Source organism: Ectopseudomonas khazarica (genome assembly GCF_004521985.1).
Taxonomy (GTDB): Bacteria; Pseudomonadota; Gammaproteobacteria; order Pseudomonadales; family Pseudomonadaceae; genus Aquipseudomonas; species Aquipseudomonas khazarica.
Window position 1 is genome coordinate 222,988 of the sequence record NZ_SBHZ01000006.1, and the last position, 100,711, is coordinate 323,698.

Here is a 100,711-nt window from a genome sequence, read left to right on the forward strand (position 1 = left end):
GCTGCGCCAGGCGGCCGAGGTGCTGGGCGTCGAGGCCAACGCGGTATCGGACAACCCGCTGGTGTTCGCCGCCGAAGGCGAGGTCATCTCCGGTGGCAACTTCCACGCCGAGCCGGTGGCCATGGCCGCCGACAACATCGCCCTGGCCATCGCCGAAATCGGTTCGCTGTCCGAGCGTCGTATCTCGCTGATGATGGACAAGCACATGTCGCAGCTGCCGCCGTTCCTGGTGGCCAATGGCGGGGTCAACTCCGGCTTCATGATCGCCCAGGTCACCGCCGCGGCGCTGGCCAGCGACAACAAGGCCCTGGCCCACCCGCACAGCGTCGACAGCCTGCCGACCTCGGCCAACCAGGAAGACCATGTGTCGATGGCACCCGGCGCCGGCAAGCGCCTGTGGGAAATGGCCGCCAACACCCGTGGCGTGCTCGCCGTCGAGTGGCTGGGCGCCTGCCAGGGCCTGGACTTCCGCGAAGGCCTGAAGAGCACCCCGGCGCTGGAGCAGGCGCGGGAAATCCTGCGCGGCGAGGTGCCGTACTACGTCGAGGATCGCTTCTTCGCGCCGGACATCGCCGCGGCCAACGAGCTGCTGGCCGAACGTGTGCTGACGCCCCTGCTGCCGGCCGGGATGCTGCCTTCCGTGGGCTGATCCAGGCCCTGTAGGAGCCCGCTCGCAGGCGATCAGGCCCACACGCCTGGCGCCGGCGAGCCGGCTCCTACAGCGAACGGCGGTTGTCGCGTTATCATCCGCGCAGCCGGATTCACCAAGGAGCTTTCGTGACCACCACCCCGCGCTACAAGGCCATCGAGGATTTTCTGCTCGAACGCATTCACGGCGGTGCTTATCCGGTCAATCACCAGATTCCGCCGGAAGAGCAGCTGGCCCGCGATTTCTCCGTCAGCCGCATGACCGCCAACAAGGCGATCCAGAATCTGGTGCAGAAGGGCTACCTGGTACGCCAGGCCGGCCTGGGCACCTTCGTCACCGACCGCAAGGCCGAATCGCCGCTGCACGAGGTGATGAACATCGCCAGTGAAGTGCGTGGTCGCGGCCATGCCTACTCCAACCAGGTGCTGCGCTGCGAAGCCATCGCGGCGGACGACGAGGTCGCCTTGCGCCTGGGCGTGCGCCTGGGGGCCGAGGTGTTTCACAGCGTGCTGGTGCACCTGCAGGATGGCCTGCCGATCCAGCTGGAGGATCGCTTCGTCAATCCGCGCTGGGTGCCGGACTACCTGCAGACCGACTTCAGCCAGCGCACGCCCAACGAGGTGCTGGTGGCGAGCAGCCCGATGTCCGATGTCGAGCATGTGGTCGAGGCCGTGCTGGTGGATGCGCGTACCGCCGAGCAGTTGCAGATCGACCCCGCCATGCCCTGCCTGAGCGTGATCCGGCGGACCTGGTCGGGTGATCATCTGATCAGCTATGCGCGCCTGATCCATCCGGGCGAGCGCTACAAGCTGCGTTCGCTGCACAAGCGCAGAAGCTAGGCGCCGGACCAGGCGATCCGCAGCCGTCCTGCCGCGCTCAAGGCGCTTGCCACTGCGTCGGCTCAGTCGCCGATCAACTGATCCACCAGGTCCGGGTCGTCGATGAAGCGGTTGCGCGTGCCTTGCAGCACCTCGATCCTGTCGTTGCGCGCCCTCTCGTCGGCATCGGGCGGGTCCAGGCGGTGCCAGGCCTTGAACATCGGTATCAGGCCGACGATGGGCAGGTCGTATTCCACGTGCATGTAGAAGATCGCCCGGGCGATATTGCCCTTGGCTTCGTCGCGCGGCTCGACCAGCTGGAAGCTGTTCTTCATGTCGCAGCCGATATCGGCGAACTTGCTCGATACATCGTCACCCAGCTCGCCGAACTGCGCATTGCGTCTGACCAGCTCCACCCGGGTCAGGGCCGGGTAGTGGTTGTGCAGGTCGGCGGCGATGTAGGGATAGCGTGGGTTCATGATCGTGCATTGACGATCGGTCACGCAGCGCATGGCGCTCTTGAGCTGCTTGCTGCTGTAGATCGGGCTGGCGGTGAGTGCGCCGCCGCCACTCTCGAACGCCTTGCCGCAATACAGCGTAGTACCGCCATTGCCATAGAGGCTCTGCCAGAACGCCTGGTCGATGGCTTGCTTGACGTTGCCCAACTGACTTTGCCCGCTGCCCAGAGCGGAAACGCTGACGCAGGTTGCCAGGCAACCCAGAAACAGGATGACCGTACGCATGCTTTGGCTGCCATTGCCGGGGGAGGTTTCTTGTAGGACAAAGTGAAGTCTAGCAAGACGTGCGTCACAAAAGCACGAGGCATTGCGCCAGCACTTGCAAGGTGCGCAACGGACCCTGAGGCGCGTGGCAACGGGCGCCGCAGCGTGGCCTCAACTGCGGGGTGAAAGCGTGTAAGTCATGGCTTACATGATGTCCCGATTATCACCACTGTCGGTGTTTCAGGTACGGGCGTACTCTTCTTTCCATGGATTCAGCGCAGGAAGCGCACAAACGAACAGGGACACACTGGACAGCCACCAGGACGGTGAGCAGATCAAGGATGTCAGGACAACAGTCTGCAAGGCCCCGCAATCGCGGGGTTTTCTTTTTTCCGGCTTTCGAATTTCCGCAACGGCAATCGTCGCGCGCTGACGCAGCGACGGCGCCGTCGCGTGGTGCTCACGCCGCCTGCCGTTCGGCCTGCAATTGCTCGAACCAGTCCAGCGTCTCGTCCCACAGGCGCTGCGCGGCCGGACGGAAGTAGCCCATGTGACCGACATTGCCCAGCCCCTCGGCCTGGGAATCGAGCGTGCGCGCCTGGTACGGCGCATTGACGTAGGCGGCCATGAAGGCGTCGCGCGAGGCCGGTGGTGCCCACAGGTCATCGAGCGTATTGAGCGCCGTCACGGGGGTGACGACCTGGGCGAAGCGTTCGGCCAGGCCCGGCATCTGCGGGTCGTCGAAGAAATAGCGCGGGTAGCGGCACCAGCGTTTCCACTGCCGGTAGACGCCCATTGGCAGGTCTTCACCCATGCCCAGCTTGCTCCAGGCCAGGTAGCCCTTGTAGCGCGTCATCAGCGGGCCGATCAGCCGCCACATGGCCAGTACACGCACCTGCTCGGCCCTGGGCATCCAGCCATGCCAGCCGGCGCCGGTGCCGAAGGTGTAGAAGCCGGCGACCTGATCATGGTTGGGCAGCAGGCCGAAGGCGTGCCCGCCGAACGAGTGGCCGATCATGTACAGCGGCCGTTCGGCATGCCGGTGCTGGTCGACTGCCGCAGCCAGGTCGAGGTGCGCCCAGTCCAGATAATCCATTTCGAAACCGCGCAGGGTGGCGGGCCTGGATTGGCCGACGCCACGGTAGTCCAGGGTCAGGGTATTGAAGCCGCGGCGCGCGGCATGCTCGGCGAAGCGCCGGTAGAAACCCTGCGGCACGCCGGTGGCACCGGCGATCAGCAGTTGCGCGTGCGGCTGTTCGGCGTGGTAGCGCGTCGCCGTCAACGGGTAGTCGTCGAGGGCGAGGAGGGACAGGGTTTCACTGCGAATGGATGCGGTCATGCTGGCTGGCCTCCGTGTGCTGCTGGCGGGTCAGGTGGAGCAGGGTGGTAGCGGCCTGTTTCAGTGGCTCGCTGCTGTCGGCGGCGCGTGCTTGCAGCAGGCCGCCTTCGTAGAGTGCGACGAACAGGGCGGAGAGCCCCTCCGGTTGCGGGTAGCCGTGGCGTTGCAACTGCTGCTGCAGGGCTTGGCGAATGGCGCTGAAGGCGTTGGCCAGGGCTGCACGAATCTCGCTGTCGGCCGGGCCGCTTTCCAGGGCCACGGCGGCCAGCGGGCAGCCACTCTCGAAAGCGCTGCCCTGCAACTGGTCGAGGGCGCCGTGCAGCCAGGTGGCCAGGGCATCGAGCGGGTCGGGCTGGCGCTCGAAGAGCGTGGCGAAGGCCTTCTCCGCGCGCTGGCCGACGCGTTCGATGGCGGCGACCGCCAGTTCGCTCTTGCCGCCCGGAAAGTGGTGGTAGAGGCTGCCCTTGGGAGCGCCGGCGCTGGCCAGCAGTTCGTTCAGGCCGACACCATGCAGACCCTTGCGCTGCAGGGCGTCGATCATGGCGTCGATCAGCTTGTCACGTGTGCTCTTGTTCATGGCTGAATTATGTAGACCGGTCGGTCTAGTGGCGAGTGTCATTCAGGCCGTGGGTGAAGGCATATCGGCAATCACCCACGGGTCAGGGTGTTTCCCAGGCGCCGTCCAGTGCGCTGCGCAGCAGGTCGATCATCGCCTGCTGGCGCTGCGCGTCGCGGTAGACCAGGCCCACCTGCAGGGGAATGCGCGGCTCGCTGAGGGGCTTCCAGAGCAGCCCGTGATGGGCGTGCATCTGCCGCGCGCGACCTGGCAGCACGCTGGCCAGCGTGGTGTGCGGCAGGCTGTCGAGGATGCCGTTCATATGGTTCAGCTCGGCCTGCACCTGGGGACGGCGACCGAGCAGGGCGAGCTGTTCCTGCCAGATCTGGCGTACGCGAAACTCTTCGCCGAGCAGCAGCATCGGCAGTTCCGCCGCCTGGCTCAGCGAGACCTTGCGGAAGTCGCGCAGCGGATGATCGTCCTGCACCACCAGCTGCAGTTCGTCCTCATACAGCGCCAGGCTGTGCAGGCCCGGCTGGCGCGGCGGCAGGAAGCCGATGCCGATGTCCAGACCGCCGCTGAGCAGGCGTCGCTCGATGTCCACGCCGGACAGCTCGAAGAGCTTCACCACCAGCTGTGGCTGCGCCTGCTGCAGGCGCTCCAGCAGCAGCGGCACCAGGCTGGCATTGACCGTCTGCAACACGCCGATGGACAGGCTGCGCGGCCCCGGCCCACGAAAGCTGCGCAGCGCCTCGCGGGCCCGCTCCATGCCGTCCAGCAGCGGCACCGCGTGGTTGTACAGCGTATGCGCGGCGAGCGTCGGCAGCAGGCGCCGGCCATTGCGCTGGAACAGGCCGACATCCAGATCGCCCTCCAGCTGGCGGATCTGCTGCGACAGCGCCGGTTGAGAAATGCTCAGGCGCTCGGCGGCGCGGCCGACGTGACCTTCCTCGTAGAGCGCGACGAAATAGCGAAGTTGGCGAAAATCCATAAGTTCTGATTATGAATCAAGCAGGGAAATCGAAATGTCAAAATGGCCCGATGCTCCCTAGTCTAGCCGCATGATCAACAGCCGATAAGGCCGGAGCGGTCGGTGAAGCAGGTCGAGATCCTGGGTGTATTCATAGGTAAAGCCGAAGATATTGGCGGTGGCCTCAGTGCCGCGCGCTGCAAGCAGCGGGCTGAGCACCGTCTGTGGCTGTGGCCCCAGGGGCTGGGCCAGGACGAACAGGGCGACGCACGCTTCCATGGCGGGCCGGAGCGCGCCTTGCACCACTTGCCGAGCGAGCACTATGCCTACTGGCGCTCGCATCACCCCGAGCTGCAGTGGCCGCTGTCGAGCTTCGGGGAAAACCTTTCCAGTCGTGGACTGAGCGAGGAGCAGGTGTGCATCGGCGATATCTTCCGCTGGGGGGACGTGCTGTTGCAGGTGAGCCAGCCGCGTTCGCCCTGCTATCGCCTCAACCGCCCGGGAGCCAACCCGGAACTGGCCAGGGCGGTACAGGACAGTGGCCGCTGCGGCTGGTTCTACCGCGTGCTCAGGCCAGGGTTCGTCAGTGCCGAGATGCCCTTCGAACTGGTCCAGCGCAGCTACCCGAGCCTCAGCGTGGCGCAGGCGCTGCAGCATTTCTACCACTTCCCCATGGAACGCGCCGGCCTGCAGCAGCTGCAGCTGTGCCCGGCGCTCTCCGCACGCTGGCGCGAGATCGCGGCGCAGCGCCTGCGCAGCGGGCGCCTGGAGGACTGGTCGGCACGCCTGCAGGGTGTGCCGCTGGAGGGTGTGGTGGCCGAGGGTGGGCGTCGTTATGCGTGACAGCATGGCGCGCCTGCAGTTGATGGGTGAACGTGCCGCGCCAGTATTCGTGCGCGGCCAGGGTTCCTGGCTATGGGATGCCGAAGGCAGGGCCTATCTGGATTTCGAGCAGGGCATGGGCGGCAACAGCCTGGGGCACAGCCCGACGTTGCTGCTCGATGCACTGCGGCGGCAGGCCGAGTTGCTGGTCAGCCCCGGTCGCCAGTACTGCAGCCGTGGTCAGCTCAAGCTGGCGGCGCGCCTGTGCGAGGCGACCGGCAGCGAACGCGTGGCGTTCTGCAGCGGCCCGGTCGAAGCCAACGGGCTGGCGGTGCGCCTGGCGCTGCAATGGGCGGCGGAACAGAACCCCGCCGCCGACACCCTGGTAGTGCTCGACGGCAGCCACGTCGAGCTGCCCGCGCAGCTCGGGGCGACGCGTGTGCTGCGCGTCCCCTTCAATGACCTCGAGGCCCTGGCGGCGGTGGTCGATCTGCGCTGCGCCGCCGTGCTGATCGAGCCGCTGCAGCTCGCCAGGGGCGTGGTGCCGGCGACACTGGAATACCTGCAAGGCGCGCAGCGGCTATGCCGCGAGCAGGGCGCCGTACTGATCCTCGATGAAAGCAGCAGTGGTATGGGACGTTGTGGCGCACTGCTGGCCGAGGAGCTGTACGGCGTGCGCGCCGACCTATTCACGCTGGGCAGTGCCCTGGCGGGCGGCCTGCCGCTGGCGGCTGTGCTGGCGCGTGGGCGGATCGCCAGCGCGGCTGCCGATGCACTGCCGCAGGCCTGTCCGGGCGAGGCATTGCTGACGGTGGCCGGTGTCGCGGTGCTGGGTGCCGTGCTCGATGGCAGCTTCTTCGCGCAGACGCGTGAGGTGGCCGAACACCTGCGTGAGGGGCTGGCCCATCTGGCGCGGCGTCATGCTCATGGGCCGCTGCGGGGGCACGGGCTGATGCTCGGCCTGCCATTGATCGGGCAGCGTGCGCGCGTCGTGCAGCGGGCGGCCCGGGAGCAGGGGCTGCTGCTGGGGGTGGCGGGTGACGAGTGCCTGCGCCTGTCGCCGGCCCTGACGGTGAGCCATGGCAATGTCGAGGAAATGCTCAGGCGTCTGGGCCGGGCATTGCGACGAGTCGAACAGCGCTGTGAGGAGGTCGCCTGATGCGTATCGCGCTGCTGCAACACACGGCCAGTGCCGGCCCTGCGGCGCTGGACCGCTGGCTGGACGGGCACCAGGTCAGCTGGCACCGGCTGTACGCTGGCGCCCCGCTGCCGGGACTGGATGAGTTCGACCTGCTGATGCTGCTCGACGGTGCGCTGAGCGTGCACGACGAGCGCCATCACCTGTGGATGTCCGCCGAGAAGCGCCTGATCCACCGTGCCTTGCTGGCGCGCAAGCGGGTCTTCGGCAGCGGCTTGGGTGCCCTGTTGTTGGCCGAAGCGCTGGGCGCACGTATCCAGCATGCCGATACGGACGTGCAGGTTGGCTGGTGGCAGCTGGAGAAATGCGCGTCGTCACGCCAGTCACCGCTCGGGCGCATGCTGCCGCCGCGTTTGCTGGCGCTGCACTGGCAGCGCGAGACCTGCAGCCTGCCGCACGGCGCCATCGCCTTGTACGGCTCGCCCGTCGCCGAGCTGCAGGGCTTCGTCTGGCAGGAGCGGGCCATCGGTTTGCTGTGTCAGCTGGAGTGCGACGGCGCCAGCCTGGACGAGCGCCTGCAGCAGGACGCGGCCGAACCGGGGCGCTCCACTGCACAGGACATCGCCGCCATTCGTGACGGCGCGCCGCACGCCGCCTCGGCCAACGCCACGCTGTTTCGCGTGCTCGATTACCTCTCGGGTGCTCATGCCCACATGACCTGAACACCCTTTTGCGAGTCTGTCGCGACGCCCCGTTCTACCGCCGGGGCGTGTCTTCTTCTGCCGTCAGCCGACCTGTTTCGCGACCCAGGCCGCGTAGGCGTCGATGAACTTCTGCAGGAACGGCTTGATGCCGTCGCTGAGGTTACCGTTGTCATCGAAGAAGCTGCCGGCGCCACCAAGGTAGGCCTCCGGCTGCTGCAGCACATGGACATCGAGGAACACCAGGCACTGGCGCAGATGATGGTTGGCGCCGAAGCCGCCAATGGCACCGGGCGAGGCGCTGAGCACGGCGCCGGGCTTGCCGCTGAAACTGCTCTGGCCGTAGGGGCGCGAACCGACATCGATGGCGTTCTTCATCGCACCGGGGATCGAGCGATTGTACTCGGGGGTGACGAACAGCACCGCGTCGGCTGCCTTCAGCTTGCTGCGAAAAGGCGCGTAGGTAGCGGGTGCGCTGTCGCCATCGGCGTCTTCGTTGTACAGCGGCAGGTCGCCGATCTCGACGATCTCCAGGTTCAGCGAGGCGGGTGCCAGGTCGGCCAGGGCCAGGGCCAGTTTGCGGTTGATGGAGGCCTTGCGCAGGCTACCGACCAGCACGGCGACGTTGTAAGTCTTGCTCATGTGTACTCCAGAAGGCGTGGTGAGGAAGGAATCACCACTATAGACCCCGGATGTTTCAGGCGGTGCCGAGTGCGAGTGGGGTCATTCGCCGAGGCGGCGCAACAGGCCGCCAGCAGCCAGCCTCGACGAATGTCAGGCTGGCTGTGTTGCACTCAGCCTCTGATCAGAATCGCTGCCAGCGTTGCAACGACCACGGCGGCCAGTGCCAGAGGGCCGTAGCTGCCGGACTGGCGCGGACGCTTTCGCTCGCCAACAGCGGGTGTTGCCTGTTGTTCGACCTTTGCCGCATCAGTCGCCAATGGCTGCGCTTGCACGGAATCCGGCGCGGCTTCCAGAACGGCGGCCGTAGTGATTTCTTCTGTTGTCTGCTCAACGCTCGCGGGTAGCAATTCGTTGTCGCGGTAGCTCTCCAGAACATGCAGTTGCTGGTTGGCGTCTCTGGCGAGTATCTCCAGCTTGCAGCCCACCTCTAGGGTGATCATCACGGCCTGGTCTTCGATCTCCTTGCTCGCCAGAAGTCGCTGCCACTCGACGTGCATCGATTCGTGCACCAGTGCGTCCCATATCTGCTCAAGAGCGGGTAGGTCGAGATTGGCTGGCAGCATCAGTCGTTGTGTGCCCGACAGCTTCAGGCAGCGTACGGGGTGCCCATAGGCTGGCTTGTATGTCTTGGGATCGAGCACGTAATTCGCGTCATAGTGCAGGTCGCTGCCGATGACCAGGCGCACCCGCTCCCATTCCTGCTGGCGCTTGGATAGATCGGGCTGCTCGCTTTCGTGTGCTCGTTGGCGAAGCAGGAGCAACAGGAGCGAGAGGAGCTCGTAGGCGATGCCGTAGGCCGGTTGGGTATCATCCAGGCACTCGCCGTCTAGGACGATTTCACAGCGTTCCTGCGGCAGGCCAGCCAGTTCTGCCTGCTTGAGCTGTTCCTGATGGATTTCCAGATGGCTCGGGTACGTCAGGGTCTGACTGTCGGAAAAGGCGGGGGTCAGGGTGATGGTCATACCCGGCAGTAGTGCGCAGATCAGACTCGTGGGCGGCAGATCCGACGCCTGCAGTTTGCTCAGAAGGTTGCCCGCCGCATTGACGGGGTTAAGGCGTTCATGCAATTCCTCGAGCCCGACGCAGCCAGGTTCGTTGGCCGCGATAAGCAGCTTGCCGATGATCAGGCCCGGCGTTACCTGATGCGCCTTTACTTCAGCATCCGGATTTCTTTCGCCCAAATCCAAGCTGCCACCGGAATGCAGTTGCACGTGGGCCCGTAAGCCATAGAGCACTGAATCGATGTCGCGTGGATGCTTGATGCGTTCAGGGTGCTGGTCGGCCAGTGCCTGGCGAACGAGATAACCGGCCAGGTTCAGCAGGTTTTCGTTGTGCTCGGGCTGACCGTCGATCTCCAGCGACAGATCGGCCCAGGCCTTGAATGGCAGATCGTCTTCGAGAGGGTTGGTGCAAAATACGAGCGGAGTGGGGGCGGGCAGGCTCATTGGAAACGTTCCTTGTTCATGAGGGAGGCGCAACCATGCCAGTGGGCAGTCGAGCATGCAATCGCGACGTCTCAACAGCGTGACTCGGGTTGCCAATGGCGATCGGCCAGTGAGCTCCGGGCAAAAAAACGGGCCCGTTCAGGCCCGCAAGTTCACGCTCAAAGAGTGCCCAGTGAGTGGGCCAGCCCGAGGGGCTCGGGCCTGAACAGTCGTGCATCCATCAGCCTGGGCTGGTTCACGATGGGGGTGAAGTCCATGCGTGCGAGGATGTCGCGGTCGATGTCCACGCCCGGTGCCACCTCGATCAGTTCCAGGCCCGCACGGGTCAGGCGCAGCACGCAGCGCTCGGTGACGTAGAGCACCGGCTGGCCACGTTCGGCAGCCAGCTGGCCGGCGAAGGTGCGGTGTTCCACTTCGCCGACGAACTTGCGCACGTCGCCATCCTCGACGATGCGCAGCTGGCCATCCTCGATGCGGATGTCCTGTTTGCCGGCGCTGAAGGTGCCGACGAACACCACCTGCTTGGCGTTCTGGCTGATGTTGATGAAGCCACCGGCACCGGCCAGGCGCGAACCGAACTTGGACACGTTGAGGTTGCCCGCCGCGTCGGCCTGGGCCAGGCCGAGGAAGGCGATGTCCAGGCCGCCGCCGTCGTAGAAGTCGAACTGGTAGGGCTGGTCGAGCAGCGCGCTGTGGTTGCTGGCGGCGCCGAAGTCCAGGCCCGAGGCCGGCACGCCACCGATCACGCCGGGTTCGGCGGTGAGCGTCAGGCGCTCGATCACACCTTCTTCGGCGGCCACCGCGGCGACACCCTCGGGCATGCCGATGCCGAGATTGACCACCGCCCCGGCCTGCAGCTCCAGCGCCGCACGGCGGGCGATCAGCTTGCGCACGTCCAGCGGCATGGGCGCCAGGCTGTTCACCGGTACCCGGGTTTCTGCGGCGAAGGCCGGGTTGTAGGCGGTGGCGAACGTCTGCTGGTGGTTGGCGGGTTCGGCCACCACCACGCAGTCCACCAGGATGCCGGGAATCTTCACCTGGCGCGGGTTGAGCGAACCACGTTCGACCACGCGCTCGACCTGGGCGATGACCAGGCCACCGCTGTTGCGCGCGGCCATGGCGATGGCCAGGCTCTCGATGGTCAGCGCCTCGCGCTCGAAGCTGAGGTTGCCGTCGGCATCGGCACTGGTGGCGCGGACCACGCCGACATGCACCGGAAAGCTGGGGTAGAACAGGTAGTCCTCGCCGTCGATGGGCATCAGCCGCACCAGGTCGCTGGTGGTGCGCGCGTTGAGCTTGCCGCCACCATGCCGCGGGTCGACGTAGGTGCCCAGGCCAACACGGGACAGCTGCCCCGGCTTGCCGGCGGCGATGTCGCGGAACAGCTGGGAGATCACCCCCTGCGGCAGGTTGTAGGCCTCGATGCGGTTGTCCACGGCCAGCTTCTGCAGCCCCGGCACCAGGCCCCAGTGGCCACCGATCACGCGGCGCACCAGGCCCTCGTGGGCCAGGTGGTTGAGGCCGCGACCCTTGCCGTCGCCTTGCCCGGCGGCGTACACCAGGGTCAGGTCGCGTGGCGCCTGCTCGGCGAGAAAGCGCTGCTCCAGGGCGATGGCGATCTGCTCGGCGAAGCCGATGCCGACGAAACCACCGGTGGCCAGGTTGGCGTTGTCCGGGATGCGCGCCACGGCGGCGGCGGCGGTCATGATCTTGCTCATGGCGGGTACTCGAAAAACGATTGAACACATTGCACTACGGGGAGCTGCCTGCGCCCAGGCGGGGAGGGCTGCGTACCGCTGTACGCGAACTCTCCGTGCCTGAGTGCAGGCTTCACCTGCCTCGTCAGAAACTGCCGAACAGGGTGCCCAGGGTGATCACCACGGCCAGGGCCATCATCGGGAAGGCCACGGTGTTGACGAAGATGAACTTGTACGACTCGCGGTGCGTGAGCTTGCAGATCGCCAGCAGCGAGATCACCGCGCCGTTGTGCGGCAGGGTGTCCATGCAGCCGGAGGCCATGGCGGCGACGCGGTGCAGCAGCTCGGGGCTGATGCCGGCGGCGGTGGCCAGGGTCAGGTATTGCTCGCCGAGGGTCTTCAGCGCGATGGACATGCCGCCGGACGCCGAGCCGGTGATGCCGGCGAGGATGTTCACCGCCACCGCTTCGGAGATCAGCGGGTTGCTCGAGACGCCCAGCACCAGGTCACGGATGACGACGAAGCCGGCCAGCGATGCGATCACCGTGCCGTAGCCCACCTCGGCGGCGGTGTTGAGGATCGGCAGCATGGAGCCGAAGGCGCCGTCGTTGACGCTCTTCTTCAGGTCCATCCAGCGCTTCCAGTGCAGGCCGATGAGCAGCACGACGGCCACGCCGAGGGCGACGATGATCGACCAGATGCCGATCAGCGACCTGGCATCCTGCAGACCGCCGAACTCCGGTTTGGCCAGGTAGCTGGTGTCCACCGCCGGGAGAATCTGCTTGGCCATCAGGAAGTTCAGGCCGATCACCACGAAGATCGGCAGCAGCGCCAGCCAGAAGCCGGGAATGTCGCGGCGCTCCTCGACGACCGGATCGTCACGGTGTTCGCCGTAGCCTTCGCCTGCCGCCATCAGCTTGCGCGACTGTGCGGTGAGCCACCAGGTGCCGAGGCCGAACATGATCAACCCGGCAATCACGCCCAGGCCCGGCGCGGCGAAAGCGTCGGTACCGAAGAAGGGATTGGGGATGGCGTTCTGGATCGCCGGCGTACCGGGCAGCGCGGTCATGGTGAAGGTGAACGAGCCGAGGGCGATGGCACCGGGGATCAGGCGCTTGGGAATGCCCGCTTCACGGAACAGCGCGGCGCCGATCGGGTACACGGCGAAAGCCACCACGAACAGCGACACACCGCCGTAGGTGAGGATGCCGCAGGCCAGCACGATGGCCAGGATGGCGCGCTCGCTGCCGACCTTGGCGACGATGCCGTGGGCGATGGCGCGGGCCGAACCGGAGTCGTCCATCAGCTTGCCGAACAGGGCGCCCAGCAGGAACAACGGGAAGAACTGGATCACGTAGCCGCCCATGGCCTTCATGAACACCTGGGTGTAGGTGGGCAGCAGCAGGCCGATGTCGCCAGCGAACAGCAGTGCCAGCAGGGCCAGGAGTGGGGCGAGGATAAGGACGTTGATGCCGCGATAGGCGAGGTACATCAACAATGCGAGCGACAGCAGAATACCGAGGGTACCCATGGGTGATTCCTTTTGTTGTTGTTCTAGCGGCGCTGGGCCGTTGTATGAGCAGGCGCGTATGCGGCAGTGCGCCCTTGACGGCTATAGAGCCAGAGTCGTGCCAGTCTCGGGTGAGACTTTGGTCGAAAGGGCGCAAAGGCCTGTGGCTGGGGATTTCAGGCGGGTGTGGCAGGCATCGGCGTGGTGGATGTTGGTGAATGAGTGTCCAGATTCATGGATTTAGTCCAGATTTATGGACTTGTGCGAGTAGGTATTCCAGAAATCTGGATACTTGGTGGCGCAGTAGCCCGGATGCAATCCGGGGCCATCGTGGTGCCTGTTCCCCGGATTTCATCCGGGCTACGTACCTGTGGGGCGCAACGATCTTTGTAGGAGCGGCTTCAGCCGCGAAGGGGTGGCGAAAGAGCATCGCGGCTGAAGCCGCTCCCACGGTGAATGCATGCGCCAAATGCGTAGGGCGGGTGCAACCCGCCAATGGCCGGTTCTCTGAAGGTCCAGCACCGTAGCCCGGATGCAATCCGGGGCTGCCGTGGTGCCTGTTCCCCGGATTTCATCCGGGCTACGCACCTGCGGTTGGCAACGATCTTTGTAGGAGCGGCTTCAGCCGCGAAGGGGGGGCGAAAGAGCATCGCGGCTGAAGCCGCTCCTACGGTGAATGCATACGCCAAATGCGTAGGGCGGGTGCAACCCGCCAATGGCCGGTTCTCTGAAGGTCCAGCGCCGTAGCCCGGATGCAATCCGGGGCTGTCGTGGTGGCTGCTCCCCGGATTTCATCCGGGCTACGTACCTGTGGTTGGCAACGATCTCTGTGGGAGCGGCTTCAGCCGCGAAGGGGGGGGGCGAGAGAGCATCGCGGCTGAAGCCGCTCCCACGGTGAATGCATGCGCCAAATGCGTAGGGCGGGTGCAACCCGCCAATGGCCGGTTCTCTGAAGGTCCAGCACCGTAGCCCGGATGCAATCCGGGGCTGTCGTGGCGGCCTGCTCCCGGATTTCATCCGGGCTACGCACCTGCGGTTGGCAACGATCTCTGTAGGAGCGGCTTCAGCCGCGAAAGATTGCGAGAGAGCATCGCGGCTGAAGCCGCTCCTACGGTGAATGCATACGCCAAATACGTAGGGCGGGTGCAACCCGCCAATGGCTGCTCCCACAACTGGTTCGCTCAGCCCCTGCGTCCGAGGCCATGCTGCGCCAGCTTGGCGTAGAACCCGGCGCGGGATATTCCCAGGCGTTCGGCGGCCTGCTGGCGATTCCCGTCGGCGGCCGTGAGTGCCGCCTGCAGTGCCTGGCGTTCGACCTGCGCCAGCTGTTCGGCCAGCGTCCTCGCCGGGCTCGCCATCACCGGCGCAACGGGCCCCGGCTCGCTCGGCGCTACCGGGTCCACCAGCAGGCCACGCAGGGTTTCACCATCCAGGCGGCCATCCAGCGCCAGTTGCGCCCGCTCCAGCAGGTTGCGCAGCTCTCGCACGTTGCCGCGCCAGGGCTGGGCGCAGAGCAGCGCCAGTGCGTCGTCCGTCAGTTCCAACGGCGCCAGGCCGGAACGGTTGGCCAGGTCGTCGAGCAGGTGTTCGATCAGCGCGGGGATGTCACTGGCCCGTTCGCGCAGCGGTGGCACGCGCAGGGCCAGCACGTTGAGGCGGTAATAGAGATCGTCGCGGAACTGCCCGGCGGCGACCTTGGCCTCCAGGTCGATATGGGTGGCGGCGATCACCCGCACGTTCAGCGGTTTGACCTGGTTGGAGCCGAGCGGCTCGACCTCCTGTTCCTGCAGCACACGCAGCAGCTTGGCCTGCAACGGCAGCGGCAGGTCGCCGATCTCGTCGAGGAACAGCGTGCCGCCGTTGGCCACCTCGAACTTGCCGATGCGCCCCTTGCGCTCGGCGCCGGTGAAGGCGCCCGGCGCGGTGCCGAACAGCTCCGCCTCGACCAGGGTTTCCGGAATCGCGGCGACGTTGACCGCGACGAAGGGGCCGTTGGCCCGTGGCGACAGGTTGTGGATGCCCTGGGCCAGCAGCTCCTTGCCGGTGCCGGTCTCACCGCGGATCAGCACCGTGGCGTCCAGTTGCGCGGCGCGCCGGGCCTGGCGCTTGACCTCGCTGGCCGCGGCGCTGGCGCCGATGAACCCGGCGATGGTGTAGCGCGCCCGACGGGCCTTGGCCAGCTCGTGCTGGGTGGCGAGCAACTGGCTCTGCAGGTTGTTGTACTTGGCCATCAGCGGCTTGAGATGGCGGGCGCGATCGAACAGGACGAAGCCCAGCGCACCGACCAGGGTGCCGTCCTCGTCGCGCAGCGGGATGCGGGTGACCACGAAGTGTTCGCTGCCGAAGGCCATCAGGTCGAGCATGCTCGGCTGGCCGCTCTCGACCACCTCGCGCAGGCGGCTGGCCGGCAGCACTTCCTCGATCTCCTTGCCCAGTGCGGTACGCGGATCGGCGATGCCGACCTTCTGCGCGTACTTGTCGTTGATCCAGACGATGCGCGCCTGGCGATTGACCGCGATGGTGCCCTCGCACTGGGCGTTCAGGTGGTCGAACAGCAGCGGCATGGCCACCGCGCGAAAACGCTCGGGCGACACACCGATGATCAGGCCGTGCTGGTCGAGGTCGTCGCGAGAGATGGCCATGGGCGAATATCCGAAGTCACAAGCCGCTGATTATGGTTGGCGGCGCTGCCAGCGGGCAACGTCGACGGACATCGGACAATGGCATTCGGCGCGCGCTTCTGGAATAGTTAGGCGGCTATGCGTAACCCGCTGGCACCTGCCGATCGCCCACAAGGCCTTCCCGGCAGTCGTGACACCTGCCGTGTCCCTCTCGCGTGCCAACCTGGCGCGCCAGGCGAGCCACCCGTTCGCCGCTGGATCCGCACCCTTGCCCGGTGCCACAACGACAACGACCAAGATCCATACAAGGACGCCCCGATGAAACTCAAGCGACTCTTTTCCGCGCTCGCCGCCGGCGCTGCGCTGACTGCCCTGTGCGCCACCGCGCAGGCACGCGAATATTCCGTGTCCACGGTCCTGTCGGATGCCTTCCCCTGGGGCCAGGCCGCACAGAAGTGGGCCGACCTGGTCAACGAACGCTCCGAAGGGCGCATCACCCTGCGCGTGTACCCCAATGCGCAACTGGTGGCTGGCGACCAGACCAAGGAGTTCTCCGCCATGCGCTCCGGCCTGATCGACATGGCCGTGGGTTCGACCATCAACTGGTCTCCGCAGGTCCCGGAGCTCAACCTGTTTTCCCTGCCGTTCCTGATGCAGAACGACGCCGACCTCGACGCCATCACCCAGGGTGAAGGCGGCAAGCTGGCGTTCGCCGCCATCGAGCAGCGCGGCATCGTGCCGCTGGCCTGGGGCGAGAACGGCTTCCGTCAGCTGTCGAATTCGGCCAAGCCGGTACGCAGCCCGGCCGATCTGGCGGGCCTGAAGATCCGTGTGGTCGGCTCGCCGCTGTTCCAGGACACCTTCACCGCCCTCGGCGCCAACCCCACGCAGATGAGCTGGGCCGACGCCAAGCCGGCGCTGACCACCGGTGCGGTGGACGGCCAGGAAAACCCGCTGTCGGTGTTCGACGTGGCGCGGATCGACCAGGTCGGCCAGAAGTACCTGACCCTGTGGAACTACATGGCCGACCCGCTGATCTTCGCGGTCAACCAGCGCGTCTGGAAAGCCATGCCGGAAGCCGACCGCGAGCTGCTCAGCCAGGCCGCGCGCGATGCCGGCAAGTGGGAGATCGAGCTGTCGCGCAACGCCCAGGCCCAGCGTCTGACAGACATCCGCGAGCGTGGCGTGGAGGTGATCGAACTGAGCGAGGCCGAGCGTGCCGCGTTCGTCGAGGCCACTGCCAGCGTGCAAGAGAAATGGGCTCCGCGTATCGGCGATGCGCTGATGGACGCCGCGCGCAAGGCCGTGGCCCAGCCCTGATCCGTTTCATCTGACCGCAAGCCCAAGGGCTTTGCGGCGTGCTGCTGCAGGTCTGTCGCGCGACACCGATCCGCTCCCCTCTCTCGTTCATGGGAGAGGGGTTGGGGGAGAGGGCCGCTCTTCTGCTGAAGCACGCCAAGCCGGTCGTTCGAGGTTCTTATGAGCAAGCAAGTCGACGCGCCACTGGAGCGCGCGCTCGCCACCCTGGCCCTGGTGATCATCAGTCTGATCAGCCTGGCCAACGTCGTGGTGCGTTATTTCACCGATGCTTCTTTCGCGTTCACCGAGGAAATCTCGGTGTTCCTGCTGGTGGTGCTGACCTTCGCCGGCGCCAGCGTGGCCATGCGCAGCAACCGGCACATCCGTATCGGCCTGCTCGAGCGCCTGTTCCCGCGCCTGCGCACGCCGCTGATCCTGCTGCAGTGGCTGGCCGGCGTGCTGGTATTGGGGCTGGTGTGCTGGTTCGGTGGCCAGTTCGCCTGGGAGGAATACCAGTGGGAGTCGCAGTCGCCGGGGCTCGGCCTGCCCAACTGGTGGTACGTGGTGTGGCTGCCGATCCTGGCGCTGCTGGTGTTCGTGCGCCTGAGCCAGATGACCCTGGATCGTCTGCGCGGGAGGATCAGTGATGAGCCCTGATCTCTGGTTGATCCTCAGCTTCGTCGTGCTGCTGGCGCTCGGTGTGCCGGTGGCCTTTGCCCTGGGGCTGTCCGGCGCCATCGGCATCATCGCCGGCCTGTCGCCGGACATGCTCGCCACCCTGGGTACCAACACCTACAACGGCGTGGCCAAGTACCCGCTGATCGCCATTCCGCTGTTCATTCTCACCGGCCTGGTGTTCGAGAAGGCCGGCGTGGCCTTGCGCCTGGTGCGCTTCGCCCAGGCGCTGATCGGCCCGCGTCATGGCGGCCTGGCGCTGGTGGCGGTGCTGGTGTGCCTGATCATGGGCGGCATGAGCGGCTCCGGTCCGGCGGATGCCGCTGCGGTGGCCATGGTGATGCTGCCGAGCATGACCCGGGCAGGCTATCCCAAGCCGTTCTCGGCCACCCTGATCGCCGCCTCCGCGTCCACGGCGATCCTGATCCCGCCGTCGATCGCGCTGATCCTCTACTCCATCGTGGTGCCCGGCGTGGACCTGCGCGCGCTGTTCGCCGCCGGCCTGTTCCCCGGCATCATCGCTGGCCTGGTGCTGCTGCTGCCGGCCTGGCTGCTGTCGCGCCGCTACGGCTGGGAGTCCCCGGAGCAGGGCGAGCGCCCGGCATTGGGAGAAAGCTTCAAGCAGGCGTTGCCGGCGCTGTTCGCTCCGGTGCTGATCCTCGGTGGGCTGCGCAGCGGCCTGTTCACCCCGACCGAAGCGGCGGTGGCCGGTGTCACCTACGGCGTGCTGGTCGGCCTGTTCCTCACCCGCGAGCTGGACTGGCGCGGCCTCTGGCGCCTGTGTGGCGAGGCGGCGGTGATCTCCGGGGTGGTCATGCTGATCATCGCCCTGGCCGGCATCTTCGCCTGGGCCGGCACCATGCTCGGCACCTTCCGCCACCTGGCCGAATGGCTGATCTCGCTGTCGGACAACGGCTGGGTATTGCTGGCACTGGTGATGCTCGCCGTGCTGCTGGCGGGCATGCTGCTCGATGCGATTTCCATCTACCTGATCCTGATGCCGATCCTCATCCCGGTGATGCAGCACTTCGGCTGGAATCCAGTGTGGTTCGGCATCCTGCTGGCGATGAACATCGCCATCGGCCAGTTCACCCCTCCGGTGGCGATCAACCTGATGGTCACGGCCGAGGTCGCCAAGATCCGCCTCGAGCAGACCGTGGGCTGGGCCGCGTTGTTCGTGGTGGTGATGTCCAGTGCGCTGCTGCTGGTGGCGATCTTCCCGGAAATCGCCCTGTGGTTGCCGCGAGTGCTGGGCTACGCGGTGTAAAAGGCGCGACAGCGTCTATAGTTGGCAGATGGTGCGCAGCGGGGGGCTGCGCACCACTGAGGGCGGTACCGCTGGGCAAGAACATGGGCGATGGTGACTATAACGAGCACAGGGATGTAGGCACGGAGCACTGCGAAGGGCTGCGTGAGTCGGGCAAGCGTGCGCTGATGCGCACCATCCTGCTGGCAACGGGGCTGACCCTGGGTGGCTTTTCCGTGCTGCAGGCGTTGGCAGGCAACTACCCGTTCGCCATCCTCGAAGTGCTGTGCACCGCGCTGCTGCTGTTCGGCGCCAGCCGCATCGGGCGGGCGCGCCACCTCAACCTGTGGATCTACCTGTACCTGGTCCCCACCTTCTGTTTCATCCTCTACATCATCGTCATGCCGGATGCCTCAGCGGCGGCGTTCGTCTGGCTGTACATGATCCCGCTGTTGGCCTACCTGCTGCTGGGCAAGCAGCGCGCCTTTCTGCTGACCGCGCCGTTCATGCTCGCCGGCCTGTTGCTGTACTTCGCCGACAACCGCCTGAACCTGGATACCCGTGGCCTGATCGACCTGGGCAATGCGGCCCTGTGCGGTGTCCTCATCCTGGTCTTCGTGCATATCTACGATGGCTTGCGCATGCAGGCCCATCAGGAGCTGGAGCGCCTGGCGCAGACCGATTCGCTGACCGGCGTGGCCAGCCGTGGCAGCTTCCAGCATGCCTTGCAGCGCAGCATCCAGGAGGTCGAGCGCAGCAACGGGCATCTGGTGCTGGCGCTGCTCGACGTCGACCACTTCAAGCAGGTCAACGACCAGTGGGGGCACGAGGCGGGGGACATGGCCCTGCAGCACATCTGCCAGATACTCCAGCAACGCCTGCGCGTGACGGATTTCCTCGGGCGCCTGGGCGGCGAGGAGTTCGGCCTGCTGCTGCGGCACACCGACAGTGCGGGTGCCGAGCCGCTGGTGGAACTGCTCCGCGAGCAGGTCGCCGAGCAGCCGCTGGAGTACGACGGCCAACTGATCGCGCTGTCGGCCACCTTCGGCCTGGCCGCCTGGCCAGCGGATGGACGCAGCGCCGCCGAGCTCTACCGCAGCGCCGACCGCCGCCTGTACCGGGGCAAGCAGCGCGGGCGCAATCAACTGGTCAGCGCGGACGTTCCGGGGGAACTGCTGCTGGACAAGTTCGACGTGCGCCTGTGAGCGAGCGCATCGCCAGTACACGTGCAGTACCCCGCTCCAGCTTTCCCCGCAGTGTCCGTGATTCCAGGCAGGGGCAGGCCGGCACTAGTGCAGTTGTACTAGTGCCCGGGTGTTTGCCTGCCAGCGCCTTGCACCGCCCGATGGCTACGGCCTAAGGTGCCGGAACAACGACAAGCGCTGCAATCAGCAGGGAGTGCCAGCATGCCCAGGACGGTTTCCTACGACACCGAGCGCGCCCAGGCCGGGGTGCGCCTGATCTTCGTGGTGGTTGCCTCCTGCTACTTCGTGGGACTGTACCGGTTCGGGCTGATCGAGCCGCAGCTGGTCTGGAAGGTCTTTGCCTTCATCGCCTTCTTCTGGAGCGTGTCGATGCTCCTCTGGCTCGACATCGGTCGGCGTCCTGGCCACTACCGGGTCCGCCGGCTGATCACCATGCTCACCGACTACGGCGGTATCACGCTGGTCATGGCCGCTGGCGAAGAAGCCATGCTGCCGCTCTATGCGACGCTGATCTGGAGCACCATCGGCTACGGCCTGCGCTATGGCTCCGGCTACCTGCTGCTGGCCACCTTCATGGCGTTGCTGTCGTTGCTGGGGATTGCGTTGCTGACCGGCTACTGGCATTCGCAACCTTATCTGCTGATCACCTTGCTGCTCACCACGATCATGGTCCCCGGCTACATGCACGCCCTGCTCAAACGCTCACGCGAGGCTGCCGAGGCCGAGCAGGCGGCGAACCGGGCCAAGTCGCAGTTCCTCGCGCAGGCCAGCCATGACCTGCGGCAACCCATCCACTCCATCAGCCTGTTCACCGCCTGTCTGCGCGACAGCGACCTGGGTGCCGAGCAGCGGCGCCTGGTAGAGAACATCGACAAGTCGCTGCACAGCGTCGCGCGCCTGTTCCGCTCGATTCTCGACATGTACTCGCTGGACAGCGGCAAGGTAGTGCCGCGAATGGAGACGCTGGAGCTGCGCCCTCTGCTGCAGCAGCTCATCCAGCAGAATGCCGAGGCGACGCGCTGGGCCGGGGTCGAGGTCCGCCTGCATTGCCCGCCACTGCATGTGCGCGCTGACCCGGCGCTGCTCACCACCATGCTGCAGAATCTGCTGTCCAACGCGCTGAAATACGCGCCGGGCAAGCCGGTGCTGATCGCCTGCCGGCGTCGCGGCCAGGGCCTCGCCATCGAGGTCTACGACCGGGGCCGGGGCATCGCGGTCGGCCACCTCGACAGCATCTTCAACGAGTTCTATCGCGTGCGTCAGGAGCGCGACCGCGACGTCGACGGCATGGGCCTGGGCCTCGCCATCGTCAGGCGCCTGGGCACGCTGATGGACCTGCGGGTGAGCATGCGCTCCGTCGAGGGCCGAGGCACGCGGGCGATGATCGACGGCTTGCAGCGGGTCGAGGCACCGAGCGAAGGCCGCTCGACCCACGCGGGCAGCGCCCAGGCGCCGAGGATGCTGGATGGCTTGCGCGTGTGCCTGATCGAGGACGACCAGAACGTGCTGCTGGCGACCGCGACCCTGTTGCGCAAGTGGGGTTGCGAGGTGGCGACCTTCGATGCGTTGCCCGATGCGTCGATGCACTTCGACCTGGTGGTGACCGACTTCGACCTTGGCACCGAAGTCTCCGGCGCCGACTGCATTCGTCACCTGCGCCGGCACAGCGGACGTGAAGTGCCGGCGATCATCATGACCGGGCACGACGTACGCCGTGTGCAGGAGCAGGTGGGCGATGGCGACACGCCGATCCTGTCGAAGCCGTTACAGCCTGCCGAACTGCGTTCGCTGCTGGTGGCGCTGAAGCTGAAACTAAAGGCCGCCTGAGCGCCACACCCTGATCAGCGCGTCGCGCTGGTTGGCGCGGGCGCTACGCAGGGTTGCTGGTTGGCGCCGGCCAGTTTCTCGACGTTGTTCAGCACGTTCTGCCCCTGGTTGACCCGCTGGGCGTTCTCCGCGACCTGCATGCGCTGGGTGTAGGTGGCGGAGTTGCCGTTGAAACTCTGCTGCGTCTCGAGCACGGTGTTGGCCATGTCCAGCAGGCTGCGACCGGTTTCGATCAGGCTGCTGGTTGCGCTCGGGGCGCATGGGTCATTGGCCATCTGGGCATTCTGCAGGCCCTGGCTCTGCGTGTTCTGTGGCAGGCAGCCGGTCAGCGCCGTCAGTACGGCAGCACCCAGGACCAAGCCCAGGCTTCCATTGATATTCATCGGACATTCCCTTCGATCACCAGGCCTCGGCCCAGTGCCGAAGCGTTGTCCGCGATTCTAGGAAGGGGCTGACAGGCCAGGAATAGTACGGGTGTACTAGTGGCCGCCCGCAGTCCTTGCCGCGCTCGCTGCCCAGGGCCTAAGGTGTCGGGGTAACGACGAAAGCTGTTTCAGCAGGGAGTGTCAGCATGCCCAGGAAGGGTCCCGTTTCCTACGACACCGAGCTCGCCCAGGCCGGAGTACGGCTGATTTTCGTGGCGATCGTCAGCAGCTATACCGTGGTGCTCTACCGCTGTTCGCTGATGGAGCCTGGCACGGTCTGGAAGGCGCTGGCGCTGTACGCAGCGTTGCTGGTGTCGGCGATGATCATCCGTTGCGACGTCATGCGCCGTCCTGGGAAATACCCGCGGCGGCGCATGCTTACGATGCTCCATGACTACACAGGGATCACGCTGACGCTGATCAACGGTGGTCAGTTTATGCTGCCGATCTATGCGATTCTGGTCTGGGTCACGATCGGCTACGGGTTGCGCTACGGCTTCGGCTACCTGCTGCGGGCGACGCTGATGGCGTTGCTGTCCCTGATCCTGACCGCTTGCATGTCGGAGTACTGGCAGTCGCAGCCTTACCTGGTGGCGACGCTGCTGCTGACGGCCCTGATGGCGCCGGCCTACCTGCACACGCTGCTCAAGCGCGCCCGCGAAGCCGCCGAGGCCGAACAGGCGGCGAACCGGGCCAAGTCGCAGTTCCTCGCGCAGGCCAGTCATGACCTGCGACAACCGGTTCACTCCATCAGCCTGTTTACCGCCTGCCTGCGCGACAGCGACCTGGGTGCCGAGCAGCGGCGCCTGGTGGAGAACATCGACAAGTCGCTGCACAGCGTCGCGCGCCTGTTCCGCTCGATTCTCGACATGTACTCGCTGGACAGCGGCAAGGTAGTGCCGCGAATGGAGACGCTGGAGCTGCGCCCTCTGCTGCAGCAGCTCATTCAGCAGAATGCCGAGGCGACGCGCTGGGCCGGGGTCGAGATTCGCCTGCACTGCCCACCACTGCATGTACGTGCAGATTCGGCGCTGCTCACCACCATGCTGCAGAACCTGCTGTCCAACGCCCTGAAATACGCGCCGGGCAAGCCGGTGCTGATCGCCTGTCGGTGTCGCGGCCAGGGCCTCGCCATCGAGGTCTACGACCGGGGCCGGGGCATCGCGGTCGGCCATCTCGACAGCATCTTCAACGAGTTCTATCGCGTGCGTCAGGAGCGCGACCGCGACGTCGACGGCATGGGCCTGGGCCTCGCCATCGTCAGGCGCCTGGGCACGCTGATGGACCTGCGGGTGAGCATGCGCTCCGTCGAGGGCCGAGGCACGCGGGCGATGATCGACGGCTTGCAGCGGGTCGAGGCACCGAGCGCGAGCCGTTCGACCCACGCGGGCAGCGCCCAGGCGCCGAGGATGCTGGACGGCTTACGCGTGTGCCTGATCGAGGATGACCAGAACGTGCTGCTGGCGACCGCGACCCTGCTGCGCAAGTGGGGCTGCGAGGTGGCGACCTTCGATGCGCTGCCCGATGCGTCGATGAATTTCGACCTAGTGGTGACCGACTTCGACCTTGGCACCGAAGTCTCCGGCGCCGACTGCATCCGTCACCTGCGCCGGCACAGCGGACGTGAAGTGCCGGCGATCATCATGACCGGGCATGACGTACGCCGTGTGCAGGAGCAGGTGGGCGATGGCAACACGCCGATCCTGTCGAAGCCGGTGCAGCCCGCCGAGCTGCGTTCGCTGCTGGTGGCGCTGAAGCTCAAGCTCAAGGCTGCCTGAGCGCTACACCAGCCCGGCCTTGGCGCCGATACCCGCCGCTGCCGCACGGGTGCTGACGTCCAGCGTGCGCAGCAGCGAGGAGACATGGATGCGGACGGTGAACGGGGAGATATCCAGCTCGCGGGCGATTTCCTTGTTCGACAGCCCGCGCACCACCAGGCGCAGCACATCCTGCTGGCGCGGCGTCAGCTGTTCCAGCAGGTGGCGGTTCTCGGCAAAGTCCGGTACGCCGGACGGCCCCAGCGCCATGACGAACTCCCCGGCGCAGACGGCCAGCAGTGACTCGGCGATCTCCTCGGGAGGAGTCGCCTTGCCGATGAAACCGTCGGCACCTGAGGCCATGACCTCATCGATCAGCTCGCGGTTGTCGACCATCGACACGATCACGATGGAGCTGCGCTGGAATTCCTGGCGCAAGGCACTGATGGCATGGGGGGACTGACCGGGGAACAGCAGGTCGAGCATGAACAGGCGCGGCGCCTTGCCGCCGCGTGCGAGGCTCAACACTTCGTCCATGTCGCCCGCCTCGAGGATCTCCGCCTGGGGGAAGACTCGCTGGGCGATACGGCACAGGCCATCCCGGAAAACAGGATGGTCGTCGGCCACGATTATGCGTTCTTGTTGTGAGGGTTCGGACATGGTGGGCGCTTCCGTCTGGCCCTCAGACTAAAGTCATATGCCGGTCGGCGCCAGCGGATGTTTTCTCCAGCCATGCCGCCGAACTGAACCGGAGGGCGCCGCGCCGGGTCTGTGTGAGTACACCTCATGGAATGCCAAGGAGTCGTACATGGACCTTATCCGCATCCTCATCGCCATTCTGCTGCCGCCGCTGGGCGTGTTTCTCCAGGTCGGTTTCGGCGGTGCGTTCTGGCTGAACATCCTGCTCACCCTGCTGGGCTACATCCCCGGCATCGTGCATGCGGTGTACATCATCGCCAAGCGCTGAGGGCCTGTTCCCGCCCGCAGCGATGCAAAGAGCGGAGCCCCTCTCTCGCCAGCGGGAGACGGGAGACGATCACGCCGCAGTTCCCCCAGCCCGCTCTCCGAAGTGGCTCGTCATTCGTTGCTTCACTCCCGCCGCAAGAAATGCACGCTGAACAGCTGCGCCGGGTCGCGCCACATCGCCGCCGAGGCGAAGCCACAGCTGCCGGCCAGATCGCGGAACCCGCTCGGCGTGTACTTGTAGGAGTTCTCCGTGTGCAGGGTCTCGCCGGCAGCGAAGTCGAACACCCGGTCCTCGATCCTGACCTGTTGCGCCTGCCGGCTGATCAGGTGCATCTCGATGCGCGACTCGGCCTCGTTGTAGAACGCCCTGTGCTGGAAACTGCTCGGGTCGATGTCGCTGTCCAGCTCGTTGCGGATGCGCTCGACCAGGTTGAGGTTGAACAGCGCGGTGACCCCGGCATGGTCGTTGTAGGCGCGCTCCAGTACCTGACGGTCCTTGACCAGATCCACGCCGATCAGCAGACCACTGCCGGCCGGCAGCGCCTGGTGCAGATTGCGCAGGAAGGCGCGCGCCTGGTCCGGGTCGAAGTTGCCGATGCTGGAGCCCGGGAAGAAGGCCAGCGGGCGTTGCCCCAGCGCATCGCCGGGGAGCTTCAGCGGACGGCTGAAGTCGGCGCACAGGGCGTGCACATCGAGCCAGCGATAGTCGCTGGCCAGGCGGCGGGTGCTGGCCTGCAGGAACTCGCGGGAGATATCGATGCCCAGGTAGCGCGCCGGGCGCAGGGCTTCGAGCAACAGGCGGATCTTGCGGCTGGCGCCACTGCCCAGTTCGACGAGGCTGGCGTTGCGCCCGGCCAGCGCGGCGATGTCCTGCGCGGCCAGGCGCAGGATGGTCTCCTCGGTGCGCGTCGGGTAGTACTCCGGCTGCTGGCAGATCAGTTCGAACAACTGCGAGCCACGGTGATCGTAGAAAAACTTCGGCGACATCGTTTTCGGCCAGGCCGCGAAGCCGCGCAATGCCTCGTCGCGCAACGCCTCCTGTTCCGGGCTCAGGGATCGTTCGTTGCTACGCAGTGCCAGTGCCATGCTCAAAGCTCCTTGGCCAGGCGCAGGCCGGAGAACTGCCAGCGCATCGTGGGGTAGAAGAAGTTGCGATAGGTGGGGCGAACGTGGTCTTCGGGGGTGGCGCAACTGCCGCCGCGCAACACCATCTGCCCGGACATGAACTTGCCGTTGTACTCACCCAGGCTGCCGCCCAGCGGACGAAAGCCGGGGTAGGGCCGGTAGGCGCTGGCGGTCCATTCCCAGACATCGCCGTAGAGCTGCTGCAGGCCTTCGCCCGCGCCAGCGGCCACCGGCTGCAGGTGATCGTTCTCGACGAAGTTGCCCCGCAGCTGCTCGTCCTGCGCGGCGACTTCCCATTCCTCTTCACGTGGCAGGCGCGCCTGCGCCCAGGTGGCGAAGGCCTCGGCCTCGAAGTAACTCAGGTGACACACCGGTGCGGCGAGATCCAGCTCGCGCGGGCCGCCCAGGGTCAGCTCCAGCCAGCCGTCACCCTCGCGCAGCCAGTACAGCGGCGCCTGCCAGCCGGCGCGCTGGATATGGTCCCAGCCATCCGCCAGCCACAGCGCGGTGCTGCGATACCCGCCGGCGCGGATGAACTCGAGGTACTCGCCATTGCTCACCGGCCGGCTGGCCAGCTGGAAGTCGTCGACGAACACCCGATGGCGCGGCCGCTCGCAATCGAAGGCGAAACCCTCGCCGGCATGCCCGACATGCCGCAGCCCGGCGGGAAAGTGCAGCCACTGCAGTTCGCCGGCTGTGGCAGCGCCGGGCTTGAGGTCGTCACGATAAACCGGGCGCAGCGGGTTCTGCGCCAGGATGTGCTTGATGTCCATCAACAGCAGCTCCTGATGCTGCTGCTCGTGCTCCAGCCCCAGCTCGATACGCTGCAGAATCTCGTCGGCCAGCTCGCCGCTCTGCCGGGTCAGCAACTGCGCCATGGCCAGGTCGACATGGCTGCGATAGGCATACACCTCGCTCACCGTCGGCCGCGACAACAGCCCGCGCCGCGCCCGCTCGAAGGGCGTGCCGTGGGTCTGGTAGTAGGAATTGAACAGGTGGTCGTAGCGCTCATCCAGCGGACGATAGCTAGGCAGGAAGGGCCGCAGCACGAAAGCCTCGAAGAACCAGGTGACATGCGCCAGATGCCACTTCGGCGGGCTGACGTCCGGCATGCTCTGGATCACATAGTCCTCGCGCTCCAGCGGCTCGCAGAGTCGCTCGCTGGCGGCGCGCACCCGCTGATAACGCTGCCATAGTCGTTCGAGGTGAAGGTGTGCAGCGTCGATCCTGCTGGCGCGGTTTGGCATGTCGCGCGTCCTTTGCTGGCGTCGCGGAGGCGACGGTTCTTAGAGCCGACCGGGCGAACAGGGCAAAGGTTCCGGCAAAAGCATGACGTTCGGATGACAGGTCGCCGAGGCCTGTGGGTATTGGCCTTGCGAGAGTCTGGAGGCAGCGCCAATCACGTCAGCACCGCCAGTGCACTGGTCATGTACAAGAGCCTTGGCCGTAGGTGCCCGGCCACGCCGGACTTTTCCTGTATAGGTCACGCTCCATCGATCTGCCAGTCGATCGCTCAGATCAGCTCTGGCATGGCTCAACCTCTGTCCTGAACCTGACCAGGGCTCTAAAGAGCGTTTTCGTGATTAAGCACGTTGCTCGCTGTTGTGAGTATTCGGAGCGGTCGGGCGATGGCAAGATTCGCTCTGACACCGGCCTGCTGGTTCTCCCTGATTCATGAAAAAATTGATCACATTAGTCATTCTTGGCCTACTTGCCGTGCTCTATATCGGCTATTACGAGTCACTGGGTGATGCGGAAGTGAACAAGGTGTTCTTCATCAAGAAGTCCCCCACTCTGCAGATCAAGCTCAGACACCTGTTCGCTAACGACGCTGACGATACTCCCTTGGAGAAGCTGACATCCGAGCAGCGTAAGCAGGTAATTGATTACTGCAAATATCGTCTTGGAATTGAGACCGCGCTGAACAACCAAGACGAATTGGAGATGTGTAAGCAGCGGTAACCAGCGGCGAGGCGGGTTATGAGTGAGATGTAGAAAAAAATCATCTTCCCTCTACGCATTTTGTGAGCCGAATTGTTCCGTGCATTTGGCATGCACCGTTTCTGTGTGGAGCTTTAGAATTTCAAGGTGCGACCAACAGGCGAGTATGGCGTTGTATCAAAACGTACCGACACTTTACGGCTGGCTGTAAACGAAAACGCCACGCAATGCACGGCTTTGAATACGGTGGGATCACACGGATTCGAGCCGTGGACCAAAGGATTATGAGTTGCCTCGAAACGCTTCAAGGCCAGTAAAACCGTGAGTAGTTTCGTGCAAGTAAAATAAGCTGAAGGTAGCGTCTTTACTGGGATTGAGCGAAATTTTGCGAAACCTGCAAAAGCTGGTCACTGTACCGCCAGCGTACTGTTTTTTGTACCGCGAAACGGTCGCGGCCCAGTCTCCTCATGCTGTTGGCTGATAATAGCGTGAGATCTATCAACTGGCATCGCTTTTGTCTTGAGCCGCCGGCCATGGTCGCCCTGATCATGTAGTGTGAAGATGATTTCATCGGTTTCAAAGACAGCAGCATCCTAGGAGCGTGCAGGCAAGTCCAAGTCACCCATGACTCATGTGATCGATAGATCTAGCTCAAGGCCTCCAGCCGGGATCATCCCTGTAAGGCTGTACACAGAGCTCATAGGCTCCACGCTCGGATGCTGGCTCAGGACCTTTCGTACGCACCGCCGAGCCATGCTTTAGGTCCAGAAATTATGATGACTGCTGCTGTCTTGCCCTGCGGGCTGGGTGAGCGGAACCCCACCACAGTCTTGCAAAGGTGGTACTACGTTAGGTACAATCTTCGGCGTCGAGAGGCTGTGCCTCCGATACCGCGCAGTGCGCGGTTGTAAAACGATCACAAGCTGTGCTTGTGAATCTTGAATAATCAGGGCGAGACGCGACGTCCCGCAAGGATTGATGAAATGCACGTACTGACTTTTAGCCAGGCGCGAGCCGGTCTGAAGCAGACAATGGATGATGTGTGCCGGGATCACGAGCCGGCCGTAATAACGCGTCAGCGTGGCGAACCTGTGGTGATGATCTCTCTGGATGATTACAACGGGATGCGTGAGACCATGTACCTACTGGGCTCGACAAAGAACGCCAGCCGCCTTCGCGACTCCATTGCTCAGCTCCGCGCCGGTAAGGCCGTTACTAGGGAGCTGACAATTAATGAGCACGAAGAAGCAGAACAAGACTAACGCCCGCGCTTTTCAGATCGCGTTTTCCGATAACGGCTGGGATGACTACCAGCACTGGAAAACGAGCGATAGCCGTATCTCCAAAAAAGTAGACGCCCTGATAAAGGAATGTCTACGTACCCCCTACGAAGGCACCGGAAAACCCGAAGCTCTGAAAGGCGATCTCAGCGGGTTTTGGTCGCGTCGTATCACTCATGAGCATCGCCTGGTCTACCTCTACGAGGATGGGCAGCTTTATGTACTGCAGTGCCGCTACCACTACGACTGAGCGGGGAGCTCGGCCTCTTTCTACGGCGTGTTGAATCCTGGCGCCGTGAATCTCTCCTGGGGAGGGATCAAGCCGCGCCGCAGTGGGCTGATACATGCCCCGATAGTGGTTGACCTTGCGTGGAGTGCCCAGATACCAAGCTATGGCTAAGTAACGGCGGGGGCACTTACTCAGCATCAGCGAGCCATTCGCTCACAGCTCCGTACGTTGTCGGTACAAGCTAGCATCGCCGCACACATAGCGCTCCGGAGCCAAGGTATAACCTACAGACGCGTCACAAGTAGATGATGAGTTTTTTAAAAGCTGTAAATCAGTGAAGTCGTAAGTGGGTTAGAGGTGGTGGTATATCAAATAAATAAAATTATTTGATATTTATATATTTGCTTATCTCGAACTGAGCCAGGTCGTCTTGTGATTTTATATATTTGGAGAAATCGCTGTTGTAGTTTACTGTGCCAAGTTCATCTATCGATATGTTGTCTATCTGTTTGTCTCGCTCCAGTTTGTTTATTAATGCGCCACTGATTCCGATTTTTACAAGCTCTGTGTTTGATTTTTTGGTTGTTCCGTATATGTGTAAGTTATATTCGTTGTCTGTAATAAGATTTAGGTCATGAAGGACGTTTACGTACTCATTAAGCCTGTAGGAAACAAAGTCGCTTTCGATTTTTATTTTTACCAAGGCAAGGTTTACTAGTTCTTTGTCTGTCTTTTTTGAAAGATCTATGTATGCATTGCTTCCGTAAGCACCAGTAACAGAGCTTTTGGCTATTTCACCATAAGACACTCCAATGTAGAACTCTCTTCCGCTATCAGTATATTTTATGCTGTGAAAATACCCTACGGTTTCAGATATGTGTTCTTTGAGATTCAGGCGATGGAGGTTTCTTGTAAATAGCCTGTAAAAATCTCTAGCTTTGGGATGCTGGAGGCGAAGAAATGCCGCGTCTGAAATCTCATGCTCTAGCGCTTTAATAAAATATAGGTAAATTTTATCAATTACGTCAGCCTCCATCCATTCAGCGCTTGTGGATACTGTGTCGATACGCTTTTCGAGTACATCAAAAACGTTTTCAGTATTACTATAAGCAGAGGATATTCCTGACTCCATAAGTGCCTGTTTAACTTTAGTTGATTCGTCGTAATCACTATTTATCAAGAAGTTCTCTCTGTCTTGAATCTCTGTGAGTTGACTTATTTTTCTTTCCAGAGATTCGATTCCTTCCTGATCCTCACTTTCTCTGAGCTTTTCTAATTTCTTATTAAAGCTAGTTGGATCAAAATTTAAAAGCAAAGGGTTATTTATTTCATCTTTGAATGTGTTGTTTTTCAGTAGCTTGATTTGATTCTCCATCTTTCCGCCTTTTCGATTGAACTCGTCAGAGTTAACGAAGTGCACAGGCGGGAGAAGCTTGTCGAGAGATTTTCTCGTATCATCAAACACCTGATTCAGCCTGTTTACCCTGCCAATCAAATTGGTTAAAGATCTCCCGTCCAGTTTGTGTGTGTTCAAAATAAACAAACTGTCAATTGGCAGGTTTACCCCCTCCAGTATCACAGAGTTCGCAACCATGAACCGCAATTCGTGTACTTGTGAGAATTTATATTCCAAATATTCTTTTATCAGGTCGGGGAGCTTTCCATGCAAATAAACTAGACCTTTCTTTATGTGCTCTACACAATAAAAATCACTGTGAACATTGTTCGAAATAATCTGCGATAGCTCATCAAGTGCGCTTGACTCTATAGCTGGCAGCTCTTTACTTACTAGATTTGACAGCTCTTCAACTCGTTTAGGGGCTCTGAGGTATAGGAAGTTCTTTTCTTTCTTGTTTTTTATTATGTATTGGGTGAAGCTTGATTCCTTTCCTGAGAGATAGAATTCATTTAAAAATCTATTATATGAGAGGGTGTCCCCATTTGTTCTGTACTCATAGATGTCAGGCTCTTTAATGTTGCTTGCTATGCGTCGCTCAAAAAAAACCTGGGCCTCGTCTGTTTTTAGATTGTCAGTTTCTGAGATTAACGGCGATAAGTAATAATTTTTTGATTCGGGGTTTCGCAGCCTGTTCCTACGAATTAATCTTGTTAATAGAATGCTTCTTCCATCCATTTCGAATAAGTTGTGAGCCTCGTCAATTATCAGCAGGTCAAAAGAAATGGATCTGTCTTTTAATAATCTAAGGGCGCGCTCTTGTGTGAAAATAGATATGAACTCATCTGCCCCATCATGCATTTCGTCGTGAAATATTATATGGCGCTGCGGGAAGTTGCTCTTGATCAGTCTGTAGGTTTGAATAAGTAGCGATTTTGTAGGGACGATGATCGCTGTTCTCTTTGGTGTGCGAGCATTTATTATGTCTACGATTAATGTGCTTTTTCCAAAGGAGGTCGGTGCTATGTAGCAGTTCTCTTTGCTATCGCTTTCAATTATCTGCGATTTGTATTTTTTTTGTTCGTAAGTCTCGGTAATGCCATTGGATTTAAATTTTTCAAGTTGATATTCTAAAGAGAAACTTGTGCTGGCGAAGCCTTTGGTTAGGTTGTTTTTTACTATGTATTGAGCTATTGGGTATAGCCCAAAATTTGAACTGGTATCTAGTAGAGGTTCATAATATTCGTTATTGACAGCGCTTTTCAGGACTATGTAATAAGCGATCTCAAAGAAAGGTGATTTTCTCTTGTCGCCACTATATTCGTTCAGGAATACTATTGCGCAACTTAAAATGAACTCCAATTCAGGGTTGTTGAGTTTTATGTTTAGGGAGTTCTTTCTCATCGTTTCCGCGAATAGCTCACACTCTCTTAATCCAGTCAGATTAATTGCCATGTCATTTTTCCAGGTAATCGATGAAGTTACTTAGGCTGGTTTTTGTCAGGCATATGGCTTTAATTGTTTTGCCATCAAAGTTAGATATGAATTTGTGATCGCTCAAGATTTCGCTGCTTTTGTTTGTACTCCACGCGCCATCGAGGAATATAGTTGAGCATGTGATGATGTTGAATTCACCTATCTTGCTGAATGTGCCCTGATCAAACATATCTTGAAGATTTTTAATTCTCTTACGAATTGACTTCTCTGTTCCCACGTCTATGTGAGAGGCGTGGTTGTAAGCGTTCTTCCAAGGGTTATTTTTTCCTTTTTCACTTTTTCCGGAAACGTACTTTTCCAAGTCGGAGTATGCGAGTTTGAGCTTTTCTTTATGGCTAATATCTTTGCTGGAAATAGATCCTGATTTGCTTTCAAGTATATAGGTCTCAAGGTCTTTTGAAAAAAATCCATCAAATCCCTTTTTGATTGACCCTTCCTCTAGGTTAAAGAATAGAAACTCTTGCTTGTATCCACTAATTTTTAAGTACAAATGGGCGAAAAGTTCAGCGGCTGCACCCATTTTGGTTTTGGGGTCCTTGTCCTCTAAGAATTGTCTTAGTCGTCTTTTGACAAGTTTCAGCTCGCTGCCAGAGTCACCTTCACATATAGATACTAATAGGCTGTCAAGGTGCTTGGTTGTATCTCTATCTATAGATTCTATGTTGATGACATGTAGTTCGTGTAGGGGGGATATGATTTTGGTTTCAATTGGAATCATTAAGTTGTCCGAGCATATATATTCAGCAGGCGGGGTTGGTAGCGACCTCGAGTGTTTTCTTATAACTTAAGGGCCTGCATGGTTCGGCACTTGGGAAAAGCCGAACACCCCCAAAACTGCTGCCCAGCCTTGGGGCCTGATTTCACGGTACGAATAAGCAGCGCATTACCGCATTGCGGACACTGTCTCTCGGCTGTCGGATCGCTACGGCGCTTAAGGTTTTGCACATGCTCGCGGTGGGGGGCGAGGGTAGGCGCGCGGCGGCCGGTTTGCAGAGCGTGCAGCATGGCGTCGACCTCGGCCTCGCTGAATACCGGCTGCTGGAATGAATGGATATAGCGGATAAAGCCTATGCCCTGGGTGACGTTTGCCGGCACTTCGGTCTTGAAGGAGCTGCCGCCGACAAAAGTGACAACCGAGTGCAGGTGCTCGGGACTGACGCCAAGTGTGGCTTCCAGGGCTTTGAGGTGCTTGTAGTTCTGCCGCAGCGGGTTCTGGAATTTGAAGGTGCGTTTGTAGAGCTTCTGCGTCCACTGCGCCTGTTTCTCGCTGCCGAAGATCCAGCCGCTCATGTTCTTCGTTTCCAGCACGAAGATGCCGTAAGGCGAGAGGAATACGTGGTCGATCTGCGTGGTGCCGTCTGGCGTATTCAGTGTGACGTTGTGCAGGCGGCGGTAGGTATGCTTGTCCAACTGCCAATGGGCGAACAGGCGCACCAGCAGTTCACCGATCTGCCCCTTGGCCCAGGGCGATTTGAGCAGGCCGATCAGCAGGGCTGCCGGGATGAACCAGGCCAGCATGCCCCAGACCTGGGCGACTATCGGGCTGTAATCCATTTTCTTCCTTGAGCCGAGCTGCTTGATGGAGAGGCGAGCAGGTGTGCCGAAATCCAGATGCCTGGCACACCCGGATAATGGCTAATCGCTTTCAAGGGCTCAAGGGGATCGCGACTATTGTCTTAAGGGCGACGCTGGGGCGACTGTCCAACAAGCGTCTACAGTGGGATCAGCTTGGCGATATCTCGGCGTGAGCCGATTAGAGGCGCTATTCGGCTCATTCCATGAGCCGAATCGAGTACGGCATTCGTGGATGCCGTGATATGAGGCCTTAGCAGGCTTGGGGCATAAACGCGAAAGCCGCGCAGTGCGCGGCTTTGAAGGTGGTGGGCCCACACGGACTCGAACCGTGGACCAAAGGATTATGAGTCCTCTGCTCTAACCAACTGAGCTATAGGCCCCCAGAAGGCCGGCGGATTATACCGGCGCGCTCTCGTCGGCGCCAACCGCTTGACCGGGCGAGAGAAATTTCCGGGTGAAGGCTTCGGAGGAGAGCGGGCGGCTGACCACGTAGCCCTGAATCTGCAGGCAACCTTCGGCGGCCAGGCAGAGTTCCTGCGCCTTGGTTTCCACGCCTTCGGCGATCACCGTCAGTTGCATGCTGTTGCCCAGGGCGATGATGGCGCGGGTAATGGCCAGGTCGTGCGGGTCGTCCGGCAGGCCGCGAATGAATGACTGGTCGATCTTCAGCACGTCCAGCGGCAGGCGCTTGAGGTAGCTGAGCGAGGAGTAGCCGGTGCCGAAGTCGTCGATGGCCAGCTGCACGCCGAGGTCCTTGAGGCGGTGGAGGATGTCCAGCGCTTCGCCGGACTGGCTCATGATGAAGTTCTCGGTGATCTCCAGCTGCAGCAGCTCCGGCTGCAGGTCGTGGCGCTGCAGCAGCTCGCTGATGCGCGGCAGCAGGCTCGGCTGGTGCAGCTGCGCGCCGGCCAGGTTGACCGAGAGGGGGCCGAAGGCGTGGCCGTTGTCCTGCCATTCCTGCAACTGGCGGCAGGCCTCCGCCAGCACCCAGTCGCCCAGCGGCAGGATCAGCCCGCTCTCTTCGGCCACCGGGATGAAGCGATCCGGCGGGATGTCGCCGAACACCGGGTGCGGCCAGCGCACCAGCGCTTCGGCGCCCACCAGGGCCTGGCTGCGCAGGCAGTACTTGGGCTGGTAGAACAGGCACAGTTCGTCGCGCTCCAGGGCGCGGCGCAGCTCCTGCTCCATGGCCATGCGTTCGTTGACCTGGAAGGTCAGCGAGCGGGTGTAGAACTCGCAGCGGTTGCGGCCCTTGGCCTTGGACTGGTACATGGCCGCGTCGGCGTTCTTGATCAGCGTGGCGACATCGATGCCGTCCTTCGGATAGAGGCTGATGCCGATGCTGGCGCTGATGAAGAACTCATGGTGATCCAGGGCGAAGGGCGCGCGGAAGCACTCCAGCAGTTTCTGCGCGACCTGCTCGGCGTCCTGCTCCTGGTGCAGGCCGGGCAGCAGGATGATGAACTCGTCGCCGCCGAGACGAGCCACGGTGTCGACATCGCGCAGCTGCTGCTTGAGGCGTGCGGCGATGGCCTTGAGCAGCTGGTCGCCGACCGGGTGGCCGAGGCTGTCGTTGATCTGCTTGAAGCGGTCGAGGTCGAGGAACAGCACGGCGCCCAGCTGGTCGTTGGCGCGCGAGCCGTCCAGCGCGCTGCGCAGGCGATTCTCGAACAGCAGGCGGTTGGGCAGGCCGGTCAGCGGGTCGTGATGGGCCTGGTGGTCGAGTCGCGCCTGGGCATGCTTGAGGCTGGAAATGTCGGCGAATACGCCAACGAAGTGGGTGATCTGGTTGTCGGCGTTGCGCACGGCGCTGATGGTCAGCCACTCGGGGTAGAGCTCGCCATTCTTGCGCTGGTTCCAGATCTCACCCTGCCAGTGGCCGTTGGCGGCAAGGCTGTGCCACATGGCGGCGTAGAAGGCGTTGTCGTGCTGCCCGGAGGACAGCAGGCTGGGGCGCTGGCCAAGGGCTTCGGCCTCGCTGTAGCCGGTGATCTGGGTGAAGGCGCGGTTGACGGCGGTGATGCGCTGTTCGAGGTCGGTGATCATGACGCCTTCGGCGGTGCTCTCGAAGACGGTGGCGGCCTGCTGCAGTTCTTCCTGCATCTGCTGGCGTTCGGTGATGTCGCGGGCGATGGTCAGCAGACACTCGTCACCGCCGATGGGCAGTGGTTGTGCGGAGAGTTCGCAGAGGCGCAGCTGGCCGTTCTTGTTGCGCACCGGGGCGATCATCTCGCGCACGCTGCCCTGTTCGCGAATCTGCCGGACCAGGCGTTCGCGGTCCTGCGGGTTGGCCCAGATGCCCAGGCTGAGGGTGCTGTGCTTGCCGATCTCGTCGAAGCTGTAGCCGGTGATGCGGCTGAAGCCCTCGTTGGCTTCCACCAGCAGGCCGTCCCGCAGGCGGGTGATCAGCAGGCCGTCGGGCGAGGCATGGAAGGCCTTGGCGAACTTCTCTTCGGATATCTGCAACTGTTGCTGGGTGCTCTTCAGCTGGCTGATGTCGCGCACCACGACCACCAGCGCCGGCGTATTGTCGAGCACGAAGGAGCTGGCCGAGATTAGCCCGGTGAAGAGGCTGCCGTCGGCCCGGCGAAAGGGCATCTCCAGGTTGCGTACGCTGTTTTCCTGCAGGCGCAGCAGCAGGCTCGGGCCGATCCCCGGCGTGCCCCACAGGTCGAGCTCGGTGGCGGTCTTGCCGATGGCCTGCTCGATGCCGATACCGGTCTGTTCGGTGAATGCGGTGTTGACCTCAAGCAGCACACCATCGACGCGGCGGGCGATGATCAGGGCGTCCGGGCACTGCTGGAAGACCGAGGCGAACTTCTGTTCGGAGAGGCGCAGCGCGTGCTCGGTCTGCTTGGCTTCGCTGATGTCGACCATCAGCCCGCGCACCACCTGGCGGTCGTCGCGCTGCAGCAGGGTGACGATGTCACGCACCCAGACGGTTCGTCCGTATGCGGCGATCAGGCGGTACTCCAGGGCGTGATCCTGGCCGGCGGCGCATTGTTCGAGGCAGCTGCGCAAGGCGCGCTGATGATCGTCGGGGTGCAGGTGGCGTTGCCAGAAACCGGGTTCCAGCCATTCGTGCAGCGGGTAGCCGAGCAGCGTCTCCGCGTGGGGCGAGACGTAGGTGTAGTTCAGCCCGCTCGCCTCGGTCTCCCAGGTGATGGCCGAGAGGCTTTCGACCATGTCGCGGAAGTGCTGCTCGCTGCTGTGCAGTTCCTGCTCCAGCGCCTCGCGGTTGTGCATCTCCTGCTTCAGGCGATGGTTGATGCGCAGGATGATGGCGATGACGGCCAGCAGCGCGAGCAGGGCGGGCAGGCCATAGAGCAGGGCCTGATGCCAGAATGCGCGGCGGTCGAGCACGCTGCCGACCCAGGGCTCCTGCAGCGCCTCGATCTCGTCGGCGCTGAGTTCGGCGAACAGCTTGTCGAGGATGCTGACCAGCATGCTCTGGCCACGCGGTGCGGCCATGGCCAGCTGGTAGCGGTAGGGCGTTTCGCCGCTGATGTACAGGCCGTCCAGCTTGAGCTGGCGCAGGCTCCAGACGCTGGATGCGAGGTCGCCGACCATGGCGTCGGCCTGATTGGTGGCCAGCGCCTGCAGGGCCGCGGCTACGCTGGCTAGCGGCAGCAGGTTGAGGTCGGGGTGGCGCTGGCGCAGCAGCTCGTGGGGGGCGTAGTTGGCGACCACGGCGACTTTCAGGCCATACAGGTCGTCGAGCTTCTGCGGTTGCGGGCCGCCGTCGCGGGCCAGGATGATGATGGGGAAGTCCAGGTACGGACGGGTGAAGGTGAGGTACTCCTGGCGCTCGGGGGTGGACATGACACCGGGCAGCAGGTCGACCTGGCCGCTGCGCGCCTGTTGCAGCACCGCGCTCCAGTCGCTCGGCTCGATGGGTTCGAGTTCCACGCCAAGGCGGCTTTCGATGAGGCGGACGTAGTCGGCGGTGAGGCCCAGGTAGTTGCCCTGGGCGTCGCGAAATTCGAAGGGTGGCCAGGACGCGTCGACGCCCAGGCGCAGCTGCGGGTTGGCTGCCAGCCAGGCGCGCTCGTCCTCGTCGAGTGTCAGGGCTTGGGCCGGGGTCATCCAATACGCCAGGCACAACAGCACAATGGCCGGCAAGCGGAACATAACGGCCTCGTTTCGGGATCAATAAGGTCGCAGTGTAGACCGCCGGCGTCGAGATGGCAGTTTGATTGCGCAGTCGGCGTGTGATTGGAAGAAGGCGGGGCAAGTGCCTGGAAAGCAAAACCCCCGGCCTGGGCCGGGGGTTCTGGTATCACTCGTCGAGGAAGGAGCGCAGATGCTCGCTTCGCGTCGGGTGGCGCAGCTTGCGCAGTGCCTTGGCTTCGATCTGACGAATACGCTCGCGGGTGACATCGAACTGCTTGCCGACTTCCTCGAGGGTGTGGTCGGTGTTCATGTCGATGCCGAAGCGCATGCGCAGGACCTTGGCTTCACGGGCGGTGAGGCCGGCCAGTACTTCGCGCGTGGCTTCCTTGAGGCTTTCGACCGTGGCTACGTCGATCGGGGACTGCATGGTGCTGTCCTCGATGAAGTCGCCCAGGTGCGAATCTTCGTCGTCGCCGATCGGGGTTTCCATGGAAATCGGCTCTTTGGCGATCTTCAATACCTTGCGGATCTTGTCCTCGGGCATTTCCATGCGCTCACCCAGCTCTTCCGGAGTGGGCTCGCGACCCATTTCCTGAAGCATCTGACGGGAGATGCGGTTGAGCTTGTTGATGGTCTCGATCATGTGCACCGGGATACGGATGGTGCGCGCCTGGTCGGCGATCGAGCGGGTGATCGCCTGGCGAATCCACCAGGTGGCGTAGGTCGAGAACTTGTAGCCGCGACGGTATTCGAACTTGTCCACCGCCTTCATCAGGCCGATGTTGCCTTCCTGGATCAGGTCGAGGAACTGCAGGCCGCGGTTGGTGTACTTCTTGGCGATGGAGATCACCAGACGCAGGTTCGCCTCGACCATTTCCTTCTTGGCGCGGCGGGCCTTGGCCTCACCGATGGACATGCGACGGTTGATGTCCTTGATCTCGGCCAGGCTCAGGCTGCACTCGGCTTCCAGGTCGGCGAGCTTCTGCTGGCAGCGCTGGATGTCGGCCTGCAGGTTGCCCAGGGCTTCGGCGTACTTGGCCTTGCCCTTGGCCAGGTCGGCGGACCAGTCCATGTCGACTTCATTGCCCGGGAACAGGCGCAGGAAGTCGGCACGCGGCATGCGCGCATCACGTACGCACAGCTGCATGATGGCGCGCTCTTGCGCACGCAGACGGTCGAGGGCGCTGCGCACCTGGATGACCAGGGCGTCGTACTGCTTGGGCACCAGCTTGATCGGCATGAACAGCTCGGCCAGGGCGGCCAGCTCGTCGGTGACCTGCTTGCTGCCACGGCCATGCTTCTTCAGGGCCTTCTGGACCTTGTCCTGCTGCTCGGCCACGGCATTGAAACGGCGCGCCGCTTCTTCCGGGTCCGGGCCGCCATCGCCTTCTTCTTCCTCGTCGTCGCCGTCTTCTTCCTCGTCTTCGTCGTCGCTTTCTTCAGCGGCGGCGCCTTCCTTGACGGGAACGGGGGCGGCGGCTTCGTCGGGCACGCTGCCGTCATCCGGGTCGATGTAGCCACTGAGGACTTCGGCCAGGCGGCCGCCTTCGGTGGTGACGCGGTTGTACTCGGCGAGGATGCCGTCGACGGTGCCGGGGAAGTGAGCGATGGCGCTCATGACTTCGCGGATGCCTTCCTCGATGCGCTTGGCGATCTCGATCTCGCCTTCGCGGGTCAGCAGTTCCACGGTACCCATTTCACGCATGTACATGCGCACCGGGTCAGTGGTACGGCCGATATCGGTCTCAACGGCAGCGAGGGCGGCAGCGGCTTCTTCGGCAGCGGCTTCGTCGGTGTCGGCTTCGGCCAACAACAGGGCGTCCGCATCCGGAGCACTCTCGAATACGTTGATCCCCATGTCGTTGATCATGCGGATGATGTCTTCCACCTGTTCCGGATCGGAAATGTCTTCCGGCAGGTGGTCATTGACCTCCGCGTACGTCAGGTAACCCTGCTCGCGACCACGGCTGATCAATTCTTTCAAACGAGATTGCTGTTGCGCTTTTACGGACATAACACCCTATCCACTGAAGGTCTTGGCGGGCTGAAAACAAGCCGAGGATTATACCTCAGTTCAGGCTTTAGGCGCCAGTTGGGGACTTGCTGCTCTGCGAGGAGGTCAGGCTGTAGTGCTCTCTGAGCAAGGTCTTCTCCTCGTCGGTGAGCTCGCTGGGGCTTTTCTGCATGATGCTGCGGAGCGCCTTTTCACGCCGCCTCTGCGATTGGTTGTGTGCAAGTGTAGTAATGGTGTCGAAAAACTGCTGTTCAAGGTTGTCGCCTTTGATCAGCCATTCTTTCTCCGCCAGTGCCCGCAGCAGGCGGCCCTGTTCGGTGCCGTGCCAGCGGGCGATCAGCTGCAGCGAACGCAGGTTGGGCGTCTTCTGCAGGGCGCCGACCAGCGCCACCAGCAACTGGGCGTAGGTATCGTCTTCATCGGCGAAGTGGCTGACATCCTCGACCTTCTGTGCCAGCTGCGGATGGTGCAGCAGGGTGCGCAGGGCGATCAGATGCGGTGATTCGACGCTGACGGCGGTGCGTGGGGCACGCGGCGCGAAGTCACCCTTGCCTTTCTTGTTCCACTTGCCGCCATCCTTCTTCCAGTTGCCCTTGCCACCTTCGTTGCTGCGTTCGTAGTACTGCTGTTGCGGTGGCGCCGGCTGCTCGTAGCCGCCGACGTCCGGCAGGCTGTCGTAGTAGGCGCTGTCGGGGATGTCGCCGTAGTCCGGGTAGTCGCTGCCGGGCGCTGGGCTAGCAGGGCTGGGCGCCGGGCTGCGCGGGCTGCTGGCGACCTGGCTGAGGGCTTCGCCGGACAGGCCGGTGATCTCGCTCAGGCGCTGACGCATCAGGGCGCGCAGGTTGTTGCCGGGAATCTTGTCGATCAGCGGCGCGGCCAGGGTCACCAGATGCGCTTTGCCTTCCAGCGAGCGCGGGTCGGCTTCCTCGCTCAGTTGCTGGAAGAAGTAGTCGGCCAGCGGTTGTGCGTGCTGGTTGATGCGGGCGCGGAAGGCGTCGGTGCCTTCCGCGCGCACCAGGGTGTCCGGGTCCTCGCCGTCGGGCAGGAACAGGAAGCGCGCGCGGCGGCCGTCCTGCAGGCTCGACAGGGTCGACTCCAGGGCGCGCCAGGCGGCGTTGCGCCCGGCGGCATCGCCATCGAAGCAGAACAGCACGCTGGGCACGATGCGGAACAGGCGCTTGAGGTGCTCCTCGCTGGTCGCCGTGCCCAGGGTCGCCACGGCATTGCGCAGGCCCTGCTGGGCCAGGGCGATGACGTCCATGTAGCCCTCGACCACCATGATCTCGTCGAGGTCGCGGTTGTGCTTGCGGGCCTCGTACAGGCCGTAGAGCTCCTGGCCCTTGTGGAACACCGGGGTTTCCGGTGAGTTGAGGTACTTGGGCTTGTCGTCGCCCAGTACCCGGCCGCCGAAGGCGATCACCCGTCCGCGGCTGTCGCGGATGGGGAACATGATGCGGTCGCGGAAGCGGTCGTAGCGCCGGCCGTTCTCGGCGTTCTCGATCAGCAGGCCGGCGTCGATCATGACCTTCTGCTGCAGGGCGTCGCCGCCCAGCTGCTTGAGCAGGTTGTCCCAGCCGGGTGGGGCGAAGCCGAGGCCGAAGTCGCGGGCGATTTCGCCGGTCAGGCCGCGACCCTTGAGGTATTCCACGGCGTACTTGCGCTGCGGATGGCTCTTCAGCGCCTGGCGATAGTGCTCGGCGGCGGCGTTGAGCAGCGGGTAGAGTGGCGAGTCGACCGGTTGCCGGGGCTTGTGTCCGCGACCGCTTTCCTCGCGTGGCACGTCCATGCCGGCGCGCTTGGCCAGTTCCTCGATCGCCTGGGGGAATTCCAGTTGATCGTGGTCCATGACGAAGCCGAGGGCATTGCCGCCGGCGCCGCAGCCGAAGCAGTAGTAGAACTGCTTGTCCGGGCTGACGGTGAAGGAGGGGGTCTTCTCCTTGTGGAACGGGCAGCAGGCGCTGTAGTTCTTGCCGGTCTTCTTCAGCTGGATGCGCGAACTCACCACATCGACGATGTCGGTGCGGTTGAGCAGGTCATCGATGAAGGATTGCGGGATCAGGCCGGCCATGGGTGCTCAGCATACTGTCCGGCGCGAGCGCGGAACAGCGGTGGGTAGAAATGCAAAAAACTCCGGCCATTCGCCAGTTGGCGAAGCGGAGTTCTGTAAATGCAATGCCCGGCCGAAGCCGGGCATTCGAGCGTGGCGTGTACGGTATTAGTACAGGCGAACGCTGCGGCGCTGCTCGCGCTGCACTTTCTTGGCGTGACGCTTAACAGCGGCAGCGGCCTTGCGCTTACGCTCAGCGGTCGGCTTTTCGTAGAATTCGCGGCTACGGACTTCAGCCAGTACACCGGCTTTTTCGCAGGAGCGCTTGAAACGACGCAGGGCTACGTCGAAGGGTTCGTTCTCTTTAACTTTGACGGCTGGCATCCAGGTCGTACCTATCTTTAATTACCGGGTTAACGCGTACCCGGCAATGTGGCTCGGGGGGCGTCGGTTTTTAAGGGTTGCGGATGTTACCGTCTCGGGCCGAGGAATGCAAAGCCCTCTGATCGAAAAGCGCTGGCCGCTCCGCCGGGCGGCGCTTATCATGCGCGCCTTTGTTCCACGCGGCAAACCAAGGCTCAAGCTCCATGCTCGTACTGGGATTGGAAACCTCCTGCGATGAAACCGGCGTCGCGCTCTATGACAGTGAGCGCGGCCTGCTGGCCGACGCATTGTTCAGTCAGATCGATCTGCACCGTGTATATGGCGGCGTGGTGCCCGAATTGGCCTCGCGCGACCACGTCAAGCGCATGCTGCCGCTGATTCGCCAGGTGCTCGACGAGGCCGGCCGCGCGCCGGGCGATATCGATGCGCTGGCGTACACCGCCGGGCCCGGCCTGGTCGGTGCGCTGCTGGTGGGCGCCTCCTGTGCGCAGGCGCTGGCCTTCGCCTGGGGCATCCCGGCGGTCGGTGTACACCATATGGAAGGTCACCTGCTGGCGCCGATGCTCGAAGAGCAGCCTCCGGCGTTTCCGTTCGTCGCCTTGCTGGTGTCGGGCGGCCACACGCAGCTGGTGCGCGTCGATGGCATCGGCCAGTACCAGCTGCTCGGCGAGTCGCTGGATGACGCGGCAGGTGAAGCCTTCGACAAGACGGCCAAGCTGATGGGGCTGAATTACCCCGGCGGCCCGGAGATCGCCAAGCTGGCCGAGCAGGGTACGCCGGGGCGTTTCGTCTTCCCGCGGCCGATGACCGATCGCCCGGGCCTGGACTTCAGTTTCAGCGGCCTCAAGACCTTCGCCCTGAATACCTGGCAGCAGTGCCGTGACGGCGATGACGACCTCGATCAAGCCCGTCGCGACATCGCGCTGGCCTTCCAGCAGGCAGTCGTCGAGACTCTGACCATCAAGTGCAAGCGTGCGCTCAAGCAGACGGGGCTGAACAGCCTGGTGATCGCCGGTGGGGTGAGTGCGAACAAGGCTTTGCGTGAGCATCTGGAGCGCATGCTGGGCGAGCTGAAGGGCAAGGTGTTCTATGCTCGCCCGCGCTTCTGTACCGATAACGGCGCGATGATCGCCTATGCCGGTTGCCAGCGTCTGCTGGCCGGGCAGCACGAGGATCTGGCGATCAAGGTGCAGGCGCGTTGGCCGATGGAGTCGCTGCCGGCGATCTGACCAAGGGTGTGCCCTGCAGGCGCGGCTTCAGCCGCGAACTCTTTCCTGCAGGTCGTTCAGAAACGGCGCTCGCGCCCGGCGAACAGATCGCGCAGGTTGTTGCGATGGCGCCAGACGATCAGGCCGGTCAGTACGCAGGCGGGCAGCAGGGCGGCGGGCTGTTGCCAGGCCAGCAGGGGCAGCGTCAGCGGTGTGGCGATCAGCGAGGCCAGCGAGCTGGTGCGGGTCAGCAGGAACACCAGGGCCCAGGCCGCCAGGGCGAGCAGTGCCGCGGGTGGATAGAGCCCGAGTAACATGCCGGCGGCAGTGGCCACGCCCTTGCCGCCGCGAAAGCGGAAGTACAGCGGGTACAGGTGGCCGACCACCGCAGCCAGGCCGATCCAGGCTTGCTGGTGCAGGCCGAGGCCCAGCAGCTTGGCGATCAGGATCGGCAGCAGGCCCTTGAGCAGGTCGCCGATCAGGGTCATGACGGCGAGCTTCTTGCCGGCCACCCGCAACATGTTGGTGGCGCCGGGGTTGCCCGAGCCGCTGGCGCGCGGGTCAGGGCCGCCTGCGAGGCGACTGAGCAGGATGGCGAAGGACAACGAGCCGAGCAGATAGGCGAGGATCGCCAGAAGCCAGAACATGGTGGCCATTCCAGGGCATGGGGTGGGCCGATTCTAACGAGGTACGGCGCCCTTGTCGTGGCGCGGAGAGTGTGGGTGGACAGAGTATTTATCGAGGGGCTGGAGGTCGACACGGTGATCGGCGCCTACGATTGGGAGCGCGAGATTCGCCAGTGCCTGCTGCTGGATCTGCACATGGCCTGGGACAACCGCCCGGCTGCGGCCGGTGACGACCTCAACCTGGCGCTCGACTACGCCAGCGTTTCCACGCGCATTCAGGCGTTCGCCGCCGAGTCGCAGTTCATCCTGGTGGAAACCTTCGCCGAGCGTCTGGTGCAGACCCTGATGGCCGAGTTCGACATTCCCTGGATACGCCTGAAGCTGACCAAGCCCGGTGCCGTGCCGGCGGCGCGTGGTGGCGTGGGTGTGGAGATCGAGCGCGGATGTCTCTGACTCGGGTCTTTCTCGGTCTCGGTAGCAATATCGAGCGCGAGACGCATCTCGTCGCCGGGCTCGAGGCGCTGGCCGCAATGCTCGGCAACATGCGCTGCTCGCCCGTGTTCGAGAGCCATGCCGTGGGCATCAAGAGCGGCAATTTCTTCAACCTGGTGGTGGTCGGGGACACCGAGCTGCCGCTGCTGGAACTGGACCGCCGGCTGAAGTTCATCGAAGCCGACAACGGTCGCTATGCCCCGGACCGCAAGGGCTTGCCGCTGGATATCGACGTGCTGCTGTATGGCCAGCAGGTGGGCAACTTCAACGGCCTGATCCTGCCGCGTGCCGAGATTCTCAAGAACGCCTTCGTGCTCTGGCCACTGGCGCTGCTGGCTCCCGAGACCTGCCACCCGCTCGACGGTCGCTCGTTCGCCGAGCTCTGGGGCTCGGCGCAGATCGACCAGCAGCTCTGGCCGGCCGCCTTCCAGTGGCGTGACAGCGCGCTGACACCGGCCGAACTGCTGGCGTCCGCGTAGCACCGAACCCGGCTGCAAGCGCCTGGGGCTACGGCGGGCGTTCGGTCGTAGCCGAATGGAATCCGCGACCTGCTCGCATGCCGCCCCGGATGCATCCGGGCTAGGCTTGCTCGCGTTCCTTGTAGGCCTTGAGTGCGTTAAGGCGTTCGCGATTGAGCGCTTCACCCAGTTCAGCACCCTTGTAGCCCTTCTCCAGCAACGGCTTCACCGCTACCTGGCGCGCGACTTCGGCAGCGCCCAGCAGGTAGGCGGCCTGCGGATAGTCGCGTTGCTCCAGGCCCAGGCGCCCGCGTGCGTCCATCTCGCAGGCCGCGACGAATTCGGCGAAGCGCTGCGGGCGACGGAACACATCGAAGCGTTGCAGCAGCTCCAGCAGTGTCGAGGCGCGCAGTTCCCGCGCACGGTGGCCATGGGTATGGAACTCGCCAACCAGCAAGGCCAGCTCGGCGCAGTCGCGCGGCGCCTTGCAGCGTTCGTTGATCGCCTGGATCAGGTTCAGCCCCAGGTGCTCATGGGCAATGTGCCGTGGCCATTGCTCGGCCGGCGTCAGGCCCTTGCCGACATCGTGCAGCAGGCTGGCCCAGCGCACGCTCAGCGGCTGCTCATGCTCGGCACACTGTTGCAGCACGCTGAGTACGTGCACGCCGGTGTCGATCTCCGGGTGGTGCGCGGCTGGTTGCGGCACGCCGAACAGGGCGTCGACCTCAGGCAGCAGGGTCGCGAGGGCGCCGCAGTCACGCAGTACCTGGACGAACACATCCGGGCGCGGCTCCATCAGGGCGCGGGAAATTTCCTTCCAGCTGCGCTCGGCGGTGAGGTGCGCCAGTTCGCCGGATTCGGCCAGCTGGCGCATCAGGGCCAGGGTCTCCTCCGCCACGCTGAAGCCCAGTGGCGCATAGCGTGCGGCGAAACGGGCGACGCGCAGGACCCGCAGCGGATCTTCGGCGAAGGCCGGGGAAACGTGGCGCAGTACGCGCGCGGCAAGATCCCGCTGACCGCCGTAGGGGTCGAACAGCGTACCCTGATCGTCCTCGGCCATGGCGTTGATGGTCAGGTCGCGGCGGATCAGGTCCTCTTCCAGGGTGACGTCGGGGCTGGCATGAAAGGTGAAACCGCCGTAGCCGCGCCCGCTCTTGCGCTCGGTGCGGGCCAGCGCATATTCCTCCCCGCTCTGCGGGTGGAGGAATACCGGGAAGTCCTCGCCGACCGGCCGATAGCCGAGCGCGAGCATCTGCTCGGCGTCGGCGCCGACCACCACCCGGTCGATATCGGTGACCGGTCGCCCGAGCAGGCGGTCGCGCACGGCGCCGCCGACTTTGTAGATCTGCATGTCTGATCCTCCACTGAGCGCAGAGGATATCGAAGATTGGCCCGGGCTGCGTGAGCCCGAGTCGATTGTCTGCTGCTTGCGGCGCTGCCTATGGCGTGGCCAGGGGGATCTGCTCGGTCAGCGCCTGGGTGGCGCGCTCCAGCAGCTCGGCGCTGTCGTGCGCCGGGCTCAGCCCGGTGCTGATCACGCCTTCCCAGAGGATGTCACCGTCCAGGTCGGTCAGGCGCAGGCGCAGCACGCCGGTCTCGTCCCGCAGGCGATGCATGGCCTGGTATGGGCCCAGGGGGTTGGGCGCAGGTGTGTCGACCTTGAACGTCAGCGGGCTGTCCTGCACGGCCAGCCAGTAGTAGACGCGCAGCTGCGGCGGTCGGCTCTGGTGATAGCCGCGTGCTGACAGGCCGTGACGCAGCAGCTGAGGCAACTGGCGATAGCGCTCGGGAAAGGGAGGCTCACCCTCCAGGCTGCGCTGTGGGTCGATCAGTTCGTAGCTGTGTTGCCCGGCGAGCGAGGCATCGGCCGGGCTGAGGATGCGCGCCTGCGGCACGTGGCTGGCGCAGGTGGCCAGCCCCAGGCACAACAGGAGCACCAGAAAGATTCGCATGCGCTGTCTCTCGCGGAGTCTGCCTGCGATGCTGGTATCTGCTGCGATCTTCGGCAACCGATCAAATGGGTGGTATCACCAGGTCCAGACGTGGGTACTCGCTGTCCCCCTCGGCGCTGCTGCGTGGCGGCACGTGCTGGGTGGTGATCAGCTGGTCGCCCTGGCAGACCTCCAGGTGGATATCGAAGCCCCACAGCCTGTGCAGGTGCTTGAGCACTTCCTCGGTGGAATCGCCCAGTGGCTTGCGGTCGTGCTGCTGGTGGCGCAGGGTCAGCGAGCGGTCGCCGCGCCGGTCGATGTTCCAGATCTGCACGTTGGGCTCGCGGTTGCCCAGGTTGTACTGCGCGGCGAGCAGTTCGCGGATGGTGCGGTAGCCGGACTCGTCGTGAATGGCCGGCACCAGCAGCTCGTCCTTCTGGTCGTCGTCGAGGATGCCGAACAGCTTGAAGTCACGGATCACCTTGGGCGAGAGGAACTGCAGGATGAAGCTCTCGTCCTTGAAGCTGGTCATGGCGAACTTGAGGGTGGTCAGCCAGTCGCTGCCGGCGATGTCGGGGAACCAGTGCTTGTCCTCGTCGGTGGGCTCCTCGCAGATGCGGCGGATGTCACGGTACATGGCGAAGCCCAGGGCATAGGGGTTGATGCCACTGTAGTAGGGGCTGTCGAATGGCGGCTGGTAGACCACGCTGGTGTGCGACTGCAGGAACTCCATCATGAAGCCGTCGGTGACCAGGCCCTCGTCGTACAGGTCGTTCATCAGCGTGTAGTGCCAGAAGGTGGCCCAGCCTTCGTTCATCACCTGGGTCTGGCGTTGCGGGTAGAAGTACTGGGCGATCTTGCGCACGATGCGGATCACCTCGCGTTGCCAGGGCTCCAGCAGCGGCGCGTGTTTCTCCAGGAAGTAGAGGATGTTTTCCTGCGGCTCGGCCGGGAAGCGCTTGCTGTCTTTCTCGCCGCCTTTGTCGGCGCTGCGCGGGATGGTGCGCCAGAGGTCGTTGATCTGTTTCTGCAGGTGCTCTTCGCGGTCCTTCTGGCGCTTGCGCTCCTCCTCGGCGGAGATCGGATAGGGCCGCTTGTAGCGGTCGACGCCGTAGTTCATCAGGGCATGGCAGGAGTCGAGCAGCTCCTCCACCGCGTCGATGCCGTAGCGCTCCTCGCACTGCATGATGTACTGCTTGGCGAACACCAGGTAATCGATGATCGAGCTGGCATCGGTCCAGGTGCGGAACAGGTAGTTGCCCTTGAAGAAGCTGTTGTGGCCGTAGCAGGCATGGGCGATCACCAGCGCCTGCATGCAGATGGTGTTCTCCTCCATCAGGTAGGCGATGCACGGGTCGGAGTTGATCACGATCTCGTAGGCCAGGCCCATCTGCCCGCGCTTGTAGCCTTTCTCGGTGGCGAGGAAGTGCTTGCCGTAGGACCAGTGGTGGTAGCCCAGCGGCATGCCGACCGAGGCGTAGGCATCCATCATCTGTTCGGCGGTGATGACTTCGATCTGGTTCGGGTAGGTGTCCAGCGCATAGCGTTCAGCGATGCGCGAGATTTCGCGGTCATAGGCGCGAATCAGCTCGAAGGTCCATTCCGAACCGGTGGACAGCGGTTCACGTTTCTTGGCAGTGGCACTCATGACTCGGCCCTCAGCTCACCAGACGACGCTGGAAGAGTTCGCGGAACACCGGGTAGATGTCCGCTGCGGAAACCAGTTGCTGCTGGGCGAAGCTGTCGGCGAACGCCTCGGCCACTTGCTCGTACTCGAACCACAGCGCCTGGTGCTCGCGTGGGGTGATCTCGACGTAGGTGAAGTACTGCACGAACGGCATGATCTGATTGATCAATATATCCCGGCAGATCGGCGAATCATCGTTCCAGTTGTCGCCGTCCGACGCCTGGGCGGCGTAGATGTTCCACTCGTTGATCGGGTAGCGCTCGGCCATCACTTCCTGCATCAGTTTCAGGGCGCTGGAGACGATGGTGCCGCCTGTCTCGCGGGAATAGAAGAACTCCTCCTCGTCCACTTCCTTGGCACTGGTGTGGTGGCGGATGAACACCACGTCGATCTTGTCGTAGTTGCGCTTGAGGAACAGGTACAGAAGGATGAAGAAGCGCTTGGCGATGTCCTTGGTGGCCTGGGTCATGGAGCCGGATACGTCCATCAGGCAGAACATCACGGCCTTGGAGCTGGGGTTGGGCTGCTTGGTCAGCAGGTTGTACTTGAGGTCGAAGGTGTCGAGGAAGGGCACGCGGTGGATGCGCGCGCTGAGGCGCTCGATCTCCGCCTCCACTTCCTGGATGTCGCCGAAGTTGTCCGGTTCTTCGCGGCGCAGGCGCTCCAGTTCGGCCTTGGCCTCGCGCAGCTTGGCGCGGCTTGAGCCGGATAGCGCGATGCGCCGGGCGTGGGCCGAGCGCAGGGTACGCACTATGTTGATGCGCGACGGATTGCCTTCGTTGCTGATGCCGGCGCGGACGGTCTTGAAGGTATCGGCCCCGGTGAGGTGGCGCTTGACCAGGTTGGGCAGCTCCAGGTCCTCGAACATGAAGTCGAGAAACTCCTCCTGGGTGATCTGGAAGACGAACTCGTCCATGCCCTCGCCGGAGTTGCTCGCCTTGCCGCTGCCACGACCGCCTCCACCGCCCTGCGGCCGGGGGAAGCGTTCGCCGGTGGTGAATTCCTTGTTGCCGGGGTGGACGATGGTCTGTTTGCCACCGCGCCCATGGTGCAGCACCGGCTCGTCGATGTCGCGGCCGGGAATGCTGATCTGCTCGCCATGCTCCATGTCGGTGATGGAGCGCCGGCTGACGGCTTCCTCCACCGCCTTCTTGATGTGCTCACGGTAACGCCGCAGGAAACGCTGGCGGTTCACCGTGCTCTTGTTCTTGCCATTCAGGCGCCGGTCGATCACATAGCTCATAGGCCCCTCCGGGGCTGCTTCAAGCTGCAAGCCACAAGCTGCAAGCAAGCGCCGGGCGACCAGCGCTTGCGTTCGTTCCGCCAGCTCGAAGCCTGGCGCTTGCCGCTGCCGTTATTGCGATTTGCGAACCCGCAGATACCACTCCGACAGCAGGCGCACCTGCTTCTCGGTGTAGCCACGCTCGACCATGCGTTTGACGAAGTCGTTGTGCTTCTGCTGTTCCTCCTTGCTGCCCTTGGCGTTGAAGCTGATGACCGGGAGCAGGTCCTCGGTGTTGGAGAACATCTTCTTCTCGATGACCACACGCAGCTTCTCGTAGCTGAGCCAGGTGGGGTTCTTGCCGTTGTTGTTGGCGCGGGCGCGCAGCACGAAGTTGACGATCTCGTTGCGGAAATCCTTCGGATTGCTGATGCCCGCCGGCTTCTCGATCTTCTCCAGCTCCTCGTTGAGGGCCACGCGATTGAGGATTTCGCCGGTTTCCGGATCGCGGTACTCCTGGTCCTGAATCCAGAAGTCGGCGTACAGCACGTAGCGGTCGAAGATGTTCTGGCCGTACTCGCTGTAGGACTCCAGGTAGGCGGTCTGGATCTCCTTGCCGATGAACTCGATATAGCGCGGCGCCAGGTATTCCTTGATGTAGCGCAGGTAGCGCTCGCGCACTTCGGCCGGGAACTGTTCCTGCTCGATCTGCTGCTCCAGCACGTAGAGCAGGTGCACCGGGTTGGCGGCTACCTCGTGCGGGTCGAAGTTGAACACCTTGGAAAGGATCTTGAAGGCGAAGCGCGTCGACAGGCCGTTCATGCCCTCGTCGACACCGGCGGCGTCGCGGTATTCCTGGATCGACTTGGCTTTCGGGTCGGTGTCCTTGAGGTTCTCGCCGTCGTAGACGCGCATCTTCGAGTAGATGTTGGAGTTTTCCGGCTCCTTCAGGCGGCTGAGCACGGAGAACTGGGCCAGCATCTTCAGAGTGTCCGGCGCGCAATGGGCCTTGGCCAGCGAGCTGTTGATCAGCAGCTTGTCATAGATGCGCACCTCATCGCTGACGCGCAGGCAGTACGGCACCTTGACGATGTAGATACGGTCGATGAAGGCCTCGTTGTTCTTGTTGTTGCGGAAGCTGTGCCACTCGGACTCGTTGGAGTGGGCCAGCAGGATGCCGCTGTAGGGAATGGCGCCGAGGCCCTCGGTGCTGTTGTAGTTGCCCTCCTGGGTGGCGGTGAGCAGCGGGTGCAGCACCTTGATCGGTGCCTTGAACATCTCGACGAACTCCATCAGGCCCTGGTTGGCCCGGCACAGCGCGCCCGAGTAGCTGTAGGCGTCGGCGTCGTTCTGCGGGAAGTCCTCCAGCTTGCGGATGTCCACCTTGCCGACCAGCGCGGAGATGTCCTGGTTGTTCTCGTCGCCCGGCTCGGTCTTGGCCACGGCGATCTGGTTGAGGATCGACGGGTAGAGCTTGACCACGCGGAACTGGCTGATGTCGCCGCCGAATTCCTGCAGGCGCTTGGTCGCCCAGGGCGACATGATCGAGCTGAGGTAGCGGTGCGGGATGCCGTAGTCCTCCTCGAGGATCGCGCCGTCCTCGGTGGCATTGAACAGCCCCAGGGGCGATTCGAATACCGGTGAGCCCTTGATGGCGTAGAAGGGCACCTTCTCCATCAGTTGCTTGAGCTTTTCGGCCAGCGACGACTTGCCGCCGCCCACCGGGCCCAGCAGGTAGAGGATCTGTTTCTTCTCTTCCAGGCCCTGCGCCGCGTGGCGGAAGTAGGAGACGATCTGGTCGATGCACTCTTCCATGCCGTGGAAGTCGGCGAAGGCCGGGTAACGACGGATGACCTTGTTGGAAAAGATTCTGGACAGTCGCGAGTTGCTCGAGGTGTCGAGCAGCTCGGGTTCGCCGATGGCCATCAGCAGGCGCTCGGCCGCAGTGGCGTAGGCGCTGCGATCCTGCTTGCACAGTTCGAGGTACTCCTGCAGCGAGTACTCCTCCTGGCGGGTCGCCTCGAAACGCTGTTGGAAGTGACTGAAAATACTCATGACTTCACCTCGCTCGATGCTGAAAGCTGGCTCGGGATCGGTCGTGCGTACAGGTGCTGGGTAACCCCGGCTCAGAGACAAGTCGGGAAGAATCCCCCAAAACCTAAAAGTCGTTACCGATGGCCCGATGCCGGTTGACCGGCTCTACCTTCAGTGGGATGGCCTGAGTAACAGGATAGTTCGTTCTGCGAATGGTCAAGGGCGGGACAACGATAACTGAATGTTACCGTGCCTCGGGAAGTGGCGGCAGGCCAGAGCGGGCGGGGCTTGCCGCTGGGCGAAATTTATTCTTCGGCGCTTTGCGCGGTTTCGTCCGGGTAGGTGGCGCGCCACAGCTCGAAACCACCGTCGAGGCTGTAGACGTCGGAGAAGCCCTGGCCGACCAGATAGGCGGCGGCGCCCTGGCTGGAGTTGCCGTGGTAGCAGGAGACGATCAGCGGTGCATCCAGGTCTGCATGGGTGATGAAGTCATGCAGGGAGTGGTTGTCCAGGTGACGCGAGCCGCTGATGTGGCCGTTGGCGAAGCTGTGCGGGTCGCGGATGTCGACCACCACGGCGCCCTGGGCGCGCAGTTCTTGTGCCTGTTGCGGGGAGATTCGCTTGAATTCGCTCATGTTCGGGGCCTATGCGTGATTCGTGGGAGCGCTGCTGGCGCTCATGCCTTGGGGCAGGTGCAGCGATGGAGTTCGCCGCTGTCGACGTCGAGCAGGGTCATCGCACCGCCCCAGACGCAGCCGGTGTCGAGGGCATGCAGGCCGGGTTCCCGGCAGTTGCCTTCCAGTGCGGCCCAGTGGCCGAAGATGATCTTCTCGCCGCGCATCTTGCGCTGTGGATGGCTGAACCAGGGGGCGAAGCCGGGGGGCGCATTGCCGATGCCTTCCTTGGTTTTCAGATCCAGGGTGCCGTCGGCGGTACAGAAGCGCATGCGGGTAAAGTAGTTGGTGATCACCCGCAGGCGCGTCACGCCACTCAGCTCCCGGTTCCATTTCGCCGGCTCGTTGCCGTACATGCCGTCGAGAAACAGCGGCAGGCGCGCGTCATCGCGCAGGACTTCCTCGACCTCGGCCGCGCGGCGCAGGGCCTTGCTCAGGGTCCATTGCGGCGGAATGCCGGCATGCACCAGGGTGACCTTGCGTTCGGCGTCGTGGTGTACCAGCTTCTGCAGGCGCAGCCAGTCGAGCAGGTCGGCGCGGTCCGGGGCGTCGAGGATCTCGCGCAGGGTGTCGCCCTTCTTCAGGCGCTCGATATTGTGCGCCACGGCCAGCAGGTGCAGGTCATGGTTGCCCAGGACGCAGGTCACGGCCTGGCGGATGCTGTAGAGGAAACGCAGGGTCTCCAGCGACTGCGGGCCGCGGTTGACCAGGTCGCCGACCAGCCAGAGCCGGTCCCTGGTCGGGTCGAAGGCGACTCGTTCGAGCAGGCATTGCAGCGGTTTCAGGCAGCCCTGCAGGTCACCCACGGCATACACGGCCATCAGTGCAGGGCTCCCGGCATTGCCAGGCGGAAGGGAACGATGATGGCGTCGAAGCGTTTGCCGTCCTCGGCGAGCATCTGGTAGCTGCCCTGCATGGTACCCACCTGCGTGGCCATGACCGTGCCACTGCTGTAGGTGTGGCTGGCGCCCGGCGCGATGTGCGGCTGCTGGCCGATGACGCCGGCGCCGCGCACTTCCTGCACGCGGCCGTCGCCGTCGGTGATGATCCAGTGGCGCGACAGCAGCTGCGCCGGCAACTCGCCGTTATTGACGATGGTCACCTTGTAGGAGAACGCGTACCGGCTCTGCTCCGGCTGCGATTGCGCGGGCAGGTAGCGAGTGGTGACGCTGACGTCGATCTGATAACGAGGGTCGGACATGCAGGAAACCCGTTGAGCGTGATTGCAGTTTAGTCCTGAGCCGCGCCGGGCTGCAGGGCCAGCTGGTCGGCCAGGCGGACGAAGGCGGCCAGGTCCAGCTGTTCGGGGCGCAGGCTGCCGTCCACCCCGGCGGCCTCGATGGCCTCGGCCGGCAGCAGCTGCTTGAGCGTGTTGCGCAGGGTCTTGCGGCGCTGGTTGAAGGCCTCGCGGACGACGCGCTCCAGCAGGCGATGGTCCTTGGCCGGGTGCGGCAAGGTCTCATGCGGGACCAGGCGCACGATGGCCGAGTCGACCTTCGGCGGCGGATTGAAGGCGCCGGGGCCGACGTTGAACAGATGCTCCACGCGGCAGTGGTACTGCACCATGATCGACAGGCGGCCCCAGTCACCGCCGCCAGGACCGGCGGCCATGCGCTCGACCACTTCCTTCTGCAGCGTGAAGTGCATGTCGCGAATCAGCGGCGCGTTGTCCAGCAGGTGGAAAATCAGCGGCGTGGAGATGTTGTAGGGCAGGTTGCCGACCACGCGCAGGCTGTGCGGCGCGGCCTCGAGGCGGGAAAAGTCGAACTTCAGCGCATCGCCCTGATTCAGGCGAAAGCGCGGGTTGTCGCCGAACTTGTTCTGCAGGATGGGAATCAGGTCGAGGTCCAGCTCGATCACGTCGAGTTGCGCGCCGCTACCCAGCAGGCCTTCGGTCAGAGCGCCCTGGCCCGGGCCGATCTCCAGCAGGCGCTCGCCTTCCTTGGCGCGTATGGCGCGCAGGATACGGTCGATCACGCCGGCATCATGCAGGAAGTTCTGGCCGAAGCGCTTGCGCGCGCGGTGTTGGTATTCGGACATGGAGCAGCTCCAGGCTTCAAGCTGCAAGCGTCAAGCAAGAGCGTAAAGCGAAAAGGTAAAGAGGAGAAGCTTATCAGCTGGGGCCGCCCCCGGCATCCATGCGGTGGCTTGAGCCTTCAACTTGCAGCTTGTGGCTTGCCGCCCCTGGCTGCTGCCATCTGGTAGGCAGTTTGCAGGGCGACCTGCAGGCTGCCGATGTCCACCTTGCCAGTGCCGGCCAGGTCGAGCGCGGTACCATGGTCCACCGAGGTGCGGATGATCGGCAGCCCCAGGGTGACGTTCAGCGCGGCGCCGAAGCCCTTGAACTTGAGCACCGGCAGGCCCTGATCGTGATACATGGCCAGCACCGCGTCGGCCTGGTCCAGGTACTTGGGGGTGAACAGGGTGTCGGCTGGCAGCGGGCCGATGAGGTTCATGCCCTCGGCACGCAGGTGCTGCAGCGTCGGCTCGATGATGTCGATCTCCTCGCGCCCCAGGTGGCCGCCTTCGCCGGCGTGCGGATTGAGCCCGCAGACCAGGATGCGCGGCGCGGCGATGCCGAACTTGCTGCACAGGTCGGCGTGCAGGATGCGGGTGACACGCTCCAGGCGCTCCGCGGTGATCGCGGCCGCGACATCCTTGAGCGGCAGGTGGGTGGTGACCAGGGCCACGCGCAGGCCGTGGGTCGCCAGCATCATCACCACCTGCGAGGTCTGGGTGAGGTCGGCGAGAAACTCGGTGTGGCCGGAGAAGGCGATGCCCGCCTCGTTGATCACGCCCTTGTGCACGGGGGCCGTGATCATCCCGGCGAAGGTGCCATCCAGGCAGCCCTGGGCTGCGCGGGTGAGGGTCTGCAGGACATAGCCGGCGTTGGCGGGTGTCAGCTTGCCTGGTTCTGCGGCGACGGCCAGGGGCGTGTCCCAGACATACAGGCTGCCCGCCACTGCGGGAGCGTCCGGCCATCGCTGCGGCTCGACCGCCAGCAGCTCGATGGACAGGCCCAGTTGCCTGGCGCGCTCGGCCAGCAGTTCACGGCTGGCGATCGCCACCAGCGGCGCCGGTTGCGCCTCGCGTGCCAGCAGCAGGCAGAGGTCGGGACCGATGCCGGCTGGCTCGCCTGGGGTGAGGGCAAAGCGGGGGAGCGTCATGGCGGATCTCTGTGCGGGCGACGGGGCGTCAGTGTACGCCGCCGGGCCGATAACGAAAAAGCCCGGCACAGGGCCGGGCTCGTTCAGACAGCGTCGCTGTTACAGCTTGGTCTCGACGTAGGCTTCGTCGCGGATCTGGCGCAGCCAGGCCTGCAGCTCTTCGTCGTACTTGCGGTTGCGCAGCAGGTTGGCGGCCTGTTGCTCACGGAACTGCTCGCTGGTATCGGTGGCGCGACGGCCCAGTACCTGCAGCACGTGCCAGCCGTAGGGGCTCTTGAACGGCTTGGACAGTTCGCCGCTCGGCGTGTCGTTCATGACCTTGCGGAACTCCGGCACCAGCGCGTTCGGGTCGATCCAGTTGAGGTCGCCACCGTTGAGGGCTGAACCCGGATCTTCCGAGAAGTTCTTCGCCAGTTCGGCGAAGTCTTCCCCTGCGAGGATGCGCTGATAGAGACGCTCGACCAGGCGACGGGTCTCGGCTTCGCTGCGGATCTCGCTCGGCTTGATCAGGATGTGGCGCACATGCACTTCGTCACGTACCTGGGTGTCGCCGCCACGCTTCTCGGTCAGCTTGAGGATGATGAAGCCGCCGGGCGTACGTACCGGCTCGGTCACTTCGCCCGGGCTGAGGGCGCTGACCATGCTGTCGAACGGCGGTGGCAGCTGGCCGGCCTTGCGCCAGCCCATCTCGCCGCCTTCCAGGGCGTTCTCGCTGGCCGAGCGAGCCACGGCCAGCTGGGCGAAGTCCGCACCCTGTTGCAGTTGCTGATACAGCTCCTGCGCCTGGCGGTCGGCGGCCTGGATCTCGCTGGACGATGCGCCTTCGGATACCGGAATGAGGATGTTGGCCAGGCGGAATTCTTCCGACAGCTGCATCTTGCCCAGGTCGGAGGCGAGGAAGTTCTGCACTTCCTGGTCGGTGACCTGGATGCGCTCGGCGACGCGACGCTGGCGTACGCGGCTGATGATCATCTCGCGGCGCACCTGGTCACGGGCGTCGTCGTAGGACAGGCCGTCGCGCGCCAGTGCCTGGCGGAACTGCTCCAGGGACATGCCGTTGCGCTGGGCGATGGTGCCCATGGCCTGGTTCAGCTCCTCGTCGGTGATGCGAATGCCGGAGCGCTCGCCGATCTGCAGCTGAATGTTCTCGATGATCAGGCGCTCGAGCACCTGTTGGCTGAGCACGTGCTCGGGCGGCAGGGTGCCGCCACGCTTGTCGATGGTCTGCTGAACTTCGCGCAGACGCGCGTCGAGCTGGCTCTGCATGACTACGTCGTTGTCGACGATGGCCACGACGCGATCCAGAGGGCGAACCTGGGCCTGAGCCGTTGCCGCCAGCAGTGCTGCGCCCAACAGCAGGGGGCGCAGGCAATCAGAAAGCTTGGTCTTCACGTTCACGGTAACCTTGAATGCCTTGGTCGAGGAAAGATTCCACCTTGTTGCCTACGACGCCGCCGAGGCCCTTGAGGACGATCTGCAGGAAGATGCCGCGGTCCGCCTCGTCGTTGAGCGAGGGGTTGAGGCTGACTTCGTCGTAGTCGATCCAGTAGCGGTTGATCAGGCGCAGCTTCCAGCAGCAACTGTCGTACTCGAAACCACCGAAGGCTTCGAGGGTGCGGTTGCGCCCGTAGTCGTACTGCCAGCGCGAGATCAGGCTCCACTGCGGGGCGACTGGCCAGATGACGGAGAAGTCATGCTGGTCGATCTTGTAGTAGTCCTTGATGTAGTTCGGGTTCGGTTGCCCGTCGATAGTCGGGTTGCCGTAGTCCGGGTTGGTGGTCCAGGTGCCGCTGTCACGGTCGTAGCGCACGGTGTCGTTACGATAGCGATAGCCGAAGTTGACCACCTTGTTCGGGTTGGCTTCCGGTTGGTAGTGGAACATCGCGCTGCCCGAGCGGGTCGCGTGCTGGTCCGGGTCCCAGTTGAAGGTCGAGGAGAAGCGCCAGTCGCGGTTGAAGCGATACAGGTATTCCAGAGCGTACGGTGATACGTCTGCGGTTGACTCGGCGCGGGCGCGGTAATCGATGCCGGCCAGCTGTACCTTGCGGTCTTCGAAGTAGAAGGCCTGGCCGATGCTGACACGCTGGCGCTCGAAGCCGTTAGGCTCGATCCAGCGGCTGGTCAGACCCAGCGACAGCTTGTTCTCGTCACCGATGCGATCCTTGCCGCTGAAGCGGTTCTCGCGCCACAGCGAGGCGTAGCTGAAGGTCGGTTCGCCGGTGTCGAAGATCGGGATGTCGGTCTGGTCTTCTTCCGGCACGTAGAGGTAGAACGCACGCGGCTCCAGGGTCTGGCGGAAGCCCTTGCCGAACAGCTGGGTGTTGCGGTCGAAGTACAGACCGCTGTCGACACTGAACAGGCCGACGCCTCGGCTCTGCGTACCTTTGTACTTCTGTTCGGCCAGCAAGGTGTCCTTGCCCTGCTGATCCAGGCTGATGTCGTAGTTGGTCTGGAAGTACTTGACCTGCGGCTTGATGAAGCCCCAGGACCAGTTCAATGGCAGGCTGACGCCTGGCTCCAGATGCAGCCGATCACCGGTGGCGCGTTCAAGGCCCTGGATACGGGTGTCATACCAGCTTTGTTCGGCAACACCGTCCTGGTTGATGAAGTTGCCAGAGCGCAGGTTGCGATCGAAGCGCACGTATTCGGTGCCATAGGTGAAATCCAGGCCGCCCGGGTTGAACGGCAGCTTGCCGTCCAGGGTGATCTGCGGCAAACGGTCGTACGGCGTCACGTCGGTGATGTTGGCCAGCTCATACGCATGCAGGTTCAGGCGCGCGGTGTAGCTTTCGCCACGGTAGCTCAGGGTGCCACGCTGGTTGACGTAGGTTGCCGTCTCGATGCCCAGGTCGGTGTTCAGATCCTGGAAATAGTACGGGTCACTGATGTCGGTGTAGTCGACCTCAGCCAGCAGGCGCGAATTCAGGCCCTGTTTGTGCTGCCAGCTGTACATCCAGCGCTGGTCTTCGTACTCGGACTGCAGCTTGCGCTCGTCTTCGCTGTCGTTCAGCCAGGCGCCCCCGACCTGACCCTCGCTGCTTTCCGTCAGGTAGCGGAACTCGCCTTCCATCAACAGGCCGCGCTTGGCCATGTAGGTGGGGTACAGGGTGGCGTCGTAGTTCGGCGCGAGGTTGAAGTAGTAGGGCGTCTGCAGCGAGAAGCCGTTGCCGCTCGAACTGCCGAAGCTGGGCGGCAGGAAGCCGGACTGGCGACGGTCGTCGATCGGGAAGTAGATGTACGGCGTGTAGAACACCGGAATGTCCTTGACCCGCAGCGTCACGTTGGTCGCGGTGCCGAAGCCGGTCGCCGGGTTCAGGGTGATGTTGTTGCCTTTCAGGTGCCAGGCATTGTCACCCGGCTCGCAGCGGGTGTAGGTGCCGTCCTTGAGGCGGATGATCGCAGTCTCTTCGCGCTTGGCGTAGAGCGCGCTGCCGCGTACGTGAGCCTGATGCATGACGTACTCGGCGTTGTCGATCTTGGCTTCGCCGTTGTCGAGTTGCAGCTCGGCGCGGTCACCGACGACCAGCGTACCCTTGTCGCGCAGGCGTACGTTGCCGACCAGTTCGCCACGGTTTTCCGTCTGGTGCAGGCTGGCCTCGTTGGCTTCGACCTGCAGGCCGGACTGACGCAGCACCACGTCACCAGCGAGGGTGGCGATCTGCTTTTCCTGCTCGAAACGCGAAGCCTTGGCCGACACGTACATCGGCGCTTCGTCCAGCGGCGTGGTGTCATCCATGCCTGGGCGCAAGGGCTCGACATAGGCGCCTGCGCAGTACGGACCGGCTTCGGCCAGTTGCGCGGCGGTCAACTTGTCACGCGGGACCCAGTCCAGGTGGCTGTAGTCGGCACTGCGCGAGGCGAGTGCGCGGCCCGCGCTTTCGGTGACCAGCACCACGGCGGCGTCCTGCTTGGCGACAGCCTCGCTGGTCGTACCTGCGGTCGTGCCAGCAGTCGCGCTGACCGCGTTGCGGCTGTGCTGCGGGCGAGGTGGCAGGGCACTGGTGGCTGTCTTCGGCGCACAGGCCCAGCCGCCCGCAGGCGACACCTGGCAATCGTATTGCTCGGCGGCAAAGGACTGTAGGCTGAACACGGGCTGTAGGGCCAGAAAGCTGCCGGTAACCAGCAGTGGAAATTTCTTGCGGAACGCGGGGTGTTTTACTGCCATCTTGTTAGTCCGGGCTTCCTGCGCGCTATCGGCCCGGGGGCCGCACGCCTCTCGATGGGCTGAAAAAGATGCTGGATAATAAAGCATGACCCGCGCAACGGCTAGCGCCGTCGGAGACCCCTTGATGTCTGAACACGATGTACGTCTGCAACAACTGCACGCCTGGCTCGCCGGGCAACTGCCAAAGCTGTTCGCCGAGCGCGGCTGGGGAGCGGTACCGCCCGCCGAGCTGAGCCCCGCCAGCAGCGACGCCAGCTTCCGGCGTTACTTTCGCTGGCAGGCGGGCGAGCGCAGCCTGATCCTGATGGATGCGCCGCCCCCTCAGGAGAACTGCACGCCCTTCGTGCGTATCGCCGGATTGCTGGCCAGCGCCGGCGTCCATGTGCCGCAGGTACTGGCGGCCGATATCGAGCAGGGCTTCCTGATTCTCGATGATCTGGGGCGGCAGACCTATCTGGATGTGATCGACCCGGACAACGCCGATGCGCTGTTCGACGATGCCATCGAGGCGCTGCTGCTGCAGCAGCGCCTGCCGCTCGACCAGGACCTGCCACATTACGACGAGGCCTTGTTGCGCCGGGAGTTGCAGCTGTTTCCCGAGTGGTACGTGCAGCGGCAGCTGGGGCGCGAGTTCACCGCCGAGCAGGAGGCCGCCTGGCAGCGCATCAGCCGCTGTCTGATCGACAGTGCCCTGGCGCAGCCCAAGGTGCTGGTGCACCGCGACTTCATGCCGCGCAACCTGATGCAGAGCAGTCCCAATCCCGGGGTGCTGGATTTTCAGGATGCGGTCTACGGTCCGGTGACCTACGACATCACCTGCCTGTTCAAGGATGCCTTCCTCAGTTGGCCCGAGGCGCGTGTGCAGGGCTGGCTGGAGGGCTACTGGGAGCGGGCGCGGGCGGCCGGCATTCCGGTGCAGGCGTCGCTGGAGGATTTCCTGCGTGCCAGTGACCTGATGGGGGTGCAGCGTCACCTCAAGGTCATCGGTATCTTCGCGCGCATCTGCCATCGCGACGGCAAGCCCAAGTACCTCGCCGATGTGCCGCGCTTCTTCGCTTATGTCCAGGCGGTGCTGGCACGCCGGCCGGAGCTGGCCGAACTCGGCGAGCTGTTCGCCAGCCTGGAGTCCGTGGAGGCCGTGGGCGCATGAAAGCGATGATTCTGGCCGCAGGCAAGGGGGAACGACTGCGCCCGTTGACGCTGCACACGCCGAAGCCGCTGGTGCGTGCGGCCGGCGTGCCGTTGATCGAGTATCACCTGCGTGCGCTGGCGGCTGCCGGTTTCAGCGAGCTGGTGATCAACCACGCCTGGCTCGGCCAGCAGATCGAGGACCATCTCGGCGACGGCTCGCGCTTTGGCGTGAGCATCCGCTATTCGCCGGAAGGCGAGCCGCTGGAGACCGGCGGCGGTATCTTCAAGGCCTTGCCGTTGCTGGGTGATGAGCCGTTCCTGGTGGTCAATGGCGATATCTTCACCGACTACGCCTTCGCCCAGTTGCGCAAGCCGCTGGCCGGGCTGGCTCATCTGGTGCTGGTGGACAATCCCGAACACCACCTGCAGGGCGACTTCCTCCTGGCTGACGGACAGGTCTCTGACGGCCAGGGGGCTGGCGAACGTCTCACCTACAGCGGGCTGGCGGTGCTCAGTCCACAGCTGTTCGAGGGCTGTGAGCCGGGGGCGTTCAAGTTGGCACCGTTGCTGCGCCAGGCGATGGCGCGAGGGCTGGTCAGTGGCGAGCGACATGCGGGGCGCTGGATCGATGTCGGCACGCATGAGCGTCTGGCCGACGTCGAGCGCGTGCTGCAGGAGTCGCCCTAGTGCTGTGGCCGGCCACTCTGCTCGGTGCGGCGGCGGGGCTTGCCCTCGCCAGCATTCCCGGCGCGTTGCTGGGTGGCCTGCTTGGCCAGGTGCTGGATCGACGCCTGCGTCTGCAGGGGTGGGACAACCTGCGTGAGCGCCTTGGCCGCGCTACGCCTGGCGACGACCAGCTGTTGTTCCTGATGCTCGGGCGCCTGGCCAAGAGTGACGGGCGGGTGGTGCAGAGTCACATCCAGCAGGCCCGTTCGGAAATGCAGCGCCTGGGCCTGGACGAGGCGGGCCAGCGCCGCGCCATCGAGTCCTTCGCGCGCGGCAAGACCGGGCGTGACAACCTGCGCACGCCGCTGCAGCGTCAGCGCGAGCGGGCCGATGCGCTGTTGCGGGCCTGCTGGCGCATGGCCTGGGTCGACGGGCGGGTGTCGCCCAGCGAGCACGAGCTGATCCTGCTGTGGGGCAAGTGGCTCGGCTGGGACAGTGCACGCCTGGAGCGCCTGGGCGAGGAGTATGCGCCGCGCCGCAGCCAGCAGCCGGCCCCGGCGGGTGGCAGCTACCAGGAGGCGCTGCGCCTGCTCGGGGTCAGCGAGAGCAGCGAGCCCGAGCAGATCAAGCGCGCCTATCGTCGTCTGCTCAGTCGCCATCACCCGGACAAACTGGCCGGTTCCGGCGCCTCGCCCGAGCGGATTCGCGAAGCGACCGAGACCACGCGCCAGCTGCATCAGGCCTATGCGCTGATTCGTCAGCGCCGGGACCTGCGCTAGCCGCCGCTGGCACGGATGTGCAGTTGCAGCCAGCCGCGCAGGCGGCGGTACAGCTGTTCGTCCTGCACGGCCAGGTTGCCCGGCAGGGCCTTCATCGCCACCTGTATATAGGTGGGCAGCTTGGCGCGCTTGCTGGCCTGCAGGCGTTTCAGGGCGGCGCTGCGTTCGCTGGCCCGGTCCTTGTAGTAGAAGTCGCCGGTGGCCACGGGCAGCTCCGGCACCAGTTCATCCAGTGGCGGTGCGAACCCGGCGGGCAGCTCGGCTGCCACCATCAGCAGGTTGTGCACGTTGGCCGGCTTGCGCTCGTTGAGATAGCGCGCGGCCCAGTACGCCCCGCTGCCATGGCCGAGCAGGACGATCTCCTTGGCCTGGCGTTGTTCGGCGAAGGCGATCGCGGCATCGATGCGCGCCATGACGCGCTCGACATGCTTCTGCCGTCGTTGCTCCGGGCTGATCTTGGGGGCTGCCGCACCTTCTGCCGGCTGGACGCTGTCGAGGGTGACCGGCTCGGTGCTCGGCGACGTTTCCGTGCCGTCTGCCGCCGGTGGGGTCGTTTCTGTGGCTTCATCGCGCAGGGGAACGGGGTCGCCATCCGGGTCCGGCAGGGTGAGGCTCAGGCTGTGCCAGCCCGCATCGGGGAACTTGCGCCGCAACGGGCCGACGGCGGCCGCGCCGTCGGCGTTCTCCACGTCACCGGGCACCAGGATCACGACGCCGCTGGGCTCGCCGACGTTGGCCGGGAGCCACAGCGCCAGGAAGCTTTCGTCGCCGGCCTGCAGCATCTGCTGCTCGCGCTTGTCCAGGCGTTGTTCCAGGGCCAGTGCTTCGCTGACGCTGCGTTCCGGCAGGGCCGGGCGCTCGTTGCCGGGCCCGGCGCCATCGGGGTGTTCGCTTGCCGCTGCATCGGTGGTTTCCTGTGCCCAGATCGCGGGGCTGCAAGACAGGCAGAGTCCGAGCAGAAAGAGAGAGAGGGGGCGCATCGTTCGAGCTCCTGATGATCTGCTACAGAGCCTAATGCCGGGCTCCGCTTTTGTCAGGCGACGGCTGCAAGACTGGAGTAAGGTAGGGGATCGCGTCATCGGATCGTCCCCTCGCATGAAGTCCGCTCTCTCCTCCCTCTGCCTGCTGCTGATGCTGTGCGCCTCGACCACCTGGGCAGATGCGACGCGCCTGCCGTTGCGGCCGGCCTACGATGCCGAACAGCGCGCCTGGCTGAAGGCGCATCCGGTGTTGCGGGTGGGGCTGATCCAGCAGGCACCCTGGGTCCAGCGTGTGCAGAACCGGCAACTGGTCGGCGCCAACATCGACCTGATGAAGCGCCTGCTCGAAGGCATGGGCGTCACGCCCGACTGGCACCTGTACCCGGATTTGCCTGCGCTGGAGCGGGCGGCCGCAGCAGGTGAGGTGGACCTCGCTCCCGGACTGCAGCAGACCCCGGCGGGGCTGCGTATCTGGCACTACTCCATGCCCTATCTGCGGGTGCCGCACCTGGTCGTCGGTGAACGCAGCGGCAGTGGCTCGGTGGACCTCGATCAGTTGCCGCTGGAGCAGATCGTGGCGGTGCGCGTGCCGAGCCAGGCGGCTGAATACCTGGAGCGTACCCATACCAACCTGCGCCTGAAGCCCACCAGCAGCGAACGCGCCGCGCTGCTGCAGGTGCTGAACCAGGAAGTCAGCTATGCGGTGCTCGACGAGGCCAGCCTGAGCCTGCAACTGCGCGAATCGCGCTTCACCAACCTGAGCATCGTCGGTGATATCGGGCTGCCGCAGCTGTTGCGCCTGGCCACGCGCCGCGACCAGCCGCTGCTGTCGGACATCGTCGACCGCACCTTGCAAGCGCTCCCGGCTCGCGAGCTGGAGGAGCTGCGTGACACCTGGCTGCCGCTGCGCTATCCGCAGTCCACGGATTTCGTCGGTTTCTGGAAGACCCTCACGCTGTTCCTCTTTCTGCTGCTGACCCTGGTGGCGACCGCGCTGTACCGGCAACGCCAGCAGACCCGCCTGCTGGAGCGCGGCCTGCTCGGTGCGCGGGCGCAGCTCGACTCGCATCAGCAGGCCGCCGAGGCGCTGCGCCTGAGCCAGTTCTCCATCGACAACAGCACGGTCGGCATCCTCTGGGTCAACTGGGACAGCCACTTGCGCTATGCCAACGGCGCGGCCGAACGCATGCTCGGCTATCGCCCCGGTGAGTTGGTGGACAGGCCGCTGAGCCAGGTGGAGCCGAGCCTCGATATGGATCGCTGGCTGCGCCTGTGGAAGCGCGTGCGCGAGCAGGAAGACGGTTCGTCGAGTTTCGAGATCGACTGCCTGCGCGCCGATGGCAGCCGCATGCCGGCGGATGTGTCGTTGAGCTTTCTGCGCTATCGCCAGGCCGAGTACCTGGTGGTCTTCCTCAGCGACGTGACCGAGCGCCGCCGCGCGCGGGCTGCACTGGAGGAGAGCGAGGCGCGCTTCAAGGGCATCGCCGGCAACGTGCCGGGCCTGGTGTTCCGCCTGGAGCGCGCGGCCCCGGGGCAGGTGGTCAACTTCGCCTATATCAGCGAGGCCAGCCAGGAGATGGTCGGCTGGCCGGCCCGTGAACTGCAGCGTGAGGAGCGTGGCATCCGCAGCCTGGTGCATCCGCAGGACCTGGCCAGCTACCTGAACAGCCAGACGCTGGCACTGCAAGGCGAGAGTGACTGGTATTGGCAGGGGCGCATCCTGACCCGCGACGACGAGGTGCTCTGGGCCGACATTCGCACCACCGCGCGGCCTTTGGGCGGCGGGCGCATGGTCTGGGACGGGATTCTCTGGGACATCACCGAGAACAAGCTGGCGGAGCTGGCCCTGGCCGATTCGCGGGCGCGCCTGCGTGAACTGTCGGCGCATCTGGAGAGCGTGCGCGAAGAGGAAAAGGCGCGCATCGCCCGCGAGGTGCATGACGAGCTGGGCCAGGTGCTGACCGTGCTCAAGCTGGAAACGGCGATGTGCGAGCTGGCCTGTGCCGGGCAGATACCGGCGCTGGACGAACGCCTGGCCAGCATGAAGCGCCTGATCGCACAGCTGTTCCAGCTGGTGCGCGACGTGGCCACGGCGTTGCGTCCGCCGATTCTCGACGCCGGAATCGCCTCGGCCATCGAATGGCAGGTACGTCGTTTCGAGGAGCGGACGCAGATCCCCTGCCTGGTCGAGGTGCCGGAGCATCTCATGCAACTGCCGGATGCCCAGGCCATCGGCCTGTTCCGCATCCTGCAGGAGGCCCTGACCAACGTGATGCGTCATGCCGGCGCGCACAGCGTCGAGGTGCACCTGTGGCAGGAGGACGACAGCTTGTGCCTGTCGGTGGCGGACGATGGCAAGGGCTTCGATCCGGCGCAGCGCAAGCCGGGACAGTCCTTCGGCCTGGTCGGCATGCAGGAGCGCATGCTCATGCTCGGCGGGCAGTTGCAGATTGACAGCAGGCCCGGCGAGGGCACTACCCTTTACGCGCGCATAACTTTGGATGAGGAGGTCACGGCGTGATCCGGGTACTCGTGGCCGAAGACCACACCATCGTACGGGAAGGCATCAAGCAACTGATCGGCATGGCCCGCGACCTCGAGGTGGCGGGGGAGGCGAGCAACGGTGAGCAGCTGCTCGACGTGCTGCGACGTACGCCCTGCGATGTGGTCCTGCTGGATATCTCCATGCCTGGCGTCAACGGCCTGGAGGCCATCCCGCGGATTCGCGCGCTCAGCGCGTCCCCGGCCATCCTGGTGCTGTCGATGCATGACGAGGCGCAGATGGCCGCCCGCGCCCTCAAGGCCGGCGCCGCCGGTTACGCCACCAAGGACAGCGACCCGGCACTGCTGATCACCGCCATCCGCAAGGTGGCTTCGGGTGGACGCTACATCGACCCGGCGCTGGCCGACCGCATGGTCTTCGAGGTCGGCCTGACCGATTCGCGCCCGCCCCATGCGCAACTGTCCGAACGCGAGTTCTCGGTGTTCGAGCGCCTGGTGCGTGGCGAGGGCGTCAACGACATCGCCCTGCACCTGGCGGTGAGCAACAAGACCGTGAGCACGCACAAGGCGCGCCTGATGCAGAAGCTGGGCGCGCATTCGGTGGCCGACCTGGTGCGCTACGCCATGGAACACCGCCTGGTCTGAGCGATCAGCGGTGCCGGAGCAGGGTGGATAACGCTCTTTTCATCCACCGTTTCGAGATCGACGCGCTCGCATCGGTGGACATGAAAAGCGCTGTCCACCCTACCTGTGGATCAGTTGTTGGCGCGCAGTGCTGATTGCGGATAGATCGCGTCTGCAGGCGCAGCCTGTGCCTTCGATAGCCGAGGCAATCACTCGGAATTTGTAGGGCTATCCCTACACGAGATTCTCTCCGCGCCTGATATCAGCTTGTCATCCCGCCCGATTTTTCGCCCTTTCTCGCCGCCCTACTCTGTGGTCATCGGCCTGAGACAAGAACAAGGGTGTGGTGTGATGGCAAACGATGTACTGGTGAGCTTCCGCGGCGTGCAGAAGAGCTACGACGGTGAAACGCTGATCGTCAAAGACCTCAACCTGGATATCCGCAAGGGCGAGTTTCTGACCCTGCTCGGCCCGTCCGGTTCCGGCAAGACCACCAGCCTGATGATGCTGGCCGGTTTCGAAACGCCGACCGCCGGCGAGATCCTCCTCGATGGCCGCTCGCTGAACAAACTGCCGCCACACAAGCGCGACATCGGCATGGTGTTCCAGAACTATGCGCTGTTCCCGCACATGACCGTGGCGGAGAACCTGGCCTTCCCGCTGAGCGTGCGCGGCATGTCGCGCACCGACATCAGCGAGCGGGTCAAGCGGGCACTGTCGATGGTGCAGCTCGACAGCTTCCGCAACCGTTATCCGGGACAGCTTTCCGGTGGCCAGCAGCAGCGTGTGGCGCTGGCCCGCGCGCTGGTGTTCGAGCCGCAGCTGGTGCTGATGGACGAACCGCTCGGCGCGCTGGACAAGCAGCTGCGCGAGCACATGCAGATGGAGATCAAGCACCTGCACCAGCGCCTGGGCGTGACCGTGGTCTACGTGACCCACGACCAGGGCGAGGCGCTGACCATGTCCGACCGCGTGGCGGTGTTCCACCAGGGCGAGATCCAGCAGATCGCCCCGCCGCGCGAACTCTACGAAACCCCGCAGAATACCTTTGTCGCCCAGTTCATCGGTGAGAACAACCGCCTCGCCGGGCAACTGGTCAGCCGCGACGGCGAGCAGTGCGTGGTGCGCCTGGCGCGCGGCGAACAGGTGAAGGCCACGGCGGTGAACGTCGGCGCCGTCGGCGAGCCGGTGAGCCTGTCGATCCGCCCGGAGCGTATCCGTCTCAACGGCCACAGCGAGGCCTGCCCGAACCGGTTCTCCGGGCGCATCGCCGAGTTCATCTACCTGGGAGACCACGTGCGCATCCGCATGGAGGTCTGCGGCCAATCCGATTTCTACGTCAAGCAACCCGTGGCCGAGCTCGATCCGGGCCTGGAGGTTGGTGACCTGGTTCCGCTCGGCTGGTCTGTCGAGCATGTCCGCGCGCTCGACCCACTCCTGGCGGAGTGAACGTTGCGCGCAGTGCTTCACCTTACCCCGTAACACAGAGGAGCTGATAAGAATGACGAAATCCCTGAAGCTCGCGGCATTGGCCCTGGGCGTGAGCTGTGCCATGCCGGCGCTGGCGGTGGATCTGACCGCGGTGTCCTTCGGCGGCGCGAACAAGGCGGCGCAGGTCAAGGCCTTCTACGAACCCTTCGAGAAGGACACCGGCAACAAGGTACTGGGCGGCGAATACAACGGTGAGATGGCCAAGGTCAAGGCCATGGTCGACACCCGCAGCGTGAGCTGGGACCTGGTCGAGGTGGAGTCCCCGGAACTGGCACGCGGCTGTGACGAAGGCCTGTTCGAGGAGCTCGATCCGGCGCAGTTCGGCAGCGCTGACAGTTTCATCGACGGCGCCATCCAGCCCTGCGGCGTGGGCTTCTTCGTCTGGTCGACGGTACTGGCCTACAACGCCGACAAGCTGAGCAGCGCTCCGACCAGCTGGGCCGATTTCTGGGACGTGCAGAAATTCCCGGGCAAGCGCGGCCTGCGCAAGGGCGCCAAGTACACCCTGGAATTCGCCCTGATGGCCGATGGTGTGCCGGTCAAGGACGTGTACAAGGTGCTGGCCACCAAGGATGGCCAGGATCGCGCGTTCAAGAAGCTCGATGAGCTCAAGCCGAACATCCAGTGGTGGGAAGCCGGTGCCCAGCCGCCGCAGTACCTCGCCTCCGGCGACGTGGTGATGAGCTCCGCGTACAACGGCCGTATCGCTGCCGTGCAGGCCGAGAGCAACCTGCAGGTGGTATGGAACGGCGGTATCTACGACTTCGACTCCTGGGCGATTCCGCGTGGCGCGAAGAACGCCGAAGTGGCCAAGCAGTTCATTGCCTACGCGGTCAAACCCGAAGCGCAGAAGACCTACTCGGAAAACATCGCCTACGGCCCGGCCAACAAGCAGGCCATCGAACTGCTGGCGCCGGAGCGCCTGAACCTGATGCCGACCACGCCGGAAAACATCGCCAACCAGGTGGCCATCGACGTGACCTTCTGGGCTGACTACGGCGAGCAGCTGGAGCAGCGTTTCAACGCCTGGGCCGCGCGTTAAGTCGCCTATCCGGCCCCGCCCGCTGGCGGGGCCGTCTGAATTCTCTTCCTGCTTGCGGAGTTGTCCATGGCCGCCGTACTGCCTGCCACCGATATGCCAGGGCCCAGCCTGAAACAGCGTCTGGCCCGTGCCGAGCGTTTCAATCGCCTGAAGTCGAAGGCGCTGATCCTGCCGCTGTTGCTGTTTCTCCTGCTGACCTTCCTGTTGCCCATCGGCGCCCTGCTGCTGCGCAGTGTCGACAACCCGGAAGTGGTCGGCAGCCTGCCGCGTACTGTCGAGGCGCTCGCCACCTGGGATGGCCGTGGCTTGCCCGCCGAGCCGGCCTATCGGGCGATCGCTGAGGATCTTGCCGAGGCCCGTCGCAATCAGCAGCTGGGTGACCTGTCCAAGCGCCTGAACATGGAGCTGGCAGGCTTCCGCAGCCTGGTCAGCAGCACCGCACGCAAGCTGCCGCTACGTGAGGAGCCGGCCTCCTATCAGACGGCCTTCCTCGACCTCGACGAGCGTTGGGGTGACCCCGCCTACTGGCAGGTGATCCGCCGCAACGCGTCTTCGGCCACCCCCTACTACCTGCTGGCCGCGCTCGATCACCGCATCGACGACCTCGGTGAGCTGGCCAAGGCCACGCCGGACCAGGCCATCTACCTGGACATCTTCGCCCGTACCTTCTGGATGAGTCTGGTGATCACCGCCATCTGCCTGGTGCTGGCGTACCCGCTGGCGTACCTGCTGGCCAACCTGCCGACCCGTTCCGGCAACCTGCTGATGATCCTGGTGCTGTTGCCGTTCTGGACCTCGATCCTGGTGCGGGTCGCGGCCTGGATCGTGCTGCTGCAGTCGGGCGGCCTGATCAACAGTGCGCTGATCTCGCTGGGCATCATCGAGCAGCCGCTGCAACTGGTGTTCAACCGCAGCGGCGTGTATGTGGCGATGGTGCACATCATGCTGCCGTTCATGATCCTGCCGATCTACAGCGTGATGAAGGGCATCTCGCCCAGCTACATGCGCGCGGCGGTGTCGCTCGGCTGTCACCCGTTCGCCAGTTTCTGGCGGGTGTACTTCCCGCAGACCCTGGCCGGCGTCGGCGCAGGCTGCCTGCTGGTGTTCATCCTGTCGATCGGCTACTACATTACCCCGGCGCTGCTGGGCAGCCCGAACGACCAGATGATCAGCTACTTCGTCGCCTTCTACACCAACACCACCATCAACTGGGGCATGGCCACGGCCCTTGGCGGCCTGCTGCTGGCGGCGACCCTGGTGCTCTACGTGGTGTACAGCTGGCTGGTCGGCGCGAGCAAGCTGCGGCTTGGCTGAAAGCGGTCTGCGTAGCAGGCCATCCGATGACCCTCGCCCATTCATGGGCGAGGGTGCCCGAAGGGCGGGAGAGGGTGCTTGTGTCGGCACCGCTGCTCTACGTCTCTGATGTTCACCAGCCCCTCTCCCGCCAGCGGGAGAGGGGAGCTAAACGCTAAATGGAGTCACAGCCATGCTCAGCCCCTACATGTCACCCGTCGAGCGCCTCTGGTACTACGGCCTGCGCATTCTCTGCGGCCTGGTGCTGCTGTTCCTGATCCTGCCGGTGCTGGTGATCGTGCCGCTGTCGTTCAACTCCGGCACCTTCCTCGTCTACCCGCTGCAGGGGTTCTCGCTGCGCTGGTACGAGGACTTCTTCATGTCCGCCGACTGGATGCGCTCGCTGAAGAACAGCCTGATCATCGCCCCGGCGGCGACGATGCTGGCGATGGGCTTCGGCACCCTGGCGGCCATCGGCCTGACCCGTGGCGAGTTTCGCGGCAAGGCGCTGGTCATGAGCCTGCTGATCTCCCCGATGATCGTCCCGGTGGTGATCATCGGCGTGGCCAGCTACCTGTTCTTCGCGCCCCTGGGCCTGGGTAACAGCTACCTGTCGCTGATCCTGGTGCATGCGGTGCTTGGCGTGCCCTTCGTCATCATCACCGTGTCGGCGACCCTGCAGGGGTTCAACCACAACCTGGTGCGCGCCGCGGCCAGCCTCGGTGCCTCGCCGATCACCACCTTCCGCCGCGTGACGCTGCCGCTGATCGCGCCTGGTGTCATCTCCGGTGCGCTGTTCGCCTTCGCCACCTCGTTCGATGAAGTGGTGGTGACGCTGTTCCTCGCCGGCCCCGAGCAGGCGACCCTGCCCCGGCAGATGTTCAGCGGCATCCGCGAGAACCTGTCGCCGACCATCGCGGCCGCTGCCACCTTGCTGATCGGCTTTTCCGTGCTGCTCCTGCTGACCCTGGAGTGGTTGCGCGGTCGCAGCGAGCGCCTGCGCACCCAGCAAGTTGAGTGAGTTCACCCGTGCGGCCGCAAGGGGCCGCATGCCTGAGTCATCATTAGCGAATGCGTGCCGGCATGGCCCGTGAGGCTGCGCCGGCCGTTCACAGGGAGAATCAAGGATGCTGTGGAAACGTAATTGGCCCTGGGCGCTCGCCCTGTGCTGCGTGGCTTCGATCGATGTGGCCCAGGCCGCATCGCAGTTGCGGGTCGTTTCATTCGGTGGCTCGGTGCGCGATGCCCAGCGTGAAGCCTTCTATCGCCCGTTCCGCGAAGCCTCCGATGTCGTGGTGGTGAGCGGCTCCTACAACGGCGACTTCGGCAAGCTGCGCAAGATGCAGGCGATGCAGCACGTCAGCTGGGATGTGATCGAGGTCGAGGCGCCCGAGCTGGTGCGGGGCTGCGAGGAAGGGCTGTTCCAGCCGATCGATGCCAGCGCGCTGGGCGATACCTCCAGCTATTTGCCGGGGGCGATACGGCCCTGCGGTGTGGGCATCTTCGTCTGGTCCATGGCGCTGGCCTACGACAGCAAACGCTTCGGCCAGGCACCGACCGGCTGGGCCGATTTCTGGGACGTGCAGAAATTCCCGGGCAAACGCGGCCTGCGCAAGGGGGCCAAGTACAACCTCGAATTCGCCCTGCTGGCCGATGGCGTGCCGGCGCAGCAGATCTATGCGCGCCTGGCCAGCGAGGCCGGTGTGCGCCAGGCCTTCGCCAAGCTCGAGCAGATCAAGGCCGATATCCACTGGTGGGAAGCCGGGGAGGAGCCGGTGCGGCGCCTGCGCGATGGTTCCGTGGCGATGAGTGCGGCCTACAGCGGACGTATCGCCACGGCGCAGGATCAGGGTGATCCGCTGCAGCTGATCTGGGCCGGCAGCGTCTATGACTTCGATTACTGGGCGATTCCCAAGGGCAGCTTCAACACGCCACAGGCGCAGGCGTTCATCCGCTTCGCCAGCCAGGCCGACGCCCAGCGTGCCTTCTCCGAGCAGATTCCCTACGGGCCGATCCGCCAGGACGCCCAGGCCGGGCTCGACGCGCAGCGCCTGGCCAGGCTGCCGACCGCGCCGCAGAACCTCGAGCAGGCACTGCCGATGGGGGTGGAATTCTGGATCGAACACGGTGCCGACCTGGAAGCGCGCTTCGAGCAGTGGGCGTCACGCTGAGGCAGGCGGCGGCAGGCAGCGATAGAATTCGTGCTTTAAGCCAGCCGAGGATGCCTGATGGATTTCGATGCCCCGGGGTTTCGCGAACTGCTCGATGCCCTGCATGACGGTGTCTACATCACCGATGCCGACGGCATTACCCTCAAGGTCAACAGCGCCTACGAACGCCTGACCGGACTGCGCAGCGAGGACGTGGTCGGCCAGCACATGCAGGCGCTGGTGGAGCAGGGGGTGATCTCGCAATCGGTTTCCCTGCGCGTGCTCAAGGAGGGCAAGGCGCTGTCGCTGATGCAGAGCGTCAGCCAGGGCAAGCGCCTGCTGGTCAGCGGTACGCCGATCTTCGCCGAGGACGGGCGCGTGCGTTATGTGGTCAGCACCGTGCGTGACATGACCGAACTGCTGCGCATGAAGCACGAGCGCGACGAGCTGCAGCAACTGCGCAAGCTGCGCAGCAGCACCGCCAGGCTGCATGCCGGCCAGCGCGATGACCTGCTCGACACTTCGCCCGTGGCCAACCTGCCCGCCTCGGGCAGGGTCTTTGCCCTGGCCCGTCAGGTCGCCGCCAGCGACGTGAAGGTGCTGCTGCAGGGCGAAACCGGTGTGGGCAAGACGCTCATCGCGCAGTACATCCACAAGAGCAGCCCGCGGGCGGCACAGCCGTTTCTGGCGCTCAACTGTGGCGCGCTTCCCGAGAACCTGATCGAGGCCGAACTGTTCGGCTACGTCTCCGGGGCCTTCACCGGTGCTGGCAGCAAGGGCAAGCGCGGCCTGCTGGAGCTGGCGCACCAGGGCACGGTGTTCCTCGACGAAATCGGCGACCTGCCGCTGGCGCTGCAGGTGAAGCTGCTCAAGGTGATCGAGGAGAGCCGCTTCATTCCGGTCGGCGGGCTGGAACTCAAGGAGGTGGACGTGCGCATCGTCACCGCCACGCACCACGACCTACGCGCGATGGTCAGCGAAGGGCGTTTTCGCGCCGACCTCTATTACCGCCTCAACGTGGTGCCGATTCACGTGCCGGCGCTGCGTGAGCGGCGCGAGGAGATCCAGCCGCTGCTGGATTTCTACCTAGCCGAGTTCAACCAGCGCTACGGCCGCGAGCTGAGCTGGGGGCTGGAGGCCCTCGATGCGCTCACCGACTACGACTGGCCCGGCAACATTCGCGAGCTGATCAACCTGGTCGAACGCCTGGTGGTCACCTGCAGCGCCGGGAGCGTGGAGCTGTTCGACCTGCCCGAGGAGATGCGTGCCGCCCGTGGCGCGCGTGACGATGAGCACCTGCTGCCGCTGCGCAAGCAGGTCGAGCAGCTGGAGCGCCGCCTGATCCGCCAGGCGCTGGTGCAGCACAAGACCACGCGAGAGGCTGCCAGGGTGCTGGGCCTGAGCCAGGCGACCCTGGTGCAGAAGATGAAGCGCTGGGAACAGGGCTGATTGGAAAATGGATCGTAAGGCGGCTTTTTGATTGGTTTTCCGATCAATGCTGCCTTGAAAAACACTGTGGCAAATCGACGCAAGCCCTCTGCGGCGGTGCTTTGCGCGAAGTGGCACAGGAATCGCTATTGCAGCGCCCGACCCCGTTTCGCACAACAACGCATAAAGGGCCTGCTGATGAGTATTGCTGCATTCAAGATCGCCAATAAGCTGCTGACCGGCCAGGGCGCCGTCGAACAGCTGGCGAGCGAACTGCCCCGCCTGAAGATCAGCAATCCGCTGATCGTCACCGACACCATCCTGATCAAGTCCGGTACGGTCGAGCACGTCCTCGGGCAACTGGGAGAAATGGCCTACGGCATCTTCGATGGTGTCGAACCGGAGCCGGAGATCGCCATCGTCGAGGCCTGTGCCAAGGCCTATCGCGAGGGTGGTCACGACGGCCTGATCGGCGTGGGCGGTGGCAGCGCCATCGATATCGCCAAGGCCGTGGCCGGCTATGTGGGCCATGACGGCGCGCTGGAAGAGCTGTTCGGCGTCGACCAGGTCAAGCGCAAGGGCCCGCCGCTGATCGCCATCCCGACCACCGCCGGCACCGGCTCGGAAGTGACCAATGTGTCGATCCTGTCCGACAAGCAGGCGCAACTGAAGAAGGGCATCGTCAGCGACTACCTGCTGCCCGATGTGGCGCTGGTCAGCCCGGTGATGACCCTGACCTGCCCACGTGGCGTCACCGCGGCCAGCGGTGTCGACGCACTGGTGCATGCGGTGGAGTCGTACCTGTCGGTCAATGCCTCGCCGATCACCGACGCGCTGGCCATTGGCGCCATCAAGCTGATCGCCAGGGCCCTGCCCAAGGCCTACGCCAACCCCGCCGACCTGGCCGCGCGCGAGGACATGGCCACCGCCAGCCTGATGGCCGGCATGGCCTTCGGCAATGCGGGGGTCGGTGCGGTGCACGCCCTGGCCTATCCGCTGGGCGGGCGTTTCAACATCGCCCACGGGGTCAGCAATGCCTTGCTGCTGCCTTATGTGATGGCCTGGAACAAGCTGGCCTGCGTCGAACGCATGGCGGAAATCGCCACCGCCCTGGGCGTGCAGACCCACGGCCTGAGCGACAAGGCGGCCGCCGATCTGGCGGTCGAGGCCATGGCCGAGCTGTGCGCCAGCGTCGACATTCCCAAGGGCATGCGCAGCTTCGGTGTGCCCGAAGACGCCATCCCGGCCATGGCCGAAGAGGCCAGCCGGATCGACCGCCTGATGCGCAACAACCCGCGTCGCCTGACTGCCGGCGACATCGAGCAGATCTACCGCGCCGCCTACTGAGCGCTGCGCGACAACCGCTGAAAGGCCCCAGCCTGCTGGGGCCGGCTGACTACAACTCTAATAAGGCTGGGTGACTCACATGTCCGAACTGCATCAATCCGAACTGGGCGCGGAAGCTCCTTACTGGCCGCTGGGGCCATTCAAGGTGCGTCTGCCGTTCATTCATTACCGCTTCGAAGCCTCCGACTACATGCAGGGCCTGCTCATGTGTGCGGTGGACCTGGCGGCGATCCCGCTGATGACCGAATTCCTCGGCATGCCGTTCGAGGTCGCGCTGGCGGTGGTCATGCTCAATGGCTTGCTCTATCTCGTGCACCACCTGCTCGGCGATCCGGTGGTGCCAGGCTGGATCACCCCGGCGATTCCCCTGCTGATGGCCTATTGCAGCCAGTTCCCGGAGGGGCCGGAGCGGGTTCACGCGTTGATCGCCTTCCAGTTGATGCTGGGGGTTTTCTCCATCGGCCTGGGGATGACGGGCATGGCGCGCAAGGTGGTGTCGCTGGTGCCCTCGGCGCTCAAGGCCGGCATCATCATGGGCGCCGGCCTGAGTGCGGTGGTCACGGTGTTCAAGGAAGGCGGCCGCTTCGACAGCTTCCCCTGGACCATCTCCATCGCGGTGGGCATCGCCTTCTACCTGGTGTTCTCCATGCACTTCCAGGAGTTGAAGAAGCGCAGCCGCTTCTGGTGGAACTTCGCCAAGCTGGGCATCTTCCCGATCATCCTGCTGGCGGTGTTCGTGGCGCCGATCTTCGGCGAAGCGCCGTGGCCGAAGATCGAGTGGGGCATCAGCCAGCCGGACTTCGCCACCCTGTGGCGCGAATACACCGTGTTCGGCCTCGGCATGCCGCCGCTGATGATGTTCGTCACTGCCATCCCCACCGTGCTGGCTGCCTACCTGGTGGTGTTCGGCGACGTGCTGGGGGCCAGGGCGATCCTCTCCGAGGCCGACCATGTGCGCCGTGACGAGAAGGTCGATTTCAACCCCGACCGCTCGCACCTGATCTTCGGCGGGCGCAACGCCTTCATGAGTATCCTCGGTCCGGACGTGGCCATGTGCGGCCCGCAGTGGTCGGCGATGCAGGTGGTGATCACCGAGCGCTTCAAGGGCGGCGCCAAGGCGATGAAATCCATCTACGGGGGCGTCGGCTGGTTCCGCTGGGGCACCAACACCGGCTTGCTGCTGCTGCCGGTGGTGACCCTGTTGCAGCCGATTCTCGGTGTGGCGCTGGCGCTGACCCTGCTGATCCAGGGCTACGTCAGCGTACGCCTGGGCATCATGGAGGCCCGCAGCCAGCGTGACCTGGGGATCGCCGGGGTGATCGGCGCGGTGCTGGCGATCAAGGGCGCCGGCTGGGCCTTCGCCATCGGCGTCGGCCTCTGCGCGCTGATCTATGGCGCGCGGATGTTCCGTGGCGAAAACGACCAGACCTTCACCAAGGATCTGCCACCGGCCGAGTGATTCCTTCCTAACCGACCTGCCGGAGGCCGTGCGCCTCCGGCTGCAGGAGCCATGCATGAAACTGATCGATGCTGATTTGCTGCGTCACCAGGCCTACGTCAATGGCCAGTGGTGCGATGCCGACGAGGGCGCGACCACGGAAATCTTCAATCCCGCCAGCGGCGCGTCGCTGGGCCGTGTGCCCAACATGGGCGCGGCCGAGACCCGTCGCGCCATCGACGCGGCGCAGGTCGCGCAGGTGGCCTGGCGCGCACTGACCGCCAAGGAGCGCGCGGCGCGTTTGCGCGCCTGGTACGAGCTGATGCTGGCCAACCAGGAAGACCTGGCGCAGATCATGACCGCCGAGCAGGGCAAGCCGCTGAGCGAGGCGCGGGGCGAGGTGTTGTATGCCGCGTCCTTCATCGAATGGTTCGCCGAGGAGGCCAAGCGTGTCTATGGCGACACCATCCCCGGCCATCAGCCGGACAAGCGCCTGATCGTGACCAAGGAGCCGGTCGGCGTGGCGGCGGCGATCACCCCCTGGAACTTCCCGGCGGCGATGATCACCCGCAAGGCCGGGCCGGCACTGGCCGCCGGTTGCGCCATGGTGCTCAAGCCGGCGCCGCAGACCCCCTTCAGTGCCCTGGCCCTGGCCGTGCTGGCCGAGCGCGCGGGTATCCCGGCGGGCCTGTTCAGCGTGCTGCCGGCCGATGCCGAGCGCTCCCGCGAGGTCGGTGGCGAGCTGTGCGCCAACCCGGTCGTGCGCAAGCTGTCGTTCACCGGCTCGACCGGCGTCGGCATCAAGCTGATGGAGCAATGCGCGCCGACGCTGAAGAAGCTGTCGCTGGAACTGGGGGGCAACGCGCCGTTCATCGTCTTCGACGATGCCGACCTGGATGCGGCGGTCGAGGGGGCCATGGTCGCCAAGTACCGCAATGCCGGGCAGACCTGCGTCTGTGCCAACCGCATCTACGTGCAGGAAGCCGTGTACGACGCCTTCGCCGAGAAGCTGGCGGCGGCGGTGGCCAGGCTCAAGGTCGGACAGGGCGTCGAGGCGGGGGTGACCACCGGGCCGCTGATCGATGGCAACGCCGTGGCCAAGGTGCAGAGCCACCTGGCGGATGCGCTGGAGAAGGGCGCCAGGGTGGTGCAGGGCGGCAAGGCGCTGGGTGGCAACTTCTTCGAGCCGACTGTGCTGGTCGACGTGACGCCGCAGATGCGCGTGGCCCGCGAGGAAACCTTCGGTCCGCTGGCGCCGCTGTTCCGCTTCAGCGACGAAGCCGAGGTGGTGCGCCAGGCCAACGACACCGAGTTCGGCCTGGCCGGCTACTTCTATACCCGCGATCTGGGCCGCGCCTTCCGCGTGGGCGAGGCGCTGGAGTACGGCATGGTCGGCATCAACACCGGGCTGATCTCCAACGAGGTGGCGCCGTTCGGTGGCATGAAGGCCTCCGGGCTGGGCCGCGAAGGCTCCAGGTACGGGCTGGATGAGTACCTGGAAATCAAATACCTCTGCCTCGGCGGTATCTGAGTTGGGGCGTGCATGTGGGAGGGGCTTCGGCCGCGGCGGCTACCGGCCCGAACGTCCAGCGCTCGCCGCTGAAGCGCCTCCCGGCGTGCAGTGCTTGTGACTATCTGGCAGCGCCGTCCTCGGGCGGCGCTGCCAGATGAGGCTCGAGCCGCTACAATGCCCGCCACCGTGATCAAGCACTCAGAGGTGCGCCATGCAACCCTTCGCCATCGCCCCGTCGATCCTGTCCGCCGACTTCGCCCGCCTGGGCGAGGAAGTGGATAACGTGCTCGCCGCCGGGGCGGACATCGTCCACTTCGATGTCATGGACAATCACTACGTACCCAACCTGACCATCGGCCCGATGGTCTGCTCGGCGCTGCGCAAGTACGGCATCACTGCGCCGATCGACGCCCACCTGATGGTCAAGCCGGTGGATCGCATCATCGGTGACTTCATCGAGGCCGGCGCCTCGTACATCACCTTCCACCCGGAAGCCAGCGAGCACATCGACCGCTCGCTGCAACTGATCAAGTCCGGTGGCGCCAAGGCCGGCCTGGTGTTCAACCCGGCCACGCCGCTGGACGTGCTCAAGTACGTGATGGACAAGGTCGACATGATCCTGCTGATGAGCGTCAACCCGGGCTTCGGCGGGCAGAAGTTCATCCCCGGCACCCTCGACAAGCTGCGCGAGGCGCGCGCGCTGATCGACGCCAGCGGTCGTGAGATCCGCCTGGAGATCGACGGCGGCGTCAACGTGCAGAACATTCGCGAAATCGCCGAGGCGGGTGCCGATACCTTCGTCGCCGGCTCGGCGATCTTCAACCAGCCGGACTACAAGGCCGTGATCGATGCCATGCGTGCCGAGCTGGCCCAGGTGCGTGGATGAAACCGCTGCGCGAGCTGTGCGGCGGCGAGCTGCCGCGGCTGGTGATGTTCGACCTGGACGGCACCTTGATCGACTCGGTGCCGGACCTGGCTGCTGCCGTCGACCGCATGCTGGTCGAGCAGGGACGTGCCCCGGCGGGTATCGAGAAGGTTCGTGACTGGGTCGGCAACGGTGCCCGGGTGCTGGTGCGACGCGCCCTGGCCGATGGCCTGGAGCATGCGGCGGTGACCGAGGCCGCGACGGAAGAGGCGCTGGCGCGCTTTCTCGAGATCTACGCCGATTGCCATGCGCTGACGGCGCTCTATCCCGGCGTGCACGAGCTGCTCGAGGCCCTGAGCACGGCTGCCGTGGAGCTGGCGGTGGTGACCAACAAGCCGGAGCGCTTCGTTGCACCGCTGCTGGAGCAGGTCGGTCTGGGGGGGTACTTCCGCTGGATCATCGGCGGCGACACCCTGCCGCAGCAGAAGCCCGACCCGGCCGCGCTGCTGCAGGTGATGCACCTGGCGGGTGTCGACGCCGGGCAGTCGTTGTTCGTCGGGGATTCGCGCAGCGACGTGCTGGCCGCGCGTGCTGCCAGCGTGCCGTGCGTGGCGGTGAGCTACGGCTACAACCATGGGCGCCCCATCGACGAGGAACAGCCGAGCCTGGTCGTGGATAGCCTCGCCGAACTGCTGTAGGGGCGCCGCATCGATCCTCTGCGGTGAGCTTGCCGGTGGGCGGGTGGCCCGTGGCGGGTGAGGCGGCTGTTCGGCTGGCGCAGGCGCGGATTCATCGCTGATTCCGTGGAGGTATCCGCTCCTGCAACGCTATCGCCTTGCCCGGCTTGCAGCCTGTAGTGTGTAGCTGCTACCTTGGCCGCTCTCCTTATTCCCCCGCCTGTCGAGATCGCACCGTGGTGGTTAGCTGCAAACTCTGGATGAAAGTCATCAAGGCTCTGGCCCGCTGGCGCTGGCGCGCCTGATTTTTTCCTGCCGCTGCGCGCGGCCCGTTTGCACCCGACCGTTTTCCCCGAGCCATGAGGCTGATCATGACCCATGAAGAATTCCTGCGTTTAGCCGGCGAAGGCTACAACCGCATTCCCCTGGCCTGCGAAACCCTGGTGGATTTCGACACGCCCCTGTCCATCTACCTGAAGCTGGCCGACGCGCCGAACTCCTACCTGCTCGAATCGGTGCAGGGCGGCGAGAAGTGGGGGCGTTATTCGATCATCGGCCTGCCGGCGCGCACCGTGTTGCGCGTGCACGACCATGACGTCGTGGTGAGCACCGATGGCGTCGAGGTCGAGCGTCAGCAGAGTGCCGACCCGTTGGCGTTCGTCGAGCAGTTCAAGGCGCGCTACAAGGTGCCGACCATCGCCGGCATGCCGCGTTTCAACGGTGGCCTGGTGGGCTACTTCGGCTACGACAGCGTGCGCTATGTCGAGCAGAAGCTGGCCAGCTGCCCGAATCCGGACCCGCTGGGTACGCCGGATATCCTGCTGATGGTGTCCGACGCCGTGGTGGTGTTCGACAACCTGGCGGGCAAGATGCACGCCATCGTCCTGGCCGACCCCGATGAGGCGGATGCCTTCGAGCAGGGCCATGCGCGCCTGCGCGAGATACTGCACAAGCTGCGTCAGCCGATCACCCCGCGCCTCGGCGTGGACCTCGCTGCGCCACTGGGCGAGGAGCCGGTGTTCCGCTCCAGCTACAGCAAGGGTGACTACGAATCGGCGGTCAGTGCGATCAAGGAATACATCCTGGCCGGCGACTGCATGCAGGTGGTGATCTCCCAGCGCATGACCATCGGCTTCCAGGCCGCGCCCATCGATCTGTATCGCGCGCTGCGTTGCATCAACCCGACGCCGTACATGTACTTCTTCAATTTCGGCGACTTCCACGTGGTCGGCAGCTCGCCGGAAGTGCTGGTGCGGGTCGAGGATGGCCTGGTCACCGTGCGCCCGATCGCCGGTACCCGGCCGCGTGGTGCCACCGAAGAGGCCGACCTGGCGCTGGAGCAGGACCTGCTCGGCGATGCCAAGGAGGTCGCCGAGCACCTGATGCTGATTGACCTGGGCCGCAACGATACCGGCCGCGTGTCGCAGATCGGCTCGGTCAAGCTCACCGAGAAGATGGTCATCGAACGTTATTCCAACGTCATGCACATCGTCTCCAACGTCACCGGCCAGCTCAAGCCCGAGCTGTCGGCGATGGATGCGCTGCGCGCGATCCTGCCGGCGGGCACCCTGTCCGGGGCGCCGAAGATCCGCGCCATGGAAATCATCGACGAGCTGGAGCCGGTCAAGCGCGGCGTCTACGGCGGTGCGGTCGGTTACTACGCCTGGAACGGCAACATGGACACTGCCATCGCCATCCGCACCGCGGTGATCAAGGATGGCGAGCTGCATGTACAGGCAGGCGCCGGTATCGTCGCCGATTCGGTGCCTGCCCTGGAGTGGGAAGAAACCCTGAACAAGCGCCGCGCGATGTTCCGCGCCGTTGCGCTGGCTGAACAGACCGCTCCCCAGGCACAGGAATAAGAGGCGCCGCACCATGCTTTTGATGATCGACAACTACGACTCCTTTACCTACAACGTCGTGCAGTACCTGGGTGAACTGGGCGCCGACGTGCATGTGGTTCGCAACGACGAACTCAGCGTGGCCGAGATCGAGGCGCTCAAGCCCGAGCGCATCGTAGTCTCGCCGGGGCCGTGCACGCCCAGCGAAGCGGGGGTGTCCATCGAGGCCATCCTGCATTTCGCCGGCAAGCTGCCGATCCTGGGCGTGTGCCTGGGCCACCAGAGCATCGGCCAGGCCTATGGCGGCGACGTGGTGCGTGCGCGCCAGGTGATGCACGGCAAGACCAGCCCGGTGTTCCACGAGGACAAGGGGGTGTTCGCCGGCCTCAACAAACCGCTCACCGTGACCCGCTATCATTCCCTGGTGGTCAAGCGCGAGACCTTGCCTGACTGCCTGGAAATCACCGCCTGGACCCAGCACGACGACGGCTCGGTCGACGAGATCATGGGCCTGCGCCACAAGACCCTGAACATTGAAGGGGTGCAGTTCCACCCCGAGTCCATCCTGACCGAGCAGGGCCACGAACTGTTCGCCAACTTCCTCAAGCAGACCGGAGGCGTGCGCGCATGAATATCAAGGAAGCCCTCAACCGGATCGTCGCCCAGCTCGATCTGACCACCGAGGAAATGCAGGCGGTGATGCGTGAGATCATGACCGGCCAGTGCACCGACGCCCAGATCGGCGCCTTCCTCATGGGCATGCGCATGAAGAGCGAGACCATCGACGAGATCGTCGGTGCTGCTAGTGTGATGCGTGAGCTGGCCTCCCCGGTGGTGATCGACGCCGAGCGCATGGTCGATACCTGCGGCACCGGCGGCGACGGCATGAACGTGTTCAACGTCTCCACCGCTGCGGCATTCGTCGTCGCGGCTGCCGGTGGCAAGGTGGCCAAGCATGGCAACCGCGCGGTGTCCGGCAAGAGCGGCAGTGCCGATCTGCTCGAGGCCGCCGGGGTCTACCTGGGACTCAAGCCCGAACAGGTGGCGCGTTGCGTGGAAAGCGTCGGGGTCGGCTTCATGTTCGCCCCTGCCCATCACGGGGCGATGAAGCACGCCATCGGTCCCCGCCGCGAACTGGGGCTGCGGACCATCTTCAACATGCTCGGCCCGATGACCAACCCGGCGGGCGCCCGGCATCAGGTGATCGGCGTGTTCAGCCAGGCGCTGTGCCGGCCGATGGCCGAAGTGCTGCAACGTCTGGGCAGCCAGCACGTACTGGTGGTGCATGCGCAGGACGGCCTGGACGAGATCAGCCTGGCCGCACCGACCTTCGTCGCCGAGCTGAAGGATGGGGCGGTCAGCGAGTACCGCATCCAGCCGGAGGATTTCGGCATCAAGAGCCAGAGCCTGATCGGTCTGACCGTCGACAACGCCGAGCAGTCGCTGGAGCTGATTCGCGACGCGCTGGGCCGACGCAAGACCGAGAACGGACAGAAGGCGGCCGACATGATCGTCCTCAATGCCGGCGCGGCGCTGTACGCCGCCGACCATGCCAGCACCCTGAACGAAGGCATGCAGCTCGCGCATGACGCCCTGCACACCGGGCTGGCGCGCGAGAAGCTGGAGGAGCTGGTGTCCTTTACCGCGGTATTCAGACAGGAGAACGAAGGGTGAGCGTACCAACCGTACTGGAGAAGATCGTTGCCCGTAAGTTCGAGGAAGTGGCGGCGCGCCGCGCGCAGGTCAGCCTCGCCGAGCTCGAGGTTGCGGCCCGCAGCGCCGACGCACCGCGCGGTTTCGCCCGTGCACTGCTGGAGCAGGCTGCGCGCAAGCAGCCGGCAGTGATCGCCGAGGTGAAGAAGGCATCGCCGAGCAAGGGCATCCTGCGCGAGGACTTCATCCCGGCCGACATCGCCCGCAGCTACGAGGCCGGCGGCGCCACCTGCCTGTCGGTGCTGACCGATATCGACTTCTTCCTGGGGGCCGACCAGTACCTGCAGCAGGCCCGTGCGGCCTGCACGCTGCCGGTGATCCGCAAGGACTTCATGGTCGACCCCTATCAGATCGTCGAAGCCCGCGCCCTGGGCGCCGACTGCGTACTGCTGATCGTTTCCTGCCTGGATGACGTGCGCATGGCCGAACTGGCCTCGGTGGCCAAGGACGTCGGTCTCGATGTGCTGGTGGAAGTGCATGATGGCGACGAACTCGAGCGCGCCCTGAGCACCCTCGATACGCCCCTGGTCGGTATCAACAACCGCAACCTGCACACCTTCGAGGTCAGCCTGGAAACCACGCTCGACCTGCTGCCGCGCATCCCCCGGGATCGCCTGGTGGTGACCGAGAGCGGCATCCTCAATCGGGCCGATGTCGAGCTGATGGAGATCAGCGAGGTGTACGCCTTCCTGGTCGGCGAAGCCTTCATGCGCGCGCAGGAGCCGGGCGTGGAGCTGCAGCGCCTGTTCTTTCCCGAGCGCGGACGGGCCACGGTGATCGGCAAGGATCCCGACTAGGACGCATGAAAAAAGCCGGCTCAGAGCCGGCTTTTTTCATTGCGTGGCGCCTCAGCGAGTGCCGAACACCACCATGGTCTTGCCCTTGACGTGCACCAGCCCCTGTTCTTCCAGGGACTTGAGCACGCGACCGACCATCTCGCGGGAGCAGCCGACGATGCGGCCGATTTCCTGGCGGGTGATCTTGATCTGCATGCCGTCCGGGTGGGTCATGGCGTCCGGCTGCTTGCACAGGTCGAGCAGGGTGCGCGCGACACGGCCGGTCACGTCGAGGAAGGCCAGGTCGCCAACCTTGCGCGTGGTGTTGCGCAGGCGCTCGGCCATCTGGCTGCCAAGGGCGAAGAGAATGTCCGGGTCTTGCTGGGTCAGTTCGCGGAACTTGGTGTAGCTGATTTCCGCGACCTCGCATTCGGTCTTGGCGCGTACCCAGGCACTGCGCTCCTTCTCCGTGCCTTCTTTCTCGAACAGGCCCATTTCACCGAAGAAGTCGCCGGCATTGAGGTAGGCGATGATCATCTCGCGGCCGTCGTCGTCCTCGATGAGGATGGTGACCGAGCCTTTGACGATGAAGAACAGGGTTTCGCAGCGATCACCAGCGTAGATGATGGTGCTTTTCGCGGTGTAGCGACGGCGATGACAGTGCGCAAGCAACTTGTCGAGATGTTTGATTTTTGGTGTAAGGGTTATAGCGACCATGCCCGAGTCCCGAATATAGAAAAGTAGGCCTTTATCCAACAGGCAATTTCTTATTAGTTATCCGGCCAAGTGTGCCAGCATTCCGGCGCCAGCTTAACAGACGCACAAAATGAAGGGTGTTTTTTGTGACCTGCCTAACACAGCCTAGTGGAACTTTGACGCTTGGCGCCTGCATCAGGATGTCGCGGGGCTGTGCTAACCTGCGTGCCTTTGCAAAGCAACGGAGCCTGGATAGATGAAAGCGCGCGTGCAGTGGGCCGGCGAAGCCCTGTTTCTCGGGGAATCCGGTAGTGGCCATGCCGTGGTCATGGACGGCCCGCCCGAGGCCGGAGGTCGCAACCTGGGCATCCGTCCGATGGAGATGCTGCTGATCGGCCTGGGTGGCTGCAGCAACTTCGATGTCGTCAGCATCCTGCGCAAGGGGCGCCAGCCGGTGGAGAGCTGCGAGGTGTTCCTCGATGCCGAGCGCGCAGGCGAGGAGCCCAAGGTGTTCACCAAGATTCACCTGCACTTCGTGGTCAAGGGGCGTGGCTTGAAAGAGGCTCAGGTCAAGCGTGCCGTGGAGCTGTCGGCGGAGAAATACTGCTCGGCTTCGATCATGCTGGGCCGTGCCGGTGTCGACATCAGCCACGACTACGAAATCGTCGAGTTGGGCTGAGCGGGGTTCGCGTGATACGACGAGGGCGCCCATGGGCGCCCTCGTTCATTCAGATGCGGTAGGTGCTCTTGGTCATGACCTTCGATAGCAGGGTCATGCCGAACTTGACCGGCGCCGGGAAGCGTACACCGCCGGCTGCGAGCGCGCTGTTGGCGTGCTGCTGCTCGTCGATGCGCATCTGCTCGAGAATGGCGCGCGACTTGGCGTCATGTTCGGGAATCTGCTCCAGGTGTTCGTCCAGGTGCTTGCAGACCTGATCCTCGGTGGCGGCGACGAAGCCCAGGCTGACCCGGTCGCTGACCAGGCCGGCAACGGCGCCCACGCCGAAGGACAGCCCGTAGAACAGCGGGTTGAGCACGCTCGGGTGGCTACCCAGCTCGCGGATACGCTGCTCGCACCAGGCCAGGTGGTCGATTTCCTCATCGGCCGCATGCTCCATGGCGCTGCGCACCTCCGGCAGCTTGGCCGTCAGCGACTGTCCCTGATACAGCGCCTGGGCGCAGACTTCGCCGGTGTGGTTGATGCGCATCAGGCCGGCGACGTGGCGCGACTCCTCGCTGCTCAGCTCCGCCTCGTTCTGCACCACGGCGGGTGAGGGGCGAGCCGATGCGCCGCTGAAGGGCAGCAGGGTGCGCAGGGCGGCATCGGCCTGCAGCAGCAGGCGATCGACGGGGGAATACTGGCGTTCGCTGGCCATGGGGCACCTCCAGAAGGAACAACGCGCCTAGTCTACTGCAAAAAAGTGGCCGGGGCGTCCGGGGTCAGGGCAACTCGCGCAGGACGCGAAAGCCCAGGGCATAGTCGCGGTGGTGCGGCTGCTTGAGGTCGCGCATGCTGCTGCGCAGGTAGCTCGGGCCGCTGTTCCAGGCACCGCCGCGCACCACACGCGGGCTGTCGTCGAGCAGGCTGGCACTCTGCGTTTCGCTGCCGTCGAAGCGCTGGGTGAAGCGCGATGCGGTCCATTCCCAGACATTGCCCGCCGTGTCGCTCAGGCCGAAGCCGTTGGCGGGGAACTGGCCCACGGCGGCGGTCTTGTTGCGCAACAGGCGTGATGTCGCGCAGCCGCGGCAGTGGGCACGCGGCGCCTGCTCGCTGCTGTCCAGGTCATCGCCCCACCAGTAGTAGCTCGGGCTGCCGCCGCGCGCGGCATATTCCCATTCCGCCTCGGTCGGCAGGCGGTAGCGGGCGCCGCTCTGGCGCGACAGCCATTGCGTATAGGCATGGGCGTCGCGCCAGGACACGTGGATCACCGGGCGCCGTGCGGAGAGGCCCCAGCCCTCGTTGTCGGGCATGGGCAGGTTGGCGGCTTCGGCATAGCGCTGCCAGTCGGCGAAGGTGACCTCGTAGCGGCCGATGGCGAAGGGCGCGGCGAAGGTCACCGTGCGTGGCGGGCGCTCGTTGTCGTTGCCCCGGCCGCTGCCATCGCCCAGCTGGAACTGCCCGGCGGGGATGACCACCAGTTCGGGGCCCGTGCCGCCGCTGGCGAGCGCGTCGCTGATCGACTCGCTGGCGACCGCCGGCAGGGCCAGTAGCGCCAGGCCGGCGAAGCCGAGCGACAGCTGCCGTGTCACAGCGCGTGCGATCAGCACTTGCATGGCAGGTTGCCTGCGGCGACGATCTGCGTGTTTAGACGGTCCATGCGGCGAGCTCCCGATTCTGCCAAATCGCGGATGTTAACCTTGCTCGCCGGGCAGACCCAACCTCACAAGGAGCAGGTGTTGAAGAACGATATTCACGATCTGGGGCTGGTGCTGGACTCGAAGGTCAAGCTGATCGTCATCGAGTCCTGGGACGAGCTGCGCGTTCTGGAAACCCTGACTGGGCTGGCGATCAAGCGCGGCCTGGGCTTGCACACCTGGTCGGTGACCGAAGGCCTGCAGCGTCTCGGCTTCGGTGGCGCGGCGGTGGACGAGTCGCCCACACTGGAGCCGGATGCCGCGTTGCGCCTGATCAAGGTCGATCCGCAGCCCAACCTGTACGTGATGTGCGATCTGCACCCATTCCTCGATGACAACCCTCGCCTGGTGCGCCTGCTCAAGGAGATCGCCATGAGCGAGGGGGCGCACAAGCCGACGCTGGTACTGGTGTCGCACGCGCTCAAGCTGCCGGCCGAGGTGCAGCGTTATGCCGCGCGCTTCAGCCTGGCGCTGCCGTCCGAGGACGAACTGCTCGGCATCGTGCGTGACGAGGCGACGCGCTGGAGCGAAGGGAACCGCGGGGCGCGGGTACGTACCGACAATCGCACGCTGCAGCAGGTGGTCAAGAATCTGCGCGGCCTCAGCCATGCCGAGGCGCGTGCGCTGGCGCGCAACGTGATCTGCGATGACGGGGCGATCACTCAGGAAGATATCCCCGAGCTGAACAAGACCAAGTTCCAGCTGCTCGATCTGGAAGGCGTGCTCAGCTTCGAGTACGACACCGCACGCTTCGCGGAAGTCGGTGGCCTGGTCAACCTCAAGCGCTGGCTGGCGGAGCGGCAGGCCGGTTTCCTCGAGGGCAAGCAGCTCGACGCGCCCAAGGGGGTGATGCTGGTCGGCGTGCAGGGTGGCGGCAAGAGCCTCGCGGCCAAGGCGGTGGCCGGCCTCTGGGGGCTGCCGTTGCTGCGCCTGGACTTCGCCTGCCTGTACAACAAGTTCTTCGGCGAGACCGAGCGCAACCTGCGTGAGGCGCTGCGCCTGGCTGAACAGATGGCCCCCTGCGTGCTGTGGATGGACGAGGTGGAGAAGGGCCTGGCCAGTGGTGACCATGACGGCGGGGTCAGTCAGCGGGTGCTCGGCACCCTGCTGACCTGGATGTCCGAGCGCAAGGCGCCGGTGTTCGTCGTGGCCACGGCCAACGCCATCGACCGCCTGCCGCCCGAGCTGGTGCGCAAGGGGCGTTTCGACGAGCTGTTTTTCGTCGACCTGCCGAGCGCCGAGGTCCGCGCCGAGATCTTCCGCATTCACCTGCAGCGCCGCGAGCTGGATCCTGCCGGCTTCGACCTGGCACAACTGGCGGCGGCCAGCGAGGGCTACTCCGGTGCGGAGATCGAGCAGGCGGTGGTCAGTGCGCTGTACGCCGGTCAGGCACAGCAGCAGTCGGTCGACCAGGCGCTGGTGGTGCGTGTGCTGCAGGGCACGGCGCCGCTGTCGGTGGTGATGGCTGAGCGGCTGGCGGCGCTGCGTGACTGGGCGGACGGCAGAACGGTCAACGCGGGCTGACGGCGGGGCGCCGCGTACGGCTCAGGTGCCAGTGAAGGGGCGGGTCAGGCGTGCGCTGATCTTGCGCACCAGCCAGCGCGGCGCCAGGCGCGGGCTCATGGCCAGCAGGCGGTTGCGCCAGCCGGGAAGGATCAGGGCGCGGTCCTTCTGCAGGGCGCGCACGGTGAGCAGCGCCACTTCCTCGGCGCTCATCATCAGCCTGCTGCCGGCTAGGCGGCTGACGTCCATCCGCGCCGAGCGGAAGAATGCACTGTGCGTCGGCCCAGGGCAGAGGACGGAAACCCGGACGCCACGCGCGCGCAACTCCTCGCGCAGGCCTTCGGAAAAGTGCAGGACATAGGCCTTGCTGGCGTAGTAGCTGCTCATCCATGGGCCTGGCTGGAACGCCGCGACCGATGCCACGTTGAGAATCTGTCCGCCGCCCTGCGCGGCCATGCGCTGACCGAGGGCATGGCAGAGGCGGGTCAAGGCCAGGACGTTGACTTCCAGCTGCTCCTGCTCGCGGCTCCAGTCCTGTTCGAGGAACGGGCCGGCACAGCCCAGGCCGGCGTTGTTCACCAGCAGGTCGATGTGCCACTGGCCCTGTTCCAGTTCGATCAGCAGCCCGGACAGCTGCAGGGGCTCGCTCAGGTCGCAGAGCCGGAACAGCACCTCGACGCCGAAGCGCTGTGCCAGCTCGCAGGCGATGCTTTCCAGAGCTTCACGCCGGCGCGCCACCAGGATCAGGTTGCGCCCACGACGCGCCAGGGCTTCGGCCATAGCCAGGCCGATGCCGCTGGATGCGCCGGTAACCAATGCATAGCTGCGCATGATGGGGCGTCAACGATCCCGTCTGTAGGCCGGCACTAGCCGAGGTAGCCCTGGTAGGCAGGCAGGGCGATGGCCGCGACGATGCCCGCGATCGGTACCAGCAGGAACAGCCAGGCCAGGACCTTGACCCCGGTGCTGTTGGGCGGTGGCGGCGGACCGTAGCGGTTGACGCCCTGAGTACCCGGAATGATCAGCATGAGCAGGGCAAACACGCTGCCGACGACGGGAACGAAGTTGAGCAGCCAGAGCCAGCCCGACCAGCCCATGTCATGCAGGCGCTGCACGCCGATGAACACGCTGATCACGATCATGGCAATGACCGCGATACCCAGCAGCAGCCCGCCAAGGGTGCCGGAAACGGCCGATGCGCCCGCGAACAGCGCCATCAGCGGCAGGGAGCAGAGCAGCATGGCCATGGTCCAGCCGAGGTAGCGCACGCGGCCGATACGGCCGTTGACGCTGAATACCTTGAGTTCGGAATACTCGGGCAGTGCCTCCGCGACATTGGCCTGCGGCGGTGCGTAAGGGGAGGCGCCAGTGGCGTCCGCGACCTGCGCCGGGGCGGCTTCGGCCAGCTGGGCCTGGCGAGCGAGGTACTTCTCGATGATGATGCCGCAGGCGGAGCATTCGCTGGCCTTGGCCTGTTCATGCCCGCACTTGGGGCAGTTCATGCGATTGGTATCCGTCGGTGCGGGCTCGGTGTGTTCCTCGGTCGGAACCAGGCTCAGGCTGGCGCTCTGATCCAGTTCCTTGCGCACGTTGGCGCCGGCCTTCTGCAGGGCATTGAGGTACTGGTTCGCCTCGTGCTCCTCGAGGTCGCGCTTGAGTGCCACCGGGCTGCCGCTGAACAGGCTGTCGATACGGGCCGCATCGCTCTTGAACAGGCGGGCCAGATTGTCCTTGACCGTTTCCAGTGTGGTCTCCGGCATCAGTTGGCCATCGAACACTATCTTGTAGCGCGGTTGGTTCATGCGAGCTTCCTTGTCTGCTGGAAGGTAGAAGTGGGCTAAGCCTAGAGCGACGCGAGGCCAATATACAAGCGGCCTGAGCTGCGAGCGATGGGCAATGTTCAGGCGTTGCCTATTGTGCTCCAGCGGCCCACCAGCTGGCCGCGGCGCAGTAGACGTATTTTGCTGAAGTCGGCCAGCAGGCCCTCGCTGACGGCGGGGCGCAGGAACACCCAGTCCCCGCTGTGCAGTTGCGTGCCTGCGCTGCCGATCAGGCGTTCCTGGTTGGCGCTGCGGCCATACAGGGGGTCGTAGTCGAGGCCTTGTGGCGAAACGGGTTGCGCTGGCCAGCGGCCACCGTACAGGTAGTAGGCGCGCTGCCGGTTCGGGTTCCAGGCGCTGATCGCCGGCTGCAGCGGCTGCAGGTAGGGCAGGGCGCCGTCAACCGCCTTGAGTACCGGCGCAGCGATCCACAAGGCCGGCTGGTGCGCCTGTAGCAGCGCGGTATCGAAGTCCGCAGGCTTGAGCAGGGCGGAGCCGACGGCGACTTCATTGAGCACACTGGCCTGCTGGCTGTGCAGGGGGTAGGTCAGGCTGCCGCCGCCGTTGAGCAGGGGCAGCGCCGGCCACAGTTTGTCGAGCGAGCGTACGCTGTCGATGAACCCGCGATAGCGTGCATCGCTGTCAGCGAAGGCTTGCTGCTGGCGCACCCAGGGCGGGCTGTGGGCGACATGGGCGTCGTAGCCCATCAGGCCGCGGCACTGCAGCTGCGGGTAGCGGGTGAGTTGCTGCACGGCCTGGTTCAGTGCCTGTGGGCTGGCGAAGCCGCCACGCTGCAGACCGACATCGATTTCCAGCGCGATGCGCAACGGCTGCTTCAGCGCCTTGGCCAGCTCGGCGTACTGCACCAGGCGCTGTTCGCTGTCGATCAGCCAGGTCACCTGGCGCGCCGCGTCGAAAGCCAGATGCTGCGGCAACTGGCGATGGAAGTTCAGGGCCGCCTCGACGGGCAGCGGCTTGCCCAGCAGCAGGTCGGCCTGGGGGAAACTCCTGGCCAGACGATTCAGCTGAGGTTGCTGAAAGACCATGAAACGCTGGGTCTGCAGGCGCTTGGCCAGGTACTCCAGCAGGCCACTGCTGGCCAGCGACTTGGTCACCAGGCGCAACGCGAGGCGCTCCGGCAGGCGCGCGGCGAGTAGGTCGGCATTGGCGTCCAGCCGGTCGAGGTCGAGCAACAGGGTGGGCAGGCCATCGCCATCCTGCTGCAGCTGCCGATTGAGCGCGGCGAAATAGGCGTCATGCACCTGCCCCCGGTCATGCGGGCGCAGTGCCCAGCCGCCGAGCAGGCCCAGCGCTCCCAGGCCGAGCAGGTGACGGCGTTTCATCGTGGCCAGCGTTGCCCCAGTTGCTGGCTGCGGGCGACTGCCGCGCGGTACTCGCCGTCGAGTCGTGCCACCAGCTCCTGTACCGATGGCAGGTCATCGATGGTGCCAACCCCCTGGCCGGCCGACCATACGGTTTTCCACGCCTTGGCCTCGTCATCCATCGGCTTGAGTTTCTCGCCGTAGTTGATGCTGGCCTTGTTCTGCAGCTGATTCAGGTCGTAACCCGCCTGTTCCAGGCTCTGGCGCATGAAGCTGGCCGGCACGCCGGAGACGGCGGGCGTGTGGATGATGTCGGCGGCGCGGGCGCCGAGGATCATGTCCCGGTAGGCGGCGGGGGCGTCGTTCTGGGTGGTGGCGATGAAGCGTGTGCCCATGTAGGCCAGGTCCGCCCCCAGCAACTGGGCGGCAAGAATCTCATGGCCGTGGTTGAGGCAGCCGGACAGCAGCACGGTCTTGTCGAAGAACTGACGGATCTCGGCCAGCAGCGCGAAGGGGCTCCAGGTGCCCGCATGGCCACCAGCGCCCGCAGCCACCGCGATCAGCCCGTCGACACCGGCCTCTGCGGCCTTCTCGGCGTGGCGTCGGGTGGTCACGTCATGGAATACCAGGCCGCCATAGCCATGCACGGCGTCGACCACTTCCTTCACCGCGCCCAGGCTGGTGATGACGATCGGTACGCGGCGCTCGACGCAGATGGCCAGGTCGGCCTGCAGTCGCGGGTTGCTCTGGTGCACGATCAGGTTGACGGCGAAGGGCGCGGCGTCGGGCTGCAGGCTGGCGCTAATCTCGTCGAGCCAGGCGGCGAAGCCGCTGCTTTCACGCTGGTTGAGCGCCGGGAAGCTGCCGACGATGCCGCTGTTGCAGCAGGCGCTGACCAGTGCCGGGTTGGATACCAGAAACATCGGAGCGGCTACCAGGGGCAGACGCAGGCGTTGCTCGAGCAGAGTAGGCAGAGACATGGCGGTTTCCTCAGAAGGGGCGGACGACGACCAGAATGACGATGCCCAGCAGAGCCAGCACCGGTGCTTCGTTGAACCAGCGATAGAACACATGGCTGCGGCTGTTCTCACCCCGCGCGAAGCGCTTCAGCTGAGCGCCGCACAGGTGGTGATAGATGACCAGGGCGACCACCAGTGTCAGCTTGGCGTGCATCCAGCCCTGGGAGAAATAGTAGGAAGGGTTGAGGCTCAGCAGCCAGATGCCCAGGCCCAGTGTCGCGATCATCGACGGCAGCATGATGCCGCGGTAGAGCTTGCGCTCCATCACGCGGAAACGTTCATGGCTGGCGCTGTCGTCGCTCATCGCGTGATAGACGAACAGGCGCGGCAGATAGAACAGGCCGGCGAACCAGCAGACCATGGCGATGATGTGCAGGGCCTTGAGCCAGAGATAGAGCATTTGCGTGTCTCATGCTGAAAATTGCCCCGATAGTAGAGGCAGGCAACGCTTTACGTCACCTCTGCGGTTGGAGCTTGGCCGATGCGGCTTTATCATCGGCAACTTTCCAATGGCTTTTGTGAAGGGGTATGTGATGATCAAGGTCGGTATCGTCGGCGGCACGGGTTACACCGGTGTCGAACTGCTGCGTCTGCTGGCGCAACACCCGCAGGCTGAAGTGACCGTCATCACTTCCCGTTCCGAAGCCGGCCTGCGTGTCGACGAGATGTACCCCAACCTGCGCGGCCACTACCCGGACCTGGCATTCAGCGTGCCGGACGTCGCCACTCTGGGCGCCTGCGATGTGGTGTTCTTCGCCACGCCTCACGGTGTGGCCCATGCCCTGGCCGGCGAACTGCTGGCTGCCGGCACGCGAGTGATCGACCTGTCCGCCGACTTCCGTCTGCAGGATGCCGAGGAGTGGGCCAAGTGGTACGGCCAGCCGCACGGCGCGCCGGAGCTGCTGAGCGAGGCGGTCTATGGCCTGCCCGAGGTCAACCGTGAGGCGATCAAGGCGGCGCGTCTGATCGCCGTGCCGGGGTGCTACCCGACGGCCACCCAGCTTGGCCTGATCCCGTTGCTGGAGGCCGGGCTGGCAGACACCGGCAGTCTGATTGCTGACTGCAAGAGTGGTGTCAGCGGCGCCGGGCGTGGTGCCAGCGTCGGCTCGCTGTTCTGCGAGGCCGGCGAAAGCATGAAAGCCTACTCGGTCAAAGGCCATCGCCACCTGCCGGAAATCCGCCAGGGGCTGCGCCTGGCCGCGGGCAGCGACGTCGGCCTGACCTTCGTTCCGCACCTGACACCGATGATCCGTGGCATTCACGCCACCCTGTATGCGCGCGTGGCCGATACCTCGGTGGATCTGCAGGCACTGTTCGAGAAGCGCTATGCGGGCGAGCCGTTCGTCGACGTGATGCCGGCCGGCAGCCACCCGGAAACCCGCAGCGTGCGCGGCGGCAATGTCTGCCGGATTGCGCTGCATCGGCCTCAGGGCGGTGACCTGGTGGTGGTGCTGTCGGTCATCGACAACCTGGTCAAGGGGGCGTCCGGCCAGGCAGTGCAGAACATGAACATCCTCTTCGGCCTCGACGAGCGCCTCGGTCTGTCGCACGCGGCTCTGCTGCCGTGACAGCGGGTTGGGAAGTTCGCCTCAGCGATCCGCGCCGTGATCGTCGACGTCGCTGGTCGCTGTTGCTGCTGGTGCTCGCGCTGCCAGCGGCATTCGCCCTGGGCTGGTACTGGCCGCAGGCTGCGCCGCAGCAGAGCCCGGAGCAAACGCAGGCGCTGCTGACGCGCCTGGCCGAGCAGGACCAGGAACTGGAGCTGCTGCGCCAGCGCCTGGCGGTGGTGGGCAGCAGCGACAAGGTGAGTCAGCAGGCGATCGAACAGAACCGCCTGACCATCAAGCTGCTCGAGGAGCAGATCTTCAAGCAGCAGCAGGACCTGGCCTTCTACAAGGGTGTGCTGGCGCCTGCCAGTCGCCGCGAAGGCCTGCGCATTCGCACGTTTGAGCTGCAAGCCACGGACGTACCTCGGCGTTTCCGCTACAAATTGCTGATGAGCCGAGTTGGCGCCAGTGACGAGGCGCTGCAGGGGAAAATGCGTGTCACCGTCGAAGGTCGGCAGGGGGGTAAACCCGCTTCTCTGGCTCTGTCGACGTTGTCCGATGACGTGAGTGAAAACCCCATCCCATTTTCCTTCAAGCATTTCCAGTCCTTTCCCGAGGCTGGCCGCTTCGGTGAATTGCAGCTGCCTGAAGGCTTCGAGCCGCTTCAGGTCAAGGTTCAGGCGGAAGTCGAAGGCGACAAGCCGCTGAACCGTACGTTCGAATGGATCAAATCAGGAGTTATGACCCCCCATGTGGAGTAAAGACAAGGCCAAACCCGACCTGCAGCGTTTCAGCGGCAAGACCAGCCTGATCGCTGCCGGTGCCGAGCTGGTGGGCGACATGCGCTTTCAGGGCGCGGTGCAGGTGGACGGCAAGGTCACCGGAAACCTGCTGGCCACCGAAGGGCTGGTTCGCGTCAGTGTGGGTGGGCTGGTTGAAGGAGAGGTGCGGGCCCCCCATATCGTCATCGACGGCGAAGTGATCGGTGACGTGTTCGCCAGCGGCCATCTCGAACTGGGCGCGCGTTCGCGTGTGCGCGGCAATCTGCACTATGCCCTGATGGAAATGGCCATGGGGGCGCAGATCGAAGGTCGCCTTCACCATCTCAAGGACGGCGACAAGCCGCTTGAGCTGCCAGCCTTGGTAGATGCCGAGCAATAGTTGACCAATTTTGTAGGGCAAGCGGATAATGCATGCCCAACGCAGTATGGCGCATGGCGCCGGGAGTTCAGCATGAGCGTCGAAACCTTCACCCCTGCCCCTTTGCACTTCACCCAGGGTGCGGCCAGCAAGGTGAAGACCCTGGTCGATGAGGAAGGCAATCCGCGTCTGAAGTTGCGCGTGTTCGTCACGGGCGGTGGCTGCTCGGGCTTTCAGTACGGCTTCACCTTCGATGAAGACGTCGCCGAGGATGACACCATCGTCGAGCGCGAGGGTGTCAGCCTGGTGGTCGATGCCATGAGCTTCCAGTATCTGGTCGGCTCCGAGGTCGATTACCAGGAAGGGCTCGAGGGTTCGCGCTTCGTGATCAAGAACCCCAATGCCACCACGACCTGTGGCTGTGGTTCGTCCTTCTCGATCTGAGCACCTTGGCAGATGAAAAACGCCGCGCTCGATGCGCGGCGTTTTCGTTCAGGCGGGATAGATCGCGCCGAGGATGCGCAGCCCTGCGGCTCCGGTAACGCTCGGCCGGTTACCCGGAATCCCCTCCAGGGCGCAGTGGGCGAGCCAGGCGAAGGCCATGGCCTCGACCCAGTCCGGGTCGATACCCTGCGCAGCCGTACTCCGCACGTCGGCTCCTTGCATCAGCGCGCTCAGGCGCTGCATGAGACAGGTGTTGTGCGCGCCGCCGCCGCATACCAGCAGGACATCGGTATGGGCCTGCGCAGTGCGCAAGGCACTGGTGATGCTACGGGCAGTGAGTTCGACCAGCGTCGCCTGAACATCCTCGCCCGCTATCGCAGGCAAGGCCTGCAGGTGGCCGAGCAGCCAGTCGAGGTTGAACAGCTCGCGGCCGGTACTCTTGGGGCCGGCCGTCGCGAAGAACGGATCGCTCAGCAGTCGGCTCAGCAGGCCGGGGTGCACGGTGCCAGTGGCAGCCCAGGCACCGTCGCGGTCATAGTTGAGCCCCTGGCAGTGATGAATCCAGGCATCGAGCAGAACGTTTCCAGGGCCGCTGTCGAAGCCCAGCACCTCTCCATCCGGGGCCAGCAGGCTGAGATTGCTGAAACCGCCGACGTTGAGCACGGCCACCTGACGCTGGCCATCAGCAAACAGACTCTGATGGAAGGCGGGCACCAAGGGCGCGCCCTGGCCACCCGCCGCAACATCACGGCGGCGGAAGTCCGCGACCACGCAGATGCCGGTCAGCTCGGCGAGTAGCGCGGGGTTGCCGATCTGGATGGTGAAACCACGGGCAGGTTCATGGCGCACGGTCTGGCCATGGCTGCCAATAGCGCGAATCTGTTGTGTGGTCAGGTTCTGCTGTTTCAGCAGCTCGTCGATGCCCTGTGCGGCAATCTCGACCCAGCGTTGTTCGGCAATGGCGGCGCGAGCCAGCTCATTCTCGCCAGGTGCGCAGAGTGCCAGCAGATCGCTACGCAGCGTCTCGGGCATTGGCCGGTAGAGGGTCGCGAGGAGGCGAGGGGAGTGGTCTTGCTCGATCAGTGCGATGTCCAGGCCGTCCAGGCTGGTACCGGACATCACACCTATATAGAGAGACATGGATTACTGCTTGTTGCTGGCCAGCATGGTGGCCTTTTCCTGATCCATGCGTGCCATCAGCGGCTTGCTCAGTTGCATGAAGCGTTGCTTCTCGCTCGCAGCAATCGGGTCGGCCATTGGCAGCTTCTGGCTCAGCGGGTCGACGTGCACACCATTGACCTGGAACTCGTAGTGCAGGTGCGGGCCGGTCGACAGGCCGGTGGTGCCGATATAGCCGATGATCTGCCCTTGCTTGACGTTGACGCCGTTGCGAATACCCTTGGCGAAGCCCTGCATGTGCGCATAGAGCGTCCGGTAGCGCTGTCCGTGCTGGATGATCACCGTATTGCCATAACCGCCATTACGACCGGCCAGGGCGATCTTGCCGTCGCCGGCCGCCTTGATCGGTGTGCCGCGTGGCGCTGCGTAGTCGACACCCTTGTGCGCGCGAATCTTGTTCAGGATCGGGTGCTTGCGTCCGGTGGAGAAGCGCGAGCTGATGCGGGCAAAGTCCACCGGCGTGCGGATGAAGGCCTTGCGCATGCTTTCGCCGTTGGCGCTGTAGTAGCTGGTCGCGCCCTGCTTGTTGGTGTAGCGCACGGCGGTGTAGGTCTTGCCGCGGTTGGTGAAGCGTGCGGACAGGATGTCGCCGGTGCCGACGCGCTTGCCGTTGACCACCTTCTCCTCGTAGATCACCTCGAACTCGTCGCCTTCGCGAATATCCATGGCGAAGTCGATGTCGTAACCGAAGACGTTGGCCAGGTCCATGGTCAAGCCATGAGACAGGCCGGCACGCTTGGCCGAGAGGAACAGCGAGCTGTTGATCACGCCATGGCTGTAGGCCGTCACGACTTCCGGCTTGACCTGGTCACGCTGGAAATCGAAGCCATCGGCGTCACGGCTCAGGCGAATGGTTTCCAGTTCACTGAGCTTGCTCTGCAGGCTTTTCAGCTTGCCGTCGTCACCCAGTTGGAAGTCGAGTACCTGGCCGACCTTGAGGCGGCTGAACTGCTTGGCTTCCTTGCTGCTGTTGAGCGCCTCGTGCAGGTCGTTCGCGTTCAGCCCGACCTTGGCAAAGACCGTGGACAGCGTATCGCCGTTGCTGACGGTGACGCTGTGCTGGTTGGGATCGGAAGGAGTGGTGTCGGCTGTTGCTGGATTCTTTTCATCAGCGCCATCTCCGACGCTGTTTTCGGCGCTATCTGCGCTCGGTCCGATCTTGGCGAACGGCGAGGCAGCGCCAGAGGCTGGCTGTCCCGCTCGGAGGTCGTCCTTTTCCTGCAGCACCAGCTCGGCGTCGCTGCCGAGGTCCAGATCGAGAAAGGTCTTCTGCGCTTCGACTTCACGCGAAGGAAACACCAGCAGAGCCAGGCTCAGCAGCGCAGCTACACCACTCGCAGCCAGGATATGGCTCTTGGGGTAGGGCGGGGCTTTAGGGATATTTTGCGTCATGGCGTGAGGCGTTTTCTTGGAATGTGCATTAACTGTATAAAATATAACCAAAATCGGCTCGGGGCAACCCTTGAGATGCCCTGTCTGCGACCGCCGGGCCAACCATGGGCAAAACTTGTAATTAGTTTGCGATCTTGTATGGTTGGTTCCCTTTCAATTTCCAGTGGTTGCGGGTTCTGTCATGAAGTCGGTCGAAGAGCAGCTGGCGCTGATCAAGCGCGGTGCGGAAGAGGTTCTGGTTGAGGCGGAGCTGGTCGAAAAGCTCAAGCGTGGTCAGCCGCTGCGGATCAAGGCGGGGTTCGATCCTACCGCGCCGGATCTGCACCTCGGTCATACCGTGCTTATTAATAAGCTGCGTCAGTTCCAGGAGCTGGGGCATCAGGTGATCTTCCTGATCGGTGACTTCACCGGAATGATTGGTGATCCCAGCGGCAAGAGCGCTACCCGTCCGCCGCTGACCCGCGAGCAGGTACTGGACAACGCCGAGACCTACAAGCAGCAGGTGTTCAAGATCCTCGATCCGGCCAGGACCGAGGTGGCGTTCAACTCCTCCTGGATGGATCAGCTCACTCCGGCCGACTTCATTCGCCTGGCGTCGCAGTACACCGTGGCGCGGATGCTCGAGCGCGATGACTTCGACAAGCGCTACAGCAGCAACCAGCCGATTGCCATTCACGAGTTCCTCTACCCGCTGGTGCAGGGCTACGACTCCGTTGCGCTCAAGGCCGATGTGGAACTTGGCGGTACCGACCAGAAGTTCAACCTGCTGATGGGGCGCGAACTGCAGCGTGCCTACGGTCAGGAGTCGCAGTGCATCGTCACCATGCCTCTGCTCGAAGGGCTCGATGGCGTGAAGAAGATGTCCAAGTCCCTGGGTAACTACGTGGGTATCCAGGAAGCGCCTGGCGTGATGTACAACAAGCTGGTGTCCATGCCGGATGCATTGATGTGGCGCTACTTCGAGCTGCTCAGCTTCCGCTCCATGGAGGAGATCGAGCAGTTCAGGCGCGATGTCGAGCAGGGTGCCAACCCGCGTGACATCAAGATCAAGCTGGCCGAGGAACTGGTTGCGCGTTTCCATGGTGAAGAGGCGGCTGCCAATGCGCATCGCTCGGCCGGTAACCGTATGAAGGATGGCGAGCTGCCGGACGACTTGCCCGAGGTCGAACTGGTTTCGGCTGAAGATATGCCGATCTCGTCCGTCCTTAATAAGGCAGGTCTGGTGAAGAACGCTGCGGTGGCACGTGATCTGCTGGGCTCCGGCGGCGTGCGGGTCGATGGCGAGGTGGTCGATCGTTCCTTCCTGTTCAAGGTGGGCGAGGCCCATGTCTGCCAGGCGGGCAAGAAAGCCTTCGCGCGGGTCGTTCTCAAGGCCGAGTAATAAAATTGCAATTTAAGCTTGACGCGCGTTCTGTGGGTTGTAGAATGCGCGCCACTTCAGCGATGAAGCTCTTCGAAAACTTCTTGTTAATCAATAAGTTAAGTTTAAAAGAGGGGTTGCAAAGCTGGATCAGGCGTGTAGAATGCGCGCCGGTCGACAGGGTGATGGTTGAGCCCTGTTGGTGATTCGGTCGAGTGGATCGAAAGCGGTAGAAAAGAGGTGGTTGACAGCGGTTTTGAACGCTGTAGAATGCGCCTCCCGCTGGAGAGAAGAAGCTCTGATCGAAAGCGCAAGTGGTTGAGTAGAAAGAAAAAATTCTT

Annotated in this window: 90 protein-coding genes and 1 tRNA gene (1 of these 91 cut by a window edge); 45 read left to right on the forward strand and 46 right to left on the reverse strand. The window is 64.2% G+C overall.

All coding sequences use genetic code 11. The features are described from left to right. Positions 1 to 649, forward strand: partial view of a histidine ammonia-lyase gene (gene hutH / locus EPK82_RS10005; RefSeq protein WP_037056054.1) — the final stretch only. 893 nt of this gene lie to the left of the window's left edge; 649 of the gene's 1,542 nt are visible here — the last part of the coding sequence; its start codon lies beyond the left edge, outside the window; the stop codon is at positions 647 to 649. Positions 650 to 777: 128 nt separating this feature from the next. Beyond that, the gene (gene hutC, locus EPK82_RS10010; protein ID WP_037056053.1) at positions 778 to 1,488 is read left to right on the forward strand and encodes a histidine utilization repressor; all 711 of its coding nucleotides are present in this window, start codon (positions 778 to 780) and stop codon (positions 1,486 to 1,488) included. 62 nt (positions 1,489 to 1,550) lie between these two features. On the opposite strand, the gene EPK82_RS10015 is transcribed toward hutC, so the two are convergent. The 4 genes from EPK82_RS10015 to EPK82_RS10030 all read right to left on the reverse strand — a co-directional run bounded on the left by EPK82_RS10015 (position 1,551) and on the right by EPK82_RS10030 (position 5,075). Further along, positions 1,551 to 2,210, reverse strand: coding sequence for an endonuclease (locus EPK82_RS10015; protein ID WP_037056052.1), 660 nt, complete (start codon positions 2,208 to 2,210; stop codon positions 1,551 to 1,553). Between the two features lie 439 nt (positions 2,211 to 2,649). Then, a complete protein-coding gene (locus EPK82_RS10020) occupies positions 2,650 to 3,528 on the reverse strand; it encodes an alpha/beta hydrolase family protein (RefSeq protein ID WP_037056051.1) in 879 nt (292 codons plus the stop codon). After that, the gene (locus EPK82_RS10025; RefSeq protein WP_134676466.1) at positions 3,506 to 4,105 is read right to left on the reverse strand and encodes a TetR/AcrR family transcriptional regulator; all 600 of its coding nucleotides are present in this window, start codon (positions 4,103 to 4,105) and stop codon (positions 3,506 to 3,508) included. The genes EPK82_RS10020 and EPK82_RS10025 overlap by 23 nt, the downstream gene beginning before the upstream one ends. Before the next feature lie 82 nt (positions 4,106 to 4,187). After that, positions 4,188 to 5,075, reverse strand: coding sequence for a LysR family transcriptional regulator (locus EPK82_RS10030; RefSeq protein WP_037056049.1), 888 nt, complete (start codon positions 5,073 to 5,075; stop codon positions 4,188 to 4,190). 102 nt (positions 5,076 to 5,177) lie between these two features. Between EPK82_RS10030 and EPK82_RS10035 the strand changes: the two genes are divergently transcribed. The 3 genes from EPK82_RS10035 to EPK82_RS10045 are packed head-to-tail and all read left to right on the forward strand — an operon-like array spanning position 5,178 to position 7,736. Then, positions 5,178 to 5,897, forward strand: a complete 720-nt coding sequence (locus tag EPK82_RS10035) for an MOSC domain-containing protein (protein ID WP_134676467.1) — start codon at positions 5,178 to 5,180, stop codon at positions 5,895 to 5,897. After that, complete coding sequence (locus EPK82_RS10040; protein WP_134676468.1) at positions 5,890 to 7,035, forward strand: aspartate aminotransferase family protein; 1,146 nt, start codon at positions 5,890 to 5,892, stop codon at positions 7,033 to 7,035. The genes EPK82_RS10035 and EPK82_RS10040 overlap by 8 nt, the downstream gene beginning before the upstream one ends. Beyond that, positions 7,035 to 7,736, forward strand: coding sequence for a type 1 glutamine amidotransferase family protein (locus EPK82_RS10045; RefSeq protein ID WP_134676469.1), 702 nt, complete (start codon positions 7,035 to 7,037; stop codon positions 7,734 to 7,736). The genes EPK82_RS10040 and EPK82_RS10045 overlap by 1 nt, the downstream gene beginning before the upstream one ends. Before the next feature lie 63 nt (positions 7,737 to 7,799). Here the strand turns inward: EPK82_RS10045 and EPK82_RS10050 are convergent, their stop codons facing one another. The 5 genes from EPK82_RS10050 to EPK82_RS10070 all read right to left on the reverse strand — a co-directional run bounded on the left by EPK82_RS10050 (position 7,800) and on the right by EPK82_RS10070 (position 15,693). Continuing rightward, positions 7,800 to 8,357 carry an NADPH-dependent FMN reductase gene (locus EPK82_RS10050; RefSeq protein WP_047589086.1) on the reverse strand — a complete coding sequence of 186 codons (558 nt, stop codon included), beginning with the start codon at positions 8,355 to 8,357 and terminating at the stop codon, positions 7,800 to 7,802. Positions 8,358 to 8,509: 152 nt separating this feature from the next. Next, entirely contained in the window at positions 8,510 to 9,844 is a 1,335-nt protein-coding gene (locus tag EPK82_RS10055) for a hypothetical protein (RefSeq protein ID WP_134676470.1), read from the reverse strand. A 158-nt stretch (positions 9,845 to 10,002) separates the two neighbouring features. Next, positions 10,003 to 11,562 (reverse strand): acyl CoA:acetate/3-ketoacid CoA transferase, encoded by a 1,560-nt coding sequence (locus EPK82_RS10060; RefSeq protein WP_134676471.1) that lies wholly within the window; start codon positions 11,560 to 11,562, stop codon positions 10,003 to 10,005. 124 nt (positions 11,563 to 11,686) lie between these two features. Then, complete coding sequence (locus tag EPK82_RS10065) at positions 11,687 to 13,072, reverse strand: GntP family permease (protein ID WP_134676472.1); 1,386 nt, start codon at positions 13,070 to 13,072, stop codon at positions 11,687 to 11,689. A gap of 1,160 nt (positions 13,073 to 14,232) precedes the next feature. Then, positions 14,233 to 15,693 (reverse strand): sigma-54 interaction domain-containing protein, encoded by a 1,461-nt coding sequence (locus EPK82_RS10070; RefSeq protein ID WP_134676473.1) that lies wholly within the window; start codon positions 15,691 to 15,693, stop codon positions 14,233 to 14,235. A 297-nt stretch (positions 15,694 to 15,990) separates the two neighbouring features. On the opposite strand from EPK82_RS10070, the gene EPK82_RS10075 reads away from it, so the two are divergent. From EPK82_RS10075 to EPK82_RS10095, 5 genes are all read left to right on the forward strand, one after another. Next, positions 15,991 to 16,992, forward strand: a complete 1,002-nt coding sequence (locus EPK82_RS10075; RefSeq protein ID WP_037056040.1) for a DctP family TRAP transporter solute-binding subunit — start codon at positions 15,991 to 15,993, stop codon at positions 16,990 to 16,992. A 159-nt stretch (positions 16,993 to 17,151) separates the two neighbouring features. Then, entirely contained in the window at positions 17,152 to 17,628 is a 477-nt protein-coding gene (locus tag EPK82_RS10080; RefSeq protein WP_037056038.1) for a TRAP transporter small permease, read from the forward strand. After that, positions 17,618 to 18,913, forward strand: a complete 1,296-nt coding sequence (locus EPK82_RS10085; RefSeq protein WP_037056035.1) for a TRAP transporter large permease — start codon at positions 17,618 to 17,620, stop codon at positions 18,911 to 18,913. Before EPK82_RS10080 ends, EPK82_RS10085 begins: the two co-directional genes overlap by 11 nt. An 83-nt stretch (positions 18,914 to 18,996) precedes the next feature. Beyond that, positions 18,997 to 20,097 carry a GGDEF domain-containing protein gene (locus EPK82_RS10090; protein WP_037056033.1) on the forward strand — a complete coding sequence of 367 codons (1,101 nt, stop codon included), beginning with the start codon at positions 18,997 to 18,999 and terminating at the stop codon, positions 20,095 to 20,097. Between the two features lie 201 nt (positions 20,098 to 20,298). After that, positions 20,299 to 21,924, forward strand: coding sequence for a hybrid sensor histidine kinase/response regulator (locus EPK82_RS10095; protein WP_134676474.1), 1,626 nt, complete (start codon positions 20,299 to 20,301; stop codon positions 21,922 to 21,924). A 14-nt stretch (positions 21,925 to 21,938) separates the two neighbouring features. Here the strand turns inward: EPK82_RS10095 and EPK82_RS10100 are convergent, their stop codons facing one another. Beyond that, on the reverse strand, positions 21,939 to 22,307 hold the full coding sequence (locus EPK82_RS10100) for a hypothetical protein (RefSeq protein ID WP_134676475.1): 369 nt from the start codon (positions 22,305 to 22,307) through the stop codon (positions 21,939 to 21,941). Between the two features lie 188 nt (positions 22,308 to 22,495). On the opposite strand from EPK82_RS10100, the gene EPK82_RS10105 reads away from it, so the two are divergent. Further along, positions 22,496 to 24,127 carry a hybrid sensor histidine kinase/response regulator gene (locus tag EPK82_RS10105; protein ID WP_134676476.1) on the forward strand — a complete coding sequence of 544 codons (1,632 nt, stop codon included), beginning with the start codon at positions 22,496 to 22,498 and terminating at the stop codon, positions 24,125 to 24,127. A 3-nt stretch (positions 24,128 to 24,130) separates the two neighbouring features. Here the strand turns inward: EPK82_RS10105 and EPK82_RS10110 are convergent, their stop codons facing one another. Continuing rightward, entirely contained in the window at positions 24,131 to 24,766 is a 636-nt protein-coding gene (locus EPK82_RS10110; RefSeq protein ID WP_134676477.1) for a LuxR C-terminal-related transcriptional regulator, read from the reverse strand. 148 nt (positions 24,767 to 24,914) lie between these two features. On the opposite strand from EPK82_RS10110, the gene EPK82_RS10115 reads away from it, so the two are divergent. Continuing rightward, a complete protein-coding gene (locus EPK82_RS10115; RefSeq protein WP_003084988.1) occupies positions 24,915 to 25,073 on the forward strand; it encodes a YqaE/Pmp3 family membrane protein in 159 nt (52 codons plus the stop codon). A gap of 122 nt (positions 25,074 to 25,195) precedes the next feature. Here the strand turns inward: EPK82_RS10115 and egtD are convergent, their stop codons facing one another. Together egtD and egtB are read right to left on the reverse strand one after the other, a co-directional pair. Beyond that, positions 25,196 to 26,158: an L-histidine N(alpha)-methyltransferase gene (gene egtD, locus EPK82_RS10120; protein WP_134676478.1), complete on the reverse strand. Its 963-nt coding sequence runs from the start codon at positions 26,156 to 26,158 to the stop codon at positions 25,196 to 25,198. A gap of 2 nt (positions 26,159 to 26,160) precedes the next feature. Further along, entirely contained in the window at positions 26,161 to 27,444 is a 1,284-nt protein-coding gene (gene egtB, locus EPK82_RS10125; RefSeq protein WP_134676479.1) for an ergothioneine biosynthesis protein EgtB, read from the reverse strand. A gap of 427 nt (positions 27,445 to 27,871) precedes the next feature. Here egtB and EPK82_RS10130 point away from each other — a divergent pair, with 427 nt between their 5' ends. From EPK82_RS10130 to EPK82_RS10140, 3 genes are all read left to right on the forward strand, one after another. After that, a complete protein-coding gene (locus tag EPK82_RS10130) occupies positions 27,872 to 28,159 on the forward strand; it encodes a hypothetical protein (RefSeq protein ID WP_134676480.1) in 288 nt (95 codons plus the stop codon). Between the two features lie 962 nt (positions 28,160 to 29,121). After that, on the forward strand, positions 29,122 to 29,400 hold the full coding sequence (locus EPK82_RS10135) for a type II toxin-antitoxin system Phd/YefM family antitoxin (protein WP_134676481.1): 279 nt from the start codon (positions 29,122 to 29,124) through the stop codon (positions 29,398 to 29,400). Then, on the forward strand, positions 29,372 to 29,668 hold the full coding sequence (locus EPK82_RS10140; RefSeq protein WP_134676482.1) for a Txe/YoeB family addiction module toxin: 297 nt from the start codon (positions 29,372 to 29,374) through the stop codon (positions 29,666 to 29,668). Before EPK82_RS10135 ends, EPK82_RS10140 begins: the two co-directional genes overlap by 29 nt. A 361-nt stretch (positions 29,669 to 30,029) precedes the next feature. Here EPK82_RS10140 and EPK82_RS10145 read toward each other — a convergent pair whose 3' ends face one another. From EPK82_RS10145 to rpsU, 8 genes are all read right to left on the reverse strand, one after another. After that, complete coding sequence (locus tag EPK82_RS10145) at positions 30,030 to 32,498, reverse strand: DEAD/DEAH box helicase (protein WP_134676483.1); 2,469 nt, start codon at positions 32,496 to 32,498, stop codon at positions 30,030 to 30,032. Between the two features lies 1 nt (position 32,499). After that, on the reverse strand, positions 32,500 to 33,258 hold the full coding sequence (locus EPK82_RS10150; protein ID WP_134676484.1) for a hypothetical protein: 759 nt from the start codon (positions 33,256 to 33,258) through the stop codon (positions 32,500 to 32,502). 59 nt (positions 33,259 to 33,317) lie between these two features. Further along, positions 33,318 to 34,094 carry a nuclease-related domain-containing protein gene (locus EPK82_RS10155; protein WP_134676485.1) on the reverse strand — a complete coding sequence of 259 codons (777 nt, stop codon included), beginning with the start codon at positions 34,092 to 34,094 and terminating at the stop codon, positions 33,318 to 33,320. Positions 34,095 to 34,418: 324 nt separating this feature from the next. Further along, positions 34,419 to 34,495, reverse strand: a tRNA-Ile gene (locus EPK82_RS10160). A gap of 16 nt (positions 34,496 to 34,511) precedes the next feature. Next, positions 34,512 to 38,246, reverse strand: coding sequence for a bifunctional diguanylate cyclase/phosphodiesterase (locus EPK82_RS10165; RefSeq protein ID WP_134676486.1), 3,735 nt, complete (start codon positions 38,244 to 38,246; stop codon positions 34,512 to 34,514). 148 nt (positions 38,247 to 38,394) lie between these two features. Further along, complete coding sequence (rpoD, locus tag EPK82_RS10170) at positions 38,395 to 40,242, reverse strand: RNA polymerase sigma factor RpoD (RefSeq protein ID WP_134676487.1); 1,848 nt, start codon at positions 40,240 to 40,242, stop codon at positions 38,395 to 38,397. A gap of 67 nt (positions 40,243 to 40,309) precedes the next feature. Further along, complete coding sequence (gene dnaG, locus EPK82_RS10175) at positions 40,310 to 42,310, reverse strand: DNA primase (RefSeq protein WP_037055042.1); 2,001 nt, start codon at positions 42,308 to 42,310, stop codon at positions 40,310 to 40,312. Between the two features lie 147 nt (positions 42,311 to 42,457). Continuing rightward, positions 42,458 to 42,673 (reverse strand): 30S ribosomal protein S21, encoded by a 216-nt coding sequence (gene rpsU / locus EPK82_RS10180; protein WP_003290642.1) that lies wholly within the window; start codon positions 42,671 to 42,673, stop codon positions 42,458 to 42,460. 203 nt (positions 42,674 to 42,876) lie between these two features. Here rpsU and tsaD point away from each other — a divergent pair, with 203 nt between their 5' ends. Continuing rightward, a complete protein-coding gene (tsaD, locus tag EPK82_RS10185) occupies positions 42,877 to 43,902 on the forward strand; it encodes a tRNA (adenosine(37)-N6)-threonylcarbamoyltransferase complex transferase subunit TsaD (protein ID WP_037055039.1) in 1,026 nt (341 codons plus the stop codon). A gap of 56 nt (positions 43,903 to 43,958) precedes the next feature. Here tsaD and plsY read toward each other — a convergent pair whose 3' ends face one another. After that, complete coding sequence (plsY, locus tag EPK82_RS10190; RefSeq protein WP_134676488.1) at positions 43,959 to 44,528, reverse strand: glycerol-3-phosphate 1-O-acyltransferase PlsY; 570 nt, start codon at positions 44,526 to 44,528, stop codon at positions 43,959 to 43,961. Positions 44,529 to 44,603: 75 nt separating this feature from the next. Here plsY and folB point away from each other — a divergent pair, with 75 nt between their 5' ends. Further along, positions 44,604 to 44,960 (forward strand): dihydroneopterin aldolase, encoded by a 357-nt coding sequence (folB, locus tag EPK82_RS10195; RefSeq protein WP_037055034.1) that lies wholly within the window; start codon positions 44,604 to 44,606, stop codon positions 44,958 to 44,960. Next, positions 44,951 to 45,478: a 2-amino-4-hydroxy-6-hydroxymethyldihydropteridine diphosphokinase gene (gene folK / locus EPK82_RS10200; RefSeq protein ID WP_134676489.1), complete on the forward strand. Its 528-nt coding sequence runs from the start codon at positions 44,951 to 44,953 to the stop codon at positions 45,476 to 45,478. The genes folB and folK overlap by 10 nt, the downstream gene beginning before the upstream one ends. A 100-nt stretch (positions 45,479 to 45,578) precedes the next feature. On the opposite strand, the gene EPK82_RS10205 is transcribed toward folK, so the two are convergent. From EPK82_RS10205 to EPK82_RS10260, 12 genes are all read right to left on the reverse strand, one after another. After that, the gene (locus tag EPK82_RS10205; protein ID WP_134676490.1) at positions 45,579 to 46,808 is read right to left on the reverse strand and encodes a multifunctional CCA addition/repair protein; all 1,230 of its coding nucleotides are present in this window, start codon (positions 46,806 to 46,808) and stop codon (positions 45,579 to 45,581) included. Between the two features lie 88 nt (positions 46,809 to 46,896). Beyond that, complete coding sequence (locus EPK82_RS10210; protein ID WP_134676491.1) at positions 46,897 to 47,409, reverse strand: DUF4136 domain-containing protein; 513 nt, start codon at positions 47,407 to 47,409, stop codon at positions 46,897 to 46,899. A 61-nt stretch (positions 47,410 to 47,470) separates the two neighbouring features. Then, positions 47,471 to 49,036 carry a SpoVR family protein gene (locus EPK82_RS10215; protein WP_037055027.1) on the reverse strand — a complete coding sequence of 522 codons (1,566 nt, stop codon included), beginning with the start codon at positions 49,034 to 49,036 and terminating at the stop codon, positions 47,471 to 47,473. A 10-nt stretch (positions 49,037 to 49,046) separates the two neighbouring features. Then, positions 49,047 to 50,318 (reverse strand): YeaH/YhbH family protein, encoded by a 1,272-nt coding sequence (locus EPK82_RS10220; RefSeq protein WP_134676492.1) that lies wholly within the window; start codon positions 50,316 to 50,318, stop codon positions 49,047 to 49,049. 111 nt (positions 50,319 to 50,429) lie between these two features. Beyond that, positions 50,430 to 52,352: a PrkA family serine protein kinase gene (locus EPK82_RS10225; protein ID WP_037055023.1), complete on the reverse strand. Its 1,923-nt coding sequence runs from the start codon at positions 52,350 to 52,352 to the stop codon at positions 50,430 to 50,432. 284 nt (positions 52,353 to 52,636) lie between these two features. After that, complete coding sequence (gene glpE / locus EPK82_RS10230) at positions 52,637 to 52,966, reverse strand: thiosulfate sulfurtransferase GlpE (RefSeq protein WP_047589137.1); 330 nt, start codon at positions 52,964 to 52,966, stop codon at positions 52,637 to 52,639. Between the two features lie 41 nt (positions 52,967 to 53,007). Continuing rightward, a complete protein-coding gene (locus tag EPK82_RS10235) occupies positions 53,008 to 53,826 on the reverse strand; it encodes a symmetrical bis(5'-nucleosyl)-tetraphosphatase (RefSeq protein ID WP_134676493.1) in 819 nt (272 codons plus the stop codon). Next, positions 53,826 to 54,206 carry a Co2+/Mg2+ efflux protein ApaG gene (gene apaG, locus EPK82_RS10240; RefSeq protein ID WP_134676494.1) on the reverse strand — a complete coding sequence of 127 codons (381 nt, stop codon included), beginning with the start codon at positions 54,204 to 54,206 and terminating at the stop codon, positions 53,826 to 53,828. The genes EPK82_RS10235 and apaG overlap by 1 nt, the downstream gene beginning before the upstream one ends. A gap of 29 nt (positions 54,207 to 54,235) precedes the next feature. Beyond that, positions 54,236 to 55,045 (reverse strand): 16S rRNA (adenine(1518)-N(6)/adenine(1519)-N(6))-dimethyltransferase RsmA, encoded by an 810-nt coding sequence (rsmA, locus tag EPK82_RS10245; RefSeq protein WP_134676495.1) that lies wholly within the window; start codon positions 55,043 to 55,045, stop codon positions 54,236 to 54,238. A gap of 116 nt (positions 55,046 to 55,161) precedes the next feature. After that, positions 55,162 to 56,172, reverse strand: coding sequence for a 4-hydroxythreonine-4-phosphate dehydrogenase PdxA (pdxA, locus tag EPK82_RS10250; protein WP_134676496.1), 1,011 nt, complete (start codon positions 56,170 to 56,172; stop codon positions 55,162 to 55,164). Between the two features lie 99 nt (positions 56,173 to 56,271). Next, the gene (locus EPK82_RS10255; protein ID WP_134676497.1) at positions 56,272 to 57,564 is read right to left on the reverse strand and encodes a peptidylprolyl isomerase; all 1,293 of its coding nucleotides are present in this window, start codon (positions 57,562 to 57,564) and stop codon (positions 56,272 to 56,274) included. Continuing rightward, positions 57,545 to 60,337 carry an LPS-assembly protein LptD gene (locus EPK82_RS10260; RefSeq protein ID WP_134676498.1) on the reverse strand — a complete coding sequence of 931 codons (2,793 nt, stop codon included), beginning with the start codon at positions 60,335 to 60,337 and terminating at the stop codon, positions 57,545 to 57,547. Before EPK82_RS10260 ends, EPK82_RS10255 begins: the two co-directional genes overlap by 20 nt. 124 nt (positions 60,338 to 60,461) lie before the next feature. Here EPK82_RS10260 and EPK82_RS10265 point away from each other — a divergent pair, with 124 nt between their 5' ends. From EPK82_RS10265 to EPK82_RS10275, 3 genes are read left to right on the forward strand one after another with little or no spacing between them, the layout of a single operon-like run. Next, positions 60,462 to 61,487 carry an aminoglycoside phosphotransferase family protein gene (locus EPK82_RS10265; protein WP_134676499.1) on the forward strand — a complete coding sequence of 342 codons (1,026 nt, stop codon included), beginning with the start codon at positions 60,462 to 60,464 and terminating at the stop codon, positions 61,485 to 61,487. Continuing rightward, the gene (murU, locus tag EPK82_RS10270; protein WP_037055006.1) at positions 61,484 to 62,155 is read left to right on the forward strand and encodes an N-acetylmuramate alpha-1-phosphate uridylyltransferase MurU; all 672 of its coding nucleotides are present in this window, start codon (positions 61,484 to 61,486) and stop codon (positions 62,153 to 62,155) included. The genes EPK82_RS10265 and murU overlap by 4 nt, the downstream gene beginning before the upstream one ends. Next, on the forward strand, positions 62,155 to 62,913 hold the full coding sequence (locus EPK82_RS10275; protein ID WP_037055004.1) for a DnaJ domain-containing protein: 759 nt from the start codon (positions 62,155 to 62,157) through the stop codon (positions 62,911 to 62,913). The genes murU and EPK82_RS10275 overlap by 1 nt, the downstream gene beginning before the upstream one ends. Here EPK82_RS10275 and EPK82_RS10280 read toward each other — a convergent pair. Continuing rightward, positions 62,910 to 63,893, reverse strand: coding sequence for an alpha/beta hydrolase family protein (locus EPK82_RS10280; protein WP_134676500.1), 984 nt, complete (start codon positions 63,891 to 63,893; stop codon positions 62,910 to 62,912). The two genes, EPK82_RS10275 and EPK82_RS10280, sit on opposite strands and share 4 nt — an antisense overlap. Positions 63,894 to 64,008: 115 nt before the next feature. Here EPK82_RS10280 and EPK82_RS10285 point away from each other — a divergent pair, with 115 nt between their 5' ends. The 17 genes from EPK82_RS10285 to trpC all read left to right on the forward strand — a co-directional run bounded on the left by EPK82_RS10285 (position 64,009) and on the right by trpC (position 84,614). Next, entirely contained in the window at positions 64,009 to 66,414 is a 2,406-nt protein-coding gene (locus EPK82_RS10285) for a PAS domain-containing sensor histidine kinase (RefSeq protein ID WP_134676501.1), read from the forward strand. Beyond that, positions 66,411 to 67,040 carry a response regulator gene (locus EPK82_RS10290; RefSeq protein ID WP_037054999.1) on the forward strand — a complete coding sequence of 210 codons (630 nt, stop codon included), beginning with the start codon at positions 66,411 to 66,413 and terminating at the stop codon, positions 67,038 to 67,040. Before EPK82_RS10285 ends, EPK82_RS10290 begins: the two co-directional genes overlap by 4 nt. Positions 67,041 to 67,370: 330 nt before the next feature. Further along, entirely contained in the window at positions 67,371 to 68,468 is a 1,098-nt protein-coding gene (locus tag EPK82_RS10295) for an ABC transporter ATP-binding protein (RefSeq protein ID WP_037054998.1), read from the forward strand. Positions 68,469 to 68,520: 52 nt separating this feature from the next. Beyond that, a complete protein-coding gene (locus EPK82_RS10300; RefSeq protein WP_134676502.1) occupies positions 68,521 to 69,552 on the forward strand; it encodes an ABC transporter substrate-binding protein in 1,032 nt (343 codons plus the stop codon). 66 nt (positions 69,553 to 69,618) lie between these two features. Then, entirely contained in the window at positions 69,619 to 70,866 is a 1,248-nt protein-coding gene (locus tag EPK82_RS10305) for an ABC transporter permease (protein WP_134676503.1), read from the forward strand. A gap of 172 nt (positions 70,867 to 71,038) precedes the next feature. Further along, entirely contained in the window at positions 71,039 to 71,866 is an 828-nt protein-coding gene (locus EPK82_RS10310; RefSeq protein ID WP_037054990.1) for an ABC transporter permease, read from the forward strand. A 106-nt stretch (positions 71,867 to 71,972) separates the two neighbouring features. Further along, the gene (locus EPK82_RS10315) at positions 71,973 to 73,016 is read left to right on the forward strand and encodes an ABC transporter substrate-binding protein (RefSeq protein WP_134676504.1); all 1,044 of its coding nucleotides are present in this window, start codon (positions 71,973 to 71,975) and stop codon (positions 73,014 to 73,016) included. Between the two features lie 57 nt (positions 73,017 to 73,073). Beyond that, entirely contained in the window at positions 73,074 to 74,444 is a 1,371-nt protein-coding gene (locus tag EPK82_RS10320; RefSeq protein ID WP_134676505.1) for a sigma-54 interaction domain-containing protein, read from the forward strand. A gap of 177 nt (positions 74,445 to 74,621) precedes the next feature. Then, positions 74,622 to 75,770 carry an iron-containing alcohol dehydrogenase gene (locus tag EPK82_RS10325; RefSeq protein ID WP_047589104.1) on the forward strand — a complete coding sequence of 383 codons (1,149 nt, stop codon included), beginning with the start codon at positions 74,622 to 74,624 and terminating at the stop codon, positions 75,768 to 75,770. 79 nt (positions 75,771 to 75,849) lie between these two features. Next, the gene (locus EPK82_RS10330; protein ID WP_134676506.1) at positions 75,850 to 77,229 is read left to right on the forward strand and encodes a hypothetical protein; all 1,380 of its coding nucleotides are present in this window, start codon (positions 75,850 to 75,852) and stop codon (positions 77,227 to 77,229) included. Positions 77,230 to 77,284: 55 nt separating this feature from the next. Beyond that, positions 77,285 to 78,739, forward strand: a complete 1,455-nt coding sequence (gabD, locus tag EPK82_RS10335; RefSeq protein WP_134676507.1) for an NADP-dependent succinate-semialdehyde dehydrogenase — start codon at positions 77,285 to 77,287, stop codon at positions 78,737 to 78,739. 193 nt (positions 78,740 to 78,932) lie between these two features. Then, the gene (gene rpe, locus EPK82_RS10340; protein ID WP_004373490.1) at positions 78,933 to 79,607 is read left to right on the forward strand and encodes a ribulose-phosphate 3-epimerase; all 675 of its coding nucleotides are present in this window, start codon (positions 78,933 to 78,935) and stop codon (positions 79,605 to 79,607) included. Further along, positions 79,604 to 80,284, forward strand: a complete 681-nt coding sequence (locus tag EPK82_RS10345) for a phosphoglycolate phosphatase (RefSeq protein ID WP_037054983.1) — start codon at positions 79,604 to 79,606, stop codon at positions 80,282 to 80,284. Before rpe ends, EPK82_RS10345 begins: the two co-directional genes overlap by 4 nt. Positions 80,285 to 80,634: 350 nt before the next feature. Beyond that, positions 80,635 to 82,125, forward strand: a complete 1,491-nt coding sequence (gene trpE, locus EPK82_RS10355) for an anthranilate synthase component I (protein ID WP_134676508.1) — start codon at positions 80,635 to 80,637, stop codon at positions 82,123 to 82,125. Positions 82,126 to 82,138: 13 nt separating this feature from the next. Continuing rightward, the gene (locus EPK82_RS10360; RefSeq protein ID WP_134676509.1) at positions 82,139 to 82,735 is read left to right on the forward strand and encodes an aminodeoxychorismate/anthranilate synthase component II; all 597 of its coding nucleotides are present in this window, start codon (positions 82,139 to 82,141) and stop codon (positions 82,733 to 82,735) included. Next, positions 82,732 to 83,778, forward strand: coding sequence for an anthranilate phosphoribosyltransferase (gene trpD / locus EPK82_RS10365; protein ID WP_037054977.1), 1,047 nt, complete (start codon positions 82,732 to 82,734; stop codon positions 83,776 to 83,778). The genes EPK82_RS10360 and trpD overlap by 4 nt, the downstream gene beginning before the upstream one ends. Continuing rightward, positions 83,775 to 84,614, forward strand: coding sequence for an indole-3-glycerol phosphate synthase TrpC (gene trpC, locus EPK82_RS10370; RefSeq protein WP_134676510.1), 840 nt, complete (start codon positions 83,775 to 83,777; stop codon positions 84,612 to 84,614). Before trpD ends, trpC begins: the two co-directional genes overlap by 4 nt. Positions 84,615 to 84,665: 51 nt before the next feature. Here the strand turns inward: trpC and crp are convergent, their stop codons facing one another. Continuing rightward, positions 84,666 to 85,310, reverse strand: coding sequence for a cAMP-activated global transcriptional regulator CRP (crp, locus tag EPK82_RS10375; RefSeq protein WP_037054974.1), 645 nt, complete (start codon positions 85,308 to 85,310; stop codon positions 84,666 to 84,668). A gap of 235 nt (positions 85,311 to 85,545) precedes the next feature. Here crp and EPK82_RS10380 point away from each other — a divergent pair, with 235 nt between their 5' ends. Beyond that, positions 85,546 to 85,968: an OsmC family protein gene (locus EPK82_RS10380; RefSeq protein ID WP_024309680.1), complete on the forward strand. Its 423-nt coding sequence runs from the start codon at positions 85,546 to 85,548 to the stop codon at positions 85,966 to 85,968. A gap of 49 nt (positions 85,969 to 86,017) precedes the next feature. On the opposite strand, the gene coq7 is transcribed toward EPK82_RS10380, so the two are convergent. Continuing rightward, positions 86,018 to 86,665: a 2-polyprenyl-3-methyl-6-methoxy-1,4-benzoquinone monooxygenase gene (gene coq7, locus EPK82_RS10385; protein ID WP_037054971.1), complete on the reverse strand. Its 648-nt coding sequence runs from the start codon at positions 86,663 to 86,665 to the stop codon at positions 86,018 to 86,020. A gap of 64 nt (positions 86,666 to 86,729) precedes the next feature. Continuing rightward, a complete protein-coding gene (locus EPK82_RS10390) occupies positions 86,730 to 87,563 on the reverse strand; it encodes a formylglycine-generating enzyme family protein (RefSeq protein WP_134676511.1) in 834 nt (277 codons plus the stop codon). Between the two features lie 123 nt (positions 87,564 to 87,686). Between EPK82_RS10390 and EPK82_RS10395 the strand changes: the two genes are divergently transcribed. Then, on the forward strand, positions 87,687 to 89,168 hold the full coding sequence (locus EPK82_RS10395; RefSeq protein WP_037054968.1) for an AAA family ATPase: 1,482 nt from the start codon (positions 87,687 to 87,689) through the stop codon (positions 89,166 to 89,168). A gap of 21 nt (positions 89,169 to 89,189) precedes the next feature. Here the strand turns inward: EPK82_RS10395 and EPK82_RS10400 are convergent, their stop codons facing one another. From EPK82_RS10400 to hemJ, 5 genes are all read right to left on the reverse strand, one after another. Then, a complete protein-coding gene (locus tag EPK82_RS10400; RefSeq protein ID WP_134676512.1) occupies positions 89,190 to 89,978 on the reverse strand; it encodes an SDR family NAD(P)-dependent oxidoreductase in 789 nt (262 codons plus the stop codon). Positions 89,979 to 90,013: 35 nt separating this feature from the next. Then, a complete protein-coding gene (locus tag EPK82_RS10405) occupies positions 90,014 to 90,949 on the reverse strand; it encodes a DUF805 domain-containing protein (protein WP_134676513.1) in 936 nt (311 codons plus the stop codon). Positions 90,950 to 91,047: 98 nt separating this feature from the next. Continuing rightward, positions 91,048 to 92,310: an alanine racemase gene (locus tag EPK82_RS10410; protein ID WP_134676514.1), complete on the reverse strand. Its 1,263-nt coding sequence runs from the start codon at positions 92,308 to 92,310 to the stop codon at positions 91,048 to 91,050. Further along, entirely contained in the window at positions 92,307 to 93,269 is a 963-nt protein-coding gene (locus EPK82_RS10415; protein ID WP_134676515.1) for an NAD(P)H-dependent flavin oxidoreductase, read from the reverse strand. The genes EPK82_RS10410 and EPK82_RS10415 overlap by 4 nt, the downstream gene beginning before the upstream one ends. Positions 93,270 to 93,279: 10 nt before the next feature. Then, positions 93,280 to 93,708, reverse strand: a complete 429-nt coding sequence (gene hemJ, locus EPK82_RS10420; RefSeq protein WP_134676516.1) for a protoporphyrinogen oxidase HemJ — start codon at positions 93,706 to 93,708, stop codon at positions 93,280 to 93,282. A gap of 133 nt (positions 93,709 to 93,841) precedes the next feature. Between hemJ and argC the strand changes: the two genes are divergently transcribed. From argC to erpA, 4 genes are all read left to right on the forward strand, one after another. Further along, entirely contained in the window at positions 93,842 to 94,876 is a 1,035-nt protein-coding gene (gene argC, locus EPK82_RS10425) for an N-acetyl-gamma-glutamyl-phosphate reductase (protein ID WP_037054957.1), read from the forward strand. Continuing rightward, positions 94,873 to 95,616, forward strand: a complete 744-nt coding sequence (locus EPK82_RS10430) for a DUF6776 family protein (RefSeq protein ID WP_244229902.1) — start codon at positions 94,873 to 94,875, stop codon at positions 95,614 to 95,616. The genes argC and EPK82_RS10430 overlap by 4 nt, the downstream gene beginning before the upstream one ends. After that, on the forward strand, positions 95,606 to 96,016 hold the full coding sequence (locus EPK82_RS10435; RefSeq protein ID WP_037054952.1) for a bactofilin family protein: 411 nt from the start codon (positions 95,606 to 95,608) through the stop codon (positions 96,014 to 96,016). Before EPK82_RS10430 ends, EPK82_RS10435 begins: the two co-directional genes overlap by 11 nt. Before the next feature lie 72 nt (positions 96,017 to 96,088). After that, complete coding sequence (gene erpA / locus EPK82_RS10440) at positions 96,089 to 96,439, forward strand: iron-sulfur cluster insertion protein ErpA (protein WP_004373465.1); 351 nt, start codon at positions 96,089 to 96,091, stop codon at positions 96,437 to 96,439. 48 nt (positions 96,440 to 96,487) lie between these two features. Here erpA and EPK82_RS10445 read toward each other — a convergent pair whose 3' ends face one another. Both EPK82_RS10445 and EPK82_RS10450 read right to left on the reverse strand, forming a co-directional pair. Beyond that, on the reverse strand, positions 96,488 to 97,579 hold the full coding sequence (locus EPK82_RS10445; RefSeq protein WP_134676517.1) for an anhydro-N-acetylmuramic acid kinase: 1,092 nt from the start codon (positions 97,577 to 97,579) through the stop codon (positions 96,488 to 96,490). Between the two features lie 3 nt (positions 97,580 to 97,582). Further along, a complete protein-coding gene (locus EPK82_RS10450) occupies positions 97,583 to 99,010 on the reverse strand; it encodes a peptidoglycan DD-metalloendopeptidase family protein (RefSeq protein WP_037054947.1) in 1,428 nt (475 codons plus the stop codon). Between the two features lie 181 nt (positions 99,011 to 99,191). Here EPK82_RS10450 and tyrS point away from each other — a divergent pair, with 181 nt between their 5' ends. After that, positions 99,192 to 100,391: a tyrosine--tRNA ligase gene (tyrS, locus tag EPK82_RS10455; RefSeq protein WP_134676518.1), complete on the forward strand. Its 1,200-nt coding sequence runs from the start codon at positions 99,192 to 99,194 to the stop codon at positions 100,389 to 100,391. Here the strand turns inward: tyrS and EPK82_RS24925 are convergent. Beyond that, the coding region (locus EPK82_RS24925; RefSeq protein WP_208651116.1) for a hypothetical protein at positions 100,378 to 100,711 on the reverse strand (334 nt) is incomplete at its 5' end. The two genes, tyrS and EPK82_RS24925, sit on opposite strands and share 14 nt — an antisense overlap.

What these genes read in the sequence shown, in the direction of transcription:
- EPK82_RS10015 (WP_037056052.1), bottom strand. Translation starts at nt 2,210, where the DNA reads ATGCGTACGGTCATCCTGTTTCTGGGTTGCCTGGCAACCTGCGTCAGC.
- EPK82_RS10020 (WP_037056051.1), bottom strand. Translation starts at nt 3,528, where the DNA reads ATGACCGCATCCATTCGCAGTGAAACCCTGTCCCTCCTCGCCCTCGAC.
- EPK82_RS10025 (WP_134676466.1), bottom strand. Translation starts at nt 4,105, where the DNA reads ATGAACAAGAGCACACGTGACAAGCTGATCGACGCCATGATCGACGCC.
- EPK82_RS10030 (WP_037056049.1), bottom strand. Translation starts at nt 5,075, where the DNA reads ATGGATTTTCGCCAACTTCGCTATTTCGTCGCGCTCTACGAGGAAGGT.
- EPK82_RS10040 (WP_134676468.1), top strand. Translation starts at nt 5,890, where the DNA reads ATGCGTGACAGCATGGCGCGCCTGCAGTTGATGGGTGAACGTGCCGCG.
- EPK82_RS10045 (WP_134676469.1), top strand. Translation starts at nt 7,035, where the DNA reads ATGCGTATCGCGCTGCTGCAACACACGGCCAGTGCCGGCCCTGCGGCG.
- EPK82_RS10050 (WP_047589086.1), bottom strand. Translation starts at nt 8,357, where the DNA reads ATGAGCAAGACTTACAACGTCGCCGTGCTGGTCGGTAGCCTGCGCAAG.
- EPK82_RS10055 (WP_134676470.1), bottom strand. Translation starts at nt 9,844, where the DNA reads ATGAGCCTGCCCGCCCCCACTCCGCTCGTATTTTGCACCAACCCTCTC.
- EPK82_RS10060 (WP_134676471.1), bottom strand. Translation starts at nt 11,562, where the DNA reads ATGAGCAAGATCATGACCGCCGCCGCCGCCGTGGCGCGCATCCCGGAC.
- EPK82_RS10065 (WP_134676472.1), bottom strand. Translation starts at nt 13,072, where the DNA reads ATGGGTACCCTCGGTATTCTGCTGTCGCTCGCATTGTTGATGTACCTC.
- EPK82_RS10070 (WP_134676473.1), bottom strand. Translation starts at nt 15,693, where the DNA reads ATGGCCATCTCTCGCGACGACCTCGACCAGCACGGCCTGATCATCGGT.
- EPK82_RS10075 (WP_037056040.1), top strand. Translation starts at nt 15,991, where the DNA reads ATGAAACTCAAGCGACTCTTTTCCGCGCTCGCCGCCGGCGCTGCGCTG.
- EPK82_RS10080 (WP_037056038.1), top strand. Translation starts at nt 17,152, where the DNA reads ATGAGCAAGCAAGTCGACGCGCCACTGGAGCGCGCGCTCGCCACCCTG.
- EPK82_RS10085 (WP_037056035.1), top strand. Translation starts at nt 17,618, where the DNA reads ATGAGCCCTGATCTCTGGTTGATCCTCAGCTTCGTCGTGCTGCTGGCG.
- EPK82_RS10090 (WP_037056033.1), top strand. Translation starts at nt 18,997, where the DNA reads ATGGGCGATGGTGACTATAACGAGCACAGGGATGTAGGCACGGAGCAC.
- EPK82_RS10095 (WP_134676474.1), top strand. Translation starts at nt 20,299, where the DNA reads ATGCCCAGGACGGTTTCCTACGACACCGAGCGCGCCCAGGCCGGGGTG.
- EPK82_RS10100 (WP_134676475.1), bottom strand. Translation starts at nt 22,307, where the DNA reads ATGAATATCAATGGAAGCCTGGGCTTGGTCCTGGGTGCTGCCGTACTG.
- EPK82_RS10105 (WP_134676476.1), top strand. Translation starts at nt 22,496, where the DNA reads ATGCCCAGGAAGGGTCCCGTTTCCTACGACACCGAGCTCGCCCAGGCC.
- EPK82_RS10110 (WP_134676477.1), bottom strand. Translation starts at nt 24,766, where the DNA reads ATGTCCGAACCCTCACAACAAGAACGCATAATCGTGGCCGACGACCAT.
- EPK82_RS10115 (WP_003084988.1), top strand. Translation starts at nt 24,915, where the DNA reads ATGGACCTTATCCGCATCCTCATCGCCATTCTGCTGCCGCCGCTGGGC.
- egtD (WP_134676478.1), bottom strand. Translation starts at nt 26,158, where the DNA reads ATGGCACTGGCACTGCGTAGCAACGAACGATCCCTGAGCCCGGAACAG.
- egtB (WP_134676479.1), bottom strand. Translation starts at nt 27,444, where the DNA reads ATGCCAAACCGCGCCAGCAGGATCGACGCTGCACACCTTCACCTCGAA.
- EPK82_RS10130 (WP_134676480.1), top strand. Translation starts at nt 27,872, where the DNA reads ATGAAAAAATTGATCACATTAGTCATTCTTGGCCTACTTGCCGTGCTC.
- EPK82_RS10135 (WP_134676481.1), top strand. Translation starts at nt 29,122, where the DNA reads ATGCACGTACTGACTTTTAGCCAGGCGCGAGCCGGTCTGAAGCAGACA.
- EPK82_RS10140 (WP_134676482.1), top strand. Translation starts at nt 29,372, where the DNA reads ATGAGCACGAAGAAGCAGAACAAGACTAACGCCCGCGCTTTTCAGATC.
- EPK82_RS10145 (WP_134676483.1), bottom strand. Translation starts at nt 32,498, where the DNA reads ATGGCAATTAATCTGACTGGATTAAGAGAGTGTGAGCTATTCGCGGAA.
- EPK82_RS10150 (WP_134676484.1), bottom strand. Translation starts at nt 33,258, where the DNA reads ATGATTCCAATTGAAACCAAAATCATATCCCCCCTACACGAACTACAT.
- EPK82_RS10155 (WP_134676485.1), bottom strand. Translation starts at nt 34,094, where the DNA reads ATGGATTACAGCCCGATAGTCGCCCAGGTCTGGGGCATGCTGGCCTGG.
- EPK82_RS10165 (WP_134676486.1), bottom strand. Translation starts at nt 38,246, where the DNA reads ATGTTCCGCTTGCCGGCCATTGTGCTGTTGTGCCTGGCGTATTGGATG.
- rpoD (WP_134676487.1), bottom strand. Translation starts at nt 40,242, where the DNA reads ATGTCCGTAAAAGCGCAACAGCAATCTCGTTTGAAAGAATTGATCAGC.
- dnaG (WP_037055042.1), bottom strand. Translation starts at nt 42,310, where the DNA reads ATGGCCGGCCTGATCCCGCAATCCTTCATCGATGACCTGCTCAACCGC.
- rpsU (WP_003290642.1), bottom strand. Translation starts at nt 42,673, where the DNA reads ATGCCAGCCGTCAAAGTTAAAGAGAACGAACCCTTCGACGTAGCCCTG.
- tsaD (WP_037055039.1), top strand. Translation starts at nt 42,877, where the DNA reads ATGCTCGTACTGGGATTGGAAACCTCCTGCGATGAAACCGGCGTCGCG.
- plsY (WP_134676488.1), bottom strand. Translation starts at nt 44,528, where the DNA reads ATGTTCTGGCTTCTGGCGATCCTCGCCTATCTGCTCGGCTCGTTGTCC.
- folK (WP_134676489.1), top strand. Translation starts at nt 44,951, where the DNA reads ATGTCTCTGACTCGGGTCTTTCTCGGTCTCGGTAGCAATATCGAGCGC.
- EPK82_RS10205 (WP_134676490.1), bottom strand. Translation starts at nt 46,808, where the DNA reads ATGCAGATCTACAAAGTCGGCGGCGCCGTGCGCGACCGCCTGCTCGGG.
- EPK82_RS10210 (WP_134676491.1), bottom strand. Translation starts at nt 47,409, where the DNA reads ATGCGAATCTTTCTGGTGCTCCTGTTGTGCCTGGGGCTGGCCACCTGC.
- EPK82_RS10215 (WP_037055027.1), bottom strand. Translation starts at nt 49,036, where the DNA reads ATGAGTGCCACTGCCAAGAAACGTGAACCGCTGTCCACCGGTTCGGAA.
- EPK82_RS10220 (WP_134676492.1), bottom strand. Translation starts at nt 50,318, where the DNA reads ATGAGCTATGTGATCGACCGGCGCCTGAATGGCAAGAACAAGAGCACG.
- EPK82_RS10225 (WP_037055023.1), bottom strand. Translation starts at nt 52,352, where the DNA reads ATGAGTATTTTCAGTCACTTCCAACAGCGTTTCGAGGCGACCCGCCAG.
- glpE (WP_047589137.1), bottom strand. Translation starts at nt 52,966, where the DNA reads ATGAGCGAATTCAAGCGAATCTCCCCGCAACAGGCACAAGAACTGCGC.
- EPK82_RS10235 (WP_134676493.1), bottom strand. Translation starts at nt 53,826, where the DNA reads ATGGCCGTGTATGCCGTGGGTGACCTGCAGGGCTGCCTGAAACCGCTG.
- apaG (WP_134676494.1), bottom strand. Translation starts at nt 54,206, where the DNA reads ATGTCCGACCCTCGTTATCAGATCGACGTCAGCGTCACCACTCGCTAC.
- rsmA (WP_134676495.1), bottom strand. Translation starts at nt 55,045, where the DNA reads ATGTCCGAATACCAACACCGCGCGCGCAAGCGCTTCGGCCAGAACTTC.
- pdxA (WP_134676496.1), bottom strand. Translation starts at nt 56,172, where the DNA reads ATGACGCTCCCCCGCTTTGCCCTCACCCCAGGCGAGCCAGCCGGCATC.
- EPK82_RS10260 (WP_134676498.1), bottom strand. Translation starts at nt 60,337, where the DNA reads ATGGCAGTAAAACACCCCGCGTTCCGCAAGAAATTTCCACTGCTGGTT.
- EPK82_RS10265 (WP_134676499.1), top strand. Translation starts at nt 60,462, where the DNA reads ATGTCTGAACACGATGTACGTCTGCAACAACTGCACGCCTGGCTCGCC.
- murU (WP_037055006.1), top strand. Translation starts at nt 61,484, where the DNA reads ATGAAAGCGATGATTCTGGCCGCAGGCAAGGGGGAACGACTGCGCCCG.
- EPK82_RS10280 (WP_134676500.1), bottom strand. Translation starts at nt 63,893, where the DNA reads ATGCGCCCCCTCTCTCTCTTTCTGCTCGGACTCTGCCTGTCTTGCAGC.
- EPK82_RS10285 (WP_134676501.1), top strand. Translation starts at nt 64,009, where the DNA reads ATGAAGTCCGCTCTCTCCTCCCTCTGCCTGCTGCTGATGCTGTGCGCC.
- EPK82_RS10295 (WP_037054998.1), top strand. Translation starts at nt 67,371, where the DNA reads ATGGCAAACGATGTACTGGTGAGCTTCCGCGGCGTGCAGAAGAGCTAC.
- EPK82_RS10300 (WP_134676502.1), top strand. Translation starts at nt 68,521, where the DNA reads ATGACGAAATCCCTGAAGCTCGCGGCATTGGCCCTGGGCGTGAGCTGT.
- EPK82_RS10305 (WP_134676503.1), top strand. Translation starts at nt 69,619, where the DNA reads ATGGCCGCCGTACTGCCTGCCACCGATATGCCAGGGCCCAGCCTGAAA.
- EPK82_RS10310 (WP_037054990.1), top strand. Translation starts at nt 71,039, where the DNA reads ATGCTCAGCCCCTACATGTCACCCGTCGAGCGCCTCTGGTACTACGGC.
- EPK82_RS10315 (WP_134676504.1), top strand. Translation starts at nt 71,973, where the DNA reads ATGCTGTGGAAACGTAATTGGCCCTGGGCGCTCGCCCTGTGCTGCGTG.
- EPK82_RS10320 (WP_134676505.1), top strand. Translation starts at nt 73,074, where the DNA reads ATGGATTTCGATGCCCCGGGGTTTCGCGAACTGCTCGATGCCCTGCAT.
- EPK82_RS10325 (WP_047589104.1), top strand. Translation starts at nt 74,622, where the DNA reads ATGAGTATTGCTGCATTCAAGATCGCCAATAAGCTGCTGACCGGCCAG.
- EPK82_RS10330 (WP_134676506.1), top strand. Translation starts at nt 75,850, where the DNA reads ATGTCCGAACTGCATCAATCCGAACTGGGCGCGGAAGCTCCTTACTGG.
- gabD (WP_134676507.1), top strand. Translation starts at nt 77,285, where the DNA reads ATGAAACTGATCGATGCTGATTTGCTGCGTCACCAGGCCTACGTCAAT.
- rpe (WP_004373490.1), top strand. Translation starts at nt 78,933, where the DNA reads ATGCAACCCTTCGCCATCGCCCCGTCGATCCTGTCCGCCGACTTCGCC.
- EPK82_RS10345 (WP_037054983.1), top strand. Translation starts at nt 79,604, where the DNA reads ATGAAACCGCTGCGCGAGCTGTGCGGCGGCGAGCTGCCGCGGCTGGTG.
- trpE (WP_134676508.1), top strand. Translation starts at nt 80,635, where the DNA reads ATGACCCATGAAGAATTCCTGCGTTTAGCCGGCGAAGGCTACAACCGC.
- EPK82_RS10360 (WP_134676509.1), top strand. Translation starts at nt 82,139, where the DNA reads ATGCTTTTGATGATCGACAACTACGACTCCTTTACCTACAACGTCGTG.
- trpD (WP_037054977.1), top strand. Translation starts at nt 82,732, where the DNA reads ATGAATATCAAGGAAGCCCTCAACCGGATCGTCGCCCAGCTCGATCTG.
- crp (WP_037054974.1), bottom strand. Translation starts at nt 85,310, where the DNA reads ATGGTCGCTATAACCCTTACACCAAAAATCAAACATCTCGACAAGTTG.
- EPK82_RS10380 (WP_024309680.1), top strand. Translation starts at nt 85,546, where the DNA reads ATGAAAGCGCGCGTGCAGTGGGCCGGCGAAGCCCTGTTTCTCGGGGAA.
- coq7 (WP_037054971.1), bottom strand. Translation starts at nt 86,665, where the DNA reads ATGGCCAGCGAACGCCAGTATTCCCCCGTCGATCGCCTGCTGCTGCAG.
- EPK82_RS10390 (WP_134676511.1), bottom strand. Translation starts at nt 87,563, where the DNA reads ATGCAAGTGCTGATCGCACGCGCTGTGACACGGCAGCTGTCGCTCGGC.
- EPK82_RS10400 (WP_134676512.1), bottom strand. Translation starts at nt 89,978, where the DNA reads ATGCGCAGCTATGCATTGGTTACCGGCGCATCCAGCGGCATCGGCCTG.
- EPK82_RS10405 (WP_134676513.1), bottom strand. Translation starts at nt 90,949, where the DNA reads ATGAACCAACCGCGCTACAAGATAGTGTTCGATGGCCAACTGATGCCG.
- EPK82_RS10410 (WP_134676514.1), bottom strand. Translation starts at nt 92,310, where the DNA reads ATGAAACGCCGTCACCTGCTCGGCCTGGGAGCGCTGGGCCTGCTCGGC.
- EPK82_RS10415 (WP_134676515.1), bottom strand. Translation starts at nt 93,269, where the DNA reads ATGTCTCTGCCTACTCTGCTCGAGCAACGCCTGCGTCTGCCCCTGGTA.
- hemJ (WP_134676516.1), bottom strand. Translation starts at nt 93,708, where the DNA reads ATGCTCTATCTCTGGCTCAAGGCCCTGCACATCATCGCCATGGTCTGC.
- argC (WP_037054957.1), top strand. Translation starts at nt 93,842, where the DNA reads ATGATCAAGGTCGGTATCGTCGGCGGCACGGGTTACACCGGTGTCGAA.
- EPK82_RS10435 (WP_037054952.1), top strand. Translation starts at nt 95,606, where the DNA reads ATGTGGAGTAAAGACAAGGCCAAACCCGACCTGCAGCGTTTCAGCGGC.
- erpA (WP_004373465.1), top strand. Translation starts at nt 96,089, where the DNA reads ATGAGCGTCGAAACCTTCACCCCTGCCCCTTTGCACTTCACCCAGGGT.
- EPK82_RS10445 (WP_134676517.1), bottom strand. Translation starts at nt 97,579, where the DNA reads ATGTCTCTCTATATAGGTGTGATGTCCGGTACCAGCCTGGACGGCCTG.
- EPK82_RS10450 (WP_037054947.1), bottom strand. Translation starts at nt 99,010, where the DNA reads ATGACGCAAAATATCCCTAAAGCCCCGCCCTACCCCAAGAGCCATATC.
- tyrS (WP_134676518.1), top strand. Translation starts at nt 99,192, where the DNA reads ATGAAGTCGGTCGAAGAGCAGCTGGCGCTGATCAAGCGCGGTGCGGAA.